Raw genomic sequence first — 111,543 nt, 5'->3', positions numbered from 1 at the left:
CTGGCAAAGCCAAGCTGAGCGAAGACAACATCAAGGACACCCTGCGTGAAGTGCGCATGGCCTTGCTTGAGGCTGACGTTGCCTTGCCAGTGGTTAAGGACTTCGTCAATAAGGTCAAAGATCGTGCGGTCGGCACTGAAGTATCGAAAAGCCTGACCCCGGGTCAAGCGTTCGTGAAGATCGTCCGCGCCGAGCTCGAAGAGCTGATGGGCGCCGCCAACGAAGACTTGGCGCTGAATGCCGTTCCGCCTGCTGTCGTGCTGATGGCGGGTCTGCAGGGGGCGGGTAAGACCACCACAGTCGGCAAGTTGGCGCGCTTCCTTAAAGAGCGCAAGAAAAAGACCGTGTTGGTGGTGTCGGCTGACGTGTATCGCCCGGCGGCGATCAAGCAGCTGGAAACCCTGGCTCACGATATTGGTGTGACCTTCTTCCCCTCCGACCTCAGCCAGAAGCCGGTGGATATCGCCGAGGCGGCGATCAAGGAAGCCAAACTCAAGTTTATTGATGTGGTGATCGTCGATACCGCCGGTCGTTTGGCTATTGATGCCGAGATGATGGCGGAGATCCAGGCGCTACACGCGGCGATTAATCCGGTTGAAACCCTGTTCGTGGTCGATGCTATGACCGGTCAGGACGCCGCCAATACCGCCAAAGCCTTCAATGATGCGCTGCCGTTAACCGGTGTTGTATTGACCAAGGTCGACGGCGACGCCCGTGGCGGTGCCGCGTTGTCCGTGCGCCACATCACCGGTAAGCCGATCAAGTTCATCGGTATGGGTGAGAAGACCGAGGCGCTGGAGCCTTTCCATCCGGACCGTATTGCTTCGCGCATTCTCGGTATGGGTGACGTGCTCAGTTTGATCGAGCAGGCCGAGCAGACTCTGGATCGCGAAAAAGCCGACAAACTCACTAAGAAGCTGAAGAAGGGTAAGGGCTTCGACCTCGAAGACTTCCGTGATCAGCTGCAGCAAATGAAGAATATGGGCGGTCTGGGTGGCTTGATGGACAAGCTGCCACAGATGGGGGGCGTTAATCTTGCGCAAATGGGTAATGCTCAGGGCGCGGCTGAGAAACAGTTCAAGCAAATGGAGGCGATCATCAACTCGATGACGCCTCAAGAGCGCCGTGATCCCGATGTGATCAGCGGTTCGCGCAAGCGCCGCATTGCCATGGGCTCCGGTACTCAGGTGCAGGACATCGGACGCTTGATCAAGCAGCACAAGCAAATGCAGAAGATGATGAAGAAATTCACTGCCAAAGGCGGTATGGCCAAGATGATGCGTGGCATGGGCGGGATGATGCCAGGCGGTATGCCGAAAATGTAAGGAATCCGCGTCGGCAGCGATGTCGGCGTAGTCCCTGCTTAAGGCGGGGATATACAGTAAACCCGCCTTTTGCGGGAGCTGGCTGGCCGGTTTGGATAGCGGCCTCTGGCAAATCTCGATTGCACAAGCCTAGGCGCCTGAAAAAGCCATTTGCAAAAGTCCGGATATTCCTTAGAATATGCGGCCTTTCGGGCACCTATGCCCGCTGTGCATTTAGATTTGCAGCACCGACTACAGGAACTATGTTCACATGCTAACCATTCGTCTTGCCCTTGGCGGCTCCAAAAAGCGCCCGTTCTACAAGATTAACGTGACCGATAGCCGCAACCCACGCGACGGCGCGCACAAAGAAGAGATCGGTTTCTTCAACCCGATCGCTCGTGGTCAGGAAGTTCGCCTGTCCGTGAAGCAAGATCGCCTGGCCCATTGGCTGAGCGTTGGTGCGCAGCCTTCTGATCGTGTTGCCCAGTTGTTGAAGGACGCTGCTAAGGCTGCGGCCTGAGCAATATGAGCGCGACGCCTGCTGCTACCGATGATTTGATTGTTGTCGGCAAGATTTACTCTGTACATGGCGTTCGCGGTGAAGTGAAGGTGTATTCCTTTACGGATCCTGTTGCAAACCTGTTGCAGTACAAGTCCTGGACGCTTAGGCGCGAAGGCAGTGTCAAACAGGTCGAGCTAGTCAGCGGACGCGGGAATGACAAGTTCCTGGTCGCGAAGCTCAAGGATCTTGATGATCGTGAAGAAGCGCGTCTTCTCTCCGGTTATGAGATCTGCGTGCCGCGCAACCTGTTCCCTGAGTTAACTGCCGGTGAGTACTACTGGTACCAGTTGGAAGGTCTCAAGGTTATCGATCAGGCAGGGCAACTGCTCGGCAAGATTGATCACTTGTTAGAAACCGGTGCCAACGATGTGATGGTGGTTAAACCCTGCACCGACAGCCTGGATGGTCGCGAGCGTCTGTTGCCCTATACCGAGCAATGCGTGCTGTCGATTGACCTGAGCGCTGGCGAAATGCGGGTCGACTGGGATGCGGACTTTTAAGCCTGATGCCTAATCTGCGCGTTGAAGTCATTACGCTGTTCCCGGAAATGTTTAGCGCTATCAGCGATTACGGCATTACCAGCCGCGCGGTGAAACAGGGGTTGTTGCAACTGACCTGTTGGAACCCGCGAAGCTACACCACTGACCGTCACCACACTGTGGATGATCGGCCCTTTGGCGGTGGCCCTGGCATGGTGATGAAGATCAAGCCGCTTGAGGATGCTTTGCTCGATGCCAAGCACGCCGCAGGTGAAAAAGCGAAGGTGATTTACCTCTCGCCGCAAGGTCGCCAGCTGACGCAGTCAGCAGTACGCGAACTGGCAAACGTTGAGGCGTTAATCCTCATCGCAGGTCGCTACGAAGGCATTGATGAGCGCTTTATTGAGGCGCATGTCGATGAAGAATGGTCGATTGGGGACTACGTCCTATCCGGCGGTGAGCTGCCGGCCATGGTGCTGATCGATGCGGTAACGCGCCTTTTGCCTGGTGCATTGGGTCATGCAAGTTCGGCCGAGGAGGACTCCTTTACGGATGGTCTACTCGACTGCCCGCACTACACTCGCCCGGAGGTGTATGCGGATAAACGTGTTCCTGATGTATTGCTGAGTGGCAATCATGAGCACATCCGGCGCTGGCGTTTGCAGCAGTCCCTTGGTAGGACGCACGAACGCCGCGCTGATCTTCTGGAAAGCCGCTCGCTTTCTGGAGAAGAGAAGAAGCTGCTGGAGGAATACGTCCGCCAGCGGGACGATAGTTAATATATCGATGACCGGCCAAGGCCAGTCTTAGGAGCGCAGCATGACCAACAAGATTATTCAGCAGATCGAAGCTGAGCAGATGGGCAAAGTAATCCCTCCTTTTGCACCGGGCGACACAATTGTCGTTCAGGTAAAAGTAAAGGAAGGCGACCGTCAGCGTCTGCAGGCGTTTGAAGGCGTTGTTATCGCCAAGCGTAACCGTGGTCTGAACAGTGCTTTCACTGTTCGTAAGATCTCTAACGGTGTTGGTGTAGAGCGTACTTTCCAGACTTACAGCCCACTGGTTGATAGCCTGGCTGTTAAGCGTCGCGGTGACGTGCGTAAAGCCAAGCTTTACTACCTCCGTGACCTGTCCGGTAAAGCAGCGCGCATCAAGGAAAAACTGGGCTAAGCCTCAGCTTTCCAAAAAAAGCAGCCTTCGGGCTGCTTTTTTCGTTTATGGCGCTGCTGCGCAGTGAGTCGTGCAGGCAAGGTGTTCGCGCAATGCTTGAGCGAGCTCGCCTTGCAGTGGCGGCGCATTAGGTTTGATCAGGTGGTCGTGGCATGAGTCCAAGAGAGCAAGAAATACAGCGGCGTACAGTACTGTCGGAAACACGCGTAACCAAGGCAGTGTTCCCGCCGACGACTAATCATCACAACACCCTGTTCGGCGGTACGGCATTGGCCTGGATGGATGAGGTGTCGTTTATCGCCGCTACGCGTTTTTGCCGCTTGCCGTTGGTGACGGTCTCGTCAGATCGGATCGACTTTAAGCATGCCATTCCAGCGGGCTCGATTGTCGAGCTGATTGGTCGGGTCATCGCGGTGGGTAACACCAGCCTCAAGGTTGAGGTTGAGGTGTTTGTCGAGAGCATGAGCAGCGATGCCCGCGAGCGAGCAATCACTGGTGTGTTCAGTTTTGTGGCGATTGACGAGCAGAAAAAGCCCGTGCCGGTGTTGGTGCTTTAACGCCATGCGTCGCTCACTCGCGCTATGCCGATTGGCTTTCCAGCGTGCTGGGCGTTGGCGGTGTATAGGCGCTGCTGCTCTCGCAAGCCTCAGCGCCTACCTGAGTAGCGACTCGTCTAGCGGGAAGCTTCTTGTTCCTCGTCAATCAGTGCAACCAGGGTCCAATCCGGCCCGGGCACGACCTCAAGTGGGTGGGTGGCGACATGTATCCAGCCACTGGGGTCGCAAGCAAGCAGGATTACGGCTCGCTCGCCATGCAGAGTTTGGTAGGCCGGCCAATCAAAGGTGCTGGTGAGGGTCGTGGTGCGCACCTCGGCGCCTTTGCTGAGGCGGCTGGCGAACTGCGGAAAACTCAGTGGCTGACTGCCCAGGGGGCGGCCGCGCACGGCGTCGCGGCTGCGGTGTTTATCGCTGCGCCGACTTTCTGTGCCGCTGGGCAAGGTAAAGCGGCGCTTCGCGGCAAAATCGTGGCGAAAGTGCATGCAAGCCAGCGCGTTCAGTTCGCTGGAGGGTGATAGTGCCAGCAGGTGGCCGAGGCCGACTAGATTCAGGTGGGCTTCGGCATGCTGCGAGGTAGGGTTGCCAAAGTAAGTGGGGAGTTTCTTCATGCGCGCAGTGCTGATGTTCTCCCAGCTGGAGTCGCACAGCAGCACGCGGTTGCCGAGGCCTTGCAGCGCTGTAGCGATTGCGCGGGCCACGGGGTTGGCGCCGACGATTAGAAAGCCAGTGGGTGCCGGCTCTGCGACTTTCAGCAGCTTGGCCACTGGTCGTGCCGTGGCGCTTTGCAGTACAACCGTGCCGATGATCACCGCAAAGGTCAGTGGTACCAGCAGTTCTGCGCCTTCGTAGCCCAGCTCGCCGAGGCGGATAGCGAAGATGGCCGATACAGCTGCAGCGACAATCCCGCGTGGCGAAATCCAGGCCAGCAGTGCGCGCTCGCGCCAGTTAAGGCTGGAGCCGAAGGTCGACAGCGCGACATTCAGCGGGCGTGCGACAAACTGAATGATCAGCAGCAAAACCAATACTGCGGGGCCGAGGGCGAGCAGGGCGTTCAGGTCGAGTCGTGCGGCCAGCAGAATGAATAAGCCGGAAATCAGCAGGACGCTGAGGTTCTCCTTGAAGTGCAGGATATGCCGCACGTCGACGCCCTTCATATTGGCCAGCCACATGCCCATGAGGGTTACGGCGAGCAGGCCAGACTCATGCATGACTTCGTTGGCAGCGATGAATGCCCCCAGTACCGTGGCTAAGACCGCCAGGTTATGCAGGTAATCCGGCAGCCATTGGCGCTTTAAGACGGTGCCGAGCGCCCAGCCAGCAGCAATCCCGAACAGGCTGCCGCAGGCGATAACGCCGGCGAAGGTGAGCAGGCCGGTGTGCCAGCCATTACCCTCGCTGCTGGAAATAATAAAGCTGTACACCACGACGGCGAGCAATGCGCCAATCGGGTCGATCACGATGCCTTCCCAGCGCAGGATGTTGGCAATCGAGGCTTTGGGGCGTACGACGCGCAGCATCGGTACGATCACGGTTGGTCCGGTGACCAGGGTCAAGGTGCCGAACAGCAGGGCCATCTCCCAGCTAAAACCGAGCAGGTAATGCGTGCTGGCGGCGATCACGGCCCAGGTGGCCAGTGCGCCAATCGTCACCATGCGCCGGACCACGCTACCAATCTCGCGCCACTCCGATAAATGCAGGGTTAGGCTGCCCTCGAATAGAATCAGCGCCACGGCCATCGATACCAGTGGGAACAGCAAATCGCCGAACAGGGCTTGTGGGTCAAGCCAGCCGAAGATTGGGCCGGCCAGGATGCCGGCGATCAGCAGAAATAAAATGGCCGGCAGGCGTAAACGCCATGCCAGCCACTGGCAGGCGAGGGCGCTGGCACCGATGGCGGCGAAGGCCATGAGCATATGTTGTTCGTTCATCAAGGGTCCTTGCGATTGGATACCTGGCCCTGCGTGGCCAAGCTGTGGAAGACTAACCCTCTTTCTATCGTAATAGTTCTACATGCCTGCCATCGACCACCCCTTGATTGACCGTTTTGTTGAGTCCCTATGGCTGGAAAAGGGGCTATCGGCGCATACCCGCTCGGCTTACCGCAGTGATCTGGCGTTGTTTCATGGCTGGTTGCAGGTGCGTGATGTGCAGTTGGCGGATGTCGGGCGTGAGCTGATTCTCGATCACCTGGCCTGGCGCTTAAATGAAGGTTACAAGGCGCGTTCTACCGCCCGGCTGTTGTCGGGGTTGCGTGGCTTCTATCGGTTTCTTGTACGTGAGCAGTTGATCGGTCGTGATCCGACCCTGCAGGTGGATATGCCGCAGCTGGGGCGGCCGCTGCCCAAGTCGTTGTCCGAGGCAGATGTTGAGGCTTTACTGGCAGCGCCGGAGCTGGACGACCCCATTGGTCTGCGTGATCGCGCCATGCTGGAAGTGCTGTATGCCTGCGGCCTACGCGTCAGTGAGTTGATTGGTTTGACTCTGGAGCAGGTCAATTTGCGTCAGGGCGTGCTGCGGGTGTTTGGTAAGGGCAGCAAGGAGCGCCTGGTGCCGCTGGGTGAAGAGGCGATTGTCTGGATTGAACGGTATAGCAAGGAGGCGCGACCGTTTCTGCTGGATGGCAGACCCAGTGATGTGCTGTTTCCCAGTATGCGCGGCGAGCAAATGACGCGGCAGACGTTCTGGCACCGCATCAAGCACCAGGCCAAGGTGGCGGGGATTGCCAAGAGCCTGTCGCCGCATACCCTGCGCCATGCCTTTGCCACGCATTTGCTTAACCACGGCGCGGATCTGCGCGTGGTGCAGATGCTCTTGGGGCATAGCGATTTGTCGACCACGCAGATATACACCCACGTCGCCCGTGCACGCTTGCAGGAGTTGCATGCGCAGCACCATCCGCGTGGCTGAGCGCGCCGTCTGGCCTGCTGTGGTCGGTCTGTGTGGGCTTCTATGGTAGGCTGCGCGCATCCCTCGTTAGATGGTTTTTTGCCAGGAGTTTGTATGCGTTTTAACCGCATTGTTGTGGCGTTGGCTCTGGGGCTGATTAGCGGCGTGGGCGTTGCTGCCGACGCCGACCAGGCCATCCGCAATAGCCTCAAGGCTATCGATCCGGCTCTGCCGATTGAAGCTATTGCCGAAAGCCCTATGCCAGGTGTTTATCAGGTCGAGCTGGCCGGTGGTCGGCAGTTGTACACCAGTGCCGACGGCCAGTTCCTGCTGCAGGGGTATCTGTTTCAGGTCAAAGACGGCAAGCCGGTGAACCTGACTGAAGCAGCAGAGAGCCGTGGTGTGGTCAAGCTTATGGACGCCATTCCCACGTCAGAAATGGTGGTGTTCGCGCCCAAGCAGCCGAAAACCCATATCACCGTATTCACCGATACCGATTGTGGCTATTGCCAGAAACTGCACAGCGAAGTATCTGAGCTGAATCGTTTGGGTATTGAGGTGCGTTACCTGGCCTTCCCGCGCCAGGGGCTGCAAAGCGCAGCAGCCAAAGAGTTGTCGAATGTCTGGTGTGCCAAAGACCGCCAGGCGGCCATGAACCGGGCGAAAAGCCGCCAGGGCGTGGATGATGCGCAATGCGACAGCCCGATTGCCAAGCAATACGCGCTGGGGCAAATGATCGGGGTCAGTGGTACGCCGGCCATCGTCTTGGCCAATGGTAAGATCATTCCCGGCTACCAGCCAGCGCCGCAGTTGGCGAAAATCGCCCTCGAGTCCAAGTGATCTGAGCCTTGTCGCTGATTGACTAATAAACAGCCGCTTCGTATGGTGCGGCTCTTTTTCTAAGACCGGGCTTGCTCCGGTCGTTTTACGCATGCAGATGGGGAGTTCAGTGTGAAACCGGTGAAAGTAGGCATCTGTGGGCTAGGTACCGTCGGTGGCGGTACCTTGAATGTACTCAAGCGTAATGCCGAGGAAATTACCCGGCGCGCAGGGCGCGGTATTGAAGTTGCCCAGATCGCCATTCGTTCGCCCAAGCCGCAGTACGATACGACCGGTATTAGCATGACCAGCGATGTATTCGAGCTGGTGAACAACCCCGAGATTGATATCGTTATCGAGCTGATTGGCGGTTACACCCTGGCCAAGGAGCTGGTGCTCAAGGCCATCGACAACGGTAAGCATGTGGTCACGGCCAACAAGGCGCTGATCGCCGTGCATGGCAATGAGATCTTCGCCCGTGCCCGCGAAAAGGGCGTGATCGTCGCCTTCGAAGCAGCTGTGGCTGGTGGTATTCCGGTGATCAAAGCGATCCGTGAAGGCCTGGCGGCTAACCGCATCAACTGGGTTGCCGGGATCATCAACGGCACCGGTAACTTTATCCTCAGCGAAATGCGCGAAAAGGGCCGTACCTTCCCAGACGTGTTGGCTGAAGCACAGGCTTTGGGTTACGCCGAAGCAGATCCAACCTTCGACGTTGAAGGCATCGATGCGGCGCATAAGCTGACCATTCTCGCCTCGATTGCCTTCGGTATTCCGCTGCAGTTCGACAAAGCCTACACCGAAGGCATCACCCAGCTGACCACTGCGGACGTGAACTACGCCGAGGCGCTGGGCTACCGCATCAAGCACCTGGGTATGGCGCGCCGTACTGAGGCCGGTATCGAGTTGCGCGTGCACCCGACACTGATCCCGGCTGACCGTCTGATTGCCAACGTCAATGGTGTGATGAATGCTGTGATGGTCAATGGCGATGCGGTCGGCAGCACCCTGTATTACGGTGCTGGCGCCGGCATGGAGCCGACGGCTTCATCGGTCATCGCCGATCTGGTTGATGTAGTTCGCGCGCTGACGGCTGATCCGACCAACCGCGTACCGCACTTGGCGTTCCAGCCCGACTCGCTGTCCGATCACCCGATTCTGCCGATCGAAGCCAGTGAGAGCGCCTATTACCTGCGCATTCAGGCCAAGGATCATCCAGGCGTATTGGCCCAGGTGGCGAGCATCCTGTCGGCCCGCGGGATCAATATCGAGTCGATCATGCAGAAGGAAGTCGAGGAGCAAGACGGCCTGGTGCCGATGATCCTGGTCACCCACCGCGTGGTCGAAGCACAAATCAACGAGGCGATCAGTGCCCTTGAGGCGCTTGAAGATGTGGTCGGCAGTGTTGTGCGTATCCGCGTCGAGCAGTTGAACTAATCCGCCTCTGGCCGCAGGTGCAGCAGGCAGCTGCGGCTCTTAAAGATTCAACCGAAGGTTTGTCCCTATGCGCTATATCAGTACCCGTGGCCAGGCACCGGCCCTGAATTTCGAAGACGTGCTGCTGGCTGGTCTGGCCAGCGACGGCGGCCTCTATGTGCCGGAAAACCTGCCGCGCTTCACTCAGGAAGAAATCGCTTCCTGGGCTGGCCTGCCGTATCACGAGCTGGCCTTCCGGGTAATGCGCCCGTTCGTCACCGGCAGCATTCCGGATGCCGATTTCAAGAAAATTCTCGAAGAGACCTACGGCGTGTTCGCCCATAGTTCTGTTGCGCCGCTGCGTCAGCTGAACGGCAATGAGTGGGTGCTGGAGCTGTTCCACGGCCCAACGCTGGCCTTTAAAGACTTCGCCCTGCAGCTGCTCGGTCGCTTGCTCGACTACGTGCTGGCCAAGCGCAACGAGCGCGTGGTTATCATGGGCGCTACGTCCGGTGATACCGGTTCGGCGGCGATCGAAGGCTGCAAGGCCTGCGACAACGTCGACATCTTTATCATGCACCCGCACAACCGCGTGTCCGAGGTGCAGCGCCGGCAGATGACCACCATTTTCGGTGACAACATCCATAACATCGCCATCGAAGGCAACTTCGATGACTGCCAGGAAATGGTCAAGGACAGCTTCGCTGACCAGAGCTTCCTCAAGGGCACCCGCCTGGTGGCAGTGAACTCGATCAACTGGGCGCGGATCATGGCTCAGATCGTTTACTACTTCCACGCGGCCCTACAGCTCGGTGGCCCGGCGCGCTCCATCGCCTTCTCGGTGCCGACCGGCAACTTCGGCGACATCTTTGCCGGCTACCTGGCACGCAACATGGGCCTGCCAATCAGCCAGCTGATCGTCGCCACTAACCGCAACGACATCCTGCACCGCTTTATGAGCGGCAATCAGTATGTGAAGGACACCCTGCACCCGACGCTCTCGCCGTCCATGGACATCATGGTTTCGTCGAACTTTGAACGTCTGCTGTTCGACCTGCACGGCCGTAACGGTGCGGCGATTGCTGAGTTGATGGCGAACTTCAAGAAGGGCGGCGGTTTCAGCGTCGACCAGGATCGCTGGACCGAGGCGCGCAAACTGTTTGACTCCCTGGCTGTGGATGACGCGCAGACGTGCGAGACCATCACCGAGGTGTTTAACCAGTGCGGCGAACTGCTTGATCCACACACCGCGATTGGCGTGCGTGCGGCCCGTGAGTGCCGCCGCAGCTTGGCCACGCCGATGGTGATCCTGGGTACGGCGCATCCGGTCAAATTCCCCGAGGCGGTGGAAAAAGCCGGTGTCGGCCAGGCGCCTGAGCTACCTGCGCACTTGGCGGATCTGTTCGAGCGCGATGAGCGCTGCACGGTACTGGCTAATGACCTGAAGACCGTACAAAACTTTGTGGCGCAGCACGGCAATCGCGGCAAGCCGCTGTAAGCCTGTAGTGAGTTGAAAAGCCGGCCCCCGTCAAGGAGCCGGCTTTTTTATTCCACCAGGTTTTTCCTCATCCGCCGAGGCGCAGGCTGTGCTGGATGCGCAGCGGGCTGAATAGCTGGTGCGCGCGGTAGTGGCCGTACTGCAGGGTATTAACCTTGAGCGGGCGTGGGCTGGGTTCGCTCAGTGCTTCTAGGCGCTGACGAATCAATGCGGCATCAGCGCTCCGCTGATACAGGCCCAGGGTGATATGGGCGTGGTAGGCGCTTTGGCGAATTTCACGGGTGTGTTCGCCGAGGCATTCGCGCCATGCCAGTAATTGCCCTGTTGGGTCGTCGATCGGCAGAAAAGCCGCGCTGGCAAAACTGTCGGGTTGGCCAATCGATAAGTTCAAGGCGTGCCGAGGGTGCCGGCCTAGTGCCTTGAGTTGCCGCTGCAACTGCGACTTGCTGAAATCATCGTCACGCCGCTGCACACCACTGGCAAAGCCGCAGACAAACAGGGTGATATGCGCCTGGCGCCGGCCTGGCGGGTGCAGCAGGTCGGCCAGTTGCTGCTGGACGAACGTGATGCGTGCGAGCAGTGCAGGGCACTGCACCGGCAGTATCCACACGCCATAGCGGTTGCGGCCCTGATGCCACTCGGGGTAGTCACGCAGCTCGGTAACCACGCTCCGCGGTGGGCTGTTGATCGGGTCAGAGAACAGCACGGCGTTAAATGGCCCCGAGGGTTTTCAGTTCGGCGATCTGCGCATTGCTGTAGCCGAGGGCGTTGAGCACGGCCTGGTTATGTTCGCCGAGCTCTGGGCCGACCCATTCGACGCCGCCAGGCGTTGCAGACAGCTTGGGTACGATGCCGGGCATCTTGAAGGGCTTGCCGTCGGGCAGCTTGGCCGACAGGAGCATCTCACGGGCGAGAAATTGCGGATCGTGGAACATGTCCTCGGCGCTGAAGATGCGGCTGGCTGGCACCTCGGCCTGCTTCAAGGTCGCCAGCACCTGCTCCAGCGGCAGTGAGCCAACCCAGCGGTCGATCACCCCATACAGTTCATCACGGCGCGCATCACGGCCGTCATTGCTGGCCAGGTCTGGCGCGGTGGCGAGATCGTCGCGACCGATGGCCTGCATAAAGCGCTTGAAGATCGCATCACCGTTGGCGCCGATCTGCACGTGTTTGCCATCGCCGCTGGTGTGGATCGAGGAGGGCGTGATGCCCGGCATGATATTGCCCGTGCGTTCGCGGATAAAGCCGAACACGTCGAACTCAGGGATCATCGACTCCATCATGGCGAAGATCGCCTCATACAGCGCCACATCCACCACCTGACCCTGGCCGCCATTCACTTCGCGGTGCCGCAGGGCCATCAGCGCACCGATCACACCCCACAGCGCGGCAATCGAGTCACCAATCGAGATGCCGGTACGCACCGGCGGGCGATCCTCAAAGCCGGTGATGTAACGCAGCCCGCCCATGGATTCGCCCACTGCGCCGAAGCCTGGTTGATCCTTCATCGGGCCTGTTTGGCCGAAGCCGGACAGGCGCACCATCACCAGTTTGGGGTTGAGGGCGTGCAGCACCTCCCAGCCCAGGCCGAGTTTTTCCAGCACGCCGGGGCGGAAGTTCTCGATCAGGATGTCGGCTTCGCTGAGCAGCTTCTTCAGCACCTCGCGCCCTGCCTCGTGCTTGAGGTTAAGGGTGATCGACTGCTTGTTGCGCGCCTGCACAAACCACCACAAGGAGGTGCCCTCATACAGCTTGCGCCACTTGCGCAACGGGTCGCCGCCATCGGGCGATTCGACCTTGATCACCTCGGCACCAAATTCGGCGCAGATGCGTGAGGCAAACGGGCCGGCGATCAGGGTGCCAAGCTCAATGACTTTCAGGCCAGCTAAGGGTTTGTTCGGGCTCATGGCGGTTCCAGGGCAAAAAAGCAGGGCTAAGCCTATGCGATTGTGTAGCTACAGGGAAAATATGCACAGGGTATGTCGAGGGCTGCTGCGCGCTGGTCATGACCGCGATGTCTCGCTAAGGTCAGTCACAGCCCTGCTGAAAACAGCAGGCGGGTGTTTTGGCAAATGAGGAGCGAGCATGGCATTGCGCAACGCGATTCAGTTGATCACCTATCCAGATCGCTTGGGTGGCAATCTTGGCAGCCTCTACACGCTGCTCGACCGACACCTGGCTGATGCCGTCGCTGGCGTGCATTTGCTGCCGATGTATCCATCCAATGCGGACGGTGGTTTTTCACCGTTAACGCATATGCAAGTCGACCCGCGCTATGGCGACTGGGCGGATGTAGAGCGCATCTCGGCGCGTTTTGATCTGTGTGTCGACCTGGTGATTAGTCATATTTCTGATGAGTCGCCGGAGTTTCTCGATTTTGTTGCCCATGGCCAGGACTCACCCTACGCCGACTTGTTTGTGCAGGTCGATAAGCTGGGCGAGATCAGCCTGGAAGATCTGGCCAAGATCCATATCCGTAAAGAGAAAGAGCCGTTTCGTGATGTGCGCCTGGCCAATGGTCAGACGTGCCGGGTGTGGTGCACCTTCACTGAGCGGCAGATCGACCTCAACTACGAATCCCCGCTGACCTATCAACTGATGGAACGGTACATGGCCTTTCTCGCCGCGCGCGGGGTCAAACTGTTTCGGCTGGATGCGTTCGGTTACACCACCAAGAAGATTGGCAGCAGCTGTTTTCTGGTCGAGCCGGATGTTTATCGCATCCTCGACTGGTTCCGTGAAACCGGCGAGAAGTACGGCGCGGAGATGCTGCCCGAGGTGCATGACCACATCAGTTACCAGTACGCCATCTCGCGCCGGCATATGCGCCCGTACGCGTTCGCCTTGCCACCGCTGGTGCTGCATGCCTTTCTCAGCGGCCAAAGCCGTTACCTGAAACAGTGGCTGCGCATGTGCCCGCGCAATCAGATCACCGTGCTGGATACCCATGACGGCATCTGTATACCGGATGTCGAAAGCATGCTGCCGGAGGCGGAAATTCGCTTTCTGGTCGATGAAGTCTCGACCCGCAGTGCCGATCCGATCATGCGGCGCTCAGCGGTCAGCGTGCACAGCGTGGGGGCGATTTATCAGCTGACCTGCACCTTCTATGAAGCCCTGCTGCGCAATGACGATGCCTACATTGCCGCGCGTGCCATTCAGTTCTTCACCCCGGGTATTCCGCAGGTTTACTACGTCGGCCTGCTGGCCGGCTGTAACGATTTTGAGCTGTGTACCGCAAGCGGCGAGGCGCGCGACGTCAATCGGCACTACTACAGCCTGGAAGAGGCCGAAGAGGCGCTGCGGCAGCCGTTGGTACAACGCTTGTTGCCGTTGATGCGCCTACGTAACAGCCATCCGGCCTTTGACGGGCGCTTTGAGTTGAATCAGTCCGGCGAAAGCAGCGTGGCCATGGCCTGGCGTCATGGCGAGCATTACTGCCGCGTGTATGTCGACCTGATTACCTGCCAGGCGATTATTGATTACCGTGATCCTGAGGACGGCAGTGAGCGGAAAATGCGCTGTTGAGTGGGCGTGCCCTACGGGCGAGGGGCGTTTCGGGTTAGACTTGCGCTCTTTTCGCCCAGTAAGAAGTCCCAGCATGGCCCTGCCGTCTACCACCTACAAAATCGAGCTTAACCTCACCGACATGGACCGCAGCGTCTATGAAAACCTGCGCTTCACCGTGGCCAAGCACCCTTCGGAAACCGAAGAGCGCCTGGCCGCGCGCCTGGTGGCCTATGCCTTGTTCTATCACGAGCACTTGGCGTTCGGTCGCGGACTGTCGGATGTCGATGAACCCGCCCTGTGGGAAAAGAGCCTGGATGATCGTGTGCTGCACTGGATTGAAGTCGGTCAGCCGGACAGCGAGCGCATGACCTGGTGCTCGCGACGTACCGAGAAATTCAGCCTGGTGGCCTACGGCAACCTGCGCGTCTGGCAGACCAAAGAACTCGATCCGGTGCGTACCCTGAAGAACATCAACGTGGTGGCGCTGGACCAAGAAGCCCTGGCCAAGCTGGCCCTGGATATGCCCCGCTCGCTGAACTGGAGCGTGATGATCAGCGACGGCGAGCTATTCGTCACCGATGAGCGCGGCCAGCATGAGCTGCCTATTGAGTGGTTGATCGGCGAGCGCTAAGAACCTATTTGCGATCTGCTGCGCGTCGGCCCTGCTGCGTTAAAAACAGGCTCGGAATGCTCATTTACAGCCAGTAAACTCCGCTTCCTCGCCTGTTTTTGCCTTGCATGACTCTAGCTCGCGAGATCGAAAACAGATTCTCTGCGTCTCCCTAATAAAAAATAGGAGCGGACGTTCCGCACCGTTTGTACCGGAATCCTGATGCGTATCGAAGCCCGCCCGTTACCTGCCACTCTGCCTGACCTGGGCGCTCTGCCGCCGTTGTTGACCCGCTTGTATGCCGCCCGTGGCGTGCAATCGGCTGCCGAGCTGGATAAGGGCCTGGCGCGGCTGATTCCTTATCAGCAGCTCAAGGGCATGCCTGAAGCTGTGGAGTTGCTGGTGCTGGGCCTGCAGCAGGGCCAGCGCATGTTGATCGTCGGCGACTTCGATGCCGATGGCGCCACCGCCAGTACGGTGGGCGTGCTCGGTTTGCGCATGCTCGGCGCCGCGCATGTCGATTATCTGGTGCCCAATCGCTTTGAATACGGCTATGGCCTGACCCCAGAGATCGTCGCGGTAGCGCTTGAGCGCCAGCCGCAATTGTTGATTACCGTGGACAATGGCATTTCCAGCGTTGAGGGCGTCGCGGCGGCCAAGGCTGCCGGTTTGACTGTGCTGGTCACCGATCACCACTTACCCGGTGCTGAGTTGCCAGCGGCGGATGCCATCGTCAATCCCAACCAGCCAGGCTGTGAGTTCCCCAGCAAGGCGTTGGCTGGCGTTGGGGTGATGTTCTATGTGTTGCTGGCGCTGCGTGCGCGCCTGCGCGAAATAGGTTGGTTTACTGCACAGCGGCCTGAGCCGAACCTCGGTGAGTTACTGGATCTGGTTTCCCTGGGCAGCGTGGCTGACGTGGTGCCGCTGGATGCCAACAACCGCATTCTGGTGCATCAGGGTTTGGCGCGTATTCGTGCCGGTCGGGCGCGGCCGGGCTTGCGCGCGATTCTTGAGGTGGCCGGGCGCGATCATCGGCGTATTACCTCCACCGATCTCGGCTTTATCCTCGGGCCACGGCTGAATGCGGCGGGGCGGCTGGATGATATGGCGCTGGGCATCGAATGTCTGCTCTGCGAAGACGAGGCCCTGGCCCGCGATATGGCTGTGCAGCTGGATCAGCTTAATCAGGACCGTAAGGCGATTGAGCAGGGCATGCAGCGCGAGGCCTTGGCCCAGCTCAAGGACCTGCCGCTAGAAGATATGCCGTTCGGCCTGTGCCTGTTCGAGGCCGATTGGCACCAAGGTGTAATCGGTATCCTCGCCTCGCGGATGAAAGAGCGTTATCACCGTCCTACCATCGCCTTTGCCGATGCGGGCGATGGCGTACTGAAGGGGTCGGCGCGTTCGGTGCCGGGGTTCCATATCCGTGATGCGCTGGATGCGGTGGCCGCCAAACATCCCGCGCTGATCAGCAAGTTTGGTGGGCATGCCATGGCGGCGGGGCTGTCATTGCCTGAAGCCAATTTCGCGGCTTTTGCTGCGGCTTTCGATGCCGAGGTGCGCCGTCAACTCTGTGAGGATGATCTGACCGGTCGCCTGTTGTCTGACGGTGCGCTGTCCATCGAAGAGTTTCACCTACCGCTGGCCAAAGAGCTGCGCAACGCCGGGCCTTGGGGCCAGCATTTCCCTGAGCCGCTGTTTCATGGCGTGTTTCAGTTGGTACAGCAGCGTGTCGTCGGCGAGCGGCACCTCAAGGTGGTGCTGAAAAGCGAATGCGGCAGTGTGCAGCTCGACGGCATCGCCTTTGGTGTGGACCGCGAGATTTGGCCGAACCCGACCGTGCGCTGGGTCGAACTGGCCTACAAGCTGGATGTGAATGAGTTTCGCGGCCAGGAATCGGTGCAACTGCTGATCGCCCATATCAGCCCACGCTGATTGGCCTAGCTCTGTGGTGAGCGCGCGGCCGAACCATCGGCCAGCGCACGCTCACTCAGCTCATTCCAGCGCGCAAGAAACGCCGGTGGTTGGCTGACGCGCTGCGGCGACTTGGCCAGAAAAACGCCGTGGCTATTGAAGGAATACACCGGCAGCAAATCATTCCGCTCACTGGCAGGGCGAATGCGTGGGTCAAGGTTGTCGAGAATCAGCGGTTGCTCGCTGGCGCTGGGGTAATAGGCCAGCACCATATGCGCCTGGTTCTGCTTGAGCGCTTTGACGAACGTCAGGCGCAGCTTCTCGCTGGGTACGCCCATGCGCACCAGGCTGAAGTATTTGGCGATGGCGAAATCTTCGCAGTCACCTTTGCCTAGGCTCAGTGTCTGCGCGGGCGTCGCCCAATAGTCATCGGCGCCCCAGGCCTGCTGGTCACTGACAAAACTCACTGAACGATTGATGAAATGATTGACCCGCTCCAGCTTGGCGCGTTCGTCATCGCCTGCGGAGTTGTCGAGCAGGGTTTGCCAGCTGGCTATTCGCGCATCGCTGAGTGCCGCCGATAAAGCGCTAGGTTGGCGAGCTGTCGCATCGGCCACCAGCACTGGGCTGAATAGCCAGCAACTGGCGAGCAGGCTGCGGAGTAAACGGTGGGTATAGCGGTTGACGCATGGCTGCATGGAGCAGTTCTCCGGTGTTGGCTCTTGATAGCCTTTTACCGTTGCGGGTCTTTGTGTTCGCCATCCTATCGGCGCCAAATATAGATCGACCACCCGCACAGTGTGATGGTGACCACTATTTGACATGTTTTGTGCCGGCTAACCGACGAATAGCCGTTTTGGGTGCGGGTTACGCGCGTTGGCAATCTTTCGAAGCACTCTGGTGTTAGGTGGTGGTAAACCCGGCTCTCTAGAATCTGTCTGTGTGCTTGCACAACTATTTTTAGGGAGAGCGCTTGATGATTACCCGTGGCTTGCTTGATCAGTTGTTGAAATCCGGTCAGGACCTGATGCAGCAGAAATCCGCTGGTAGCTCCGCAGGTGGATCGGCCGGTGGTTTGGGTGGCGCGCTGGGCGGTTTGCTTGGCGGCGGTAAGGGCGGTAAGGGCGGTAAGGGCGGTCAGAGCGGAGACCTGGGTACGCTGCTCAAAGGGGCGGGTGGTGGCGCGTTGGCGGCAGGTGCGCTGGGCTTGCTGCTGGGCAACAAGAGTGCGCGCAAGATGGGCGGCAAAGCGCTGACCTATGGCGGTCTGGCCGCGTTGGGCGTCGTCGCCTACAAGGCTTACAACAACTGGCAGGCGCAGCAGGCCAATGCGCCGCAGGTCGAACCGCAAACCCTGGACCGCTTGCCGGCGCCGCAGGCTGAATTGCACAGCCAGGCCATTCTCAAGGCGCTGGTGGGGGCGGCCAAAGCCGATGGTCATGTCGATGCACGTGAGCGGCAATTGATCGAGGGCGAGTTGGTCAAGCTCACCAGTGACGCCGAATTGCAGCATTGGCTGCAGGCCGAGCTGAACAAGCCGCTGGACCCCGCCGAAATCGCCCGCGCGGCCAGTACCCCGGAAATGGCCGCAGAAATGTATGTCGCCAGCGTGCTAATGGTTGATGAAGAGCACTTTATGGAGCGTGCTTATCTGGAAGAGCTGGCCCGTCAACTCAAGCTGGATCCAGCGCTCAAAACCGAGCTTGAGGCGCAGGTGCGTCAGGAGTTGCAAGCGGGTTAGAGCACTGCAGCGTTTCTAGCCTGCAGTGCACGCGCCCGGGTTTACCAGCCGAGTTGCTTGTTGAAACCCAGCGCGTCGTAGTAATCGCCCTGATAGGCAATCTTGCCGTCTTTGATGCGGATAAAGCTTACGCCTTCAAATGACAGCGGCTTGCCGGTGGCTGGGGTTTCCGCACTCCAGGCACCGCTGTTGGTGCCGCTGAATTTCCACTGGAAGGCGATACCATCAGCACTGACGATGGGCGCGCTGGTCATCTGCCATTGCAGATCCGGCACCGCGCCGACAAACACCTTGATCACGTTGTCGCGGGCGGCGGCTTTGCCGTTCTGCGGCGTGCCGACCGTGGCGTCGAAATACACGGCGTCTTCAGCGAGAAAGGTCGCAGCCTTGTCGGCATCGTGGGCGTTCCAGGCAGCCATATAGCCATCGACGATAGCCTTGGCATCATCTGCCGCCTGGGCCAGGCCGGCACAGGCGAACAGGGCGAGAAAGCTGATAGTGCGGAGTGCATTTTGCATTTGTTATTGCTCCAGATGATTTTCGTGGTGGTGGAAAAAACGGAGCGATGTGGGCTGAGCGCAGTAGCCCAAATCAGTGTTTGAACATGACATGACGGATCGCGGTGTAGTCCTCAAGCCCATACATGGACATGTCCTTGCCGTAACCGGACAGTTTCACGCCGCCATGGGGCATCTCGCTGACCAGCATGAAGTGCGTATTAACCCAGGTGCAGCCGTACTGCAGGCGCGCGGACATGCGGTGCGCGCGGCCCACGTCGCTGGTCCACAGTGAGGAGGCCAGGCCGTAGTCGGAGTCGTTGGCCCAGGCCAGCACCTGCGCTTCATCGTCGAACTGGGTGACCGAAACCACCGGGCCGAATACTTCGCGGCGGACGATTTCGTCGTCCTGCAAAGCACCCGCCAGTACGGTCGGCTCGAAGAAGAAACCGGGGCCCTCGACCGCGTTGCCGCCAGTCACCACCTTGATGTGCGGGACCGCCTTGGCACGATCGACGAAGCCGATAACGCGGTCGCGATGGGCAGAAGTGATCAGCGGGCCGAGCTCGGTGCTTTCGTCGTCCTGTAGGCCGTATTTGATGCTGCTCACGGCCTCGCCCAGTTTGGCCACGAACTGCTCGTAGATGCCTTTTTGCGCATAGATACGGCAGGCAGCGGTGCAGTCCTGGCCGGCGTTGTAGAAACCGAAGGTGCGAATGCCTTCCACCGCAGCATCGATATCAGCGTCATCGAAGATGATTACTGGCGCTTTACCGCCCAGCTCCATGTGCATGCGCTTCACGCTGTCGGCGGTGCTGCTGATGATGGCTGAGCCGGTAGGGATTGAGCCCGTCAACGAGACCATGCGCACTTTCGGATGGGCTGTCAGTGGCGCGCCGACGCTCGCGCCGCGACCGAAAACGATGTTGACGACCCCTGCCGGGAATATGTCAGCGAGGAACTCAGCCAGCTTCAGCGCAGTCAGTGGCGTCTGCTCAGATGGCTTGAGTACCACGGTGTTGCCAGCAGCCAAGGCTGGGCCGAGTTTCCAGGCGGCCATCATCAGCGGGTAGTTCCACGGCGCGATGGAGGCAATTACGCCAATCGGATCACGGCGGATCATCGAGGTATGGCCCGGCAGGTATTCACCGGCAGCGGAGCCACTCATGCAACGGCTGGCACCGGCGAAGAAACGGAATACGTCAGCGACGGCAGGCAGCTCGTCATTCAATGCAGCGCTGTAGGGTTTGCCGCAGTTGTTGGATTCCAGGCGGGCGAGTTCTGCGGCGTGGGCGTCGATCTTGTCGGCCAGTTGCAGCAGCAGGCTCGAACGGTCTTTGGGGGCGGTTTGCGACCAGCTGTCGAAGGCCGCATCGGCAGCGCGAACGGCGGCGTCGACCTGAGCCGGACTGGCTTCAGCGATTTCCACCAGGGTGGTGCCGACGGACGGGTTGAGCACGGCCTGGGCAGCGCCTTCGCCAGCGACCAGTTGGCCATTGATCAGCAGTTTGGTTTGCATCGCTTAAACCTCGCATGGGTTTGCAGAACTTGGGTTGGCCCTCCCCACATGGGGGAGGGGGAATCATTTGCCGCTGCCGGCTACGCCTTCACCGCCTTTGGTCAGGTAGTAGGCACCGAGGATTGGCAGCATGGTGGCCAGCATCACGAGCATCGCCACCACGTTGGTTACCGGCACATCGCGCGGGCGAGCCAACTGGTTGAGCAGCCACAGCGGCAGGGTGCGTTCATGGCCTGCGGTAAAGGTGGTGACGATGATTTCGTCAAACGACAGGGCAAACGCCAGCATGCCGCCCGCCAGTAAGGCTGAACCGAGGTTGGGCAGGACGATGTAGCGGAAGGTCTGCCAGCCGTCGGCGCCCAGGTCCATGCTGGCCTCTATCAGGCTGTGGCTGGTGCGGCGGAAACGGGCGATGACGTTGTTGTAGACGATCACCACGCAGAAGGTGGCATGGCCAATCACAATGGTCAGGAAGCCTGGCTCGATGCCGAAGCGCTTGAACGCCGCTAGTAGCGCCAGACCTGTGATGATGCCGGGCAGGGCGATGGGCAGGATCAGCAGCATGGAGATGCTTTCTTTGCCGAAGAAGTCGCGGCGGTACAGCGCGGCGGCGGCCAGGGTGCCGAGGATCATGGCGACCACGGTCGCCAGGGCGGCGATCTGCGCGGACAGTTTGATCGCTTCCAGCACGTCTGGGCGCGCCAGGGCCACGCTGAACCAGTGCAAGGTGAAGCCTTGCGGCGGAAAGCTGAAGCTCGAGCTCTCGGTGTTGAAGGCATACATGAAGATGATCAGGATCGGGAAGTGGAGAAATACCAGCCCGCCCCAGGCAGCCAGTTTCAGCCCCCAGGAAGCCTGCTCCCCGTGTTTTTCGGCGTTAGAGCGCATCGAAGGCCCCCAGACGTTTGACGATGGACAGGTAGACGGCGATCAGCACGATCGGCACCAAAGTAAAGGCGGCGGCCATCGGCATGTTGCCGATCGAGCCCTGTTGCGCATACACCATGTTGCCGATGAAGAAGCCGGGTGGGCCCACCAGCTGCGGCACGATGAAGTCACCGAGGGTCAGGCTGAAGGTGAAGATCGAGCCGGCGGCGATACCAGGGATCGACAACGGCAGAATCACCTGCATAAAGGTCTGCCGAGGTTTGGCACCAAGGTCGGCCGAGGCTTGCAGTAAGGAGGGCGGCAGACGCTCCAGGGAGGCCTGTATGGGCAGGATCATAAATGGCAGCCAGATATAGACAAACACCAGGAAACGCCCCAGGTGTGACGTCGACAGGGTGTTGCCACCCACCCCGGGGATGCCGAGGATCAGCTCCAGCAGTGGTTGCAGGTGCAGCGCCTGGATAAACCACATGGCCACGCCACCTTTGGCCAGCAGCAGGGTCCAGGCATAGGCCTTGACGATGTAGCTGGCCCACATTGGCAACATCACGGCGATGTAGAAAAACGCCTTGGTCTTGCCTGTGGTGTAGCGCGCCATGTAATAGGCAATAGGGAAGGCCACCAGGCCGCTGGCGATCGACACCGCCACCGCCATGCTCACGGTGCGCAGGATGATGTCGAAGTTCGCCGCCTGGAACAGGGCGGCGAAGTTGGCCAGCGTGAGGTCCGGGGTGACCGTCATGCTGAAGTCGTCGAAGGTGTAGAAGCCTTGCCACAGCAGGGTCAGCAGCGAGCCCAGGTAAACTGCGCCGAACCACAGCAGCGGCGGGATCAGCAGCATCGACAGGTACAGTGTTGGCTTGCGGTAGAGCAGGTCAGACAGGCGCCGTAGCAGGCCGCCTGGGTTGTCGAGGGCGAGGCTCTGGCTGCTCATGTCACATCTCCTCGCGCAGGCCGACCATGGCCCCACGCGCCCAGCGCGCACTCACCCGCTGGCCCTGTTGTACCGGCGCGTCGCCCAGTTGCCATTGATTGTTGGCCTGACTGACGGAGAAGTTCTGACCGTTCTCCAGCTGGATCTCGAAGCGCGTTGAGGCCCCCTGGTACTGAATGTCGTGCAGCAGACCGCTGACCTCGACCTCGTCGCTGCCCAGTGCTTCGCCGTTTGCCAGGCGGGTGTGTTCCGGGCGAATCGATACGGGCAGCGGCGAGCCATTGAGTTGCATGGCCAACTCGCCTTTGAGTACGTTGGACGTGCCGACAAACTCGGCTACGAACGGCGTGGCCGGTTTCATGTAGAGGTTGCGTGGGGTGTCGACCTGCTCGATGCGGCCCTTGTTGAATACTGCCACGCGGTCCGACATGGACAGCGCTTCACTCTGGTCGTGGGTGACGAAGATGAAGGTTATGCCCAGTTGCCGCTGCAGCTTTTTCAGCTCGCTCTGCATTTGCTCGCGTAGCTTGAGGTCCAGCGCGCCCAGCGGCTCGTCGAGCAGCAGCACCCGCGGGCGGTTGACCAGGGCGCGGGCTAAGGCCACACGCTGACGTTGGCCGCCGGACAGCTGTACCGGTTTACGCCCGCCATAGCTACCGAGGGCAACCATGCCCAGGGCTTCTTCGGCGCGGGCCAGGCGCTCGGGTTTGCCGACGCCTTTGACCTTGAGGCCGTAGGCGACGTTTTCCAGCACGTTCATGTGTGGGAACAGGGCGTAATCCTGGAACACCGTGTTGACGTCACGGCGGTAGGGCGCAAGGCCGACGGCCTCAACGCCGTGAATACGAATGGAGCCCGCGCTGGGCTGCTCAAAGCCGGCGATCAGGCGCAGGCAGGTGGTTTTGCCTGAGCCGGAAGGGCCGAGCATGGAGAAGAATTCGCCATCCTGGATGTCGATGGAAACCCGGTCGACGGCTTTGACGTCGCCGAACGCGCGGGACACATCGGTAAATTGCACTGCAAGGGTCATTTCACTAACTCCAGGATAAAAGCCACCCACCACCGTCTCTCCCGTTTGGGTTTGCCGACACAAGGCGCAAGAGTCGGTGGTGGATGTACAACGGTTAACCGCTGCGGACTTGCCGCAGCGTAAGGTGGATGGCGCTCTATCCATCCACCGCAGAGGCTCAACAGAGCAGGTGGGTCAGGAGCCTTTGTAGGATGGGTTGAGCTGGCGATACCCATCGCCATTGAGGCGATGGTCTGGGTGGTATGCCTGAACTCGTTGATGGGTATCGTTGCGCTCCACCCATCCTACGTAGAGCCTTACTCGCTGTTAGCGACCACCCATGATGGCGATGTAGTCCTGGGTCCAGCGGCTATAGGGCACGTACTTGCCGCCCTCGGACTGCGGGGTTTTCCAGAAGGCAATCTTCTCGAAGTTGTCGAAGCCGTTAACCTTGCAGCCTTCGGCGCCGAGCAGTTGGTTGTCCTTGCAGGCGGCGGGTACCGCTGGCAGTGAGCCGAACCAGGACGCAACATCACCCTGGACCTTGGGCTGCAGCGACCAGTCCATCCATTTGTAGGCGCAGACGGGGTGCTTGGCCTCAGCGTGCAGCATGGTGGTGTCGGCCCAACCGGTGGCGCCCTCAACAGGTACGGTGGAGGCAATCGGCTGTGTTTCCAGTTGCAGGGCGTTGACCTGATACGGCCATGAACCAGAGGCCATGACGCCTTCGTTCTTGAAATCGCTCATTTGCACAGTCGCATCGTGCCAGTAGCGGTGAATCAGCGGTTGCTGAGCGCGCAGCACATCCAGCACGGCGGCGTACTGGGCTTCGGTGAGCTGATACGGATCGTTGATGCCTAACTCGGGTTTGCTGGCCTTCAGATACAGCGCGGCATCGGCGATATAGATCGGACCGTCATAGGCCTGTACGCGGCCTTTGTTGCTTTTCCCGTCTGGCAGGTTCTGTTCCTTGAACACCACAGACCAGCTGGTTGGTGCGGTCTTGAATACGTTGCTGTTGTACATCAGCACATTCGGGCCCCACTGGTAGGGGGTGCCGTAGTGCTGACCGGCCACGGTATGCCAAGGCGCATCCTTGAGTCGTTCGTCGACGTTGGTCCAGTTCGGGATCAGGGCGGTGTTGATCGGTTGTACCCGTTTACCTGCCACCAGGCGCAGCGAAGCATCGCCGGAAGCCGTGACCAGATCATAGCCACCTTTGGCCATCAGGCTGACCATCTCGTCGGAGGTGGCGGCGGTTTTTACGTTGACCTTGCAGCCACTGTCGGCCTCGAACTGGGTGACCCAGTCATAGCCTTTGTCGGTTTCACCGCGTTCGATATAGCCGGGCCAGGCAATGATGTCGACTTGGCCTTCGGCTGCGCCGAGGGTTTTCAGTGGTTCGGCGGCCTGTGCGGCACTGATGGCCAACAGGGCGGTTGTAAGTGCGCTAAGCACTGCGGTTTTGTGCGCGGACATCGGAATTCCCTCTTCTTTTGGGCTGTTATTAGGGCAGTGAATGTCTGTCGGCAAGACCGCTGCCGAACGGGTGTTAGTCAGTCTAGTTGTTGTCCGTGGCGTGCCATGATGTGGCGCACCACGCTGTAATCCTGCAGTGAGTCGCTGGAAAGATCCTTGCCATAGCCGGAGCGCTTGAGCCCGCCGTGCGGCATCTCGCTGGCCAGCATGAAGTGCGTGTTGATCCAGGTGCAGCCGTATTGCAGGCGTGCGGCAACCTGCATGGCCTTGTCCAGATTCTGTGTCCATACCGAACTGGCCAGGCCGTATTCAGAGTCGTTGGCCCAGTCCACCGCTTGGCTCAACTGGTCGAAGCGGGTAACGGTGACCACTGGGCCGAATACCTCGCGTTGAACAATCTCGTCGCCCTGCTTGCAGCCGGCGAGCAAGGTTGGCTGATAGTAGAAACCGGGGCCGGAGTGCACGGCTGCGCCGGTAACGCGCTCGATGTGTGGTTGGCCGAGCGCTCGCTCAACAAAGCTGGCCACACGATCGCGCTGGCGTGCACTGATCAGCGGACCGATCTGATTGTCGCTGTCTTTCTTGCGGGCGAAGCTGATGCTCGCTACGGCATCACCTAGTTCGGCCACCAAGCGGTCATGAATGCCTGCCTGGGCGTAGATGCGGCAGGCCGCTGTGCAGTCTTGGCCGGCGTTGTAGTAGCCATGGGTACGGATACCCTCGACCACAGCTTCTATATCAGCGTCATTGCAGACGATCACCGGCGCCTTGCCGCCTAGCTCCAGGTGTGTGCGTTTCAGCGTGCGTGCGGCGCTCTGCAGGATTTTCTGCCCTGTGACGATATCGCCGGTCAGCGACACCATGCGCACCCGTGGGTGGCCGACCAGCTGGCTGCCGACGCCTTCGCCACCACCGCAAATAATGTTCAGCACTCCCGGCGGGAGGATCTTTGCGAGTGCCGGGGCCAAGGCCAGAATCGACAGCGGCGTGTGTTCGGATGGTTTGAAAATCAGCGTATTGCCGGCCGCCAAGGCTGGGGCGATCTTCCAGGCGGCCATCATCAGTGGGTAGTTCCACGGTGCGATGGAGGCGACCACGCCAACCGGATCACGGCGCACCATGCTGGTGTGGCCAGGCACGTACTCACCCGCCAGCTGCCCTTGCTGGCAGCGCACGGCACCGGCGAAGAAGCGGAATACGTCGGCGGTTGCGGAAATATCGTCCTGGCGAGCCAGATGCAGCGGTTTGCCGCAGTTCAGCGACTCCAGACGAGCCAGCTGTTCAACGTTTTGTTCGATTGCGTCGGCTATGGCCAGCAAGGCAGTTGCGCGTTGTGCTGGCGTGGTGCGTGACCAACTCGCAAAGGCACGGTGGGCGGCCTGTACGGCGGCTTCCACCTGCTCCAGCGAGGCCTCAGTTATAGAGGTGAGTACTTCGCCGCTGGCGGGGTTGATGATGGCTTCGGCCAAACCTTCCCCTGCGACCAGCTGGCCGTCGATCAGCAATGCGCTGTACAGGATTGGCTCGGACATTTTCGGACTTCTTTTTTTAGTTTCTACCTGCATAACGGCTCCAGTTCTTGTCCGGAGCGCCTGCGTCCATATGCAGCTGAGACTAGAGTCCGGTACAGGGGGGCGACAAATTCTTAATATTGAAAGCAGCGTTCGATTAAATCGAAACCTTGCGGCCGTGTGGTTGTTCGCGTGCCACGGAGAGAAACGGGTCAACTAACGCGGGCCGCGCGGTGCCTCGGCGCCAAGCCAGGCCAACGTCCATTGGCTCGCTCAGGTCGGCCAGCGGCAAGGCTTCGATAATGTCGCCTTCCAGTGACCAGGGGCGGTAGGTCATGTCTGGCTGAATCGACAGGCCAAGGCCCGCCGCCACCAGGCTGCGCACCGCTTCCACTGAGGCGGTGCGCAGGGTGACGTTCGGCGTCATGCCGGCGCGGCTCCACAGGCGTTGGGTATGCAGCCCCATTTCATCGGCGTTGAGCTGAATCAGCGGTTCGCTGGCCACATCCGCCAGGCTGATGCTGTCGCGCTCCAGTAACGGATGGCGCGCCGGCAGCCATAGTCGATGCGGCGAGTGGGTCAGTACCTCTGTCTGCAGCGCGTGGCGGTCCTCGAGGTTGGAGAGGATCAGTACGCCAACATCGATCTCGCCGCTGACCAACAGGTGCTCGATATACGGACGCTCGTCCTCGACCACGCGGGTTTGCACGTTGGGAAAGGCGCGCTGAAAACGGGTGATCAGGTCGGCCAGGTAGTACCCGGCCACCAGGCTGGTTACGCCAATGGTCAGGCTGCCCGCAACCTGATCGGTACTCTGTTGCAAGCTGCGCTTGGCGTTGTCCACGGTGGCCAGAATCAAGTGCGCCTGGCGTAGGAATTGGTGGCCCTGGTGGGTCAGACTCATGCCTTTGGCGTGGCGATTGAACAGGCTGACGCCTATTTCTTCCTCCAGCTGCTGGATCGCTAAGGTCAGGGTCGATTGTGAAATGAACACCGCCTGGGCGGCGGCGGAGATCGAGCCGGTCTCGGCGACGGCAATGAAATGGCGGATCTGGCGTAGGGTCATCATGCGGCGGTAGCTCGCGGCGAGAGATGTGTCAGGGTTTGTGATTTATCGAACGAAGGCTGGTGTGTTCTTTTATAACGAATGCGTGTGGTTGCCTAGGGGAGTGTTGGCCGTGTTGAGGCCACGTCCCTATACTCGGCGCCCTTCATGTTGTGGATGAGTAATCAATGCGTCGCTTGTATAAGGCCTGCCTGCTTTTGCTGGGGTTGCTGGGTGTCAGTCAGTTATTGCAGGCTGCTCCTGATGTAGCGCTGACGCAGGTACAGCTGGCGCAGGTGCAGGTGTTTCGCGCCGGTACGGATCTGTTTGTGCATCGTGGTGAAGGTGGCTATGCCGAGCTGGCAACTAAGGTGCAGGTTGATCTGGATAAATTGCGTGCGAGCGTGGAGACCTTGCAGGCGCAGCCCTTAACCGACTCCGCGCGTTTGGCGATGGCGCAACTGCAGCCGCCGCTGGCCGCCTTTATTACGCTGATTGAGCAAACGCTGGCTTATAACCCCGGCGAACCAGACCTGCCGTGGGCGTTCAACTTCCAATACAGCAAGGCCCAGCGTGAGTTGCTGGTCGCACTTGAAACGCTTGAGCTACAGCTGCTCAAAGGCCTGGCGCAGCCACTGCAGCCGGCGGATCTGCTTTTGCAAAGCCTGCCGGCCAAGGTGCAATACCTGGCGGCGCGCTACACGGCGCGGGCCTATGTCGGTGGTATCGAGACCTTGCCTGAGCAACAGGCGCATTACCTGAATCAGGATATCGATGTGCTGGCCAAGCAGGTCGATGGCGAACTCACCAGCCTTGCCCCTGAACTGACGCAGGCGCAGCAGCAGCGATTACAGCGAGCGCTGACGCGCTGGACGTTTATCTACGCGCGTCTGGTTGGCTACAGCGACAATCTGGTGCCGTTGGTGGTCGAGCGGCATGCAGCCGAGCTGGCTGACCAGTTGCTGCGTCTGCGGGCTCAATAATTATCCGCCAGGGGTAGGTTGCCCGTACGGAGGTCACGGCGCTGGCGAGGGCTTGAGCCTGGTGCACGCGACAAATATCAAGGCGGGCAGCAGCGACGCCGACCCTTTGCTCTGGCGGTGGCGTGGCTCAGTTGTTTGCAGGGCGTGGGCTGAGAGTCGGTGCCTTTGTCTTTCCTGCTGTTTCAAGGCTTGCCGCTGGCTAGGGCAATCTCTAGAGTCTTTGCATCTATTTAACCGCGGTCAGCCTGTGGCTGGCCGGGTGCGTTTAACCGAGTGGGGAATATTGTGAAGAACTTGACTGTCCGGCAACGCATCATCGCGAGCTTTTCTGTGGTGGTCGTGATCCTTCTGCTGCTATCTGCCACCGCCTATTACCGCTTGGCGACAGTCGAGCAGGCCGCGATCAAGGTGAGTACATCGGCTGCGCCGGGTATGCAGTTGGTCGGCTTGGCGCGGCTGGCCTGGGCTGATCATCTGCTGGAAAGCCAGCGCCTGCTGATCGTTAGCCAGGAGGGCGCGGCCGGTCTGAGCCTGAGTGCCACCGAGCGTAAAACCTTCGAAGAGCTGTTGCAGCGCCTGGAGACAACCTGGGCGGATTACCAGAACACCATCAGCAGTGAGGCGGAACGTGTTGAAGCGCAGCGTTTCGTGCTCAAGCGTGATCAGTACCTGACGCTGCACGCTCAATTTCTTGAGTTGATTGCCGCCGGGCGTGCCGAGGAGGCTTCGCAGTTGGGCCGTGAGCAGCTGTTGCCGGCCTGGACGGAGGCCCGCGCGGTATTGAGCCAATTGTTCGAATTGAACCGGCAATTTGCTGAACAGGCGGTGCAGCAGATTGTGACTGAGGTTGGCTCAACCAAATTGAGCCTGGTGCTGGCCATTCTGATTGTTCTGGGCGTGGCTATTCTCAGTTCAGTGAGTCTGCAGCGGGCGATTAGCTTGCCCATCATTGCCGTGGTGGAGACCTTCAAGAAGCTTGGTTCCGGTGACCTTTCGGCGCGTTTGGATATGGGCCGGCGGGATGAGTTCAATGCCATCGAGGAAGGCTTCAACAGCATGGCTGATGAGCTCAAGACCCTGGTGGCCCAAGCGCAGCGCTCGGCGGTGCAGATGACCACGTCCATCACCGAGATTGCGGCTACGTCCAGGCAGCAGCAAGCCACGGCCACTGAAACGGCCGCCACCACCACGGAAATCGGCGCCACCTCGCGGGAGATTGCCGCAACGTCGCGCGACCTGGTGCGCACCATGAGTGAGGTGTCCGGTACCGCTGAACACACCTCGGTGCTGGCCGGTTCGGGTCAGTTAGGTCTGGCCCGCATGGAAGATGTAATGCGCCATGTGGTGGGGGCTGCGGAGGTGGTGAATGCCAAGCTGGCGATCCTTAACGAGAAGGCCGGCAACATCAATCATGTGGTGACCACCATCGTCAAAGTGGCGGATCAGACCAATCTGCTGTCCCTGAACGCCGCGATTGAGGCCGAGAAAGCAGGCGAATACGGCCGTGGCTTTGCCGTGGTGGCCACCCAGGTGCGTCGCCTGGCCGATCAGACGGCAGTCGCTACCTATGACATTGAACAAATGGTGCGCGAGATCCAGTCAGCGGTGTCGGCCGGTGTTATGGGCATGGACAAGTTCTCCGAAGAGGTGCGCCGAGGGAATAGCGAAATGGCCCAGGTTGGTGATCAGCTGACGCAGATCATTCATCAGGTGCAGGCGTTGGCGCCGCGGGTGCAGATGGTTGACGAGGGCATGCAGGCCCAGGCGACGGGGGCCGAGCAGATCAATCAGGCGCTGGTGCAGTTGAGCGAAGCCAGCGGCCAGACGGTGGATTCGCTGCGCCAGGCCGGTGCTGCGATTGATGAGCTGAACCAGGTAGCCGGTAGCCTGCGTAGCGGCGTCAGCCGATTCAAGGTCTGAATATGCCGAGCCCGAATGCTGGTCAGGCGTCTTCTGCGCGTGAGGCGGGCGAGCTTTATCTGTTGTTCAGCCTGGATCAGGACCGCTATGCGCTCAATGTGCACGAGGTGGTTGAGGTGTTGCCCTTGCGTCGTCTGAAGGCTTTTCCGCAGGCACCTACCTGGGTTGCGGGTGGCTTTGAATACCGTGGCGCGTTGGTCCCGGTAATCGATCTGCTGGTGCGTGCCTGTGGGCGGCCTGCCGCTGCATTGGCCAGTACCCGGTTGGTGCTGGTGCATTACCGTCCAGCCAATCGTGTGCTGGGGCTGGTTCTGGAGAAAGCCACCGATACCCTACGCCTGGCGGATAGTGCTTTCCGTGACGCCGGCCTGAGTGCCGGTGAGGCGCACTATCTGGGCGCCGTGCAGGCGTCTGCGCAGGGGCTGGTGCAGCGCATCGAGGTCGCAGGGCTGCTGCCGGACGATGTCTGTGCGTTGCTGTTCCCTAGTGGCGGCGCGGCATCATGATTGCTCAGGTGGAGCACCTGCTGAAGCGGCTGATCGGCCTGGAGGCTGAGTCGGTTGGGCGGCTGGTGATCGAGCGTGCGATTCGTCAGCGCATGCAGGCGCAGGGTATTTCTGCGCAGGCCGATTATTGGCAGCACGTGAATGGCTCAACGACCGAGCAACAGGCGCTGGTTGAGGCTGTGGTCGTGCCGGAAACCTGGTTTTTCCGCTACCCAGAGTCGTTTGTCGCATTGGTAGAACTGGCGCTCAAGCGCAAGGCGGCACTGTGTGGCAGCCGCCCGTTGCGCCTGCTCAGCCTGCCGTGCTCCAGTGGCGAGGAACCTTACTCGATTGTCATGGCGCTGCTGGATGCCGGCTTCGCCCCCGCTTCTTTTCAGGTCGAAGCGCTGGATGTCAGTGCCCGGGTACTGGAGCTGGCGCGACTGGGCCACTATAGTCGCAACTCGTTTCGTGGTCAGAATTTGAGTTTTTGCGAGCGTTATTTCGACGCCACTGACAGCGGTTTTCAGTTGCAGGCGCGCGTGCGCGACAGGGTCAAACTGCGCTGTGGCAACTTGATGGATAGCCATGTGCTGGGCGGCGAAGCGCCTTTTGACTTTATCTTCTGCCGCAACCTGCTGATTTATTTTGATCGCCCTACGCAGCATGCGGTGCTCGATGGCTTGCAGCGCTTACTGGGCGACGGCGGCACCTTCTTCGTCGGCCCTGCGGAGGCCAGCTTGCTCACCCAGCGCGGGATGCAGGCGTTGAAAACGCCGCTGACCTTTGCTTTCCAGCGTGCGCTGGCGGCACCTGCATTCAAGGCAACGGCGCAATGGGTCGCGCCAGCCCCCGTTCGCCCGGTACGGCCTTCACCGGCTTCGCGTGTGCGTGCTGAGCGGCCTGTGGTGCCTGCTGCGCCGCTCGATGAGGCGGCCAGTGCGTTGGCCCGAATTGTAGCGCTGGCCGATGCCGGTCACAGTGCCGAGGCCCTTCAGGGCTGTGAGCGTTATCTGCTTGAGCATGGCCCCAGCGCCGATGCGTTTTACTGGATGGGCTTGCTCAATGACATGGCCGGCCAGGGCGATGTTGCCCAAGGTTACTACCGTAAAGCGCTTTACCTTGAACCCGAACATGTTGAGAGCCTGGTGCACTTGGCGGCGCTGTTGGCGGCGCGCGGTGACCATAGCGGTGCCAAGCGGTTGCAACAGCGGGTCAACCGAGCGAGCCCTTCTGGAGTGAAGCGCGATGATCGATAACCTGATACCGACGCAGAGCGCCGCACGTATCGATGATTGCTGGAACCGCATTGGGGTTCGGGGCGATAAAAGCTGTGAGCGCTTGGTTGAGCACGTGCACTGCCGCAACTGTGAGGTCCACGCCGCCGCCGCGATCCAACTGCTTGAGCGCTATGCGGCCATGCAAGACGATGTTGAGCTGGTGGTCGATGAGCCGCTCGTCGAGCATTGTTCGCTGCTGTTGTTCCGGGTGGCCGAGGAGTGGCTGGCGATCGCCACGCGTAGTTTGGTCGAAGTGGTGGCGCAGCTGCCGGTTCATTCATTACCCCATCAGCGCTCACGCAGCCTGCTGGGGGTGGCCAATGTGCGCGGTACGCTGGTGGCCTGCCTGTCGCTGGCTGAGCTATTGGGCATCCCTGCGGGTACTTCTCAGGCTTCTGGTCAGCGCGTTATTGCCCGTATGCTGATCCTGACCGGGCAGGGCGGGCCCGTGGTGGTGCCGGTGGATGAAGTCGAGGGGATTCATGCGATTGCGCGACATACGGTGCAGCCGGCCGTGCGCGATGGCGGGCTGGCGGTCAGTCAGTTTTCCAGCGGGGTGTTTCAGTGGCAGGGGCGCAGTATTACCCAGCTTGACGATGAGTTGCTGCGTCAGGCCATGAGCAGGAGTTTCGCATGACGCCCGGTCAGATGAGGGATGCTTCGCTGCTGGAACTCTACCGCATGGAGGCGGATGCCCAAGCGCAGGTGCTGGATGCCGGTTTGCTGATACTGGAGCGTGAGCCTAATCATGCCGGGCAACTGGAAGCCTGCATGCGTGCAGCGCATTCGCTTAAGGGTGCGGCGCGAATCGTTGGCTTGGATGACGGCGTTAAAGTGGCTCACGCCATGGAAGACTTGCTGGTGGCTGCCCAGGAGGGGCTGTTGCGGTTGCTGCCCGAGCAGATTGACGGGCTGTTGCAGGGCACCGACTTATTGCGCCGGGTCGGCGCACAGGATGCGGCTGATGCCCCCTCGGCCGAGCGGATTGAGCAACTGGTGGCCTTACTCGAACGTCAGCTGGCGACGGCCGTGCCGGCTCTGGGGCGTGGCACTGCAGCAGAGCCGGTTTTGCCGCAAACCACCCTGGCTCCGCAGGTGGCGGCGCAAGAACCTGCAGAAGAGTTGCCTGATGAGGGGCGTGGGCGGGTTTTACGGGTTTCGGCCGAGCGCCTCGATCACTTGTTGGACATGTCGGGTAAAGCCCTGGTCGAGTTTCAGCGGATCCAACCGCTGACTGACTCTTTGCAACGGCTTAAGCGCCAGCAAACAGCGGTTCGGCGCGCTCTGGACGGGTTGCGCGATTTAACCTTGAACAGTTCGCTAGAGCCGCAGGCGCAGGCACTGCTCGATGAGTCCCGGGCGCAGTTGGCCGAGTGTCAGCAATTACTGCAGACGCATTTCGAGGCTTTTGATGAATTTTCCTGGGAGGGTGGCCTGCGCAGCCGCTCACTCTACGACGCCGCACTGTCCTCACGCATGCGCCCGCTGGCCGATGTGCTGGTCGGGCGTGCGCGGATGGTGCGTGACCTTGGGCGCTCGCTGGGTAAGCAGGTGCGCCTGGACATTGAAGGGGACGCCACGCAAGTTGATCGCGATGTACTTGAACGACTCGATGCGCCCTTAACCCACCTGCTGCGTAACGCCCTTGACCATGGCATCGAGCTCCCCGAGCTGCGCGTACGCAAGGGTAAAGCCGAGGAAGGGCGACTGCTGCTGCGGGCCCGTCACCGTGCCGGCATGCTGGTGCTGGAGCTTAGTGATGACGGTGCCGGTGTCGATGTAGAGCACCTGCGTGAGGTGGTCGTCACGCGTAAATTCGCCAGTGCCGAGACCGCCGCCAGGCTGAGTGAGGACGAGCTACTGGCGTTTCTGTTCTTGCCGGGGTTCAGTCTGCGTGAGCAGGTCAGTGAAATGTCTGGCCGAGGTGTGGGGCTGGACGCGGTGCAGCACGCGTTGCGTCAACTGCGTGGCAGCGTACGCCTTGAGGCTCGCCGTGGTGAGGGCAGTACCTTCATCCTGCAGGTGCCGCTGGCGCTGTCCGTGGTGCGCAGTCTGGTGGTGGACATTGCTGGTGAAGCCTATGCCTTCCCCTTGGCGCACATCGAACACATGCTGCGGGTGAGCGTCGAGGATGTCGTGCAGCTAGAGGGGCGTCAGCACTTCTGGCACGGTGATCGGCATGTCAGCCTGATCGCGGCCAGCCAGTTATTGCAACGCCCGGAAGGACGCTGCGAAGAGGTGGGGATTGCGCTGGTGCTGATCCGTGAGCGTGACAACCTTTACGGCATTGCCGTGGATCGTTTTATTGGCGAGCGCACCCTTGTAGTCATGCCGCTCGACGCGCGGCTGGGTAAGGTTCGCGACGTGTCGGCGGGTGCCTTGCTGGATGACGGCACGCCGGTGCTAATTCTCGACGTTGAAGACTTATTCAGCTCAATTGGCAAACTCCTGGGCAGTGGCCATCTGGAGCGAGTTGATCGGCGCAGCCAGGGTGTTCAGGAAGCCGCTCGCAAACGTGTACTGGTGGTCGATGACTCACTGACGGTGCGCGAGCTTGAGCGCAAGCTGTTGCTCAGTCGAGGCTACGAAGTGGCGGTTGCCGTGGACGGCATGGATGGTTGGAATGCGCTGCGCGACGAGCACTTTGATTTGTTGATTACCGATATCGACATGCCGCGCATGGACGGTATCGAGCTGGTGACCTTGCTGCGTCGCGATAGCCGCCTGCGCACGTTGCCAGTGATGGTGGTGTCTTATAAGGATCGTGAGGAGGATCGTCGCCGCGGGTTGGATGCCGGCGCGGATTACTACCTGGCCAAAGCCAGCTTTCATGATGAGGCGCTACTGGATGCGGTGCAGGTACTGATAGGTGAGGCACAGGGATGAGAATCGGAATAGTCAACGATATGCCGCTGGCCGTGGAGGCGTTGCGTCGCGCGCTGGCGCGGGCGCCGGAGCATCAGGTGGCCTGGGTGGCGGGCAGTGGTGCAGAGGCTGTGCAGCGCTGTCGTGACGACACCCCGGACTTGCTGTTGATGGACTTATTGATGCCTGAAATGGATGGCGTTGAAGCAACCCGGCAGATCATGGCCGAGACGCCCTGCGCCATCTTGATCGTCACCTCAGATGTCGAGCGTCATGTCAGCCGGGTGTTCGAGGCTATGGGCTATGGCGCGCTGGATGTGGTGGCCACGCCCGTGTTGGGTGAAGCCGCGTTGCCGGATGCCGCCATGCTGCTGCGCAAGATCCACAACCTGGGCTTGCTCTTGGGGCAAAAAAATGTCCGTAAAGCCGCGCCGTCAGCCCCACGTGAGAGCAGCAGTTGTCGTCAGCGCTTGGTGGTTATTGGTGCGTCGGCTGGTGGGCCGGCGTCCTTGGTTGAGTTGCTCAAGCAACTGCCCGCCGGGTTTCCCGCTGCCATCGTGCTGGTGCAGCATGTGGACGAGACCTTCGCTGCCGGTATGGCGCAATGGCTGGCCAGTGAGTCGCCGCTGCCGGTCCGTTTAGCCCGCGCAGGCGACGTGCCGCAGCCTGGGACGGTGTTGTTGGCGGGCAGTAATGATCATCTGGTCTTGCAGCGTAATGGCGAGTTGACCTACAGCGCCGAGCCCAGCGCACATATTTATCGGCCGTCGATCGATGTGTTTTTTGACAGTGTGGTCGCCAACTGGCAGGGCGACTCCGTCGGTGTATTGCTCACTGGTATGGGCCGCGATGGTGCCCAGGGGCTGCTGAATATGCGCCAGCGCGGGTTTCTGACGATTGCGCAGGATCAGGCCAGTTGTGCGGTGTATGGCATGCCCAAAGCGGCTGCGCAGCTTGATGCTGCATCGGAAATATTACCGCTGACCGAGATTGGTCGGCGTCTTGTGGCGCTGTTTGATTAACGGCTGGAGTCGCTTAAGTGTTGTTGGCTGTTGCAGGGTCTATAACGATAGAGGGCATCGAGCCCGGAGAATGTGGTATGCAGGATTTTACTCAGTTTAACGGTGCTCAGGAGGACGCGCCGGTATCGACTCCATTGATGGTCTTACTGGTTGATGATCAGGCGATGATTGGTGAGGCTGTACGTAGAGCGTTAGCGAATGAGGCGAATATTGCATTCCATTTTTGTTCGGATCCTTTGCTGGCCGTCAGTTTGGCGGAGCAGATAAAACCGACGGTTATCTTGCAAGATCTGGTCATGCCGGGGGTTGATGGCCTCGAATTGCTGGCCCATTACCGTGGCCGCCGGGCGCTGCAGGATGTACCGATTATCGTGCTGTCGACCAAGGAAGACCCCAAAATCAAGAGCCTGGCATTTTCTCGCGGGGCCAATGATTACCTGGTCAAACTGCCTGACGTGATTGAGTTGGTGGCGCGCATTCGCTACCACTCACGCTCTTACTTAGCCTTGCAGCAGCGTGATGAGGCCTTCCGTGCGTTGCGTGAAAGCCAGCAGCAATTGCTCGAGGCCAATCTGGTGCTGCAGCGCTTGATGAGGTCTGACGGCTTGACCGGCCTGGCCAACCGTCGGCATTTTGATGACTGCCTGAGCAGTGAGTGGTCACGTGCCTTGCGCGAGCAAAGCGAGGTGTCGCTGCTGATGATCGATGTCGACTACTTCAAAGCCTTTAATGATCGCTTTGGTCATGTGGAAGGGGATGAAGCCTTGCGTAAAGTCGCGACCTGCATGAGTGAAATGTGCAGCCGCTCCTCAGACTTGGCGGCGCGTTATGGCGGGGAAGAATTCGCTATGATCCTGCCGGGCACCTCGCGTGGCGGCGCACGCTTGCTGGCTGAGAAGGTCCGCCTCTGTGTGCAGGCCTTGGCGATTCCCCATGAGCAGCCCGGCCAAGACTCGATTGTCAGCATCAGCCTGGGCGTTGCCACGCTCACCCCGCAGACGGGCATGGCCGCGACCGATCTGGTCGAGTTAGCCGACCGCGGCTTGTACCTGGCCAAGCAGAACGGGCGTAACCAAGTCGGCGTAGCCGAGCGAGATTGAGCCATAACGCGCAGGGGCGGCGTGATGGCCAGCCTCCCCACCGTGTTACACGCAGGCTGCAAGCCGGCTATTGACTGCGCTATACTCGCCGGCTTTTCTAAAACTTCGGGGCCACGGTCAGGTCGCCGCGTCCGCTGAGCAGCCGTGATGCTTGCTCGTCGGGCCGCACTAGGCCGCTGTACACCTCAATCGCCTGCGAGTGCTGAACGCCATGGAAATTAACCCGATCCTCAACAGCATCAAAGACTTGTCCGAGCGCACCCAAACCATTCGGGGGTATCTTTGACTACGATCACAAACATGATCGCCTGGTCGAAGTAAACCGCGAGCTCGAAGACCCTAATGTCTGGAATAACCCTGAGTACGCGCAGAATCTAGGCCGCGAGCGTGCCTCGCTGGCATTGATCGTCGACACCTTGGATGATCTCAATAGCAGCCTGGCTGATTCGCGCGACCTGCTGGAAATGGCCGCTGAAGAAGACGACCAAACGGCCGCCGATGATGTCGCGGCCGAAGTCGAGCGCCTGCGCGATATCCTCGAAAAGCTTGAGTTCCGCCGCATGTTCAGTGGCGAGATGGACGCTAACAACGCGTATTTGGATATCCAGGCCGGTTCCGGCGGTACTGAGGCTCAGGACTGGGCCAACATGCTGCTGCGCATGTACCTGCGCTGGGCCGACAAGCGCGGTTTTGAAGCCATCATCATGGAACTGTCTGCCGGCGAAGTCGCCGGGATCAAAGGTGCGACCCTGCATATCAAGGGCGAGTACGCCTATGGTTGGCTGCGCACCGAGATTGGCGTGCACCGCTTGGTACGCAAGAGTCCATTTGACTCGGGTAACCGCCGCCACACCTCGTTTACCGCAGTGTTTGTCTCGCCGGAAATCGATGACAACATTGAAATCGATATCAACCCGGCGGATCTGCGCACCGACACCTACCGCTCCTCGGGCGCGGGCGGTCAGCACGTTAACACCACTGACTCGGCGGTGCGTATCACCCACGTACCGACCAATACCGTGGTCAGCTGCCAGAACGAGCGCTCCCAGCACGCCAACCGTGACACGGCGATGAAAATGCTGCGGGCTAAGCTCTACGAGCTGGAGATGCAGAAACGCCGCGAAGCCTCCCAGGCGCTGGAAGACACCAAGTCGGATATCGGCTGGGGTCATCAGATTCGCTCCTATGTGCTCGATGCTTCGCGGATCAAAGATCTGCGCACCAACGTCGAGCGCAGCGACTGCGACAAAGTGCTCGACGGCGATATCGACGAATACCTGGTGGCGAGCCTGAAACAAGGGCTCTAACCGCCGAGAGAAGGTTTTAGGCCGGTTGGGTGGTGTTATGCGCCGCCCAACCATCCGCCGGGCCCGTGCCCAAGCAACGATTTACAGGACAGACAACCGACCATGAGCGACCAACAACTCGACCCCCAAGGCCTTTCTCACGAAGACCAGCAACAGGAAGAAAACAAGCTGATTGCCTTGCGCAAAGAAAAGCTTGCTGCCATCCGTGCGCAGGGCAACGCATTCCCGAATGACTTCCGCCGCGAGAACTACTGCGCCGACCTGCAGAAACAGTACGCCGAGAAGACCAAGGAAGAGCTGGCCGAGGCTGCCATTCCGGTCAAGGTTGCCGGACGCATCATGCTCAACCGTGGCTCCTTTATGGTGCTCCAGGACATGACCGGGCGTATTCAGGTCTACGTCAACCGTAAGACCCTGTCCGAAGAAACCCTGGCCGCAGTGAAAACCTGGGACATGGGCGACATCATTGCGGCTGTGGGCACCCTGGCCCGTTCTGGCAAGGGCGACCTGTACGTGGAAATGACGGAAGTGCGCCTGCTGACCAAGTCACTGCGCCCGCTGCCGGATAAGCACCACGGCCTGACTGACACCGAACAGCGCTATCGCCAGCGCTATGTTGACCTGATCGTCAACGAAGACGTGCGCCAGACCTTCCGCGTGCGTTCGCAAGTGATTGCGCACATCCGCAGCTTCCTGATGCAGCGCGACTTCCTCGAAGTCGAAACGCCGATGCTGCAGACCATCCCTGGTGGCGCCGCGGCCAAGCCGTTTGAGACGCACCACAATGCGCTGGACATGGAAATGTTCCTGCGTATTGCGCCTGAGCTGTACCTCAAGCGTCTGGTGGTCGGTGGTTTTGAGAAGGTCTTCGAGATCAACCGCAACTTCCGTAACGAAGGCGTCTCGACCCGGCACAACCCTGAGTTCACCATGTTGGAGTTCTACCAGGCTTACGCCGACTACGAAGACAACATGGACCTGACTGAAGAGTTGTTCCGCGAACTGGCGCAACTGGTCCTCGGCAGCACCGACGTGCCCTACGGTGACAAGGTGTTCCACTTCGGTGAGCCGTTTGTGCGCCTGTCGGTGTTCGACTCGATTCTCAAGTACAACCCCGAGCTGACTGCCGCCGACCTCAACGACATCGACAAGGCCCGTGAGATTGCTAAAAAAGCCGGCGCCAAGGTGCTGGGTTTTGAAGGCCTGGGCAAACTGCAGGTGATGATTTTTGAAGAGCTGGTCGAGCACAAGCTGGAGCAGCCGCACTTTATTACCCAGTACCCGTTTGAAGTCTCGCCGCTGGCCCGTCGCAACGACGACAACCCGAACGTCACCGACCGTTTCGAGCTGTTTATCGGCGGCCGTGAAATCGCCAACGCCTACTCCGAGCTTAATGACGCCGAAGACCAGGCCGAGCGCTTTATGGCGCAGGTGGCGGACAAGGACGCCGGCGACGATGAAGCGATGCATTACGATGCCGACTTCGTCCGCGCTCTGGAATACGGCATGCCACCAACCGCGGGTGAAGGTATCGGGATCGACCGCCTGGTGATGTTGTTGACCAACTCACCGTCGATTCGCGACGTGATCCTCTTCCCGCATATGCGTCCGCAAGCCTGATGTAGAAAAAGCCGCCCACGGGCGGCTTTTTATTGTCTGCCAGTGGACTATCTTTGCGATTAGCTGACTAAGTTAAACGTCGCTTTGAATCACCGACAGAGGATTGCCCGTTGTGACAGCTAACCCCGCCCAAGAAAGCGCCACGCTGGTGGCCAGCGCCGTCGCTGAGAACGTCCAATACCAAGGGCGTAAAGCCAGTCGTCAGGGCAGTGAACAGCGCCGCCAGGCCATTCTCGATGCCGCCATGCGCATTATCGTGCGTGACGGCGTGCGCGCTGTGCGTCACCGCGCGGTGGCCGCCGAGGCTGGGGTGCCGCTGTCCGCGACCACCTATTACTTCAAAGACATCAATGACCTGATCAGCGATACCTTTACCCAGTTTGTCGAGCGCAGCGCGGCGCATATGGGGCGGTTTTGGCAGAGTACCGAAGGTTTGTTGCGTGAGCAGGTTAGCCGTCTGGATGGCAGTGCCGAGGCGCGTCGGCGGCTGGCTAATGAAATCGCCCGCCTGGCTGTGGAATATGTGCGTCAACAACTGCTCACGCGCCGCGAACACCTGCTGGCCGAGCAGGCTTTTCAGCAGGAGGCCTTGCTCAACCCGCGCTTGCACGGGCTGATGCGCGCCCACCGGCGGATTTTGCTTCAGGGCGTGACGCATTTCTTCGAGGTGCTGGGCTCAGAGCAGGCGGAGCAGGATGCCAAGCTGTTGACGGCGATTATCGTCCGCATGGAATATCAGGGCCTGCTCGAGGGTGCCGAGCATCTAGACAGTGAAGAGATGTTGGCCATGCTTAAGCGTTATATGCATTTGGTGTTGGGCCTCTAATCCGGCCAATCCGTTCACAAGGAGAGTTCAATGATCGTCTGGCGCGCGCTGCTTGCCGTGTCCTTCCTGTTACTGGGTGGGTGCCTGGTGACCTTTAAAGACCCCATCCCTGCCCATGAGGCCGCGCCAATACCGTTGCTTGGCGAGTGGTCGCGCAAGAATGAGTGGGGCGAGCTGCAGTATTTGCAGATCACCCGTGCCGGCTCCAATGTTTACAAAGCGCGGACCTATGTCGACAGCCTTGATAACCTTGAAAGCGCTGAGGAATATGGCTTTACCGTGGCTCATCACGGGCGGCGTTGGTACCTGTCGGCAGGGCTGCCGAAAAGTATGGGGGCGAATTTCGCCATCGCCGGTTTTGAGCTGACCAGCGACAACGAACTGGTGATCTACAACCTCGATGTGGACCGCATTCTTCAGGAAGTGGAACAGGGCGTGTTGCAGGGCGAGGTGGTGGAGGCCGCTGAAAGCGACGGTGTGCTCATCAGCAGCCCGTTGGAGCAGGTATTCGGCTACCTCGATGACCAGGCTAACTCGGATGTATTTATCGAAGTCGCGCGCTATCAGCGTGCAGGTGATTAGCGTCGTGCCATAAGTAATCGGTCGCTGCCACAGAGGCTGGCAGTGCTCGGCATCACATGGTTGAAGTGACATTAGTGGGTAATAGGGAGCGCATGAACAGTCATACCGGATTGGACGATTATCAGTTGATTGTGCGCGCACTGTCCGACCGTTTGGTCGAGGCGCAAACGCCAATTCGAGTGCTGGACGCGGTGAAGTGGGACGACTCGATTCGCAGTGAATTTCTCAAGCACCAGGGCAAAAAGCTGCCCGTCGTCGACCGTGCTTATTACGCGAGTCGGCCGCTGCCCTTTGATGCGGCGGCGAAGAAGCTGGAGTTTCAGAATATCGAGCGCGACATCACTCGCCAGCTCGGTCAGTTCAATCCGGTGGGCAAGATCATGCGGCGCATGTGCCGCGAGTACCGCATGGTTATCCGCATGCTGGAAGCGCGCGGGACCGAAGATTTTGGCCTGATCAGCCAGGAACTCTACGGCGCCGCCTCGGACGCCTTTCATGCCGGCGATCCAACCCTGGCCGATCTTGGTCTGATGTTTTCCGACTTTCTCAACAACATCGACAAGCGCGGCGACCTTAAGGACGAGGCCAAAACGCTGACCGCCAAAGAGGCTGTCAGCCTGCTGCAACAGCGCCTCAACAAGGTGTTTGGCGAGGCCGAAGATACCATTCGGGTCTTCGAGTCTGACGGCATTCTTGCTGATGCGGCGGCGGGTGCGGACTACATCAAGATCCGCGCCGATGCGATGTTCAACGAGCGCGACGTTAAAGCCCTGGAAGTGCACGAGGGTCTGGTGCATGTGGCGACCACCCTGAATGGCCTGAGCCAGCCGGTGTGCACTTTTTTGGCGAAAGGCCCTCCCTCCTCGACGGTGACTCAGGAAGGCCTGGCGATTCTCATGGAGGTGATTGCCTTTGCCTCTTACCCCACCCGTTTACGCAAACTGACCAACCGCACCCGCGCCATTCATATGGCCGAAGAGGGCGCGGACTTTCTGCAGGTTTTCGACTTTTACCGCGAGCAGGGTTTCAGTCAGGAAGAGAGCTACAGCAATGCCAGTCGGGTGTTTCGTGGTTCAACGCCAACAGGGCTGCCGTTCACCAAGGACCTGTCCTACCTGAAGGGCTTTATCATGGTTTACAACTACATCCAGTTGGCCGTGCGTAAAGGTAAGTTGGAGCAGATTCCGCTGCTGTTTTGCGGCAAAACCACGCTGGAGGACATGCGCTCGTTGCGTCAGTTGGTCGATGAAGGGCTGGTCGTCGCGCCCAAATACCTGCCGCCGCAGTTCAGCGACCTCAACTCGCTGTCGGCCTGGATGTGTTTCTCCAACTTCCTCAATCACCTGAGTCTCGATCGGATCGAAGCCGACTACGCCAACATTCTCTAGGCGCTACTGCACTCGGTTATGCGGCGTTGCGCCTGACCCTTCGCTCGTGAAGCTCCTAGCCCTCTAATAGACGATCCGTAGCCCGGATGAAATCCGGGTTGCTCTTCTCGCACTAACAGGAGCGACACATGCCCAGCCACCAACTCGACTACGAAATCCTCGGTGCCTCCGCGCAGAGTGTGGAGATCATTCTTGATCCCGGTGAAGCGGTAATCGCCGAAGCCGGTGTGATGAATTACATGACCGACGGCGTGCGCTTCGAAACCCGCATGGGTGACGGCTCAACCAGCGGTGTGCTGGGCACATTGTGGGGTATGGGCAAGCGCATGCTGACGGGCGAGTCGCTGTTTATGACGCACTTTTCCAATGCTGGTAAAGCGCCCGCGCGGGTGGCGTTTGCCGCGCCGTATCCAGGCACCGTGGTGCCGATCCAGTTGGCCGAGCATGGCGGCACGCTGATCTGCCAGAAGGATGCCTTTCTCTGTGCGGCCTACGGTACGGCGGTTGGCATCAGCTTTAACAAACGCCTGGGGGCCGGTTTCTTTGGTGGTGAGGGGTTTATTCTGCAGAAGCTTGAAGGCGACGGCCTGGCTTTTGTCCACGCCGGTGGCACGGTGATCCGCAAGCAGCTGAACAACGAGACGTTACGCCTGGACACTGGTTGCCTGGTGGCCTTTACCGCCGGTATCGATTACGACATCGCCCTGGCCGGTGGGCTGAAAAGCATGCTGTTTGGTGGCGAGGGTATCCTCTTGGCCACTCTCAAAGGCACGGGAACGGTGTGGGTACAGAGCCTGCCGTTCTCGCGGTTAGCCGAGCGTATTTATGAAGCGACCTTCAAGGCCCGCGAGGAAGTCCGGGCGGGCGGCAAGTAATGCGGCAATCTGGGGCTTTGCAGGCGGTTGGCTTTGTTGCAAGCTGCGCCGCCTGATGCATTGCCCGCCTAATTGTTAATCCGAGAGCCTGTTATGAGTGAAGTCAATCCCATCCCGCTGATCCTTACCGCCATCGGCAGCATCTGCGCCACCGTGGCCGTACTCGGGTTTTACGGTTATTTGCACGTTGCCAAGCCGGAAGATGCGCTGCTGCTGTCTGAGTTCACCATGCTCAAGACCGTGCCGGGTGAGGACTATAAAGTCTCGCTCAAGCCTGCCAGCCAGGTCGCCCAGTGCATCGACGGCGTGCTGGTGATGTTTGACCTGGAGCAGAAAGGCCTGAGCGGCGTGCTGGTTGATCAGCGCAAGCAGGCGGTGCGTTGCACTGACGGCCAGTAACACCTAATCCGCAGGGTTTTTCTGTTCGCTAAGGCGCTGCAGATGGCGGCGTGACAAGGCGAGGAAGCGCGGCGTCAGGCCGATGTCTTCATACAGCGGGTCGCCCTGCTCGTCGGTGGCCACCACCTTGCTGCCCTTGACGTAGGGCAGGCTGGCCTCCAGTTCGTCCAGCGCTGCGCCGAGCAGTTCCCCGAGCAGCTCTTCGACGTGGTGTTTGGGGTACATCTCCTGCAGCGCCGCCAGGCGCGCAGCGGCTTCCAAGTCGAGATGGATTTGATAGGGGGTGGCGCTCAGGCGACCCTGGGCGTTTTCCTGCCAGTGCTGCACCAGCTCGCGAATCTTCATGATGGCCTCGTGTCCGTTCGGTGCCCGGAGTGTGTTGCCCAGGCTTGCCCTATTAAGACTAGTGCGTGCGCTGATAAGTGCGCTCAGGGCGTCGCGCACTTGTAAGAAGTTGGCGCGCTGGGCACTCTGCAAGGAGGATCAGCGGAGGCAATAGTCATGGCAGAAATCGATGCGCGTTTGCGCGAAGACGTCCATCAGCTCGGCGAACTGCTGGGTGACACCATCCGGGTGCAGCATGGGGCGGCTTTTCTCGACAAGATTGAACGTATCCGCAAGGGCGCTAAAGCCTCTCGTCGAGGCTCGAAGGACGGTGCGGAGCAACTCAGTGCAACCCTTAATCAGCTGGCGGATGACGAGTTGCTGCCGGTGGCGCGGGCGTTTAACCAGTTTCTCAATCTGGCCAATATTGCCGAGCAGTACCACCGCGTGCGCCGCCGTGCGCCGGGTGAAACGCAGCCCTTTGAAGACAATATTCTCGCCGAACTGCTGCAACGTCTGGCCAGCCATGGCCATAAGGGCGAGGCCCTGGCGCGCCAGTTTGGTCGGCTGGATATTGAGCTGGTACTGACCGCACACCCCACCGAAGTGGCGCGCCGTACGCTGATTCAGAAATACGACGCCATGGCCGAACAGCTGGCGGCCGGTGACCATAGCGACCTCTCGGCGGCCGAACGCGAGCAGGTCAAGCAACGTCTGCAGCGGCTGATTGCCGAGGCCTGGCACACCGAAGAAATCCGCCGCAGCCGGCCAAGTCCGGTGGATGAGGCCAAGTGGGGCTTCGCGGTGATTGAGCACTCGCTCTGGCATGCCATCCCCAATGTGCTGCGCAAGGCGGATCAGGTGCTGCACGGTGCGACTGGGTTGCACCTAGCGTTGGATGCAGCGCCTATTCGCTTTGCCTCCTGGATGGGCGGCGATCGCGATGGCAACCCCAATGTCACCGCCAGCGTGACCCGTGAGGTTTTACTGTTGTCGCGCTGGATGGCCGCCGATCTGTACCTGCGTGATATCGACCAACTGGCCGCTGAGCTGTCCATGCAGCAGGCCAGCCCGGCCTTGTTGGCGCAGGTGGGGGAGAGTGCCGAGCCCTATCGCAGCCTGCTCAAGCAGCTGCGCGAGCGTCTGCGGGCTACTCGCAGTTGGGCGCAGGCGGCCTTGCATGAAGATTTACCGGCACCCAGTGCCGTGCTGCATAGCAACCGCGAGCTGTTCGAGCCTCTACAGTGCTGTTACCAGTCTCTGCATGACTGTGGCATGGGTGTGATTGCCGATGGTCCGCTGCTCGATTGCCTGCGCCGCGCGGCCACCTTTGGCTTGTTTTTAGGGCGTTTGGACGTGCGTCAGGACGCCAGTCGCCACGCTGCCGCCCTGACTGAAATCACTGATTACCTGGGCTTGGGGCGATATGCCGAGTGGGATGAACAGGCGCGCCTAGAATTTCTGCAGCAAGAGCTGGATAACCGTCGGCCGCTGTTGCCGGGGCACTTCAAACCGAGTGGCGAAACCGCAGAGGTACTGGCCACCTGCCGCGAAGTGGCTCGCGCGCCTGCGGCTTCTCTGGGTTCCTACGTGATCTCCATGGCTGGCGCGGCCTCCGATGTGCTGGCGGTGCAACTGCTGCTTAAAGAGGCCGGGTTGCAGCGGCCGATGCGCGTGGTGCCACTGTTTGAAACCCTGGCCGATTTGGATAACGCCGGTCCGGTGATCAGCCGTCTGCTGGCCTTGCAAGGCTATCGCGCGCGTTTGCACGGGCCGCAGGAAGTGATGATTGGTTATTCCGATTCGGCCAAGGATGCAGGGACTACCGCTGCCGCCTGGGCGCAGTACCGTGCTCAGGAAACCCTGGTGCAGGTATGCCGCGAGCAGGACGTCGAGTTGCTGTTATTCCATGGCCGCGGAGGCACGGTGGGGCGCGGCGGCGGCCCGGCCCATGCGGCAATTCTGTCGCAACCACCGGGGTCGGTGGCGGGCCGTTTCCGCACCACCGAGCAGGGGGAAATGATTCGTTTCAAATTTGGCCTGCCGGATATCGCCGAGCAGAACCTCAACCTGTACCTGGCGGCGGTATTGGAAGCCACCTTGTTGCCGCCACCGAGCCCGGAGCCGGCGTGGCGCGAGCTGATGGATAGGCTGGCCAGCGATGGCGTCAGTGCGTACCGCGCAGTCGTGCGCGAGCACCCGCAATTCGTCGATTACTTTCGTCAGGCCACGCCGGAGCAGGAGCTCGGTCGTTTGCCCTTGGGCAGCCGTCCGGCCAAGCGCCGCGAGGGCGGGGTGGAAAGCCTGCGGGCGATTCCGTGGATTTTCGCCTGGACCCAGACGCGTCTGATGTTGCCTGCCTGGTTGGGCTGGGAGGCCGCTCTGGACAATGCGTTACAGCGCGGTGAAGGCGAGTTGCTGGGGCAGATGCGTGCGGGCTGGCCATTCTTCCGCACCCGTATCGATATGCTGGAGATGGTGCTGGCCAAAGCTGACGAATCTATCGCTCAGTTGTACGACGAGCGTTTAGTCGAGCCCGCCTTGCAACCTTTGGGCACACATTTGCGCGGCCTATTGTCGCAGGCGGTGGCCGCCGTACTGGGGCTTACGGGGCAGTCCCAGCTCTTGGCGCACAGCCCGGAAACCCTGGAGTCGATCAGCGTGCGTAATACCTATCTGGACCCGCTGCATCTGCTCCAGGCCGAGCTATTGGCTCGCGCGCGGCAGCGTGATAATCAGGCTGATAGCCCTCTGGAACAGGCATTATTGGTCAGCGTGGCGGGTATTGCAGCGGGTTTGCGTAACACCGGCTAGTGCATTCAGTGGGGCCAATTGAGGGTTCGGTGGCGTGCCTCTGGCGCGCTGCCGGCAGCGTTATCTGGCTGAGGCGGTCGCAGGCGTATCCGACTTTCGGCGGCTTGTGCGCTACCGGTGCGCTGTGTATCTTGAGCGGCCTTTTGGCACTCTGGCCCTTGTTGGCAGCGCGCCTGAACCATTCTGAGATTGGCCCCATGAGGCGAGTCCGACCGATTTCTACTTAAATTTTGAGGAGCACATCGATGCGCGTAATTTTGCTGGGTGCGCCCGGTGCTGGTAAAGGCACCCAAGCGGGTTTCATCACCAAGAAATTTGGTATTCCGCAAATTTCCACCGGTGACATGCTGCGTGCTGCGGTCAAGGCCGGCACTGAACTAGGTCTGGTTGCCAAGAGCGTAATGGACAGCGGTGGCCTGGTATCTGATGACCTAATCATCAATCTGGTCAAAGAGCGCATTGCTCAAGCCGACTGTGCCAATGGTTTCCTTTTTGATGGCTTCCCGCGCACCATTCCCCAGGCTGAAGCCTTGAAGGAAGCGGGCGTGGTTATCGACAACGTCCTCGAAATTGCTGTCGATGATGAAGAAATCGTCGGCCGTATTGCCGGTCGTCGCGTGCACCCCGCATCGGGTCGCGTTTACCACACTGAGCACAATCCACCGAAAGTTGCCGGTATTGACGACGAAACCGGTGACGAGCTGATCCAGCGCGAAGACGACAAGGAAGAAACCGTGCGTCATCGCTTGTCGATCTATCACTCGCAGACCAAGCCGTTGGTAGATTTCTACCAGAAGCTGGCCGCCGTTGACGGCACCCCGAAATACAGCGCGATTGCTGGCGTTGGTTCGGTCGACGAGATCACCGCGAAGGTACTCGCTGCACTCAGCTAAGTACGTGCCGTAATCAGACAACGCCCCGCTTTTGCGGGGCGTTTTCGTTTGTGGCTATCAAACCAGTGGGCATCTATGGCGGGGTGCAGGGCTGGATGGGCGAGTACCAGTCTGTCGTCTGGCAGGTCGAGGTGCTGGCAAAAAATACGCTAAACCGTTTTAATGCCCGCCCATTTGTTGACCTGCCTGAATCACGATGACCACTCTGCTGGCCCTGGATACTGCCACCGAAGCCTGCTCCGTTGCTTTACTGCATAACGGTGAGGTGCTCAGCCACTATGAAGTGATTCCGCGCATGCATGCCCAATCCTTGCTGCCGATGATCAAGCAGCTACTGGCTGATGCTGGCGTGTCACTGTCGGCGCTGGATGCGATTGCCTTTGGCCGCGGCCCGGGTGCGTTTACCGGCGTGCGGATTGCCGTTGGGGTGGTGCAGGGGTTGGCCTTCGCACTGGATCGCCCGGTATTGCCAGTGTCCAATCTGGCCGTGCTGGCCCAGCGCAGCCTGCGTGAGCATGGCGCACAGCAGGTCGCTGCGGCCATCGATGCACGTATGGATGAGGTTTACTGGGGCTGTTATCGCGCGGAACAGGGCGAGATGCGCTTGCTCGGCGTTGAGGCGGTATTGCCGCCAGAGCGTGCCTGCCTACCCGCTGATGTTTCGGGTGACTGGTTTGCCGCCGGCACGGGCTGGGGTACTTTTGCTGCGCGTATTCCGGTGGCAGTCAGCGGGCAGGACGCCAGCATGCTGCCGCATGCCGCCGACCTGCTTAGCCTGGCGCACTTTGCTTGGACGCGTGGTGAAGCGGTTATCGCCGACCTGGCGCAGCCGGTTTACCTGCGCGATAAGGTGGCCACGCCTAAGGCGCCGGTCTGAGCGGCCATAAAGTGAGGGCGTTGCTGCACCTGCCGTCACTTGCCTATGTACATTCACCGCGGCTAATTGCCAAACGCCCACGTGGAGGGCTAAATTGCCTTCACTCGTATCCATCGCTAGCTAGGCAGTCTGAGCAGTAATTAATGCGTATCGACGGTTTTACCTCCTCTTATTCGCCAGACCGCAGTTCCCGCCCGGGCTCTGCGGTTACGCCGTTTCGCGAAGCGCAGCGCGAAATCGAGGCGCGTCGTGAGCAGCCAGTATCACCGTCGAGCACTCAGGGTTTTGAGCAAGTTGCTCAGGCGCGTAAGGTTGAAGCGAGCAACTCCAGCAGCAATAACCTTCCAGCTCGCCTGCAAGACCAGCTCTATCAGCCCCCACTGAACAATCGCGCGGCCCAGGCTCTGGCCAGCTACAACGCAACCGCCAGTTTCGCCAGCGAGGCGGATGCCGAGCAGGTTATGGGGCTCGACCTCTACGCTTAATATGCTGCCTTACTACCTCGGTTGCCCGTCCTGGAGCGAACCCGCCTGGCGCGGTTCGTTGTACCCGGATGGCAGTCGCAGCGCTGACTTCTTGCCCTTGTATGCCCAGGTATTCAATGCGGTTGAAGGCAACACCACCTTTTATGCATCACCTTCTGTAGAAACAGTGGCTCGCTGGGCTGAACGGATGCCGGCACACCTGCGCTTTTGCGCCAAGTTGCCGCGTGAGATCAGCCATGCTGGCGATTTACGCGAACAGCTGAGTGCCACCGAGGATTTCCGCCGCTTGCTGGCGCCATTGGGTGAGCGGGTGGCGCCATTCTGGCTGCAGTTACCGGCGAGTTTTGGCCCGCAGCGTTTGGCAGAACTGGTCGGCTTTATTGAGCCCTGGCAGGGCGGGGAACTGGCTGTTGAGGTGCGTCATCCGGCCTTCTTTGCCAAAGGTGAAGAGGAGCGCAGCTTTAACCGCCTGCTGCATGAGCGTGGTATTGAACGTGTGTGTTTGGATTCGCGTGCGCTGTTCAGTTGTGTGTCCAGCGCGCCGGCTGTGCTGCATGCCCAAGCTAAAAAGCCGCGCCTGCCGCTGCGGCCTACCGCCTTCAGTCAGTCGCCCCAGCTGCGCTTTATTGGTCATCCTGAATTGTCGGCCAACGATCCGTTTATGGCGCCCTGGCTGGACAAGGTGGCCGACTGGATCAACGAAGGCCGCACCCCCTATGTCTTCTTGCACACCTCGGACAATCGCCTGGCCCCGCAGCTGGCTCAGCGTTTTCATCAGCAGTTGATGCTGCGCCTGCCGGGTTTACCGGCCTTGCCACAGGTGCAGGTCGAGGGCCAGGTCGAGCAGTTGGGGCTGATCTAGCAGGCCGCTAAAACAATCACTGGCGTACTTAACGTTGCGCCAACAACAGGTCGGCGGCCTGGCCACTGCGCCCGTCAGCGAATTCGAAACGTCCGAGCTGGGCGATTTCATCGTAGGCGCCGAGGGCGATCTTCACGTCGCGCGCTTGCAGGTCGATGGCGCTGACGCCTGCTTGGCTGAGCGATTGGCTGGATTGTCGGCCCTGACTATCAAAACGCAGCAGGCTCAGGCGTTCGAAAATCGCATCTTGGGCGTCGATGCGGCCGTCGCCGTTGTCATCGTATTTGCGCAGTTCGGCAAAGCCGTTAGCAGCGCCATTCTGGTCGCCAAACAGCTCGCGGCCATCGTCAATGCGGCCATTGCCATTGCGGTCGAGTGCCAGAAGCGCGTCATCACCTGTAGGCACGCTGATTTGTTCAAGTTGGCCATCGGCATCCAGGTCGAAGCTGACTGTGCGGCTCAGGCCGCTGGTGCTAAAGCCATTGCCGGCCAGGTCCAGGGCCAAGGGGTCGGTCCGCTGTGGCTCGGCATTGATGCTGACGTTCAATTCCAGCTCGCGCTGGCTGGCCAATGCCTGAAAATCACTGGCCTGGACCGTTACGCTCGGTGGCGCGTCGGGTGGTTCGGGCGAGCTCGGCGGTAGTTCATCGGCCACTTCGTCCTGCAGCAGGGTGCGCCGCAGAATCTGGTAATTCAGCGAGGCGCGCTTGCCATCCTCCAGCGTTTCGCTGATTGAGCTGGTGTTGGCGGCCGACGGTGCGGCGCTGCGTGGGGCAGAAATCACATCGAACATGGCGAACTCGGTACGGCTTGATGCTGCCGGGTCTGGCAAAATGCCGCTTAGGCATGTTGTCGGCCGCTGCGGCGGTCAATTGAGTGATTTTTGAGCACATTTTCTGATGAGTGATGAGCGGCTAATAGCCAGAATTCGTATGCAGGCCCTGGCGCCCCATTTGCAGGCCGCGGCCGAACAGTGGGCGCAGCGCCTGGGCTTGCCGCTGGAGGGCGACAGTGAGTTTGCCCTGCAGCTGGGCGACGGCGGCTTGCAACTGGTGGAGCTGGGGCCGCAGGCGCCAGGCCCGGTCAAGGTGGACTTTGTCGAGGGCGCGGTGGCGCACCGGCGATTATTCGGGGGTGGCAGTGGGCAGATGATTGCCAAGGCTGTCGGTGTGCAGGCCGGCGTGCGTCCGCGGGTGCTAGATGCCACGGCAGGCCTGGGGCGTGATGCCTTTGTGCTGGCCAGCTTAGGCTGTGAGATGACCTTGATCGAACGTCAGCCGTTGATCGCCGCGTTGCTGGAAGATGGCTTGGCGCGGGCGGCGTTGGACCGTGAGGTCGCGCCGATTGCCGCGCAGATGCGCCTCCTCAATGGTAATGCCATCGAGCTGATGCGTGCCTGGCAAGGCGAGCCGCCACAGGTGATCTACCTCGATCCGATGTTCCCGCACCGCGACAAGAGCGCGCTGGTGAAAAAGGAGATGCGCCTGTTCCGTCCCTTTGTCGGTGATGACCTGGATGCGCCAGCGTTGCTCGACGCAGCGCTGAACCTGGCCAGTCACCGGGTAGTGGTCAAACGCCCGCGCAAGGCGCCGTTGATTGAGGGGGCCAAGCCCGGTTATGCGCTAGAGGGTAAATCCAGCCGTTACGACATCTACCCGAAGAAGAAGCTGCAAGCTGCAAGCGAGTAAGCGGGTCGCCGTGCGCGCTTTTCGCTACTCGACGCGGAACGCGCGCAGGAAAACCCCGACCGCATCGCGCACATAGGCTTCGGCTTCGGCGCCTTGCAGGGCTTCGCCACAGCCGATCAGCAGGCGGAAGTTGGCGCCGCCCTTGATCAGGCAGAAGAACTGATCGGCTGCGCTCAGCGGGTCAGCCACCCGCAGCTTGCCGTTCTGGTCGGCCTGGCGCAGCAGCTCTGCCATGCCCTGCAGCACCCGCTGGGGGCCGGCCTCATAAAACATCTTTGAGAGTTTCGGATCTTGCGCGGCGCGGCTCACCATGACCCGGTGCAGCTCCAGCGACTCACGGCTGTTGATCAACTCACTAAAACCACGCGCGATGCTCAGCAGTAGCTGCTCCACGGGCACGTCATCGCTGAGTTCGAACAGCAGCGTTGGCAGTTGCTCCTCACATTTAGACTTCACCGCCTCGGCAAACAACTTCTCCTTATCGGTGAAGTGGCTGTACACCGTGAGCTTGGAAACGCCGGCTTCGGCGGCAATCGCATCCATGCTGCTGCCGTCATAGCCATTGCTGAGAAAGAGGGTCTTCGCCGCTTCCAGAATGGCTTTGCGTTTGGCCAGATCTTTCGGTCGGCCAGGGCCGCTATAGGGCAACATTTTGTTCGGCATAGGTCGGTTTTAATACTGGACTAGTGAGTTTGCTATTTTTACTATACCCGCCAGTATAAATATTCAAAAGCCTCTGAAAGGTTAGTCATCATGTTTCGTCATGCCCTGTCTGTTGCTGTGCCTGCCAGTCTTATTGTGTTGCTTGCTGCCTGCGGCAATGGTGAACCTGCGGCGGTCGCCATCCGCCCGGCCATGGTGGTGCAGCCACAGTTGGCCGGTGAGCTGATGGATGCCTACCCCGGTGAAGTGCGTGCGCGTCTGGAACCGGAGCTGGCCTTTCGCATCGGCGGCAAGGTGAGCAAGCGGCTGGTCGATGTTGGCGCGCAGGTCAAGAAAGATCAGGCGCTGGCCGAGCTGGACCCACAGGATGTGCGCCTGCAGCTGGAGGCGAGCCGTGCTCAGTTGGCGGCGGCTGAGGCCAATCTGCAGCTGGTGCGAGCCGAGCGTGATCGTTACAAAACCTTATTGGCGCGCAATTTGGTTAGCCGCTCGCAGTATGACAACGCAGAAAACACCTACCGCGCCGGCGAAGCACGGCTGAAGCAGGTGCGTGCCGAGTTCAACGTGGCCAACAACCAGGCCGGCTATGCCGTGCTGCGTGCGCCTCTAAATGGCGTGATCGCGCGGCGTATGGTTGAGGTCGGGCAGGTGGTGGCCGCCGGGCAAACGGTGCTCACCCTGGCGGCTGATGGTGAGCGTGAAGTATTGATCAATCTGCCGGAGCAAGCCTTCGAACGCTTCAAGGTTGGCCAGGTGGTGGCGGTCGAACTCTGGTCGCAGCCCGACCAACGCTTCCCTGGGCGTATCCGTGAAATGTCGCCCTCGGCTGACCCGCAATCGCGCACCTTTGCTGCTCGTGTGGCTTTTGCCGAGGGTAAGGTACCAGCCGAGTTAGGCCAGAGCGCCCGCGTGTTTATCGCCCACAACGGTGAAGTGCCGCTGGCTGTGCCGCTGTCGGCGCTGACCGCCGAGAAAGGTCAGCCCTACGTCTGGGTGGTCGACCCCAAGGACTCCACCCTCAAGCGCACGAGTGTGCGCATTGGCGCTTACGGTGAGAAAACCGTGCCGATCCTTGAAGGCTTGCAGGCCAGTGATTGGGTCGTGGCGGCCGGTGGCCAGGTGCTGCGCGAAGGTCAGCAGGTGCGTCCGGTTGACCGTGATAACCGTATTGTTCAACTGACGGCCAAGGAGTAATCCCGATGGATTTCAACCTGTCCGCCTGGGCGCTGCGTAACCGCCAGATCGTGCTGTATCTCATGCTGCTGTTGGCTGTGGTCGGCGCGCTGTCCTATACCAAGCTCGGTCAGAGTGAGGACCCGCCTTTTACCTTCAAGGCCATGGTGGTGCGCACCAACTGGCCTGGGGCGAGCGCCGAAGAGGTGGCCCAACAGGTCACCGAGCGCATTGAAAAGAAGCTGATGGAGACTGGCGAGTACGACAAAATCATCTCGTTCTCGCGTCCCGGTGAGTCCCAGGTGACCTTCGTGGCCCGTGACTCCATGCACTCGGTGGATATTCCCGACCTGTTCTATCAGGTGCGCAAGAAGGTTGGTGATATCCGCCACACCTTGCCGCAGGGCATTCAGGGGCCGTTTTACAACGACGAATTCGGCACCACCTTCGGCAATATCTATGCGCTGACCGGTGAAGGTTTCGACTACGCCGTGCTCAAGGACTATGCCGACCGCATCCAGTTGCAGCTGCAGCGGGTCAAGGATGTCGGTAAGGTCGACCTGCTCGGTCTGCAGGATGAGAAGGTATGGATCGAGCTGTCCAACACCAAGCTGGCGACCCTCGGCTTGCCGCTGGCCGTCGTGCAGCAGGCGTTGGAAGAGCAGAACGCGGTAGCGGCGGCTGGCTTCTTTGAAACCAGCACCGACCGCGTGCAGCTGCGCGTGACCGGGCGTTTCGAATCGGTTGATGAAATCCGCAACTTCCCGATCCGCGTGGCGGATCGCACCTTCCGCATCTCCGATGTGGCCGAGGTCAAGCGCGGCTTCAATGATCCCCCCGCGCCGCGTATGCGTTTTATGGGTGAGGATGCCATTGGTCTGGCGGTCTCGATGAAAACCGGCGGCGATATTTTGGTTCTCGGTGAAGCGCTGGAGGGTGAGTTCGCCCGTCTGCAGGAAACCCTGCCGGCCGGCATGCAACTGAGCAAGGTGTCGGACCAGCCGGCGGCGGTAAAAACCGGGGTGGGCGAATTTGTTCGGGTGCTCACCGAAGCGGTGATCATCGTCCTGCTGGTGAGCTTCTTCTCCCTCGGCTTGCGCACCGGCCTGGTGGTGGCGCTGTCGATTCCGCTGGTGCTGGCGATGACCTTTGCGGTCATGTACTACCTTGGCATTGGTTTGCACAAAATCTCCCTCGGCGCGCTGGTGCTGGCGCTGGGCCTGATGGTGGATGACGCGATCATTGCCGTGGAGATGATGGCGATCAAAATGGAGCAGGGCTTTGATCGCATCAAAGCGGCCAGTTTTGCCTGGACCAGCACCGCCTTCCCAATGCTCACCGGCACGCTGATCACCGCCGCGGGCTTCCTGCCGATTGCCACCGCGCAGTCCGGCACTGGCGAGTACACCCGCTCGATCTTCCAGGTGGTGACCATTGCCCTGTTGGTGTCGTGGATCGCCGCCGTGGTATTCGTGCCATACCTGGGCGCCAAGCTGTTGCCCGATCTGGCCAAGCTGCACGCCGCCAAGCACGGAGGCAGCGCAGAAGGGCACGACCCTTACGGCACGCCGTTCTACCAGCGCGTACGTTCAGCGGTTGAATGGTGCGTACGTCGGCGTAAAACGGTGATCATGCTGACTATTGCGCTGTTCGTTGGCTCAATCCTGCTGTTCCGTTTTGTCCCGCAGCAGTTCTTCCCGGCGTCCGGTCGTCTGGAGTTGATGGTTGACCTCAAGCTCAGCGAAGGCGCGTCCTTGGCGGCGACCGAAGAGCAGGCCAAGCGTTTTGAGGCGCTGCTCAAAGGGCGTGAAGGTATCGATAACTACGTGGCCTATGTCGGTACCGGCTCACCGCGTTTCTACCTGCCGCTCGATCAACAATTGCCCGCGGCCAGCTTTGCCCAATTCGTCGTGTTGGCGAAAAGCATCGAAGACCGTGAGGCCATTCGTAGCTGGCTGATTGATGTGCTGCATGAGCAGTTCCCGACCCTGCGCACGCGTATCTCGCGCCTGGAAAACGGCCCGCCCGTGGGCTATCCGGTGCAGTTCCGGGTATCCGGCGAGCATATTGATGAGGTGCGTCGGCTGGCCCGTCAGGTGGCCGATAAAGTGCGCGAGAACCCCCATGTGGCCAACGTGCACCTGGATTGGGAAGAGCCGAGCAAGGTGGTGCGCCTGAATATCGACCAAGAGCGTGCCCGCGCCCTGGGAGTGAGCACCGCCGACCTGTCGCGCTTCCTGCAAAGCTCGCTCACCGGCTCGCCCGTCAGCCAATACCGTGAAGGTAATGAGCTGATCGAAATCCTCCTGCGCGGCACCCCGAGCGAGCGCCAGGAGCTGAGCCTGCTGCCGAGCCTGGCCGTGCCGACCGACAATGGCCGCAGCGTGCCACTGTCGCAGGTCGCCACCCTAGAATATGGCTTTGAAGAGGGCATCATCTGGCACCGCAATCGCCTGCCGACGGTCACCGTACGGGCCGACGTGTATGGCAAGGAACAGCCGGCCAGCCTGGTCAAGCAGATCCTGCCGACCCTCGAACCGGTGCGAGCGCAATTGCCCGACGGCTACGGGCTGGATGTGGGCGGCACCGTGGAGGACTCCAGCCGTGGGCAGAAGTCGGTCAACGCCGGCGTACCGCTGTTTATCGTGGTGGTGGTGACCCTGCTGATGTTGCAGCTGAAGAGCTTCTCGCGGTCGGCCATGGTGTTTCTCACCGCACCCCTAGGCTTGATTGGCGTGACGTTATTCCTGCTGATCTTCCGTCAGCCGTTCGGCTTCGTCGCCATGCTCGGCACCATCGCCCTGTCGGGGATGATCATGCGTAACTCGGTGATTTTGGTGGACCAGATCGAGCAAGACATCGCCGCCGGCATGGACCGCTGGCACGCGATTATCGAAGCCACCGTGCGGCGTTTCCGACCTATCGTGCTGACTGCTCTGGCAGCGGTGCTGGCGATGATTCCGCTGTCGCGCAGCGTGTTCTTCGGGCCGATGGCTGTGGCCATAATGGGCGGCCTGATCGTCGCTACGGCGCTGACCTTGTTGTTCCTGCCGGCGTTGTATGCCGCCTGGTTCCGGGTCAAGGAAGTGGAGCGTCAGCCAGGCTGAGCCGGCGTTTGAGCAGAAAAAAGCCAGGCCTCAGTGCCTGGCTTTTTTCTGCCTGCTGAACTGAACCCTTGAGGCGATGCTGCTCGGTGGCTGTTAAAAATATGCAACTGTTGCTCGCCAGAGCCGTGCATTTTCTGTAGCGATTACAGTCTTTTATCCCGTCTGCGCTTCACTGGCTTGGGCTTTTTTTCTTACGCTTTGTCGTTTTTATTTGACATATTTTGTGTTTTTGCCAGACTGCGCGACCTCGGTGGGTGCGTGCAATTACCCATCGGCAGTGGTCATAACAAAAACCTGTAGCTCACCGTTCTGACCTGCGCAGCTTGCGCGGGCTATGCATGCGGTGGACTGACGTCTGTGGAACGGGAAAACATGCTGATTTGGTTCGTTGCACTCTATCTACTGGTGACTGTCGCCATCGGTTTCTACGCTTCCACTCGGGTGCATAACACCCGCGACTTCGCCTCCGGTGGGCGCAGCATGGGCTTCCCCATCGTCGCCGCCATGGTGTTTGCCACCTGGTTTGGCTCCGAGGCCGTACTGGGTATTCCCGCCACCTTTCTTGAAGACGGCTTCGCCGGCATCGTTGAAGACCCGTTCGGCTCGTTCGGCTGCCTGTTTCTGGTCGGCCTGATCATCGCCCGGCCGTTGTACCGGATGAACCTGCTGACCATTGGCGACTATTTTAAAAAGCGCTTCGGCCCGCAGGTCGAACTGATCATCAGCCTGGTCATCGTCATGTCCTACCTGGGCTGGATCGCCGCGCAACTGATCGCCCTCGGCCTGGTGTTCAACGTCATCTCCGACGGCAGCATCAGCACCACCCAGGGCATGTTCCTCGGCACCTTTATCGTGCTGCTCTACACCCTATTTGGCGGCATGTGGTCGATTGCCCTGACCGACTTCTTCCAGATGATCATCATCGTTGTCGGCCTGATCTACCTGGTCTGGCTGTTCAGCGACATGGCTGGCGGTGCCGATCTGGTGATCAGCAAGGCGGCCAGCGAAGGAAAATTCACCTTTATGCACGCTTTCGAGCCCAAGGATATCGTCGCCTTTATCGGTGCCGCGGTGACCATGATGCTCGGCTCCATCCCCCAGCAGGACGTGTACCAGCGGGTGATGTCGGCCAAGAGCGAGAACATTGCCGCGCGCGCCTCGATGACCGGCGCGGTGTTCTACCTGGGCTTCTGCATGCTGCCGATCTTCTTGGTTTACGCCGCCTCGATGATCGACCCGGCGCTGGTCGAGAAGTGGCTGGCCGAAGATTCGCAGATGATTCTGCCGCTGCTGATCCTCGACAAAACCCCGCTGTTCGCCCAGATCATGTTCTTCGGTGCGCTGCTCTCGGCAATCATGTCCACCGCCTCCGGCACCCTGTTGGCACCGTCGGTGACGCTGACTGAGAACGTGCTCAAGCGCTTCTTGCCGGTGCTCACCGACAAGCAGTTCTTGCTGCTGATGCGCTGCACCATCTTTGTGTGCGCGGTGGCGACCCTGAGCTTTGCCCTGTACTCGGATGCGAGCATCTACGAGATGGTCGGTAACGCCTACAAGGTGACCCTGGTGGCAGCTGTGGTGCCATTGTTCGCCGGGTTGTTCTGGAAGCGCGCCACCACCCAGGGCGCGCTGGTGGCTATCGCCTTTGGCCTGGTGTCGTGGATCTACCTAGAACTGACCTGGAGCGAAGCCGCGTTCTGGCCGCCGCAGCTGGCGGGCCTGCTGTTTAGCCTGGCCGGTATGCTGATTGGCACGCTGCTGCCGCAGTGGAGTCGTAATCAGAATGACGTGCTGGTGGCACAGGCCGAGTAAGCCTGCTGCTTGGCCGACAAAACCCCGCGGATTGGCGGGGTTTTGTTTTTGCGCCTGGCAACGGTTGTGAGCACTGCCTGTCTGTAGGAGGGGCTTTAGCCGCGAGTTTTACTGTTGCGGATTGAGTATGGCTAGCTGCCTAGGATGGGTGGCGTGCAGCGATCTCCAACTATTCATTAACCGCATGGGTATCGCGCTGCTCAACCCATCCTACGGGGCTTCCTCAATCCTGTAGGAGCGGCCTTGGCCGCGATGCTTGTGCGTTGCCATGACGAAAAAGCCAGACCCTAAGGCCTGACTTTTTCACATCCATCCAATCCGTTTTACAACGCCCCAAACACCTTCTTCGCCAAGCTGGTCGCTGCGCCCGCCGGGTTTTGGCGGATGCTGGCTTCCTGCTCGGCGATCATCGCAAACAGGCCGTCCAGCGCCTGCTCGGTTACGTAGTTCTCGATATTCGCGCTTTTCGCGTCGATCACGCCGAAGCTCGCGGCTTGGCCGGCGAAGCTGTTGTATTGCTTGGCCAGGCCGACCTGGTCGGTGGCTTGTTTGACGATGGGTAGAAACTTGGCGCGGATCTGCTCGCGGCTGGTCTTGTTCAGGTACTGGGTGGCCGAGTCTTGCGGGCCGCTAAGGATGCTTTTGGCGTCCTGCACGGTCATCTTCTTCACCGAATCCACCAGCAGCGCCTGGGCTTGCGGTACGGCGGCTTCGGCGGCTTTGTTCATGCTCGCTTCGAGCTGATCAACCTGCGCGCCCATGCCCATCATTTTCATGGTTTTTGCGGCTTTGCCGAGGTTGCCTGGCAGTTCGATGCGCACGTCTGGGTTGTTGCTGAAACCGCCCGGTTTGCCCAGTTGCTGCACGGCCACTTTGGCGCCTTGGGTGAGGGCATCTTTAAGGCCGCCGCTGGCGTCGCTTTGCGTGAGGTCGGCGAGGGAAATGGCGAAGACGCTGCTGGAGAGGGCGAGGCCGGCGGCCAGGGAAATCAAACGAAGCATGGTGGGCATCCTTGTGCGAGGGGGAAGGCAGTCATTGGAGCTTAATGGAGTGTAGTGCGTCGGAAAATACACAGCCGTTTCGACTGTGGCGCATGGGCTATTGGCCAGTGCTGTCACTCAGGTGCTGCAACTCGCGGCGCACCATCTGTGCATAAGCGGCGGGTTTGAGGGCGTACAGCTCGGCGGCCACCCAGCTGAGCCAGCGCCCGCCCAGTTGCGCTTTGGCCGCCAGCAGGCGCTGGGCCTCGGCTTCGGCGCGGGCTTGATTGGCCTGGTGGAACGCCGCGCGTGAGGGGCGCGCGGGTTGCTCGTGGTGTTCGCTCATGGCGGCGCGGCGTGCCGGTTTACACCGGCTCGGCCACATCCTCGTTGCGGTCCATGGCCACCTGGCGGATAGACAGACGAATCTCTGCTGGCAGTACGCGCTTGGCTGCACCTTCGGCCAGTTCGCTGAGCAGCGGGTGATGGCTGAGCTTGCCGGCTTCATCCTGGCGCAGCACACCTTGGTCGAGCAGGCTCTGGATAAAGTGGCGGAACAGGCTCTTGTCGAAGAACTCCGGGGCGTTGAGGCCATGCAGGATCGACAGGCGTTGGGCCATGACGGTGCAGAGGTCTTCCAGTTCTTCGGCGCTAATGGCGTTCTGCCCGGCATTCAGCAGCAGGGCGGTGGCCATATAGAAGCGTTGCAGGGTCTGCACGATGGCGCGGGCCAGCAGGGTCAGCAGGACGAACTCACGCGAGCTGGGCGCGGGGCGCACATAGGTGTCGCCATCCAAGGTCAGCAGCCCTTGTTCGACAAAGGCGGCCAGCCATTGGTCGACCACGGCGTCCAGCTCACCCAGCTCCCAGCGGATAAACAGTTCCGATTGCAGGTAAGGGTAGAGCGCCTTGGTAAACCGCAGGATCTGCTCGCGGCTCATCCTCGCACTGCTCTGGAAGAAGCTCGCCAGCAACGCCGGCAGGGCGAAGATGTGCAGCACGTTGTTGCGGTAGTAGGTCATCAGAACGGCGTTGTGCTCGTCCAGATAGAGGATCTTGCCCAGCGGATCGGTTTGCTCAGCCAACAGGTCCATGCCTTGTACGTATTCGATCAACGCCTGGCCATTGCCGTCGGGCAGGGTGGTATGCGGCGAGTAGGGCACCCGGCGCAGCAGCGCCAGGTAAAGGTCGAGTACCCGCGCTAGGGCGCGCTCGTCCAGCGCCAGCTTGCTGGTGGACAGTAAAGCCAGGGCGACCAGGTTGACTGGGTTGATCGCGGCGGCCTCGTTGAGGTGCTGGGCCACACGTTCGCCGAGGCTGTTGGTGGCTTCATTCAGCCAGGCCGGGCGGTACTGGGTGCCGTAGTCCTGTTCGCGCCAGTCGGGCTGCTCACTGTCGAGGAATTCGGCCAGTTTGATTGGCTCGCCAAAGTTGACCCAAACATGGCCAAAGCGCTGCTTGAGTGCGCCGATGACCTTGAAGATGTCGAAGATCGACTCTTTCTTCTTGCTCGCGCCACGCAGCTCGCCCAGGTAGGTGCGGCCTTCCAGCACGCGCTCGTAGCCGATATACACCGGCACGAACACCACCGGCAGGCGGTTGCTGCGCAGGAAGCTGCGCATAGTAATGGCCAGCATGCCGGTTTTCGGCTGCAGCATGCGCCCGGTGCGCGAGCGCCCGCCTTCAACGAAGTACTCCACCGGGAAGCCCTTGCTGAACAGGGTGTGCAGGTATTCGTTAAATACTGCGGTGTACAGCGGGTTGCCCTTGAAGGTGCGGCGCATAAAGAACGCGCCGCCACGGCGCAGCAGGCCGCCGATCACCGGCATATTCAGGTTGATGCCGGCGGCGATGTGCGGCGGCGTTAAACCATTCCTGAACAGTAGATAGGACAGCAGCAGGTAGTCGATATGGCTGCGGTGGCAGGGCACATAGATCACCTCGTGGCCCTGGGCGACTTCCTGCACGCCCTCGATATGGTTGACCTTGATGCCGTCGTAGATCTTGTTCCAGAACCAGCTCAGCACCAGTTCGAGGAAACGAATCGCGGTGTAGGTGTAGTCCGAGGCGATCTCGTTGCCATAGCGCAGGGCCTGGCTTTCGGCCTTCTCCAGGCTGATGTTCTCGCGCTCGGCTTCCTCGATGATCGCCTGACGTACCTGCGGGCCGTGCACCAGGCCTTTGACCAGGTTGCGCCGGTGCGATACGTCTGGGCCGATGACAGCGGCTTTCTGGTTGCGAAAGTGCACCCGCAGGATGCGCTGGACCATACGCAAGGTGCGCTCGTGGCCTTTATCCTGCTCGACCAGTTCGCGCATATGAATCGGCGTGGAGAACTGCACGCGGGTCTTGCGGCCGAGAATCAGGATGCTCACCAGCCGGCGCAAGCGTCCGGTTACCGCCCAGCTGTCGGCAAACAGCAGCTTCCACGGGCTGGTTTCGCGGTCCGGCGACTGGCCCCAGAACACGCTGACCGGAATGATCTGTGCGTCGTCCACTGCATGCTGGCTCAGCGCGCTGACCAGGCGTTGCAGCGTGGGCGAGATGCCGCGTTTGTCCTGTCGGCCGAGCCAGTCCGGCTCCGGCGTCAGGTAGAAGAAGGCGGCAGGCTCCAGCAGTTCCCCCACCGCCACCGGCAGAATCGGCCGTGGCAGGCCGGCCTTGCGGCACTCGGTGTCGACCACCGCCAGATCGCTCGGCGACGGCTGTTGCAGCACGTAGAACACCGGCTTGCTGCGGTCGAGCTTAAGGGTAAAGGCCGATTGGTTGATGGTTTCCGAGCGCACCCAGAGGTACAGCACGCGGCGCAGGGTGCCAAAAACGAGGCGGCGGAGCGGGGATCGGGTCATACGGAGTCTGCAGGCTGGAAAACGAGCATTTGCTCGGGGCGCGTAGTGTGCCGGATCGCTAGGCCGGCGGCAAAAATCTTCTAGGGTTTAGCCGGTTGTGAAGTTTTTGGCTATGTACCCACAAGCTGTTGTTTGCGAAGGGTAGGTTGGCGTTGAGCGCAGCAGGCCTTGGTAAGCCCTGTTGGGCTTTGTCGCATTGCTCCTCAAGCCAACCTTCGACTGCGGGCTGGCCGGCGATTGCCGATGCCAGTGCGCCGTTTGCCAATGAGCGGCTCATGGCGTCGGTGGACAAGCTGGAGCGCGTCCGTGAGCTGCTCAAACAGCATGGCAATTACGACTGGCTGACCAGCAGCGGCAAACTGGTGGTGCTGAACAACGGCATCGAGTTTGCCGCCACCTACCTGGTAATGCTGGTGGCGCTGTTTTTCAGCGGTGCCGGGCGCTGGTTAAGCCTGGATTACTGGCTGAGCAAGGCATTGCGCAAGCAGCCTTGAGCCGAATAGGCCCGTCGCCGCAAGGGCGGTGGGCCGCTGGAAAAGCAGCGGCCTAGAGCGGCTTTTACTGTTTATAGGCAAAGGAAGTAAAAAGTTCCGCTGTAATCAAATATTTATATATCAGCAACGGCCCTGAAATATCCCGCCGCCAAGATTCCCTCCAGCACGAACGAGCCCCCAGCGCTCGGGTGTTTTCAACACTTAAAATCCATTTAGAGGAATCTTCGATGATCCGTAAGCACAGCTTTCGTGGAGTCATGGCCGGCTTCGCAACCAGCGCTCTGGCCCTGGCCGTTTCCGCCCAGGCTTTCGCTGGCACCGTCACCACTGACGGCGCCGACATCGTGGTCAAGACCAAGGGTGGTCTGGAAGTAGGCACCACCGACAAGGCATTTTCCTTCAAAATCGGCGGCCGTATCCAGGCGGATGCGGACAGCTTCGATGGTTTTTACACCAAGAATGGCAACCGTGCCGATGAGTCTTATCTGCGTCGTGCACGCCTTGAAATCTCCGGTGTGGCATACACCGACTGGAGTTATACCTTCGCCCGTAACTTTGGTGACACTGGCACCAAAGACAACTGGAATGAAGCGTCCATCTCCTATGATGGCTGGAAGCCTGTTCAAATTTCGGTCGGTCGCATCAATCCAACTTTCGGTTTGGAAGAGGCTGTCAGCTCCAAGTGGATCACTGCCATCGAGCGTTCGGCCATCTACGACCTCGCGCCTTGGCTGAACAGCCATGAAGATGGCGAAGGCATTCGACTGCGTAGCACTTTCGCCGATATGTTCCATGCCGAGGTCGGAGGTTATCGTCAAGACGGCAACCAGGACGAAGATGGCCAGAACAACACCACTTTCGTCGCGCGCGGTGTATTTGCCCCGATCGTCCAGGATAAGCAGGTTCTGCACTTCGGCCTGAACTACGCGACCCGTGAAGTAGAAGCGGGTTTCAGTGACTCGATCAAGTCGCGGTTATCGGTTCGCGGCACTAGCGAAGATACCATTAACGGCAACCGTGGCACCTTCGGTGGCGCTAAGCTGGATGGCACCGATCAGGCATGGGGCGCGGAAGCGGCCTATATGATGGGGCCGTTCTCCATCCAGGGTGAGTACCTGACTCGCACCGCCGATGGCGATGCGGTGGCCAATGGCAACGACAACGATCTGGAAGCCAGTGGCTACAACGTGCAAGTGGCCTACACCCTGACTGGCGAATCGCGCAGTTACAAGCTTGATGGTGGCAAGTTCGACAAAATCAAACCCAGCGACAAGAAGCTGGGTGCCTGGGAAGTGTTCTACCGCTACGACGACATCACGGTTGATGAGAGTGCTATTGCGCCCTCCAACGCCGGCTTGCTTGGCCTGACTTTCGACACCGCTGAAGCCAGCGCCCAGACTCACACTGTCGGTGTGAACTGGTATGTCAACGAAGCGGTGAAGATCTCCGCCAACTACCTGAATACCAGCGTCGACGATATTGTAAACGCCAATGGCGATGATGACGGCGATGCCATCAGCCTCCGCGCGCAATACGTGTTCTAAGGCAATAGCGTTTAACCGCTGCTCCTATCCTTGAGCCCCGCCTAGTGCGGGGTTTTTTTGGCTATGTACCAGTGATGTGTTGAATCGCCCCGGATGGCGCAGCGGTGCAAGGCAGCGCGGTATTATGTAGGGTGGGTTAGGCGCAAACCGGGATCAGGCAAACTGCATCAACTCCCAACGGGCCGTAACCCACCATGGCGGTCTACCGACAAACCGCAATGGTGGGTTACGCGGCGCTTGGGTCGTGTGGATATACCCATAAGCAGTCTCAGCGCCGCTAACCCACCCTACAAAAGCGGTCTGCAACACGGCTTTGGGACAGAGCCTTTTTTTTCGTCTGCGCTTTTGTGTCGGGAAGCATCTGCTGGGCATCTGCGCTCAGTTGTCACCGAGGGCATGGTTGAGCGGTACAACCGGACGGAGGATTGCCGGGCGTCCGGGCCGGCGGAGTAACTGCAGGTGAGTCGCCCCAGGTTTTCAACGGCCCGTCAGTAAAACCATGGCAGCGCCAAGGCAAACGGCTATATATAGTGCAGCCTTGCCTGACGCGCCGAGCTGCTGATGTTGCTGAACCAACTGAACTCCATCCATGAAATTGCCGCCAGCCAGTGGGATGCTCTGCTCACTGACGCGCAGCCATTCTTGCGTCATGCCTTTCTCTCTGCACTGGAAGACAGTGGCAGTGTGGGCGGGCGTACCGGCTGGCAACCTGCCCATGCCGTGTTGCTCGATGCGCAAGGCGGGCTGCAGGCGGCCATGCCGGGTTATGTGAAGAGCCATTCCTATGGTGAGTACGTGTTCGATCATGGCTGGGCCGATGCCTGCCACCGTGCGGGTATCGACTATTACCCCAAGCTGCTCGGCGCGATTCCCTTCTCGCCAGTGACCGGTCAGCGCCTGCTGGGCGCGCCGTTAGCTGCAGGGCTATTGCTCGACGAGCTAAGCGCCAGCCTGGAACAGCAGGGCCTGTCGAGTCTGCATATCAACTTCACCAGCGCGGCCGAAAATGCCCTGCTGCAGGGCCGTGACGGCTGGTTGCAGCGCCTGGGTTGTCAGTTCCATTGGCGTAACCGCGGCTATCGGGATTTTCAGGACTTTCTCGACGCGCTCAGTTCGCGCAAGCGCAAGCAGATGCGTAAGGAGCGTGAACAGGTGGCGGGCCAGGGCATCGCGTTTGACTGGCGCGCGGGCCATCAGCTTAGCGAGCAGGAGTGGGATTTCGTCTATCTGTGTTACGCCAACACCTACCGCGTGCGCGGCCAGTCACCCTACCTGACGCGCGCCTTCTTCAGCCTGCTGGCCGAGCGCATGCCGGAGATGATCCGCGTGGTGCTCGCCCATCAGGCCGGCAGGCCGGTGGCCATGGCCTTTAGCCTGGTCGGTGGCGACAGCCTGTATGGGCGTTACTGGGGCTGCCTGGCCGAGTTCGACCGCCTGCACTTCGAAACCTGTTTCTACCAGGGCATGGACTACGCCATCGCCAATGGCCTGCAACGCTTCGATGCAGGCGCCCAGGGCGAGCACAAACTGATTCGCGGCTTCGAGCCGGTTATTACCCACTCCTGGCACTACCTCTGCCACCCCGGTTTGCGCGCGGCCGTGGCGGACTTTCTTGATGAAGAGCAACAGGGCGTGCGCGACTATGCCGAACAGGCGCGCACGCTGTTGCCATATCGCACGGCTGAGTAGCGCACTACCCAGCCGTGCGGCACTGTTACAGGCGCTTGGCTGCTGTGATCAGCACAGGCTCGCGCGGCACATTCTGATGGCCGCCACGGTTGGCGGTCGGCACCTGAGCGATCTTGTCGACCACATCCATGCCACGGGTCACCTTGCCGAACACCGCGTAACCGAAATCACGCGAGCCGTTGTCGAGGAAGGCGTTGTCCTTGTGGTTGATAAAGAACTGACTGGTGGCAGAGTCGCGTACCTGAGTACGGGCCATGGCCAGGGTGCCGCGCACGTTGTGCAGACCGTTGTCGGCTTCGTTCTTGATCGGGGCCTGGGTGTCTTTCTGCTGCATGCTGGCATCGAAGCCGCCGCCCTGCACCATAAAGCCTGGGATTACCCGGTGGAACTGGGTGCCGGCGTAGTAGCCGCTGTCGACATAGCTGAGGAAGTTGGCGGTGCTGACCGGCGCCTTCTCTGCGTTCAGTTCGATTTCGATCTCGCCGAGGCTGGTGGTTAACAGCACCTTGGGGTTTTCCGCAGCCAGCAGGCTACCGGCAAACAACACAGAGCAGGCGGCGAGGGTGAGTTTTTTCAACATGCGTTTGAGTCCTTATTGGCAGTGGGTGCGGCCTGTTCGACTTCGGCAAGGAAGGCTAACAAGCTGCTGTTGAAGTGTTCGGGTTGGTCCAGCGGTGTGGCGTGACGTGAATCTTTGATCACCAGCAGGCGCGCATTGGGCAACTCATCGACGTAAGCCTGCTTTTGCGCCACCGGGGTGTAATCGCGGTCGGCTGTAATCACCAAGGTCGGACAGCTGATCCGCGCCAGGCGTTCCCGCACGCCCCAACCGATGATCGCATCCAGGCTGGCCAGGTAAGCGCGCTTATCGTTTTGCGGCCAGCGCTGGAAGATTTTCTGCCGCAATTCGGCCTGCTCGGGCTTGGGAAACAGCACTTTGCCCAGGGCTTTGGCGATGGTGTCGAGGCTGAGCAGGCGCGACAGGCTCCAGCGCTTGGCGATCTCAATATAGTCGCGCGGGCGTTTCGCCTTCACTTCCGGGCCGCTGTTGACGATGCACAGGCTCTTGAGTAATTCGGGGTGGTCCACGCCGAGTTGAAAACCGATCATGCCGCCCATGGAGATGCCCACCAGATGCACCGGCGCCAGCTGCAGGTGTTCGATCAGCGCCGCCACATCCTCGGCAAAACCCCGGATGCTGTAACGCTCGCGGGGTTTATCCGAGCGGCCGTGGCCTCGCACATCGAGGGCGATCACCCGGTAGTGGCGGGCCAGTTCGGGGATCTGGTATTCCCAGTCGCGGGTGCTCGAACCAAGGCCGTGGACCAGCAGCACCGGTGCGCCGTGGCCGTATTCCTCGTAATGCAGTTGGCAACCGTCGTTATCGAAATAAGACATCGTCAGGTTCCTCTCAAGCGGAGGGTAGGGGCGCCGCAAAGGCGGCGCTCAACGGTATGGCATCGAAGCGCTGGATTAGCTCGACAAGAATTTGCGAAGCCGGGCCCAGGGTATTGTCTTTATTTGAGTAGAGGTAGAAGAGTGGGTTGCGGCTGCCGCCCTGGTCCAGCGGCAGTGGCTTGAGTTGGCCGTCCTTGAGCTCGCGTTCGATCAGATGGCGCGGTAGCCAGGCAAAGCCCAGGCCGTTGCTGACAAAGGTGGCAGCGGTGGCCAGGCTGCCGACTGTCCAGCGCTGCTCCGCGCCAAGCCAGCCTACATCGCGCGGTTGCTGCCGCCCGGAGTCGCGGATCACCACCTGCATTTGGGTTTCCAGGTCCTGGAAGGTCAGCTTGCGCTGTAGGCGATGCAGCGCGTGGTCAGGGTGGGCGACGGCGACAAACTCTACGGTGCTCATCTCGGCCCCGAGGAAGCCGGGAATGCTCAGCGCACTGATGGCCAGGTCGGCCGTGCCTTCCTTGATTACCTCTTCGACGCCGGACAGCACTTCCTCACGCAGGCGCACGCGGCAACCTCGGCTTTGCGGCATAAAAGCAGTCAGCGCCCGCACTAGGCGCGCACTGGGGTAGGCGGCATCGACCACCAGGCGCACTTCAGCTTCCCAGCCCTGCTCCATATGGTGGGCCAGGTCTTCCAGCTGGCTGGCTTGCTTAACCAGTTGCCGCGAGCGCCGCAGCAGTACGTCGCCGGCTTCGGTGAGTACGGCTTTGCGCCCGTCGATGCGTAGCAGGGGCACCCCGAGCTGCTCTTGCATCCGCGCCACGGTGTAGCTGACCGAGGATTGCGATCGGTGCAATACATCGGCCGCCTGGGCAAAACCGCCATGGTCAACCACGGCTTGCAAGGTGCGCCACTGGTCAAGGGTTACGCGGGGGGCTTTCATATTCAGTTCCTGTACGCGCTCAAGTTCTAGGGTGCAAATACTGACTCAATCAACCTAAACTGGCAGTCTTTTGCCGGAGGACTGCCCTGATGAAAAAGCTCTGTTGCGCGCTGCTGGCCTGCTTACCGCTGACTGTGATGGCCTACCCGATCGAGGTGGAGAAGCAGCTCAACGGTGCCGAAATATCGGTCAGCACCCAGGAAATTGATCACAACATGGGGGCCTTGCAGCTGTACAACTACGGCCGTAGCGACGCCAAGTGCACGGCGGTATTTCGCAGCGGTCCTGAGGCACCGCGTACCCGTAAGGTCAACCTGTCTGCCGGTGAAAGCAGCAACCTGACGGTGAAGTCCACCCGCAGCATCATCAAGCTGCGCGTCAAGCTGACCTGTGAGTTGTCCTAAAGCCCTTTCACAGTCGGCGGGGCTATAGAGCAGGCGCGCGCCAATAGTCAGCCCAGAGACTAAGCGCGGGCCGGCTATAAATCAAATTATTAGATTGTTTGCTGCAATATTTTGCGCTTTTTAATCGGATTGCATGTCCATATTCTTTGCTCATCGACGTTCAATAACCCTTCGGTGGAGCACATTACATGGCAACTATTCAGGTAATCGAAAGCAGCGCCCGTCAACAAGGCTCGGTTTCGCGTCAGCTGACTGAGCAATTTATCGCCACTTGGCAAGCCGCTCACCCCGCAGACCAGATCAAGGTGCGTGACCTTGCTGTGGATCAGGTGCCGCACCTGGATGCCAACCTACTGGGCGGCTGGATGACCCCGGTAGAGCAACAAAGCGAAGCCGAACAGGCCGCTCTGGCACTGTCCAATCAGCTGACCGACGAAGTGCTGGCCGCTGATGTGCTGGTGCTGGCCGCGCCGATGTACAACTTCGCCATTCCCAGCACCCTGAAAGCTTGGCTCGACCACGTGCTGCGCGCCGGGGTTACCTTCAAATACACGGAAACCGGCCCGCAGGGCTTGCTGAGCGGCAAGCGCGCCTTTGTCCTGACCGCGCGTGGCGGCATCTACGCCGGTAGCACCCAGGATCATCAAGAGCCGTACTTGCGCCAGGCACTGGCTTTTATCGGTATCCACGATGTCACTTTTATCAACGCCGAAGGCCTCAACCTGGGCGGCGACTTTTTGGAAAAAGGCGTGAGCCAGGCCAAGGCACAACTGGCTCAGGCCATCTGACACTTCCCGCTGCATTCAGCTCTCCTGGCGTCTGGTGCTCCTAGACGTCTCTCTCCCCGCGCGGCGAATGCTGTGCGGGGGTTTTTATGGCCCGCGTTTCACCCCGCGAGCCGTGATGGCATGAGGCGCAACCGGCTTGCCGAGCTTTTTTAGGCGCGAGCGGGTAAGGTCGCGGCCGTGCTGCTTGGCCGCTGTGGTCTTAACTTCAGCTAGGCAAGCGTTTGGATCTGAATGAGTAGGGTGATGTGATGCAACTGTCTGGGCGCGGTGTGGCGCTGTCGATTATCGCCTCGGTGTTGTTTGCCTTGGTGCCTGGCTATGTGCAGCTGTTGGCTCCGCTTGATGGCTTGCAAGTGTTTGCCCAGCGGGTGCTCTGGTCGTTACCGGCAGTGTTGCTGCTGGTGACCGTGTCGCGGCAATGGCCGCTGCTGCTGGCGGCCTTCGCTCGCCTGCGGCGTGAACCGTTGCTGTTGGCCAGCCTGCCTGTGGCTGCACTGCTGATGGGGATCCAGTGGGCGCTGTTTGTCTGGGCGCCGCTGTCCGGGCGCATGCTGGAGGTGTCGCTGGGGTACTTCCTCCTACCGCTGGCCATGGTGCTGGCCGGCCGGGTGTTCTACGGCGAGCGGCTGCGGCCGTTGCAGCGCTTGGCGGTGTTCTGCGCGTTGCTTGGCGTCGCCCATGAGCTGTGGCTGACCCAGGCGTTTTCCTGGGTGGTGATGGTTACGGTGCTTGGCTATCCGCCGTATTTCATGCTGCGCCGCTGGATGCGCCTGGATGCCTTGTCCGGGTTCGTGCTGGAAATGCTGTTTATGGCCCCGGTGGCGATCTACATGGTTGTGCAGTGGGGGCCACCACTGCTGTTTAGCCAAGCCCCGCAGCTGTGGTGGCTGCTGCCTGGCCTGGGGTTGCTCAGCGCGCTGGCGTTTGCCGCGATGATGGCGGCCAGTCGGCTGCTACCGATGGGGCTATTCGGCATCCTCAGCTATGTCGAACCGGTACTGCTGTTTCTGGTGGCGTTGCTGTTTCTCGGTGAGCAATTTGATGCGGCCCAATGGCTCACTTATTTGCCGATCTGGTTGGCGGTGTTGCTGGTGGGTTGGGATAGCGCGCGCCTGTTGATCAAACAACGGCGCAGCGCATCGTTTGCCGAGCAGTAATGTGGCTCAGTCCAGCACGTTGCGCAGCACTTCGTAAATGATGCCCGTAGCAATGGCTACCAGCACCACGTCAGTGCCGGTTTGCTTCCACTCATAGCCGTCATAGCGCGGCAGTTGGCCAAGTAGCCGGCTGTCGAAGTTTTTCGCAATGCCAGGTGGCAGTGGTTTGCCCCGTGCGAGGTTCTTGGCGATGCCTGGCGGTAAGGCGCGGGTTGCGCCGATCAGGTTGCGGTTCTCGCCCAGCACGATGCGTACCCGGCCGATATCAATCGACGGGCCGTTGAGGTCAACGCGGATGTCGCTGTTCTGGCCGCCCCCCTGTTTGCCAGGGTGATCATGTTTGGGCGCCGCCATAGCGCTTTGCGCAGTGAGTGTGAATGCCAGGGTTGCGCTGATTAACAAGGCTTGTCGCAGGTTACGCATGATGAACTCCAAGGCCCACGAAGGCGGGTTTTATGGTCAATTTGAACAGCTGGTTTAGGCTTGGTTCAGGGGCAACGGTCGCTTTATTGCACTGAATATGCAAAGTCACTCGGCCGCAAGGCCGGAAAGCGGTAGGCTATGCGGCTGATTTTTTGTTTTTCGTCGAGGTTACCCCCGTGTTTTCCCAATTCGCCCTGCATGAACGCCTGCTTAAAGCCGTGGCTGCGCTGAACTTTGTCGAGCCCACCCCGGTGCAGCTGGCGGCCATTCCGCTGGCGCTACAAGGAAAAGACCTGCGGGTAATCGCGCAAACCGGCAGCGGCAAGACCGCCGCCTTCGTTTTGCCGATGCTTAATCGCCTGCTCGGCGATGGCGCCTCTTCGCCGCGTATGAGTGTACGCGCGATGATCCTGCTGCCGACCCGCGAGTTGGCCCAACAGACGCTCAAAGAAGTTGAGCGCTTTGCGCAGTTCACCTTCCTTAAAGCCGGTCTGATTACCGGGGGTGAAGACTTCAAGGTGCAGGCCGCGATGCTGCGCCGGGTGGATATCCTGATCGGCACGCCAGGCCGTCTGATTGAGCACGCTAACGCCGGTAATCTGCTGCTCGATGAAGTTGAAGTGCTGGTGCTCGACGAAGCCGATCGCATGCTTGATATGGGCTTCAGCGATGATGTGCAGCGCTTGGCCGAATTGTGCAATGCCGAACGCCAGACCCTGCTGTTTTCCGCCACCAGTGGCGGTGCCGGGTTGCGTGAGGTGGTGGGCAAGGTGCTGAAAGAGCCTGAGCACTTGCAGGTCAACAAGGTTAACCAGCTCAATGAAGGCACCCGTCAGCAGATCATCACCGCCGACCACAACCATCATAAAGAGCGTCTGGTCGACTGGTTGCTGGCCAACGAAACCTACGAGAAGGCGATCATCTTCACCAATACCCGGGTTCAGGCTGACCGCCTCTACGGCAAACTGGTGGCCAAGGAATACAAGGTGTTCGTGCTGCACGGCGAAAAAGACCAGAAGGACCGTAAGCTGGCCATCGACCGCCTCAAGCAAGGCGCGGTGAAGATTCTGGTGGCCACCGATGTGGCGGCGCGCGGCCTAGACGTTGACGGCCTGGATCTGGTGATCAACTTCGATATGCCGCGCTCCGGCGACGAGTACGTGCACCGCATCGGTCGTACCGGCCGCGCGGGCGCTGAAGGTCTGGCGATCTCGCTGATCTGCCACAACGACTGGGCGCTGATGTCGAGTATCGAACGCTACCTCAAGCAGCGCTTCGAACGCCGTAACATCAAAGACATCAAGGGCATCTACCAGGGGCCGAAAAACCTCAAGGCATCTGGCAAGGCTGTTGGCCCGAAGAAGAAAAAGATCGACCCGAAAACCGGCAAGAAGATTGTTGCGAAAAAGCCTGCCGCCAAGGCGCCGAGCAAACGTAACACTATCAATAAGCCCAAGGCCGATGCGCCCGTGCTGGTTAGCCAGGACGGTTTGGCGCCGCTGAAGCGCCGCGCACCAACGGCTGAGTAACGCCGTGGGCCGTTGGCTCTGCTGGCTTGCTGCGCTGTTTATTACCGCGCAGGCGCAGGCGGCGGTACACAAATGTTTGCAGGCGGATGGTGTGGTGCTTTACACCGACCAGCCCTGCAGCATTGCGCAGAGCAACCTGGCCTTGAGCGTCAGTGACTACGCCAGTTATCCACCTTGGCTGCACGCGGTTGCAGCGCTCTGGCACGAGCGCCTGCAGCCGCTGTTGCTGGGGGTTGAGCTGTTGCCGCTGCTGGCGGCGCTCTACGGGCTGATGAGCCTGGTCTGCTTTTTTGCCTACTACCGCGATAAACAGTTCGCCATCAAGGGGCTGCAGCGCACGCCCGAGGCGCGCCTGCACCTGTATGAACTGCTGGGTGGCTGGCCTGGCGGGTTGTTGGCGCAGCGCCTGATCCGTCACAAGAACCGCAAACCGAGTTATCAGTTGGTGTTCTGGCTGATCGTCGCACTGCACCTGGCCCTTGCAGGGCTGGTGCTGTGGCTGATCAATGGCACGGTCACCGCTTAAACGACGGCGGATTGCCCGCCGTCGTTTGGCTGAGGCTTACTTCGGTACGATCAGCACCTTGCCCTCGCGCTCACCGCTGGCAGCCGCTGCCACGGCTTGTTTGATCTCACTGACGTCATAGGTCGCGGCAACGCGGGTGTGCAGTTTGCCGCTGGCAATCAGCTGCACCAGTTCGCCAAACACCTTCATTTGCTCGGCCTGGCTGGCATTCTGGAACCATTTGGCCAGCCAGAAGCCGCGCAGACTGACATCCCGGAATACAAAGGACGACGGCGACACTTGGCACGGCTGGCGACTCATCATGCCGTAGTTAACCAGTACGCCACCGTCACACAGGCTGGCCGCCAGGTGATCAGTGGCCTCACCGCCTACCGCATCGATACCCAGCCGGATGGCTGCGCCGCCGGTGGCCGCGCGTACGCGCTTGGCCAGGTCCGGGCCATCGACCAGCACCACGTCACCGCCTTCGGCTTCAACGCCTGCGACTGCGGATTCGCGGCGCACCACGTTGACGGTCTTGAAACCGCGCAACTTGGCCAGCTGAATCAGGTAACTGCCGACGCCCGAGTTGGCAGCGTTCTGGATAACCCAATCGCCGGGTTTGAGATCGACGAACTGGCTGAGTAGCAGGGAGGCGGTCGGCGGATTGACCGTGAGCATCGCCAGTTGTTGTGGATCGGCCTCCGGTAAGGGAATCAGCTTATTGGCGGGAGCATTCAAATGGCTGACCCACGTGCCGCATCCCACTGGGAGCAGGACCATCTGGCCGACTTTCAGGTTGCTGACCTCAGCGCCCAGCGTCTCGACCCGCCCTACGGCCTCATTGCCACCGATCGCTGGCAGCGGCGGCAGCATGCCGTATTCGCCGGTAAGGGTGAGGACGTCGGAAGGGTTGATGGGGGCGGCCAGCACTTTGATCCGTACCTGACCTGTGCCGGGCTCTGGCAGTTGCAGCTCAACGGCGGCGATCACCTCGTGCGGTTGCGGGCCGCGTTGTTGGTATTCGGCTTTTAGCATTAAGGCTCTCCAGTGATGAACTACTGACTTGGGTGGGAGGAGTCTAGCTCTGTGCGGGCCTGGGGCGATTAATGCGGATTAATCGATCTCAGTGATAGGCCGATGCAAGGCGAGTGGATAGCCAGCTATGCTGGGCACAGGTTTAACTTAGGTACTGCTATGAAATGGCTGTGGGTGTTTTTTCTGTTGGTATTCAGCTTGATGGCCTCAGCGCAAAGCCTGCGCGTAGGCTTTGGTACACACAAGCCGCCGTATATTTTTGAGAACCAAGCACGCGGCCTGGAATATGACATCGTCATGGCTGCCTTGCAGCGTGGTGGCTTAGAGCCTGAGGCGCACTACGCCCCCATGGGGCGTTTGAATTTGATGCTGAGCAAGGGCCAGCTAGACGTTATTGCAACTACTAACGAGCGCAGTGGCGGTGCGATTTTTTATTCCGATGCCTATATCCGTTATCAGAATGTCGCTGTGGCTCTGCGCTCGAGAAACGTGAATATTCAGCGCGTCAGTGACCTGCTCAACTACTCGGTGAATGCCTTTCAGCAGGCACGCTTTCTGCTCGGCAGCGAGTACCAGAACATGGCTGAAAATAATCCGCGTTACCGCGAGGAGGCTTTTCAGATTGCCCGCAATCGTATGCTCTACAGCGGGCGGGTTGATGTGGTGGTGACGGATATGCGCATTCTGCGCTATTTCAACCATGAGGTGAGGGGCCAGGTTGATGTGACCCAGGCGTTGAGCATTTATCCGATTTTTGCGCCCACCGATTACAAGCTGGGTTGCCAGCAGCAGGCCCATTGCGCGCGCTTCAATCAGGGCTTGGCGGTGCTTAAACAAAGCGGGGAATACGCGGAAATTGAGCGCCGCTACGCGATGTACTGACGGCAGCTGATGCGCCGTCAGTAGCCAAGCTGCTTAGGGCGTGGGAGCGATTTCGTCCAACACTTCCTGGGCGGCCAGTAGTTTCGTCTCAGACTCAAACGGTTTACTGCTGACGCTGAAATCGACGATTTCGATGGCGCCCTGGCCTTGCCCGGTCAGGTGGAAAGAAAACGCCTTGCGCGCGGCCGGGTTGTCGAACGTGAAGCTGATCTCGATGGGCTTGTCGCGAGTGAGCAGCGGCAGTTCGGGTATCGGCAAGTCTACGTCGCGGTCGTATTCCTTGGTTTTCAAATGCAGTGTGGCACCCGGCGTGGCCATGCTCAGTGCACGGATTTTAAGGGTCACCTTGGTCTGCGTGTCTTTACCCAAGGTCAGGTACTGCGCGCCCACCAAGTTGTCGGTCCAGTCATTGCTGGCGCCGGGGGTGAGCGTGATCGGCTGCGTGTTGGCGAACTGGTAGTGTTGTTCGGCCTGACCGCTACTCAGTGATTGATCGAGCAAGCCTGCGCGTTGGCTGATCAACCGCGCCGGTTTACCGCTGAAACGCCCCAGGTAGCGTGCGCTGTCGGTAATAAAGCCAGGGCTGGCGTAGCGCCGGCAAACGCTCTGGAAGTCGCATTCGGTCAATGTGCCCTGACCGTCATGCTGGCGCAGCAAACCGTTGGTGTAAGAGATGATTTCGCGGCCAGTGCGGTAGTCGCGCAGCAACGAGCGCCCGGCAATGTTGCTCAGCACGGGAAAGGCGAAGTAATCGAGCACCGAGGCAGTCAGGTCAACATGGCCGTATACGCCTTGCTTGAGGGCGGGCAGTTGCGCCTGTTCGGGGGCCAGTAGCAGGTTAAAGCCCCAGGCCGAGGCTAAGCGCACGTTTTCCAAGCCATGGGATTCGTCCGAGGTGATGATCACCAGGGTGTCTTTCAGCACGCCTTGCTTTTCCAGCGCCGTGAGGAAGTCGGCGACGGCATCGTCCAGGTAGGCAATCGCCGCCAATTTGCTATTGGGCTGGTGGTCCAGATAGGCCTGCGGGGCAGAGTAGGGTTGGTGGGTGCCCACGGTCAGCAGGGTCAACATCCAGGGTTGCTGCTTTTTACGCAGCTGCTGCACGTAAGTTAAGGCGCCCTCGAAGTAGGCCTTGTCGTCCATGCCCCATGGGAATTCGAGATAGGGCTTATTTTTGAACCAGTCGCGGCCGTGGGTTTGCTCGAAGCCCATCTGCGGCATGATCTGGTCTTTGGCCATAAAACGCAGCCCGGCGCCCTGCAGGAAATGCGTGCTGAGGCCGCGCTCGCGCAACTGCGCGGGGAGGCACTGCTCACTGCGCTGCGGGTTATTCAGCAGTTCGACGCCTTTCGGGGTGCCGGTGTCGAGTTTGTTGTAATCACCACAAAGCATGGCGTAAAGGCCGCGGATGGTCTGGTGGCCGTGCAGCACATAATCGGTGGTGAGCATGCCGCGCTCGGCCCATTGGCTCAGGCGCGGCATCGGGTCTTGTGCATAGTGGCTGCCGATGGCCTGGCGACTGGCCTTTATATAGGCGCCGGTCACGCCTTCCAGGGTAATGATCAGCACGTTGCGGGCGCTGCCAGCCTGCTTGAGCAGGGGCGTGCCATTCAGGTCGAGTTGGTTAAGGCCGCTGATATCGGGAGGGCTGCTTGGCTCATCCGCCGCCAGCCAGTCGGCCAAATATTGCTGGCCGTTACTGGCGCTTTCCGCCAGTAGCTTGTGCGGCAGGTTGAACTGCAGCCATTGATCTGCCTCGCTGGGTTTGAATTGTTGGAATGCGCCATGCACAGCAAACAGTGACAGCGGCAACAGCAGCCAGCGGCGCGCAGGTGGCGCGCTACGGCGTGGCGTCTGCATACGGCGTAGGCCTAGATAGAGTGCCACCAGCACAGCCAAGGCTGTGGCCAGTAGCGGCTGGCTCAAACCGGCGCCCTGGGTTGAATGGCTGACGAACTGTGGGTCGGCCAGGTAGTGCAAATCGGCAGGTCCCGGCATGCGCCCCACTGCGCTGACCAGCTCGGCGTTGCCCTGGGTGAAAATGCACCAGACCACCAACAGGGGAACGCTCAGCAGCCAGGCGCGTTGGTGCAGGGTGATCAGCAACACGCTGCCAATGGCTAAATCAGACAGGTAGCCATACGGGTGTGACCAGCCCAGCGCGTAGCGGCTGAGTAATGGCAGGGCAAAGAGTAGTAAACCGAGGATAAACAGGGGGCTGGAAGGGTGTCGCAGCCAATTGCAGGTAACGCGCACGGGTACTCCTGGGACGATTGCCATCGATCAGCAACGGCAATGCCGAATCAGCCGCAACATGCAGGCTGCCATGATTCTGAAACAAGGTTGTGCTAAGCGCCAGAGCGCGGCGCGCAAATAGGCAAAACAACTGGGCGTGGGGCAGGGGGAGGTGATGGATTATGCAATGGCCAGCGCCTTGTCATTGCGAGCAAAGCGCTGCATGGCCAGAGAGTGTTACTTTTTGCCGATGGTGATCTGCTTGCTGGTGCCGTACACCTGGCCGCTGACGCCTTTGGCAATTTGCTGGATTTCCCCGCCGGACTTCAGGAACGCTTCGATCTGTGTATCGATCGAGGCACTGGTTTCCACGGCTGGCGCCGGCTTGGGTTTGCTGTTGGATGCTTTTACGCGCATGACGGCCATTAACCTATTTAAAAATTAATTTGGCCGCGCATTGTACTCGAAATACTTGACAATTGCTTGATAAATAAATCTCAAATGCGCTGGGCGGCGGCGCGATAACGGCATTAATAGTCTGTTTAGTTATCGAATATGCCAATAAGTGATTGTTTTAATGAGAATAGATTATTAGTGCCGGGCGTTCATATGGGGCCTTGTTGGCGCTTGGCCCGCTGGTCGGATTGCCTCGCAAGGCGGTCAGGCGAAGGTATTGCATGCCCAGTAGGTCGAGAAATTCAGGGGCGACTCGGCTAGAATGCCGGCCTGGTAATGAGGGTAGAGCATCATGGCGGTAATTGGACGGATGAATAGTTTGCAGGTCGTGAAGCACACCGACTTCGGCCTGTATTTGGATGGCGGCGCGGATGGCGAAATCCTATTGCCCAAGCGCTATATTCCGAGCGACACCCCAAGTGAAGTAGAAGACTGGTTGAACGTCTTTATCTACTTGGACAGTGAAGACAAATTGATTGCCACCACTGAAAAGCCAAAAGTGCAGGTGGGTGGGTTTGCCAGTTTAAAAGTTGTGGATATAAATCGAGTGGGCTTATTCCTTAATTGGGGTTTACCAAAAGATTTATTACTGCCGCACTCCGAAGAAAAACGTCCGCTGCAGGTTGGTGATTACTGTGTGGTGCACGTATTCCTCGATAAGCGCAGCAAGCGCATCACCGCCACGGCGCGCCTGGATCGTTATCTGGATAACGTGCCGGCGAATTACACGGCCGGTGAAGAAGTTGATTTGCTGGTGGTCGAACCGACGGATATGGGCTTTAAGGCCATCATCAATGGCAAGCACTGGGGCCTGATCCACAAGAATGAGCTGTTCAAATTTATGCGCAGCGGCATGCAGGAAAAGGGCTTTATCAAGGAAGTACGTGCCGACGGCAAAATCAGCCTGAGCTTGCAGCCGGTGGGTCAGGAAGCGGCCAGCAGCCTGGGCGAACAAATATTGAGCAAGCTGCGCGAACACGATGGCGTGCTCAAGGTGAATGACAAAAGCTCACCTGAAGAAATTGCCGCGCTGTTTCGGGTCAGTAAAGGTAACTTCAAAAAAGCCATCGGTGGTTTGTACAAGCAGGGTCGCATCGTGATCCATGAAGACCGTATCGAACTGCCCGGCGAGTGAGTATCCGTTGCGCCGCCTCTCAGTCGAGCCTGCCGCATAACCTGTGGCGAGGGTAAGGCACGCGTAACGCGAAGCTCGCAGGTTCGGTGCCTATCCCCGCGCCAGTAAAACAAGGCCAGCAGCGATGCTGGCTTTTTTATTGCGCACGTTTCGACTCATTCACCGCTTGTTCGGTGCCGGGCTGGACAGCCTGTCGCGCCGGGCTGTCGACTTAGCCATAGGCTTATGGGCTGGCATACAATGCGAAGCATGTTTTTTGCCTATAGGTGGTGATGCAATGCTGTTACGGCATCTGCGGTATTTGTTGGCGGTTGCTGATCATGGTGGCTTCACGCGCGCCGCAGAGGCGTTGCACGTTTCCCAGCCGACCCTGTCGCAACAGATTCGCCAACTGGAAGAGTCGCTCGGCGTCAGCCTGTTCGACCGAACTTCGCGCACGGTCAAACCCACTGATGCAGGGCTGGCCTATATCGAATCCGCCCGCCGGGTGCTGGTGGAGTTGGCGGCGGGGAAGCGGGCGCTGCATGACGTTAAGGATTTGTCCCGCGGCTCGCTCAGGCTGGCCATGACCCCAACCTTTATGGCCTACCTGGTCGGGCCACTGATCCGCGATTACATCGCGCTGTATCCGAATATCCATTTACAGATATTCGAGTTGTCGATGGACGACATCGAAACGGGGCTGGCCAATGATTCGCTGGATATCGCGATTGCATTTGATCAAGTCAGAAGCGCTGACATCGAGTCGATTCCGGCGTTTATAGAAACCTTGGGGCTGATGGTTGGGCGTGATCACCCGCTCTATGATGCTCAGGCCACGCTGACTGCCGATCAGCTGGCGCAGCTGGAGTTTGCCCTGCTGACCCCCGATTTTGTGACCCGCACCTGCATTGATGAGTTCTTCGCGACGGCGCGGATCACGCCCAAGGTGGTGATTGAGGTCAACTCGGTGAATACCCTGCTCGAGGTTATTCGGCACACCGCCGTTGCCACGATTTTGCCGGAAGCCATTGCCACGCAAGACCGCGCGTTGCGCAAGCTTGCATTAGTGGCCGAAGCGCCCCAGCGCGGGGCCGCGCTACTGCGGCGTAAAAACAACTACCACAGTGCTGCATCAGACGCCTTTACCCACTTAATGCTGGGGGCGATGAAGGAGGGCACGCCCGGGCGCGAATAGCGCGCCAGCCGTTAGCGAAACAGGTAAGCGGCCTGTGACAGCCGCTGCAGTTGAGCACTGGGGTAAAAGTCTTTGACAGGCAACCGGGTTTCAAGCGGCAACGGCTGAGCGAGCATACACGGCGCAGGTCGCTGGGTAGTCGGCCAATGCCTTGAAGGAGCGGTTATCGTCGTCCAGCGCGTCGATTGAGCCGCTTTCAATGTCGTAGACCCAGCCATGCAGGTTCAACACACCTTTTTCTTGAGCCAGGCGCACGCTCGGGTGGGTTTGGATGTTCGCCAGTTGGGCGATGACATTTTCCCGCACCATTGAGCTGACTTTGGCCGCGTCATTGGCATGCACACGCGACTCGTTGATGACCTTCGCCGACTCGGCATGCTGCAACCAGCCGCTTACAGCGGGCAGGTGGTCCATGCATTTGCATGTGGCGACCGCAGTCATGGCGCCGCAATCAGAGTGGCCGCAAATAACGATATCGGTCACCCCCAGTACCGCGACGGCATACTCGACTGTCGCCGACACGCCACCCGGGTGCGGGCTGTAGGACGGCACGATATTGCCGGCGTTACGAATCACGAACAGTTCGCCGGGTTCTTGTTGCGTCAGCAGTTCCGGCACTACGCGGCTATCGGAGCAGGTGATAAACAAGGTGCCTGGGTGCTGGGTGGTCGCCAGGTGTTTGAACAGGTCGGAGCGCTGTGGGAACGCTTCGCTCTGAAACTTCAGAAATCCGTCAATAAGCGCTTGCATAGGATGTACCTGTAAAAATCTGCTGGGTTGTTGGGCTATGAGTCGCTGCAGCCGGTGCCATACAGGCGGTATTGCAGAACATGGACGTCACCCTGTGAGTCGCGGTAGGTCATTTCGGCTGGCGTCGGCCCGCAGGTGTCGGCAGCCGAAGTTATGCGTATCACCTTAGCGATGTCTAAGTGCATGCCGTATGTGTAAGCAACGGCTGGCGCTGGCGTGACTGGTTCTTCGGCGTAAGCCGACAGCGAGGCGGCCAGCGACAGGCCTAAAAGTAGGATTTTGTTCATGAGCCATCCTCCGCATAAATGGGTGGCAGTGGGAATCAGGTCAATTTTGGGATCGGGCCCGCAGGGGGCGGGCCGATTCAGGGACGCGGCGAGGTTAGAACGGGCGCAGGGGCAGGAACTTGCCATCCAGCGTGATCACTGCGCGGGAACCGCCTTCGGGGTCCTCGACCTTCTTCATGTCCAGCTTGAAGTTGATGGCGCTGATGATGCCGTCGCCAAACTGCTCATGCACCAGGGCTTTCAGCGTGGTGCCGTAGATCTGGATCATTTCGTAAAAGCGGTAGATGGTCGGGTCGGTTGGAATGCCCGAGAGGCTGCCGCGCAGGGGGATGATTTGCAGGCGGGCGACTGTGTCGGCATCCAGTTCAAGCTTGTCGCCAATCACTTTAGCTGCTTTTTCCGGCAGCGGATGTTGGCCGAGCAGGGCGGCGGTGACATAGGCCAACCCAAGCCCGGTGCCGTCAGCCAGGTCCTGCCAGGAGAGGTTTTTGCGCGCCTTGGCATCCAGCACTTCGGTGGTCAGGGCAAGGCTTGGGTCGTTGTAAGCGTGCGACTGTTGCATGGTGTAGCTCCTATCGGGGTTGCTTGGTGTGAAGCAATCATCGGCCGATAGATGCATAGCGTCCAGGACTGATGTGCAATGCTTTGTATAAGTATTGCCTATAGATTAAGGCGCAGGTGAGCGGTAGCGCTGAAGCGCAACTCAGGCTGTAGATGCCATGGGGCGCAGGGCAAAATTGGCGGGTGCAGGCTAGGTGATGATTGTTGTGGCGGGCCGGTTGCCTGGGCCTTAGTTGCTGCCAAACTGCGAAAACGACGCCGGTCGGCTGGGCTTGGTTTTTGGCGGCACTGAAATTCTGCCGGCATAACGCCAATCCCAAGGGGCGACTATGGACTCGGCTGGAAGCCGCCAAAGGCCTTTACCCATTTTTCTGGCCAGGGTTTCGGCATCTTTTAGCCTGTAGTCCTTCAACTGCGGGGTGTAGGCCCAGGCTGCGCCTTGTTCGACCAAGCTGTAATTCACGTCTACGCCGCCGATGAAAGCGCGCGCCAGCGTTCTGCCGTAGCGATCCACTTCTTGCACATGCAGGAGAACCTGTTTTTCTAACACCAGATCAGACAGCGCCTGCTTGGCTTCAGCACCATAGGGCTGCTTTCTTTCCGGTGCGTCAATTTCCGCAAGGCGCACTCGCAGCCGTTTGTTATCAGTGCTCAGACAGCTAAAGGTGTCGCCTTCGCTAATGGTCATCACCCGGCAGATAAATTGCTCAGCAAGCGCCAGGCCCGGCAGGCAGGCGAGAAGGAGTAGAGCGATACGGATAGTCATCTGGTTGGCGATGCTCACGCGAATGCATAGCCGTTGATGGTAATAAATGCCCGCCGGATTAAGCGGGACGGGGATCGCGAAATAGCACGGCGGGTTGTGCGAAGTGCTGATCCTGCGTTGGACGCTGGGTTGGCTTGTGCTTTCCAGCAAACCGAGGATGATTGCTCGTTATTTGAGCAATTAAGCCGTGTGCGGATGTTCTGTCTGGAGCAATGGTCGGAACCGTAGGCGGGCTGGTGTTGCCAAACCTTCAGGTTCGTTTCGCGCCCATGGCGCAGAGGGAGTAATGACGATGCGCAGATGTGTGCTCAGTTTGATGGCTCTGCTGATGGTGACTTCGCTGTATGCCGAGCCGCAAGCGCCGCAGACACTGCGGGTCATTCCGAAAACCTATATCAGCCCTGGTGCCAGCGGCAGCATTGGCAGCTCTCAAACCATAGAAACTCACAACCTTTATGGTGGGCAGCGGTTACCTGAGGGTCTGCAGCACCATGAGCAGCGCTACGGCAGCCAATCGCTAGAAAACCGTGGCGCGATCAAGCAAACGATTGAATACCCCAATGGTTACCGCATACAGCAGTACCCGGGCCAGAGCACGCACTCGGAAGAACGCAGCCGCTAACTCAGGCCGCTAGAGCCAAGCTCCAGCGCAGCGCTAAAAAGGCCAGCAAACCCAGCGGCCCAAACATCAGCGTCAGCACATAGCAGGGCAGCAGAGCCCAGTGGCTGATGCCCGCGATGGCTTCTTCGTGGCGGATATACAGGCCCACCATCAGATCGAACGCGAGAATATGCACCCAGACCGCCAATGCAGCTGTGGGTTGGCGCAGCAATGAGAGCACGCCAGCCAGGCTGAAGAAGCCTGGTTTGCCAGTGCCAGGTTCGGGGCGCTGGCGCATGGCGAAAAACAGCAGCCAGCTGTAGAGGAGGGCCAGCACGACCACGCTGAGCCCCAGTACCAGTTCATCGGTATAGGGCCAGGCTGGCAGGCAGACCAGCATCAGCCAACCGCCCAGGGCGATCAGCGAGGTGAGTTTGAACAAAGGTTTCAGCGGGGCCATGGCTGTGCTCACTGGGCAACGTGTGAGCTCAACCATAGCGGATGCGGCGATTGCCGCCTCTGGGTATCAGCGGCTGAATACAACGTCATCAGTTGGCGCGAGGGCAAACTGATGCGCATGGCTTATGGCTTCTTGCCCCAGAGTTGCTCAAGGCGTTGGTCGCGGCCGCAACCGTTGCGGTAGTAGGTGTAGCGCAACGGATTACGCTGGTAGTAGTCCTGGTGATAATCCTCGGCCGGGTAGAAGGTCCCCGCGGGGAGGATTTCTGTGACCACCGGCGCCGGTAAGCGCCCGGATTTATCCAGGGCGGCTTTGGAGGCTTCAGCCAACTGCTGTTCTTCGGCCGTGCTGTAGAAAATTGCGCTGCGGTACTGCGGGCCACGGTCGCAGAACTGTGCGTTAGGGGTGATCGGGTCAATGGTCGGCCAGAAGGCTTCCAGCAGTTGTGCATAGCTGGTTTTGCTTGGGTCAAAGCGCACGCGCACGGCTTCAATATGCCCGCTATTGCCGGCTGAGACTTGCTCGTAAGTGGGGTTGTCGACATGTCCGCCGATATAGCCTGAGGTGGTTTCAATCACGCCAGGTACTTTGTCGAAGTCCGATTCGGTGCACCAGAAGCAGCCGCCGGCAAAGATCGCTACCCCTGGGTTTTCCACCGTTGTTGTGTTGGCTTGCGCGGTTGCCTGGGGGGCCTGCGCCGCGGTGGGTTCACAGGCGGCCAGCAGACCGCCCAGAACAAGCATGGCGCTGGCGAGCAAACGGCTGCGCCAGTGGGACGTAATGTGGGTCATGTTTAGCTCCGCAGTTCGGGTAGGGGCTCGTCTTTGGCAACAAAGCGCAGGGCTACGCCGTTATTGCACCAGCGTTCGCCACGAGGCTTGGGACCGTCATCAAACACGTGGCCCTGGTGGCCGCCGCAACGCGCGCAGTGGTATTCAGTGCGTGGGAAAAACAGCTTGAAGTCGCGTTTTTGGCCCATGTGCCCGGCAATCGGCTGGGTGAAGCTGGGCCAGCCGGTGCCGCTTTGATATTTATCTTGGCTGGCGAACAGCGGCAGGTAACAGGCGGCGCAGATATAGGTGCCGTCGCGTTTTTCCTGATTCAGCGGGCTGCTGCCGGGGGCTTCCGTGTCTTCCTCGAACAACACGGCATATGCCTCGGGCGTTAGCAGGTCGCGCCAGGCGCTGTGCGGCTTGTCCAGTGGCGTGATGGTGCTGGCGATGGCTTGCGCCAGGCTGAGCGGGGCGTGGCTGAGCAGGGGCAGGGCTGGCATCAGGGCGATCGCCTTGAGCAGGGAGCGTCTCTTCATGGCAGTGCTCTCAAGTGGGTGTGGCCAATAGACCCACACAACGCCGAGTTGTTACAGCGTTGTGGGGCAGGGCGGATAATTTTCCAGCTGCAGAGTGTAAGCGAAGATATACCGCAGGATTAGACGATGGGCTGGGGGCTTGCTGTATTGACGCCGTCATTGATGACGATGCAGTTACGTCCGGCGCTCTTGGCGTGATACAGGCGTTGGTCGGCGCGCTGCAGCAGGTCTTCCCAGTGCTCATCGCGGCGCATCATCGCACCGCCAACCGACATGGTCACCGGGCCGCCCGGCCCGCGCAGGTGTTGGCGAACCTGTTGCTGAAGGTTTTGGGCTGCGGCCAATAGGCCGTCGCTGTCGGTATTGGGCACCAGTAGGAGGAATTCCTCGCCGCCGAAGCGGAACAGGCGATCCTCTTTGCGTGAGGCATTTTTGATCAGCTCGACAAAGTCGATCAGCACCTGATCGCCGGCCTGATGGCCATAGTTGTCGTTGACCCGCTTGAAATGGTCCAGGTCCATGGTCAACACACCATAGCTGTTGCCGTGACGCCGATTTAAGGACGCAGCGATCTTCAGCTCCTCGTTCATCGCCCGACGGTTCCGAGCGCCGGTCAGCGGGTCATGGATGGCCAGTTGCTGCAGCTGATCGCGCTGGCTGCTGGTGCGATAGGCAAAGACGAAGCTGAGGATGCTGGCCATCATGCTGGTAACCAGAAACGACACCATCTGGTAGTCGCTTTCGAATACCGCGCCAGGGTTTAGCTGGCCGTAACCCACCAGCGTCATGAGCATCAGGATAGTGGCGACTAAAGCCTTACCAGACGACACCATAAAGAAGTTGAACAGGATCAGCGGATAGATCCAAAACAGGCCGTTAACGCCCAGGTTGATGGCGATCAGGGTTGCCGCAACGGAGAAGATGCTGGCCAGGTAGATGCCCGGTTTTACGGTGTCGCTGGTGCGCCAGGCGTAAAGCACCGCAAGCACCGTGGAGGCGACAATTACCGTATCGGCGGCGCCCACCAAGTAGTTGCCGGTGGCCAGCCGGTACACGGCATAGGGGCTAATACCAATGACGCCAAACAGGCCCATCAGCGTAATGATGGACAACTGAAAGTCGTTACGCAGGCGTCTGAGTAACCGCGATGTGCGCATAGGGGAAGACCCTGTTGTCGTTCTTATGGCTTAAGCATGCAGAGCTTGGCCTGACGATAGCAATAGTAAAGTTGAGCAAAGTGCCAGTATGGATGCCGTCGCGCGGATAGCGCCTGGCTAACCGGGCAGCCGCCGGTTAAGCCAGGTGCAGTTGGGGTTGCCCAGGGGCGCGGGAGAACGCCTGCAGGCTCTTGCTGCGCTGATAACGGCTTAGGCGCTCAGCCAGGGGCTGGGGCAGGTCGCTGCAAGGGATAAAGCCCTGGCGCCGATAGAAGTCGTGCAGCTGTGGGTGGCAGAACAGCCAGACTGGCGTGGTGCAGTGGGCGAGGGCGGCTTCGATCAACTGACGTGCGATGCCTTGTTCACGCATCGGCGAGGCCACCAGCAAGCTGGTCAGCCAGTGACCGTGTGCGACGCTTTGCAGGCACAGTGCTGCAACGATGTCCGGGTTTTCGGCGACCCAAAGCTGTGCGCCTGGCGTGGCGCGCATGGCTGAGCGTTGGCTGCGGTAGAACTTGTCAGCAAGGGGTTTGAGTGGGGCGGGGAGTTGGCGGTAATGCATAGCGGCTAGCAGTAGTGGAGGGATTGGAATGCCTGAGTGCAGCCTGATGCCTGCCTCAGGCGGTTAACTCAGGGGGTAGCTGCGTGGCTGCCGAGCAGGGTTTTTGCACCGTGCTTGCCTTTTTTATCCATGCGTTTTTCGCTGGCCGTTTTCAGCGGTTTTTTCTTTGCTTGTTTCTTTGAATCCATACCTTTGCTCATGATCTTCACCTCTGACAATGTCGTGGTTGAATCGTCTGGAGCGGGCCATCTCGCTGCGCTAAGGCGAGGCTGGTGTTTTGAGTCTACGCCGATGCTGGCTGAATAGTTGAAGCGTTATCCGGCTCTGGCTGCGGTGTGTGGGTTCGACTGGTTAACACTTCACCTGCAAAATCAGCGGCTGGCGGTGACAGCCTGAGTTTACCGCCGCATCATGGTCGGCCTGAGTCGAGTGCAGCGTAGCGCTTTGCGGTGGTGAACCCTAGGTCGAGACATTGATGGAACAAGCACTGATTTATGCCGGCCACAGCGTGCCTGGGCGCGTGCGTGAGCACAATGAGGATGCGCTGTTGTGTTGCCCGCAGTTGAATCTGTGGGCGATTGCCGACGGTATGGGCGGGCATCAATGCGGTGAAGTGGCCAGTGCGTTGGCCTTACAGGTATTACAGGCAGGCTGCGCCGAGGGCCTGGAATTGGTCGAGGCGGTGCAGGCGGCCAATCAGAAAATTCTCGCGGTGGCGCGCGCCGATGAGCAGCGCGGCATGGGCACGACCCTAGTGGCGGTGCATTTCCAGGGGGCTGAGTTCAACCTGGCCTGGGTAGGTGACAGCCGCGCCTATCGCGTCAGCGCCGGGCATATCGAACGCCTTAGTCACGACCACAGCTGGGTGCAGACGATGATCGATGCCGGGCAAATGAGCGACGAAGAAGCGCGTCACCATCCGCAGCGCAATGTCATCCTGCAGTGCCTGGGCCGAGATGAACAGCCGCTGCAGGTGGGTGTGCTGCAGGGCTCGCTGGGTGAGCAGGAGTTGCTGTTGCTGTGCAGCGACGGCCTAACCGGCGAGCTTGAAGATACGCAGATCCAGCAGCTATGCAGCAGCGCGCAGACCCTTGATGAGCTGGTGAGCCAGCTGCTGGCGCAGGCTAACGAAATGGGCGGCAAGGATAATATCTCCTGTATCGTGCTCGGCCGTGAAGCGCCCCCACCCAGCGTTGAAGTCAAACCCCGGGGGCTGCTCAGCCGTCTGTTTACCTCCCGCAAGCCCTAATCTGCCGATGTGCACTGACCCTCATGACTGAACAATTGCTTGTTATCCCCGGCTATCAGGTGCATGGCCGCCTGGGCAAAGGCGGTATGGCCGAGGTTTACCTGGCCACCCAGGAGTCGCTGCACCGCAAGGTGGCGATCAAGGTGCTGTTAAGCACAGATGATCAAGCGTTCAGCCAGCGCTTTATCAAAGAGGGGCATATCGTTGCGTCCTTGCACCACCCCTCGATCATCACCATATATGACATCAATCAGCTGGCTGATGGTCGCCATTACCTGACCATGGAATTCGTTGCCGGCGGCGACCTGGCGCAGCATAAAGGCCAAGTCTTCGAGCTGGCGCGCGCTTTGCGCATCGTGCGGCAGGTGGCCAGTGGCCTGGCGGTGGTGCATGACCAGGGCCTGGTGCACCGCGATATCAAGCCGGCCAATATCCTCTTTCGCACCGATGGCACGGCGGTGATCACCGATTTTGGCGTGGCCAAGGAAGTTGAACTGGACACCGACCTGACTCAGTTTGGCATTGCTGTCGGCAGCCCGTCCTACAGCAGCCCTGAGCAGGCGCAGTGTCAGGCGCTGGACGCGCGCAGCGATATTTACAGCCTGGGGGTGATCCTGCTGGAGATGCTCACCGGCACTAACCCCTATCGCGGCGCCAATTACACCCAGACGGTGATGAATCACCTGCAGATGGACGTTCCGCAACTGCCCGCGCCTCTCCAAGGCTACCAGTGGCTGCTCGAGCGCATGTTGGCGAAAGACCCGGATGAGCGCTTTGCTGACTGCAAAGTGTTGCTGGCCAGCCTGGACGAGCTGGCGCAGGAGGACCCGGACACTACGCTTATTGCCCCGGCGCTGAGCGTGGCTAAGCCAAACGGGCGCAAAGGCGGGCGCAGTAAATTGTGGGTTGGGTTGCTGTTGGGGGTGTTGCTGTTAGCGGCGGCGAGCGCTGGCGGCTATCACCTGTATCAACAGATGCAGATCAGCGACTACCTGGCGCGCGCCGAGCAGCGTTTGCAGAACGGCAATCTACTGGAGCCGCCGCAGGACAACGCCGATTACCTGTTTCGTCAGGTCCTCACGCTTGATGCCGACAACCCGCTGGCGCTGGATGGGCTAAACCGTGTGCTGCAAGCGCGGATCAACCAGTCTCTGCGGCTGGCTGAGCAGCGCCTGGCGGATCAACAGCTGCTATTGCCCGAAGATGACAGCGCGACGCACTACTTCCGTCAGGTACTTGCTTGGGAACCGGACAATCTGTTGGCCCGAGCCGGGATCAACCGGGTGGCGCAGCGCTATATCGCGCAAAGCGAGGCCGCCTATAAACGCCGCGAGTTCGCCTTGGCGCTGGCATTGGTGCAGCAGGGGCTGGAGGTGGAGCCGACTAACGAGGCGTTATTGCACCTGCTCGATGGCCATGAACAGCGTGTACGTCAGGCCCAGACTGCCCGGCGTAAGCCTGCAGCGACCCAGCAGACGGGGCCGGTTAATTCCGTCAAACGCTTGTGGAACAACCTATTTGAGTAAGTAACCCTGCTGGCATATTGCTAGCCGGCTGATTGGCAGGCAGCATGCGCGCCTCGCTTCGTTGGCACTTGCCGCTCATCCGGCTAACGCCAAGTAGCGCATGCGGTGCCCCGGTTTCCTGGCGGCTGTTTAACTGACTTTGGGGGAGTGCTGTAGATGCTCAAAATTCACTTCAGTGATAATCGTCAGGCCCCCATCTGGCTGGTCGACGAGCGTTTCACCATCGGCCAGGACAGCCGCAACAGCCTGGTGTTGGTGGACCCCAGCATCGGCTCATTTCATGCGGAGATTCGTCAGGATCATGGCTTCTATTACCTGACCGATGTCGGCAGCCTCGGCGGCTCTTTCGTCAACGACGAGCGCATCAATACGCGCTTCCAGTTGCGTGCCGATGACCGGCTGCGGCTGGGTTCGGTGGAGTTGCTACTGGTCGATCCGGCGCGCAGCAAGGCTAAAGCCGAGCAGGGTGCACGCTGGTACCTGCAGGTGATTCAGGGCGAGCACGAAGGCAAGAAATTCCATATCAACGGCTCCATGACCTTTGGCCGTTCAGTGAAATGCGAGCTGTGTTTCAGCGACCAGCAATTGTCGCGCCGCCACTGCGAGTTCTACCTCAAGGACAATGTGCTGGAGGTCAAGGACCTGGCGTCGGCCAATGGTCTGCAGGTCAACCAGCAAAAGGTCGCGACGGCGGTGTTGCAGCCAGGTGACCAGCTGAAGATGGGCTCGGTCAGCCTGCTGGTGATTGGGCCGAAAAGCACGGTGGCGCCCAGCGCGGACGAAGACGCCACGCTATTTATGCGCGCGGTGGACCTGCCCAAGCCGCTCAAGGCCGTCGCCATGTCCCGTTCAGCGAATAGCCATGCCAACCCACTGCGAACAGTCGCTCAGGCTAACCCGCTGCACACTGCGGCTAAGCCCGCCCGTGCGCCAAGTAGGCTGAATAAGCCGCTATTAGCGCTGGCGCTGGTGGTGATTGTGCTGGTCGCGGCAGCGGCTGTAGTTGTTGGCTAGCTCTGGTCACGCTCACCGCTGAGATTTTGCCGCGCACTGCCTGATTAGTGAGTGGGCTGACTTGATACGACAGTGCCAGGTAGCGGCCCAGGCGTTAGGCTATGGCTCTTTGCCCTGCTACCTGCGTCGGAGTCGCCGTGAAGCCATTGTTGCTGTTGCTATCTGCCTGTTGCTTGGCCTGTCAGCCGTTAAACGCCCTGGCCTGGTCCAATCACTCGCTCGGCAGTCAGTTGGCGTTGCAGGCACTGCCGCAGTTGCAGCGCACGCTGAATTACCAGCCGTTGCAGGCGTTTCTCGATGATCAGGCGCCGGCCATTGAGCAGTTGCTGGATGAGCAGGAGGCATTTGCCCGCGCGCACTTCCCCGATTACCCGGCGCGCCCTGATGCGTTGCGCTTTAGCGCCCTTGCGACTGCCCCGGCCGACAGGCGCAGCGCATTCCTGCATGCACTGCGGATTAATCCGCAGATTCGTCTGGCCGGCTTTGTCCAGCAATTACCGGGGCAGGCGGATGAGGGGAGGGCGCGGCTGGCGGCTGAACAGGTGCTGGTATTTCGCAAGCTTGGCCCCTGGAGCCATTGGCGTTATCTGGCCTTGCAGCCGGGCGAGGCGGTAAGTGCCGTGCAGGTGCTCAGCAGTGCGGCTGATGAGCCGGACTATGGCCACGATATCAACCTGTTCAGCAACAACCCCGGCGAAGTCGGCGGGCAGTACAACTTTGGCGAGCAGCCGTTTGGTGATGCGCGCTTCGAGTATTCCTCCCAAGCCCCTTTCCATATCGGTTACTACCACGAACCGGCGCTGGTGTTTCAGGCGGCGCCCTACCTGCGGCGCACCCTGCCGCACTGGCGCATCTACCAATACACCGGCCTGGCACGGCTGGCCCTGGCCAGCGGGCATGACTATTGGGGGTATCGTTTTCTCGGCTGGGCGCTGCACTACATGCAGGACCTGACCCAGCCCTACCACGCCAAGACCGTGCCGGGCTTCACCACGCCCGAGTTGATGCTGATTGCCCTCAAAGGCGCTTTGGGCTATCCCGACGATCGTCTGGCCGCCATTGCCCGTGTGGCGGACCGGCATACGGCTCTCGAGGAATACCAACTTCAGCGTATGCAGCAATTGATGGCGGAGCAGGCCGCCGCGCCACTGTTACAGGCTTATACACAGGCCCCGCCAGGCAGCTATCCCGCGTATTCAGCGGACTACGCGCAGCAGGTGGTGGCCGCCGAGTCCTACGCCAGCGCCGATGCCTTGGATGAGGTGATTGGCCAGTGGCTGGCACGCAAGCCGGTTGCTGCTGCAGGGTTCAGTGCGGGCAATCAGTTGGCTCCGGTTGCCGCTGACCCGCTGTTGGAGCACTTGCTGCAGGCGCTGTTTAAACGGTTCGGCGCACACAGCCGTGCGGTTGTGCAGGCCACTTTGGCTCAACCGTCTAGCGTTTCGTCGGCACGGGAGTGAACCACAGCTCGCGTCGCTGCAAGGGCGTGGCGCCCGGCAGAAAAGGGTTTTGCAGCTCGATGACCTGACGCTTGTGCAGTTGCGCGCGCTGCAGGTCGGCTGCGAAATGCTCCTGGAACAGGCGCTCGAATGAACCATCGGCAATCGCCCGCTGCAAACCGAGGCGCACGGTTTGCGCCAGCTCTGGGCGTTGGCGCGAGAAGAAAAAATACATCGCGGCGGGGTAGTGCAGCAGCACATGCTGGTCGGCAACCAGCTGCTTGCTGCGTGGGTGTTTAAGCTCATCCCAGAGTTCGATCACCGAGCGCGGAAAGTAATCGAAGCGTTGCGCCTGGAGCATGTGAAACAGGCTGCCGTAATTGGCTGAAATGGTGACAGGCAAGCCATTGCTGCGAAGAATGTCAGTGTCCGGCCAATCGTGCCCTTGACCGGCGGAGAACGGGCGCAGGTCGTTGAGGGTGCGCACATCCTTGAGCAGCTCGGCGCGGCTGCTGGGCAGCAGGGCAATGCGCCAGCCATACAAACCCTTATCCAGCGGAATGCGCACAGGCAGCAGGCGTTGTTCGCGCTCACGGCTGGTCATGCTCCAGACCACATCGAGGCGCTCGTTATGCTCCAGGTTAACCAGTGCGCGCTCCTGCTCCATGCTGTAGTACGAGGGCTCCAGGCGCAAAGAGCTGCCGGCTTTTTCCAGTGCCAGTTGCAGTTGAGCCAGCTCATAGGAGGAACGAAACTCTTCACCCTCGGTACGCCGGGGGTAGTGAATAACGCCCGCCTCATCAGCGTATAGCGGGGGCAGCAGGCTGAGCAGTAGCAGGCCTAGAAGCCAGCGGTAGAGGGCCTTTGCAGGCATTTTGTACATTATTATTGGCGTCCTTTCAGCATACAGGGTGGGCGGCCCACCGGTCTGTGCGGCGCACAGTATGCCAGCCTGTAGGACTATCGCTAGGCTTCAGTTGAAGGCGTTAGCGGCTGCGTAAAAATTGCCCATAACCGTGTTTTTGCCCGAGGTCGTGGGCACATTCGCCATGCTGAAAGGCAATGCGCCCGTTGATCAGCACCGCATCCACTGCCGCGCCACGGTTGACCATGCGTTGCAAACCGCCGAAGGCTTCCATGGGCGCCTCTTGGTAGCTGGCCAGGGATTCATCCAGTGCGCTGGGGTCGATAATCACCAGGTCAGCCCGTGCGCCTTCGTAGAGCCTGCCGGCGTCAATGTCGAACCACTCACCCAGCTCGCCGGTCAGGCGCCAGATTGCGGTTTCGATCGGCATCACCGGCTGGCCACGCAGTTCGGCATCGCGCACCAACTTGAGCAGGCGCACACCGAAGTTGTAGAAGGCCATATTGCGGATATGCGCGCCGGAGTCGGCAAAGCCGATCAGCGTGCTCGGTTCGCACACCAGTTTTTCCACCACCTCGGGGCGGTGGTTGGCGATCAGAGTGCGCCAGCGCAGGCGCGGGCCATGGGCCACCAGCAGGTCAAGAAACAGATCGGCCGGGTGTTCATTGCGGGCCTTGGCCAGTTCGCCAACGCTTTTGCCGACCACGCTGGCGTCTGGGCAGTCGACAATCCACGCGTCGTCAAAGTCGCGGTGCCAGACCCGTGGGCCGAATTTCTTCTCCACATCCTGGCGAAAGCGTCGGCGGTAGTCCGGATCTTGAAACAGCTGGCTGCGCAGGTCGTGGCTGGCTAGGTGCAGAGCGGCCTGGCCGGCGGGAAACTCCTCGAACACCACGAACTCCATGCCGTCGGCATAGGTTTCGAAGGGCACCGGCAGGGTTTGCCAGCGAAAGTCCGCGCGGGTCAGGCGATTGATCCAGCGGGTAAGCGGGCCAAGCACAGGCGCCAGCCAAGGGTCGGCTTTGACGTCCATTAGGGTGATCAGGGTGGTCTTCAGCGGTTTGCGCCACCCGCCGCCGATGCTGGCCCAGAGAAAGGCCAGCACATTGAATTTGGTCACCAGATTTGGCGCGCCCTGGTGGATGCGTCCGCGCCGCCGCAGGATCTTGTTCAGTCGCGCGTATTCGGCCCAGGGCGCATACACCGAGGGCAGGGATTTCGAGCGCTGGCGGTCGCCGTCGAGCTTGTCCCAGGGATTGGTCATGCTCGACAGGCCGAGTAGGCCGGCATCCAGCGCCTCTTCCAGCAGGCGTTCCATTTGTTGCAGTTCGCGTTCACTGGGGCGCACCTTGGCATCGACGGCGCGTTCCAAACCCATGACGGCAACGCGCAGGTCGGAGTGGCCGAGAAAGGAGCAGACATTCGGCCCCAGCGGGTGTTGATCGAGAAAGGCGGCGAATTCGCTAGCGCTGTTCCAGGTCTTGCGCGCCTGGAGCAACGGCAGCACATGTTCGCGCGGCACCGACTCAACGCGGGTGAACAGATCCGAGCAATCCTCGGGGCTGGACAGCACCATGCTGATCGAGCAGCTGCCGATCATCACGGTGGTCACGCCATGACGCACGGATTCCTTGAGCGCGGGCGCCGCCACCAGTTCCGCGTCATAGTGGGTGTGCATGTCGATAAAGCCGGGCGTGACCCAACGGTTGCTGGCGTCGATGACCTGGCCGCAGCCGCTTTCATCCAGGGCGCTGGCACTGATGCACGCCAATTTACCCTCACGGATGCCCAGGTGGCGCAGCACTCCCGGCGTGCCGCTGCCATCGAAAAACAGCGCATTCTTGATCAGCACATCGAACATTCGGCAGGCTCCTGGGCGAATAACATCAACCAGGCGAGCTTAGTCTGCCGAGCGCTGCGACTGTTAGGGTGTAAGTGAACAACCAACGGCTTATTCGGCCATGGCGCAGCGCGTTGTGTTAACCGGGGTTTAAGCGCTAAGGCGCCGGCGCTCGGCGCTGATCTCCGGGAGGTCAGCGCGGCGCACGTAAACCCGTAGCGGCTCGCTGATGGCCAGGCGATCATCGATGTTTTGTTCTAGCAGCAGTTGCAGGCGCGCACGGTCGAGGTTCATCAGTTCGCCGTCAAAGGCGCGCCAGACGAATTCGCAGGTGGGTGTGATGCTCTGTTCGAGTACGTCGAGGCCGAAGGAGTCTTCAGAAAAACGTACGATGTAGCGCCCGGTCTTGGCATTGAAACCGACAAAACCCTGCAGTTGGTCGGCCGCCGCGCAAATGTGAGTAGAGGTGATGCTCATGAAGACCTCGTCGATGGCAGTTGGAGGGCGAACCCTCAGAAAGTCATCGGCATAGGCTAAAGCGCCAGGGGCGGAGCATCTTGCTCAGGGTCAATGGATAGGCTTGACGGTTAAGCCGCGCTCATTGGAGGGAGCGGCGAGCGTGTGTCGCTCGCCGGGTGCTGGCTCAGTCTTTGCGAGGGCTGGAGAATGCACTGACGGTGCCGAATGGCGAGCTGTGCATGTCCACCTTGACCGCCATCAGGGGGGAGTTGTTCACCCATACATCGTCGATCACGATGGTCTGACCGAGGTCGTCGTTATCGGCGGCCACGAGCAGGTAGTAGGTGCCATCTTCTGTGGCTTCACCGTCCCAGCTCAGGCTGATCTGCCCGATTGCTGTCGAGGCGTGCGAGGGTTTGTCGGCAATCACGGCGCCGTAGGCATCCAGCAACATGGCGCGCGGTTTCAGGGCGAACTTGCTCACGCCGAGGCAGGGCTTGTTGCACAGCGAGCGCACGTTAAGGGTGTAGCGTTCACCCTTCTTCAGCTGCAGGGAAAAGATCCGGTAGTTAGAGATCGAGCTGCCAAAGTCCAGGCGCGGTTCGTCGGCGCTAATCGGCCACTGCGGAGCCAGCAGGCCGGGGTCGAGCGGCAGCGGGATGGCTTTGCTGTTATGGATGGCCTCCAGGGTGCTTTTGGCCATTGGGCTGGTGCCCGCCACAACGTCTTGCTGGTAGACCGTCTGCGGGTTGCTGGCGCAGGCGCCGAGCAATAGGCACGCAGCCAGAGTGAGAATTTTGTGCACGGTAAAACTCCTGTGGGGCAACGTCCTTGTGTACACGCCGGGCGCTGATGGCGCGGCGGCCGGCGATTCTACTCGCTTTGTGGCGCGATGGGGCGGCGAATCGGCCCGTGCGCTGAACTGGGCGCGAACGCTGGCGCCGCTTATAGGCTCGCTGGGCGTCCTGCCCGGCGAGCCTGAGGCAACCGCTGAGTTAGCCGGAAAGCCCGACATAGACGTTCTGCACGTCATCATGGGCGTCGAGCGCTTCAAGAAACGCTTCGACTTCTTCGAGCTGTTCGGCCGTCAGGCTGCTGACCGGGTTTTTCGGCATATAGCCGAGCTTGGCCGCATTGACGCTAAAGCCGTGTTCCGGCAAGGCGCGGCATACGGCGTCGAGGTCTGTCGGCTCGGTGATAAACAGCGTGCCGCCTTCATCTGCCGGCTCAAAGTCTTGTGCACCGGCTTCAATCGCCGCCAACTCGGCATCGGCGTCGCCTTCTGGCGAGGCTTCGATCATGCCGACGTGGTCGAAATCCCAGGTCACCGAGCCGGATGCGCCCATCTGGCCCTTGCGGAATAGCACGCGTACTTCCGCCACGGTGCGGTTGATGTTGTCAGTCAGGCATTCGATGATCACTGGCACCTGATGCGGGGCGAAGCCCTCGTAAGTGGCCGCGTGATAGGTCACGGTATCGCCCAGCAGGCCGGCGCCTTTCTTGATCGCGCGGTCGAGGGTTTCCTTGGGCATCGAGGCTTTTTTTGCCTGGTGAATAGCCAAGCGCAACTTGGGGTTCAGGTCTGGATCAGCGCCGTTACGCGCGGCGATCATGATCTCTTTGACCAGCCGGCCGAAGATCTTGCCTCTGGCGTTGGCAGCGGCTTCTTTAGGTTTGGCTTTCCATTGTGCGCCCATGGGTGCTCTCTCGGTCTGTACAGTCGGATGAGTCGTGTGTCTGCGCAGGAAGTGGACGGCCAGACGAATTGTTGGGCCGACCGCCGGCAGGCTGGCTCAGGTCAGCTGCGGATTTTAGTCGGTCTGCGGTTCGCTGGCACCCCCTCAATGCAGCATGGGGGCGTCGAGGGGTGGTGCTCAGGCTATGGGGATAGTTGCTGCGTGCGTTGCAGTAAGTGCGGCGAACCTTTCCGGCTGTTATTCCACTTCTGGCAGAACGGTGGCCATCACCGCGCCAAAGGCGCCAAGCACTGACAGCAACAGAATGATCTGGCTGATTGTCATGACCGTACCCAGGGCTCCGGCGAAACCGAGCAGCAGCAGTATCAGGCCGATCAAGGTATTGCTCACCGCCACGTAATCGGTGCGGCGGTTGCCTTGCGCCAGGTCGACCAGATAAGTCTTACGGCCGATGCGCACGCCTTGGTGGGCAATGCTCAGGCCAAAGTAGAGTGCCGGCAGCATCCAGCCAATGGCCAGCCAGGTCGGTTGCAAACTGTCGAGCAGGTAGACCAGTAGGCCGAGGCCTGCGCTCAGCCCGGCCGCGAGGATCATCACCCGGCGGCTAGACACGTCGGCAAAGCGTCCCCACAGTGGTGCCGAGATCAGGCTGGCGGCGCCGCTGGCGAGCATGAACAGGCCCAGTGTACTGGCGGCCGAGCCGAGTTTCTGTTGGGCCAGCACCACGTAATACGGCGCGCTCAGGGCCGAACACAGCATCAGTGCGCGGGTTATGACGAAGCGTCGGAAGGGACGGTCGCTGCGCAGAATAGCGAGGCGCTTCAGCGCCTCGACTACGGCATTGCCACCGCCCTCGACCGCTCCTGGCTGCTCGCTGATGCGCGCGTAAATGGCCGCGGCGATCAGCCACAGTAGGCCTGCACCGGCCAGTAGCAGGCCGTAGGCTTGCGGTGGCAGTTGAGCCGTACTGCTGAACAACAGCATTAGGGCCAAAGCGACGGTGACCAGCCCGGCGGCGCTAGCCGACCAGCCGTTGACCTGGCCGCGTCGGGTTTTCGGGATGGTCTTGCCGAGTACATCTTTCGAGGCCACCGAACTCAAACCGCGAGCCAGGCTGAAGAGCACCAGCAGGCCAATGATCGCCCAGCCTGCTACCACGCCGTCCAGCGTCCACGCCACCAGACCGATGGCACCGACAGCGGCGGCTTGCATCAGGCTGCCCAGAACCCAGACCCATTTGCGCACGGCCACCGCGCGGATGTAGCTGGCGATAAACAGCTGTGGGATCAGCGAGCCAGACTCGCGGATTGGTACCAGAAAGCCGATCAGGTAAAGCGGCGCCTGCAGGGCTTCCATCACCCAGGGCAGCACCACCTTCGGGTTGGCCAGGGCGTCACCCAGTTTGCTGAAGAAGTGGCTGAGGATCATCAGCAAGAAGTTGCCCGGCACAGCGCGGCAGGCCTGCTCGTCGATATCGCTGCAGACCCGCGCATCCTCCTCATTGACCAGCTTGCTGTAGATGTTTGCGCTGAGACGGTTGCTGTCCATCGTCACTCCTCGCGAAAGTGGCGCCAGCGTGGCGCTGCAAACCGGCATGATGCCATCCCTGGGCAGGCGAATCGCTCAAGGCGGCGCTAGAAAAATGCGCCAATCGAGGGGGCGCGTTATGCGTGCAGTGCCACGAACAAGCTATTTCTTCATCTATGGACGACTGTGTGCCTGGATTCAGCTGTAACTGTAATGGGGGCCGGGCAGGCGCTGCTGGTTTAATGACCCTTTGCCTGTCAGGAGACCGCGTTATGTTACCCAAGGATCTACTGCTGGCCCTGGTGGTCATCATCGTCTGGGGCATGAATTTCGTGGTGATCAAGATCGGCCTGGATGACATGCCGCCGATGCTGTTGGGGGCACTGCGATTTTTGTTGGCGGCATTTCCTGCGGTGCTGTTTATCAAGCGTCCGCAGATCCCGCTGCGCTGGTTACTGGCCTATGGATTGACCATCTCGCTGGGGCAGTTCGCGTTTCTATTCTCGGCCATGTCGGTCGGCATGCCGGCCGGCTTGGCCTCGCTGGTGCTGCAGTCGCAGGCCTTCTTTACCCTGCTGTTCGCCGTGATGTTCCTCGGTGAGCGCTTTCGCCTGGCCAATCTGTTTGGTTTGTTGGTGGCCGCCTGCGGTTTGCTGCTGATTGGTTTGAAGGGCAATGGGCTGATGACGCTGGCCGGCTTTCTGCTGACGCTCTGCGCCGCCGCGATGTGGGCGCTGGGCAATATCGTCACGCGCAAGCTGGGTAAGGTGAATCTGGTGGGGTTGGTGGTGTGGGGCAGCCTGGTGCCGCCGCTGCCGTTTTTTGCGCTGTCTTGGCTGCTGGAAGGGCCGGCGGTGATCGAAACCGCGCTGCGCGCTATCAATCTGGATACGCTGCTGGTGCTGGCCTACCTGGCATTCGGCGCGACCATCCTCGGCTATGGCCTGTGGAGCCTCCTGCTGTCGCGCTATCCGGCCAGCCAGGTGGCGCCGTTTTCCCTGCTGGTGCCGGTGGTGGGGATTACCTCGGCGGCCGTGTTGCTCGATGAGCACCTGAGCACCCTGCAACTCGTGGGCGCGCTGCTGGTCATGCTCGGCTTGCTGCTGAATGTGTTTGGCGGCTGGCTGCAGGTGCGCTTACGCGCGCGACTGGGGTAGGGCGCTTAACGTTTGCCCATGGAGCGACGGGTGCCGCTGGGGGCTGCGCCGATCTTCTTTTCATGGGCGGATTTATTACCCTTTTGGTGCCAGGGTTGGTCATCGGCTTTACCGGATGCAGCCTTGGCGGCGCTAAACAGGGAGGCGAAGCCACGGGGTTTTTCCGGTGCTACAGCTGCATCGCTGGGCGGCAAGGTGCTGTCGGCAGTCTGAACGGCGAGAGTGGGTTCAGCGGCTGGGGAGTGGGTCATGGCAATGTCCGCGGGTGCGAGAGGAAAAGGCCGGCGAGTATACCTGGCTATGCCCCACGGCTTGCGACTGTTGATCAGCGCTATGGCGCCTGGCTGGCGCTGCGCGAAAACAGGCAGCTCGCTGGGCCTAGGCAGCCCAGCGAGTCGGCAGTATCAGTCCTGGCGGCTGGTCACTTCCAGCAGGTGATAACCGAACTGGGTTTTCACCGGGCCTTGCACCACGTTGACCGGGGCGCTGAACACTACGGTGTCGAATTCTTTAACCATCTGGCCTGGGCCAAACGAGCCAAGGTCGCCGCCGCTGCGGCTAGATGGGCAGCTGGAGTTGTCTTTGGCAACTTGGGCGAAGTCAGCACCGCCTTCGATTGCGGCTTTCAGTTCGTTGCACTTGTCTTCGCTGGCAACCAGGATGTGACGGGCAGTGGCGCGGGCCATGGGTGTTACTCCTAATAAAGAAGCGGCAAAGCCTACCGCAAACATTGCGCTATTCAAACGTTGTCGCGGCGTCGTTTATCGGCTGGCCAATAAAAAGGCTTACCCGCGGGGTAAGCCTTTTCCTGTACGGCGTTGTGAAGCGTGTTTAGCTGCGTGGCTGGTCGGCCATGCAACCTGCCGCAGTAAACAGGACGTCAGTGGAGGAGTTCAGTGCCGTTTCCGCCGCGTCCTGCACGATGCCGATGATAAAGCCGACGGCCACCACCTGCATGGCCACATCGTTGGGAATGCCGAACAGGCTGCACGCTAGGGGGATCAGCAGCAGCGAGCCGCCGGCAACACCCGACGCGCCACAGGCGCTGATGGAGGCGAGCAAGCTCAGCAGCAATGCCGTCGGCAGGTCAACGACGATGCCCAGGGTGTTAACGGCGGCCAGAGTCAGCACGGTAATGGTGATGGCTGCGCCGGCCATGTTGATGGTCGCGCCCAGCGGGATCGAAACTGAGTAAGTTTCTTTATGCAGGCCCAGGCGCTCACACAGCTGCAGGTTCACCGGGATATTGGCGGCCGAGCTGCGGGTAAAGAATGCCGTCAGGCCGCTTTCACGCAGGCAGGTCAGTACCAGAGGGTAAGGGTTGCGACGGGTCTTGAAGTAGACAATCGCCGGGTTGCTGACCAAGGCCACAAACAGCATGCAGCCCACCAGCACCAGCAGCAGGTGCAGGTAGTCGAGTAGGGCCGACATACCGGACTCAGCCAGGGTGGCCGCCACCAGGCCGAAGACCCCGAGTGGCGCAAGGCGAATCACCAATTTAACAATGCTGGTCACCCCATTGGAGAGGTCGGCGAGCATCTGCTTGCTGGTTGGGCTGGCATGCCGGAAGGCAAAGCCCAGGGCGATGGCCCAGGCCAGGATGCCAATAAAGTTACCCTTCAGCAGCGCGTTGACCGGGTTGTCCACCACGTTCAGCAGCAGGGTCTTCAGCACTTCGCTGATGCCGCCGGGTGGCGACAACTCGGCGCTGTTACTGACCAGGGTCAGGCTTGAAGGAAAGGCATAGCTGGCGGCCACCGCAATCAGCGCAGCGCTGAAAGTGCCGATCAGGTACAGCATCAGAATGGGCTTGATGTGGGTTTGTTGGCCGTGTTGATGGTTGGCAATCGACGCCGCTACCAGCACGAACACCAGTACGGGGGCCACCGCTTTGAGCGCCGAAACGAAGACGGTGCCAAGCAGGCTAACACTGGCCGCCGCATCAGGCAGGAACAGCGCAAGGGCGATACCCGCCAGCAAACCGATGGCAATTTGCAGCACCAGACTAGTGCGGTTGAGCAGGAGTAAAAGTGGGTGTTGAGCAGGGGACATTACGGGCATCTCTACTGGGCGAGCGGGCCTGCGATCTCTTCTATTGCCGACAGAGCTGGTAAGCCCGAGCGGCTGGATGCATGGCGCGCAGTGCGCGTTACGAGGTTTTTCGCGGGGATAAAACAGGACCGCGCTGAAAAATAGCGCGCGACTTTAGCACAGCCGCCGTGGTTTACCTGCAGCGATGCATTGGCTGCCGCCCGGTGGCAGCTCTCTATCAACCAGCAGTCAGGCGGGCTAGGCTAGGGCTTCTTCAAGGTGCTGAGGTTGCTATGTCTGATGAATCTGTGGGTGAAGCGGCGATACCCAGCTTGACCCTTGCCGAGGCGCGGGTCTTGGGTTGTTTGATTGAAAAGCAGTTAACCACTCCGGAAACCTATCCCCTGACACTGAATGCCCTGGTGCTGGCCTGCAATCAGAAAACCAGCCGTGAGCCGGTGCTGAATCTAACTGCCGGGCAGGTCGGACAAGCGTTGCGCAGCTTGGAGGGGCGAGGAATGGCGCGCCTGGTGATGGGCAGCCGGGCGGATCGCTGGGAGCACCGCGTGGACAAGGCGCTGGAGCTGGTAGCCGCTCAAGTGGTGTTGCTCGGCTTGCTGCTATTGCGCGGCCCGCAGACCCTGAATGAGTTGCTGACGCGCACCAGCCGTATGCATGATTTTGAGGATGTCGAGCAGGTGCAGCATCACCTTGAGCGCCTGATCAGCCGTGAGCTGGCATGCCTGCTACCGCGTCAACCTGGGCAGCGTGAAGAGCGTTATATGCATGTGCTGGGCGATCCTGCTGATTTACAGGCAGCGCTTGCGGCCAAGATCAATGAGCCAGGCCGGGCGTCGAGTAGCTCGTCGCAGGAGGGGCGAGTCGAAGCGCTGGAGGCGCGAGTCGCTGAGCTGGAGCAGCGCTTGGCACAGTTAGAAGCGGCCTTAAACGCCTAAAGCACCTCGTGAGTGCTTTAGGCGTGGGGGTATAGCCGGGTTTGGCTTAGCTTGTACGCTTCAACTGTTGCTGACGCTCGCTCAGGCGCTCAGCACCGCCTTCTGCCAGGCGCAGGCGGTCCATCTGACGCTGATGTACACGGTCAGCGCCGCCTTCCGCTACACGCAGACGATCCATCTGACGCTCATGGGTGCGCTCGGCGCCACCTTCGGTCTGCAGGTTGTTACCAAGGCCCATCAGGGTTTTTACGTTGCTGTCCTGTATTTCACCCAGCAGTGGTTGCGGGTTGTTCTGCGGCAAAGCAAAGGCATGGACGGACAGGCTGGTCAGGATTACGGCAGTGAGAATGTGCTTTTTCATGTTCAAGCTCCTCGTGAGAGCGGGGTAAGTGGTTAGGGAGCTAATGATACGGATAAAAATTTGATGAAGAAGTACAGGCTGTTCATGGTAATCATCGACATCATTGATAGTTGGTTTAAGTGCTTATAAATCAAATGATTATCTTGTTTTTTAAAGGATTTAGTAATGCTTTGACGTGTGGGGTGACACGTCAGTTAATATCGAATTAATCGATTATTTATGCGCCATAAACCTCGGCGCTAGGCAGCCAATGTGGCCTTGCTTGAAATATCGAACGGCCGGTGCGTATTTTGTACGCCCTGCCGTCTGGCAATGGCTTCTTGCATTAATAAGGACAACAGCAAATGAGTACCCCCGAGCGCGCCGCCCTGGTTGAACTGTTGCGTGGTGTTGATGAGGTTGAGTGTGTGACGCCTGATCTGAATGGTGTGCCGCGCGGCAAGGTGATGACGGCGGAAGGCTTTTTACAGGGGCGGCGCTTGCAGTTGGCGCGCGGGGTGCTGCTGCAGTGCATCATGGGCGGGTATCCGGCTGCGCGTTTCTACGGCTCTGATGACGGCGATCTGGCGTTAAATGCCGAACCCACGCAGATTCATCGGCTGCCCTGGAGTGAAACGCCTCGGGCGCTGGCCATCTGCGATGCTGATGAGTTGGACGGGCGCAGCTCGGGTTTGTCGACCCGTGGGCTGCTCAAGCAGGTGATCGCACGCTATGCCCTTCATGGTTGGCAGCCGATAGTGGCCACTGAGTTGGAATTTTTTGTGTTTGCCCGCAATGCCGATCCGCTGCAGCCGTTTCAACCGCCGCTCGGGCTGGATGGTCGGCGCGAGGACGGTGGTTCGGCATTTAGCGTCAGCTCCAATAACGGTCTGCGGCCGTTTTTCCATGAGGTTTATCAGTGTATGGCGGCCCTGGGCTTGCCACGCGATACCGTTATGCACGAGATGGGCGTTAGCCAGTTTGAGATCAACCTGTTGCACGGCGATCCGCTGGTGCTGGCGGATCAGACCTTCCTGTTTAAACACTTGCTCAAGGAAGTCGCGCTCAAGCATGGGCTAAATGTGGTGTGCATGGCCAAGCCATTGGCGCACACACCGGGCAGCTCCATGCACATTCATCAGAGCGTGGTGGAGCAGGGCAGTGGGCAGAATATTTTCAGTGCAGCTGACGGCCAGGCGACGCCGGCGTTCTATCAGTTTATCGGTGGTCAGCAGGCGGCCATGGCTGACTTCACCCTATTGTTCGCGCCGCATGTAAATTCCTACCAGCGCCTTTGTCACCCATATGCCTCACCGAACAATGCCTGTTGGTCAGAGGATAATCGCGCTGCTGGGCTGCGTATTCCGGCCAGCGCGCCCGTTGCCCGTAGAGTGGAAAACCGCTTGCCGGGTGCTGACGCCAATCCCTATCTGGCCCTTGCCGCCAGCCTGGCGGCCGGGCTTTATGGAATCGAGCAACAGCTGCAACCCAGTGCGCAGATGCAAGGCGAGTTCGAGGTGCCGGATAATTTAACGCTACCCTGTACCATGCATGCTGCAATTGAACGTCTTGAGCGCAGTGAGTTGGCGCTGGGGTTATTCGGTAAAGAATTCATCGATGGCTACATCGCCAGCAAGACCTTGGAACTCACCAGCTTCTTTGATGAAATCACCCCGTGGGAGCGCCGTGTATTGGCCGCTCACGTCTAAAACCTAACCGCCGAACTTTGCTCGGCGGCGCTATATGGAGTTACCTGCCGCCCCATGACTTTGATCCTCAAATCATTCAGTTCGCTGTATTTCGCCACCTTATTGATGCTGTTGGGCTCGGGCTTGTTGAGTACCTACTTGGCATTGCGCTTGGCGCAAACGGCGGATGGTTTATGGGTCGGGGCGCTGATGGCAGCCAACTACCTGGGTCTGGTGTTGGGTGGCAAGCTGGGGCACCGGTTGATCGCGCGGGTCGGTCATATTCGTGCCTATGTTGCCTGTGCCGGGGTGGTGACCGCCGCGGTACTTGGACACGGCCTCAGTGACTGGCTTCCCAGCTGGTTGCTGCTGCGGGTGCTGGTCGGCCTGGGCATGATGTGTCAGTACATGGTGATCGAGAGCTGGCTTAATGAGCAGGCCGAAACCACTCAGCGCGGTCAGGTATTTGCTGGCTATATGGGGGCGTCCTACCTCGGTTTGATCCTTGGTCAGCTGGTGCTGGTCGTGCACCCGACTCTCGGCCTTGAGCTGCTGATGTTAGTGGCGTTGTGTTTCGCCCTGTGCCTAGTGCCGGTGGCCCTGACCCGTAAATTACACCCCGCGCCTTTGCATCCGGCTCCGCTGGAAATGCGCTTTTTTATCGACCGCGTGCCCCTGTCGCTGACCGCCATCGTGGTTGCGGGGTTGTTGATTGGTGCTTTCTACGGTCTGGCGCCGCTGTATGGCACGCGCATGGGCTTATCCACTGAGCAGATTGGTCTGTTTATGGGCAGCTGCATCATCGCCGGCCTGGTGGTGCAGTGGCCATTGGGCTGGCTGTCGGATCGCCGTGACCGGGTTTATCTGATTCGGGCATGTGCCGCGTTGCTAGTACTAGCCGCGTTGCCGTTGGCGCTTATGCCGCAGGTGGGTCTGGTGCTTTTATTTGTCGGTGGTTTTGTCGTGTCGGCGCTGCAGTTCAGTCTCTACCCACTGGCGGTGGCGCTGGCAAATGACCACGTTGAGGCCGAACGACGGGTGTCTCTCACGGCCATGTTGTTAGTGACCTTTGGTGTTGGTGCCAGTATCGGGCCGCTGCTGGCCGGCGTGCTGATGCGCTTTCTCGGGGCTAACATGCTGTATGCCTTCGTCAGCGTATGCGCCCTGATTCTGGTGCTGTGCGTAAGGCCTGCGAAGGTCACTAACTTGCACCAGGTTGACGATGCGCCGCTGCATCACATCCCGATGCCAGACAGCACCACCAGTTCGCCGTTGACGGCGGCGCTCGACCCGCGCGTCGATGAACACGTGGTGCAAGAGCAGATGCACGACCACAGTGCGGCGCCGGACGCCGAGCCTGAAACTGAGCCGGCAGAGCGCGTATGACCAGGTTGCTCAGCGTGGTAATCCCGGTACGCAATGAGGCTCAGGCGCTGCCGGCTTTGCTCGATGATCTGGCCGCGCTTCGCGCAGCCGGCGCTGAGTTAATTGTGGTCGACGCGGGCAGCAGTGATGGCACCTGTGAGTTGGCGCGCGGACGGGTTGACCAGCTGCTCAGTACAGCCCCCGGCCGTGCGTTGCAGATGAATGCCGGCGCGCTTGCCGCTCAGGGTGATTACCTGTGGTTTGTGCATGCCGATACACGGGTTAGTGCTGCGTCAGTCAAACGGTTACAGGAAGTACTTCACGAGCGGCCGTTGTGGGGGCGTTTTGATGTGCGATTGTCCGGATCCGGTCTGGCGTTATGGGTGATTGGCTGGATGATCAGTTTGCGTTCACGTCTTACCGGCGTCGCCTCGGGTGATCAGGGCATCTTTGTTGAGCGGGCACGCTTCGAGGCGTTGAGCGGCTATGCGCAGATCCCGCTGATGGAAGACTTGCAGCTGTGCCGGCGTTTGAAGAAGCAGGCCCGACCGCGTTGTTTGCGTCCGCCCTTATCGACGTCCAGCCGGCGCTGGGAGCAGCACGGAATCTGGCGTACCGTATTGTTGATGTGGTGCCTGCGTCTGGCCTATTACTGTGGCGTTAGCCCGGAAAAACTGGCTCGACAGTATCGCCGAGGGTCAATCCTATGAACCTGTCCATCTCATTGCACATGCTGGCGCGCGCCCCAGTGGCGGGGCGCGTAAAGACGCGCATGATTCCAGCACTAGGTGCTCAGGGGGCCTGTGACCTGCAGCAACTGTTGCTGGAGCGCGCCTTGCAGTTACCTGCTCATGGCTTTAGCGAGCGCTTTTTGTGGTTGGATGATTTGCCCAGCGCAGAGCTGAAGGCGCTGGCGCAACGCCTTGGTTGGACCTTGGTCGAGCAGCCGGCTGGTGATTTGGGCGAACGCATGCGTCGCATTGCCATCTTGGGGTTGGCGGAGAGTGATGCGGTGGTCCTGATCGGTAATGACTGTCCCGCGCTCGACGGCGAATATCTGCAGCAAGCCTGCAGTGCGTTGCAGCAGCAGCCTGTGGTGATTGGCCCGGCCGAAGATGGCGGTTATGTGCTGCTGGGGTTGCGCAGCATGCATACCACCTTGTTCTGTGACATGCCGTGGGGAACCGAGGAGGTCTTCAATATGACGCTGCAGCGCTTGCAGCAGCTGGACTGTCATCCGGCGCTGCTGCCTGCATTGTGGGACGTGGACCGGCCCGAGGATCTTTCGCGCCTGGCGGCGCTGAACATCGCCCTCTAGGCCGTTAGAACAGCCCGTCGCTTTCGAAGCGGCGCGCTTCGCGTTGTAACTGGTAGACGAAGCGCTCGACTAAACGCTGCTCCTGGCCACCGATGCGATGAAAGCGTGCGCCAATAAAGGTAGTGTCCAGCTTCTCGTCAAATAGCACATGCCGCACTTCTAGAGGAGTGGTCATGGCGCCGAACGGAAATCTTGCCGTAAAGCGCTCATACACCTGGCCGGCTTGCAGGTTGCTGCCAAGGCTGCCGGGAAAGCGCAGCTTGCAGCCGGTTGCTGATATATCCAGTAGTTCGCCAGCTAGCGTGGTGCGCAGTTTGTCGCCGGCCAACTCTACCTTGATCGCTTCGCTTTGCTTGAGCGGTGCACGAAAGGCTCCACGGCGTTGGTGGTAGGTCATTTCAGGCGGCATCGGGCTGAAATAGCAGCGTGCCCCTTGATGCTCAGTAATGCGCACGTTCTGCTCGCATTGCCAGGCCACGCGCACACCTTCGTGGAACGCTTCCACAGAGAAGGCTTCGCCATTGACTAAGTAACGCTCACCATCGCTCGGCATCAACTCATCAAGAATCAGCAGGTTTTTGTCGCGATCAACCTCGATCACATAGCTCTGAAAGCGTTGATTGCGTTCGTGGAAGGTGATGATCAGTGGGTCATTGGCTTGTTGCAGTTGGCGCAGGTTGGCAACTATTTCCACCGGTGCCTTGAGCACCTTGGGTGGCTGCGGGCCATCTTCCTGGCTAAAAGGGCTGGACACGGTCCGTAACTCTCCGGGCAAATGCTGTGGCGCTAGAATACTGGCTATATGACAGTAAGTCTCTTATGCCTTTTATTAGGTTTAGGCCTGGCTGAGTGGGCGTTGCTGGCCGGTTCTAGCGGCACCGCCACGGCTGTCATAGAGGCTGGGTGTTTCGTTGCCGCGCAGAATACCCAGCATGCTGTTGGCTGAGGCCTGGCTGGAGCGAATCAGTCGACCATTACGCAGGTTGGCGGTCTGGCAGCGTTCGAGTAGGGCGCTAAGCTGATCGCCGCGCTCCAGCAGCAGTTCGCCATGACTGGATTGCGCGGCAAGTGCCTGTAAACCTTCACGGTCAGGGCTGAGGTTGAGGCTGACGAGCAGCTGGCTGCGTTCTTTGCCGTGCTGGTCGAGCAGCGTCAGCAGCGGCAGCTTATCGGTCAGTATGCTCTGCAGGCGGGGGAGGTCGCGATCGCTGAGGGCTTGGAATTCAGTGTCGATTAATTCAAGCAACTGCTCGGCGGTGCCGATATCAGTGGTGAACAGTTCAAGCAGGCTGGTGTCTTGCATTGCGGGCTCTTCGGGGTAATAGACGCTTCAGTGCGTAGCATGAAGTGCCTATTGGGCGACCAATTACCCCAGCATAGCCCGGAGACTAACGCTGGGATTCGAAATTAAGCAGTTTACTGGCGACGCGCTGGTTATCGATCTGGTAGCTGCCGTCTTCAATCGCCTGTTTCAATTTGGCGACGCGTTCGTTATCGACGCTCGGCTGATCGCGCAGCTTTTCGCTGACCTGTTGCAGCTGCTGGGCCTCGCGGCTCAGCTGGACGGACTCACCGCTCTTGTCAGCGGGTTTTGCTTGTTCGGCGCTGGCTGCGTTGCCAGGTTGTTTAGTGCCGATGGCTTGGTTCTGGCCGCCTGCTTGTGCACTGCCCGCCCGCCCTGAATTGGCTGGCGTTGCGGCATTGTTGAGCCGGTTGATATCAATGACCATGATGCAAAACCTCGAACAGTATGTGGACGCTTGCCTGGTTGTCGGCATTGCCTGGGAAAACTTTAGGGCAAAAGTGTGCGTCAGCTAACAGTCTAAACACAGTGCGGATAATCGTCAGCTCACTGTGCACACAAAGCTAAAACAAGCAGCCTGCCTACATGGCCACCTCAACCTGTCCAGGCCCCACTACACGGGCCCTGATCACACGATTAGAGCGTTGGTTACGCACCCGAATCTGCCGACCGACTGTGCCGTCCGACAAGGCTTCACCGGGCATACGCACGCTGATGCCAGCGCTGCGAGCGCTGATAATCACCTGGTCCCCTTTGCGTATGGCCTCGGCAATTTGTACATGAATCGGTGCCAGTACTTGGTCCGGCAGCACTGGGCGCGTCAATTTCTTGCCGATAGCCTGCTCAAGTGCGGTGAGATAACCCTGATTCAGCAGGCCGACATCCCGCTCGCCCAGCACAATATCGGTATCAGTCAGCAAACTGTCGCGTTTCAGCGGCCGATTAACAATCACCACTTCGCGGTATAGGCGTACTTGCCCGGGGACAAATACCATCCATGGCGCATCACTGTCGCAGCGCACGCGTAGCGTCACCCGGCCAATCGGTTCGGCAGGGCTTTCCAGTGTGGTGGTCAACGGCTGTGCGCACAGTGGGAGGCGCAAGCGGGGGTCGAGCCGGTTAATTTGAATCTCATGGCGGCCGGCAATGTTGCCACGTTTTAAATAATCACTCACCGTTTGCTCAAGAAACGCTTCGCCAGCGCCGATAAGTTGTTCAGGTAGCGTGGCGCTGGCCGCGGCCAATGCGCTATAGCCGAGTACCAGCAAAGCGGGTACAACTGCCAGCCAGTGACGGTGCTTTGGCAATGGGCGTCGGTTAGTTGTCGTTTGAATGTTCATATGGGTTGGGTAGCAAGGCGCGTGCCGCCTGCTACGCTGACAGCAAATTGTTACTCAAAGAGGAGTTTGGGTATGGCCGGTGTGATGGATTCGGTTAACCAGCGAACTCAGTTGGTTGGGCAGAATCGCTTGGAGTTGTTGCTGTTCCGTCTAAACGGCAACCAGTTATATGGGATAAACGTGTTCAAGGTGAAGGAGGTGCTGCAGTGCCCCAAACTCACCATCATGCCGAGATCGAGCCCCGTTGTTCGTGGTGTAGCCAGCATCCGGGGCGGCACTATTCCAATTCTTGATTTGTCCATGGCGACCGGCAGTGCGCCGCTGGCCAATATCGACAACAGCTTTGTCATCATCACGGAATACAACACCAAGGTTCAGGGCTTTTTGGTTCATTCGGTTGAGCGCATCGTCAACATGAACTGGGAGTCGATTCATCCGCCACCCAAGGGCACCGGGCGCGATCACTACCTGACGGCCGTTACCCATCTGGACGACAAGATGGTTGAAATTATCGACGTCGAGAAAATTCTCGCCGAGGTAGCGCCAACATCAGAAGTCATCTCCGAAGGTGTTTTGGACGCTCAGACACAGGCGCGTGCGGTGACCAAGCGCGTGCTGACCTGCGACGACTCATCGGTGGCGCGCAAGCAGGTAACCCGTTGTCTGGAAACCGTGGGCGTTGAGGTTGTAGCGCTGAATGACGGTCGTCAGGCGTTGGAATATCTGAAGGCGATGGTGGAAGAAGGCAAAAATCCTGCAGAGGAGTTTTTGATGCTGATTTCCGACATCGAGATGCCGGAAATGGATGGCTACACGCTGACGGCGGAGATCCGCGCTGATCCGCGTATGCAAAAGCTGCACATCATCCTGCATACTTCGTTATCGGGTGTGTTTAACCAAGCTATGGTGAAGAAGGTGGGCGCGGATGATTTCCTCGCAAAATTTCGCCCGGATGACTTGGCAGCACGGGTAGCTGACCGCATCAATATTGCGGCAGGGGACTGAGGGCCAGGCCCTCAGTTAAATATATGTTCGTCGAGGCCTCTTGAGTGTCTACAGGTAATTTGGATTTCGAGCAGTTCCGGACGTTCTTGGAAAAAGCCTGCGGCATTCTGCTGGGTACTAATAAGCAGTATCTGGTTTCCAGTCGGCTTAACAAGTTGATGGAACAGAACAACATCAAGACCCTGGGTGAGCTGGTGCAGCGCATGCAGAGCCAGCCGCGCAGCGGTTTGCGTGAGCAAGTGGTTGATGCCATGACCACCAACGAAACCCTCTGGTTTCGCGATACATACCCCTTCGAGGTGCTGAAGAAGCGCGTACTGCCGGAGATGATCAAGGCCAGCCCGGGTCAGCGTCTGCGTATCTGGTCGGCAGCTTGCTCTTCCGGTCAGGAACCATACTCGCTGTCGATGACCATCGACGAATTTGAGAAGACCAATATCGGTCAACTCAAGGGGGGCGTGCAGATTGTTGCCACCGACCTTTCGCCGACAATGTTGATTAACTGTAAGTCTGGCGAATACGACAGCCTGGCGATGGGGCGCGGTCTCTCCCAGGAGCGTCTGCAGCGTTATTTCGACCCTAAAGGGCCGGGGCGCTGGGTGGTCAAACCGGCCATTCGCAGTCGCATTGAGTTTCGTGCGCTTAAC

Annotated in this window: 109 protein-coding genes and 3 pseudogenes (2 of these 112 running past the window's edge); 63 read left to right on the top strand and 49 right to left on the bottom strand. The window is 59.9% G+C overall.

Annotated features, from left to right (window positions below):
- The 6 genes from ffh to N1078_RS04120 all read left to right on the top strand — a co-directional run.
- Positions 1-1,325, top strand: the 3' portion of a protein-coding gene (gene ffh / locus N1078_RS04145) for a signal recognition particle protein (protein ID WP_274086935.1). Its footprint begins 49 nt before the window's first position; only the last 1,325 of its 1,374 coding nucleotides appear in the window; its start codon lies beyond the left edge, outside the window; it ends in the stop codon at positions 1,323-1,325.
- Between the two features lie 250 nt (positions 1,326-1,575).
- Positions 1,576-1,827 carry a 30S ribosomal protein S16 gene (gene rpsP, locus N1078_RS04140; RefSeq protein WP_274086934.1) on the top strand — a complete coding sequence of 84 codons (252 nt, stop codon included), beginning with the start codon at positions 1,576-1,578 and terminating at the stop codon, positions 1,825-1,827.
- Between the two features lie 5 nt (positions 1,828-1,832).
- Positions 1,833-2,369, top strand: a complete 537-nt coding sequence (gene rimM, locus N1078_RS04135) for a ribosome maturation factor RimM (RefSeq protein WP_274086933.1) — start codon at positions 1,833-1,835, stop codon at positions 2,367-2,369.
- 5 nt (positions 2,370-2,374) lie between these two features.
- On the top strand, positions 2,375-3,127 hold the full coding sequence (gene trmD / locus N1078_RS04130; RefSeq protein ID WP_274086932.1) for a tRNA (guanosine(37)-N1)-methyltransferase TrmD: 753 nt from the start codon (positions 2,375-2,377) through the stop codon (positions 3,125-3,127).
- A gap of 40 nt (positions 3,128-3,167) precedes the next feature.
- A complete protein-coding gene (gene rplS, locus N1078_RS04125; protein ID WP_274086931.1) occupies positions 3,168-3,518 on the top strand; it encodes a 50S ribosomal protein L19 in 351 nt (116 codons plus the stop codon).
- A gap of 152 nt (positions 3,519-3,670) precedes the next feature.
- Positions 3,671-4,075: an acyl-CoA thioesterase gene (locus N1078_RS04120; protein WP_274086930.1), complete on the top strand. Its 405-nt coding sequence runs from the start codon at positions 3,671-3,673 to the stop codon at positions 4,073-4,075.
- 116 nt (positions 4,076-4,191) lie between these two features.
- Here the strand turns inward: N1078_RS04120 and N1078_RS04115 are convergent, their stop codons facing one another.
- Positions 4,192-6,003, bottom strand: a complete 1,812-nt coding sequence (locus tag N1078_RS04115; protein ID WP_274086929.1) for a cation:proton antiporter — start codon at positions 6,001-6,003, stop codon at positions 4,192-4,194.
- 82 nt (positions 6,004-6,085) lie between these two features.
- Between N1078_RS04115 and xerD the strand changes: the two genes are divergently transcribed.
- From xerD to thrC, 4 genes are all read left to right on the top strand, one after another.
- On the top strand, positions 6,086-6,982 hold the full coding sequence (gene xerD, locus N1078_RS04110) for a site-specific tyrosine recombinase XerD (protein WP_274086928.1): 897 nt from the start codon (positions 6,086-6,088) through the stop codon (positions 6,980-6,982).
- A 93-nt stretch (positions 6,983-7,075) separates the two neighbouring features.
- A complete protein-coding gene (dsbC, locus tag N1078_RS04105; RefSeq protein WP_274086927.1) occupies positions 7,076-7,801 on the top strand; it encodes a bifunctional protein-disulfide isomerase/oxidoreductase DsbC in 726 nt (241 codons plus the stop codon).
- Between the two features lie 111 nt (positions 7,802-7,912).
- On the top strand, positions 7,913-9,217 hold the full coding sequence (locus tag N1078_RS04100) for a homoserine dehydrogenase (RefSeq protein WP_274086926.1): 1,305 nt from the start codon (positions 7,913-7,915) through the stop codon (positions 9,215-9,217).
- Positions 9,218-9,284: 67 nt separating this feature from the next.
- Complete coding sequence (gene thrC, locus N1078_RS04095) at positions 9,285-10,694, top strand: threonine synthase (RefSeq protein ID WP_274086925.1); 1,410 nt, start codon at positions 9,285-9,287, stop codon at positions 10,692-10,694.
- A gap of 67 nt (positions 10,695-10,761) precedes the next feature.
- On the opposite strand, the gene N1078_RS04090 is transcribed toward thrC, so the two are convergent.
- Together N1078_RS04090 and N1078_RS04085 are read right to left on the bottom strand one after the other, a co-directional pair.
- Positions 10,762-11,400, bottom strand: a complete 639-nt coding sequence (locus tag N1078_RS04090) for a 2'-5' RNA ligase family protein (protein WP_274086924.1) — start codon at positions 11,398-11,400, stop codon at positions 10,762-10,764.
- Between the two features lie 4 nt (positions 11,401-11,404).
- Positions 11,405-12,601: a CaiB/BaiF CoA transferase family protein gene (locus N1078_RS04085; RefSeq protein ID WP_274086923.1), complete on the bottom strand. Its 1,197-nt coding sequence runs from the start codon at positions 12,599-12,601 to the stop codon at positions 11,405-11,407.
- Positions 12,602-12,779: 178 nt separating this feature from the next.
- On the opposite strand from N1078_RS04085, the gene gtfA reads away from it, so the two are divergent.
- The 3 genes from gtfA (at position 12,780) to recJ (ending at position 16,749) form a co-directional block, all read left to right on the top strand.
- On the top strand, positions 12,780-14,222 hold the full coding sequence (gene gtfA / locus N1078_RS04080) for a sucrose phosphorylase (RefSeq protein ID WP_274086922.1): 1,443 nt from the start codon (positions 12,780-12,782) through the stop codon (positions 14,220-14,222).
- Between the two features lie 73 nt (positions 14,223-14,295).
- Positions 14,296-14,835: a YaeQ family protein gene (locus N1078_RS04075; protein WP_274086921.1), complete on the top strand. Its 540-nt coding sequence runs from the start codon at positions 14,296-14,298 to the stop codon at positions 14,833-14,835.
- Positions 14,836-15,036: 201 nt separating this feature from the next.
- Complete coding sequence (recJ, locus tag N1078_RS04070; RefSeq protein ID WP_274086920.1) at positions 15,037-16,749, top strand: single-stranded-DNA-specific exonuclease RecJ; 1,713 nt, start codon at positions 15,037-15,039, stop codon at positions 16,747-16,749.
- 5 nt (positions 16,750-16,754) lie between these two features.
- On the opposite strand, the gene N1078_RS04065 is transcribed toward recJ, so the two are convergent.
- Positions 16,755-17,426 (bottom strand): transglutaminase-like cysteine peptidase, encoded by a 672-nt coding sequence (locus tag N1078_RS04065; protein WP_274086919.1) that lies wholly within the window; start codon positions 17,424-17,426, stop codon positions 16,755-16,757.
- 278 nt (positions 17,427-17,704) lie between these two features.
- Here N1078_RS04065 and N1078_RS04060 point away from each other — a divergent pair, with 278 nt between their 5' ends.
- Entirely contained in the window at positions 17,705-18,469 is a 765-nt protein-coding gene (locus N1078_RS04060) for a tellurite resistance TerB family protein (RefSeq protein WP_274086999.1), read from the top strand.
- A gap of 41 nt (positions 18,470-18,510) precedes the next feature.
- Here N1078_RS04060 and N1078_RS04055 read toward each other — a convergent pair whose 3' ends face one another.
- The 8 genes from N1078_RS04055 to N1078_RS04020 form a co-directional block, all read right to left on the bottom strand.
- Positions 18,511-18,987, bottom strand: a complete 477-nt coding sequence (locus tag N1078_RS04055; protein ID WP_274086918.1) for an ester cyclase — start codon at positions 18,985-18,987, stop codon at positions 18,511-18,513.
- A 73-nt stretch (positions 18,988-19,060) separates the two neighbouring features.
- Positions 19,061-20,485 (bottom strand): gamma-aminobutyraldehyde dehydrogenase, encoded by a 1,425-nt coding sequence (locus tag N1078_RS04050; protein ID WP_274086917.1) that lies wholly within the window; start codon positions 20,483-20,485, stop codon positions 19,061-19,063.
- 63 nt (positions 20,486-20,548) lie between these two features.
- Positions 20,549-21,373, bottom strand: coding sequence for an ABC transporter permease (locus tag N1078_RS04045; RefSeq protein ID WP_274086916.1), 825 nt, complete (start codon positions 21,371-21,373; stop codon positions 20,549-20,551).
- Entirely contained in the window at positions 21,363-22,307 is a 945-nt protein-coding gene (locus N1078_RS04040; RefSeq protein ID WP_274086915.1) for an ABC transporter permease, read from the bottom strand. The genes N1078_RS04045 and N1078_RS04040 overlap by 11 nt, the downstream gene beginning before the upstream one ends.
- A gap of 1 nt (position 22,308) precedes the next feature.
- Positions 22,309-23,337 (bottom strand): ABC transporter ATP-binding protein, encoded by a 1,029-nt coding sequence (locus N1078_RS04035; protein ID WP_274086914.1) that lies wholly within the window; start codon positions 23,335-23,337, stop codon positions 22,309-22,311.
- Between the two features lie 306 nt (positions 23,338-23,643).
- Positions 23,644-24,795 carry a putative ABC transporter substrate-binding protein YdcS gene (gene ydcS / locus N1078_RS04030; protein WP_274086913.1) on the bottom strand — a complete coding sequence of 384 codons (1,152 nt, stop codon included), beginning with the start codon at positions 24,793-24,795 and terminating at the stop codon, positions 23,644-23,646.
- Between the two features lie 77 nt (positions 24,796-24,872).
- Entirely contained in the window at positions 24,873-26,327 is a 1,455-nt protein-coding gene (locus N1078_RS04025; RefSeq protein ID WP_274086912.1) for a gamma-aminobutyraldehyde dehydrogenase, read from the bottom strand.
- 136 nt (positions 26,328-26,463) lie between these two features.
- Positions 26,464-27,375 (bottom strand): LysR family transcriptional regulator, encoded by a 912-nt coding sequence (locus N1078_RS04020; protein WP_274086911.1) that lies wholly within the window; start codon positions 27,373-27,375, stop codon positions 26,464-26,466.
- A 164-nt stretch (positions 27,376-27,539) separates the two neighbouring features.
- Here N1078_RS04020 and N1078_RS04015 point away from each other — a divergent pair, with 164 nt between their 5' ends.
- The 15 genes from N1078_RS04015 (at position 27,540) to N1078_RS03945 (ending at position 44,003) form a co-directional block, all read left to right on the top strand.
- Complete coding sequence (locus N1078_RS04015) at positions 27,540-28,334, top strand: hypothetical protein (RefSeq protein WP_274086910.1); 795 nt, start codon at positions 27,540-27,542, stop codon at positions 28,332-28,334.
- A 285-nt stretch (positions 28,335-28,619) separates the two neighbouring features.
- Positions 28,620-30,254 carry a methyl-accepting chemotaxis protein gene (locus N1078_RS04010; protein WP_274086909.1) on the top strand — a complete coding sequence of 545 codons (1,635 nt, stop codon included), beginning with the start codon at positions 28,620-28,622 and terminating at the stop codon, positions 30,252-30,254.
- 2 nt (positions 30,255-30,256) lie between these two features.
- Positions 30,257-30,760, top strand: a complete 504-nt coding sequence (locus N1078_RS04005; RefSeq protein ID WP_274086908.1) for a chemotaxis protein CheW — start codon at positions 30,257-30,259, stop codon at positions 30,758-30,760.
- Positions 30,757-31,998: a CheR family methyltransferase gene (locus N1078_RS04000; RefSeq protein WP_274086907.1), complete on the top strand. Its 1,242-nt coding sequence runs from the start codon at positions 30,757-30,759 to the stop codon at positions 31,996-31,998. The genes N1078_RS04005 and N1078_RS04000 overlap by 4 nt, the downstream gene beginning before the upstream one ends.
- Complete coding sequence (locus tag N1078_RS03995) at positions 31,988-32,656, top strand: chemotaxis protein CheW (protein WP_274086906.1); 669 nt, start codon at positions 31,988-31,990, stop codon at positions 32,654-32,656. The genes N1078_RS04000 and N1078_RS03995 overlap by 11 nt, the downstream gene beginning before the upstream one ends.
- Entirely contained in the window at positions 32,653-34,905 is a 2,253-nt protein-coding gene (locus N1078_RS03990) for a hybrid sensor histidine kinase/response regulator (RefSeq protein ID WP_274086905.1), read from the top strand. The genes N1078_RS03995 and N1078_RS03990 overlap by 4 nt, the downstream gene beginning before the upstream one ends.
- Positions 34,902-35,906, top strand: coding sequence for a chemotaxis response regulator protein-glutamate methylesterase (locus tag N1078_RS03985; protein ID WP_274086904.1), 1,005 nt, complete (start codon positions 34,902-34,904; stop codon positions 35,904-35,906). Before N1078_RS03990 ends, N1078_RS03985 begins: the two co-directional genes overlap by 4 nt.
- A gap of 77 nt (positions 35,907-35,983) precedes the next feature.
- On the top strand, positions 35,984-37,006 hold the full coding sequence (locus N1078_RS03980; RefSeq protein WP_274086903.1) for a diguanylate cyclase domain-containing protein: 1,023 nt from the start codon (positions 35,984-35,986) through the stop codon (positions 37,004-37,006).
- A gap of 211 nt (positions 37,007-37,217) precedes the next feature.
- Positions 37,218-38,313 (top strand): peptide chain release factor 2 gene (prfB, locus tag N1078_RS03975; RefSeq protein ID WP_274086902.1). Its coding sequence is split into 2 segments (ribosomal slippage): positions 37,218-37,289 and positions 37,291-38,313, totalling 1,095 coding nucleotides; the frame shifts between segments, so codons are not numbered across the junction.
- Positions 38,314-38,415: 102 nt separating this feature from the next.
- Positions 38,416-39,933 carry a lysine--tRNA ligase gene (lysS, locus tag N1078_RS03970; RefSeq protein ID WP_274086901.1) on the top strand — a complete coding sequence of 506 codons (1,518 nt, stop codon included), beginning with the start codon at positions 38,416-38,418 and terminating at the stop codon, positions 39,931-39,933.
- 112 nt (positions 39,934-40,045) lie between these two features.
- Positions 40,046-40,759: a TetR/AcrR family transcriptional regulator gene (locus N1078_RS03965; RefSeq protein WP_274086900.1), complete on the top strand. Its 714-nt coding sequence runs from the start codon at positions 40,046-40,048 to the stop codon at positions 40,757-40,759.
- Positions 40,760-40,789: 30 nt separating this feature from the next.
- Entirely contained in the window at positions 40,790-41,341 is a 552-nt protein-coding gene (locus tag N1078_RS03960; protein WP_274086899.1) for a hypothetical protein, read from the top strand.
- 92 nt (positions 41,342-41,433) lie between these two features.
- Positions 41,434-42,729, top strand: coding sequence for a flavohemoglobin expression-modulating QEGLA motif protein (locus N1078_RS03955; RefSeq protein WP_274086898.1), 1,296 nt, complete (start codon positions 41,434-41,436; stop codon positions 42,727-42,729).
- Between the two features lie 128 nt (positions 42,730-42,857).
- Positions 42,858-43,604: a TIGR00266 family protein gene (locus N1078_RS03950; RefSeq protein WP_274086897.1), complete on the top strand. Its 747-nt coding sequence runs from the start codon at positions 42,858-42,860 to the stop codon at positions 43,602-43,604.
- A gap of 93 nt (positions 43,605-43,697) precedes the next feature.
- Positions 43,698-44,003 carry a hypothetical protein gene (locus N1078_RS03945; RefSeq protein ID WP_274086896.1) on the top strand — a complete coding sequence of 102 codons (306 nt, stop codon included), beginning with the start codon at positions 43,698-43,700 and terminating at the stop codon, positions 44,001-44,003.
- Positions 44,004-44,006: 3 nt separating this feature from the next.
- On the opposite strand, the gene N1078_RS03940 is transcribed toward N1078_RS03945, so the two are convergent.
- On the bottom strand, positions 44,007-44,348 hold the full coding sequence (locus N1078_RS03940; RefSeq protein WP_274086895.1) for a pilin assembly protein: 342 nt from the start codon (positions 44,346-44,348) through the stop codon (positions 44,007-44,009).
- Positions 44,349-44,504: 156 nt separating this feature from the next.
- Between N1078_RS03940 and ppc the strand changes: the two genes are divergently transcribed.
- From ppc to N1078_RS03915, 5 genes are all read left to right on the top strand, one after another.
- On the top strand, positions 44,505-47,141 hold the full coding sequence (gene ppc, locus N1078_RS03935) for a phosphoenolpyruvate carboxylase (protein WP_274086894.1): 2,637 nt from the start codon (positions 44,505-44,507) through the stop codon (positions 47,139-47,141).
- A gap of 245 nt (positions 47,142-47,386) precedes the next feature.
- Positions 47,387-48,034 carry an adenylate kinase gene (gene adk, locus N1078_RS03930; protein WP_274086893.1) on the top strand — a complete coding sequence of 216 codons (648 nt, stop codon included), beginning with the start codon at positions 47,387-47,389 and terminating at the stop codon, positions 48,032-48,034.
- A gap of 196 nt (positions 48,035-48,230) precedes the next feature.
- Positions 48,231-48,911, top strand: coding sequence for a tRNA (adenosine(37)-N6)-threonylcarbamoyltransferase complex dimerization subunit type 1 TsaB (gene tsaB / locus N1078_RS03925; protein ID WP_274086892.1), 681 nt, complete (start codon positions 48,231-48,233; stop codon positions 48,909-48,911).
- 143 nt (positions 48,912-49,054) lie between these two features.
- Positions 49,055-49,396 carry a hypothetical protein gene (locus tag N1078_RS03920; RefSeq protein WP_274086891.1) on the top strand — a complete coding sequence of 114 codons (342 nt, stop codon included), beginning with the start codon at positions 49,055-49,057 and terminating at the stop codon, positions 49,394-49,396.
- A gap of 1 nt (position 49,397) precedes the next feature.
- On the top strand, positions 49,398-50,258 hold the full coding sequence (locus N1078_RS03915; protein ID WP_274086890.1) for a DUF72 domain-containing protein: 861 nt from the start codon (positions 49,398-49,400) through the stop codon (positions 50,256-50,258).
- A gap of 28 nt (positions 50,259-50,286) precedes the next feature.
- Here the strand turns inward: N1078_RS03915 and N1078_RS03910 are convergent, their stop codons facing one another.
- Positions 50,287-51,051: a hypothetical protein gene (locus tag N1078_RS03910; protein WP_274086889.1), complete on the bottom strand. Its 765-nt coding sequence runs from the start codon at positions 51,049-51,051 to the stop codon at positions 50,287-50,289.
- A gap of 106 nt (positions 51,052-51,157) precedes the next feature.
- Here N1078_RS03910 and N1078_RS03905 point away from each other — a divergent pair, with 106 nt between their 5' ends.
- Entirely contained in the window at positions 51,158-51,946 is a 789-nt protein-coding gene (locus tag N1078_RS03905) for a class I SAM-dependent methyltransferase (protein WP_274086888.1), read from the top strand.
- A gap of 24 nt (positions 51,947-51,970) precedes the next feature.
- On the opposite strand, the gene N1078_RS03900 is transcribed toward N1078_RS03905, so the two are convergent.
- Positions 51,971-52,609 carry a TetR/AcrR family transcriptional regulator gene (locus tag N1078_RS03900; RefSeq protein ID WP_274086887.1) on the bottom strand — a complete coding sequence of 213 codons (639 nt, stop codon included), beginning with the start codon at positions 52,607-52,609 and terminating at the stop codon, positions 51,971-51,973.
- A gap of 90 nt (positions 52,610-52,699) precedes the next feature.
- Here N1078_RS03900 and N1078_RS03895 point away from each other — a divergent pair, with 90 nt between their 5' ends.
- The 3 genes from N1078_RS03895 (at position 52,700) to N1078_RS03885 (ending at position 58,701) form a co-directional block, all read left to right on the top strand.
- Entirely contained in the window at positions 52,700-53,803 is a 1,104-nt protein-coding gene (locus N1078_RS03895) for an efflux RND transporter periplasmic adaptor subunit (RefSeq protein ID WP_274086886.1), read from the top strand.
- Positions 53,804-53,808: 5 nt separating this feature from the next.
- Positions 53,809-56,889, top strand: a complete 3,081-nt coding sequence (locus tag N1078_RS03890; protein ID WP_274086885.1) for an efflux RND transporter permease subunit — start codon at positions 53,809-53,811, stop codon at positions 56,887-56,889.
- A gap of 372 nt (positions 56,890-57,261) precedes the next feature.
- The gene (locus N1078_RS03885) at positions 57,262-58,701 is read left to right on the top strand and encodes a sodium:solute symporter family protein (protein ID WP_274086884.1); all 1,440 of its coding nucleotides are present in this window, start codon (positions 57,262-57,264) and stop codon (positions 58,699-58,701) included.
- A gap of 323 nt (positions 58,702-59,024) precedes the next feature.
- On the opposite strand, the gene N1078_RS03880 is transcribed toward N1078_RS03885, so the two are convergent.
- The 3 genes from N1078_RS03880 to plsB all read right to left on the bottom strand — a co-directional run bounded on the left by N1078_RS03880 (position 59,025) and on the right by plsB (position 62,530).
- Positions 59,025-59,702: a DUF4197 domain-containing protein gene (locus N1078_RS03880; RefSeq protein ID WP_274086883.1), complete on the bottom strand. Its 678-nt coding sequence runs from the start codon at positions 59,700-59,702 to the stop codon at positions 59,025-59,027.
- 97 nt (positions 59,703-59,799) lie between these two features.
- Entirely contained in the window at positions 59,800-60,027 is a 228-nt protein-coding gene (locus tag N1078_RS03875; RefSeq protein ID WP_274086882.1) for a hypothetical protein, read from the bottom strand.
- A 19-nt stretch (positions 60,028-60,046) separates the two neighbouring features.
- Positions 60,047-62,530 carry a glycerol-3-phosphate 1-O-acyltransferase PlsB gene (plsB, locus tag N1078_RS03870; protein WP_274086881.1) on the bottom strand — a complete coding sequence of 828 codons (2,484 nt, stop codon included), beginning with the start codon at positions 62,528-62,530 and terminating at the stop codon, positions 60,047-60,049.
- A 224-nt stretch (positions 62,531-62,754) separates the two neighbouring features.
- On the opposite strand from plsB, the pseudogene N1078_RS03865 reads away from it, so the two are divergent.
- From N1078_RS03865 to N1078_RS03855, 3 genes and pseudogenes are all read left to right on the top strand, one after another.
- Positions 62,755-63,024: pseudogene (locus N1078_RS03865) on the top strand (HvfX family Cu-binding RiPP maturation protein); the annotation flags it as partial.
- A gap of 227 nt (positions 63,025-63,251) precedes the next feature.
- A complete protein-coding gene (locus N1078_RS03860) occupies positions 63,252-64,568 on the top strand; it encodes an OprO/OprP family phosphate-selective porin (RefSeq protein WP_274086879.1) in 1,317 nt (438 codons plus the stop codon).
- Between the two features lie 561 nt (positions 64,569-65,129).
- Entirely contained in the window at positions 65,130-66,257 is a 1,128-nt protein-coding gene (locus N1078_RS03855; protein ID WP_274086878.1) for a GNAT family N-acetyltransferase, read from the top strand.
- A 25-nt stretch (positions 66,258-66,282) separates the two neighbouring features.
- On the opposite strand, the gene N1078_RS03850 is transcribed toward N1078_RS03855, so the two are convergent.
- From N1078_RS03850 to N1078_RS03840, 3 genes are read right to left on the bottom strand one after another with little or no spacing between them, the layout of a single operon-like run.
- Positions 66,283-66,837 (bottom strand): peptidylprolyl isomerase, encoded by a 555-nt coding sequence (locus tag N1078_RS03850; RefSeq protein ID WP_274086877.1) that lies wholly within the window; start codon positions 66,835-66,837, stop codon positions 66,283-66,285.
- Positions 66,831-67,655, bottom strand: coding sequence for an alpha/beta fold hydrolase (locus N1078_RS03845; protein ID WP_274086876.1), 825 nt, complete (start codon positions 67,653-67,655; stop codon positions 66,831-66,833). The genes N1078_RS03850 and N1078_RS03845 overlap by 7 nt, the downstream gene beginning before the upstream one ends.
- Before the next feature lie 13 nt (positions 67,656-67,668).
- Positions 67,669-68,595 (bottom strand): LysR family transcriptional regulator, encoded by a 927-nt coding sequence (locus tag N1078_RS03840; protein ID WP_274086875.1) that lies wholly within the window; start codon positions 68,593-68,595, stop codon positions 67,669-67,671.
- 89 nt (positions 68,596-68,684) lie between these two features.
- Here N1078_RS03840 and N1078_RS03835 point away from each other — a divergent pair, with 89 nt between their 5' ends.
- The 3 genes from N1078_RS03835 to rarD all read left to right on the top strand — a co-directional run bounded on the left by N1078_RS03835 (position 68,685) and on the right by rarD (position 70,944).
- On the top strand, positions 68,685-68,999 hold the full coding sequence (locus N1078_RS03835; protein WP_274086874.1) for a 3-phosphoglycerate kinase: 315 nt from the start codon (positions 68,685-68,687) through the stop codon (positions 68,997-68,999).
- A gap of 188 nt (positions 69,000-69,187) precedes the next feature.
- Positions 69,188-69,787, top strand: coding sequence for an FMN-dependent NADH-azoreductase (locus N1078_RS03830; RefSeq protein ID WP_274086873.1), 600 nt, complete (start codon positions 69,188-69,190; stop codon positions 69,785-69,787).
- A 248-nt stretch (positions 69,788-70,035) separates the two neighbouring features.
- Complete coding sequence (gene rarD / locus N1078_RS03825; protein WP_274086872.1) at positions 70,036-70,944, top strand: EamA family transporter RarD; 909 nt, start codon at positions 70,036-70,038, stop codon at positions 70,942-70,944.
- A 6-nt stretch (positions 70,945-70,950) separates the two neighbouring features.
- Here the strand turns inward: rarD and N1078_RS03820 are convergent, their stop codons facing one another.
- Entirely contained in the window at positions 70,951-71,367 is a 417-nt protein-coding gene (locus tag N1078_RS03820; RefSeq protein ID WP_274086871.1) for an anti-virulence regulator CigR family protein, read from the bottom strand.
- Between the two features lie 176 nt (positions 71,368-71,543).
- Here N1078_RS03820 and N1078_RS03815 point away from each other — a divergent pair, with 176 nt between their 5' ends.
- From N1078_RS03815 to N1078_RS19590, 3 genes and pseudogenes are all read left to right on the top strand, one after another.
- Positions 71,544-72,896, top strand: a complete 1,353-nt coding sequence (locus N1078_RS03815) for a DEAD/DEAH box helicase (protein ID WP_274086870.1) — start codon at positions 71,544-71,546, stop codon at positions 72,894-72,896.
- Positions 72,897-72,900: 4 nt separating this feature from the next.
- A pseudogene (locus N1078_RS19595) lies at positions 72,901-73,005 on the top strand (hypothetical protein); the annotation flags it as partial.
- A gap of 129 nt (positions 73,006-73,134) precedes the next feature.
- Positions 73,135-73,422 (top strand): annotated as a pseudogene (locus tag N1078_RS19590) (DUF1294 domain-containing protein); the annotation flags it as partial.
- Between the two features lie 36 nt (positions 73,423-73,458).
- Here the strand turns inward: N1078_RS19590 and N1078_RS03805 are convergent.
- On the bottom strand, positions 73,459-74,439 hold the full coding sequence (locus tag N1078_RS03805) for a zinc-dependent alcohol dehydrogenase family protein (protein ID WP_274086868.1): 981 nt from the start codon (positions 74,437-74,439) through the stop codon (positions 73,459-73,461).
- Between the two features lie 159 nt (positions 74,440-74,598).
- Between N1078_RS03805 and N1078_RS03800 the strand changes: the two genes are divergently transcribed.
- Positions 74,599-75,321: a substrate-binding periplasmic protein gene (locus N1078_RS03800; RefSeq protein ID WP_274086867.1), complete on the top strand. Its 723-nt coding sequence runs from the start codon at positions 74,599-74,601 to the stop codon at positions 75,319-75,321.
- A 33-nt stretch (positions 75,322-75,354) separates the two neighbouring features.
- Here the strand turns inward: N1078_RS03800 and N1078_RS03795 are convergent, their stop codons facing one another.
- Complete coding sequence (locus N1078_RS03795; protein WP_443218082.1) at positions 75,355-77,577, bottom strand: LTA synthase family protein; 2,223 nt, start codon at positions 77,575-77,577, stop codon at positions 75,355-75,357.
- Positions 77,578-77,793: 216 nt separating this feature from the next.
- Positions 77,794-77,982 (bottom strand): hypothetical protein, encoded by a 189-nt coding sequence (locus N1078_RS03790; protein ID WP_274086866.1) that lies wholly within the window; start codon positions 77,980-77,982, stop codon positions 77,794-77,796.
- 322 nt (positions 77,983-78,304) lie between these two features.
- Here N1078_RS03790 and N1078_RS03785 point away from each other — a divergent pair, with 322 nt between their 5' ends.
- Together N1078_RS03785 and cynR are read left to right on the top strand one after the other, a co-directional pair.
- Positions 78,305-79,147 carry a CvfB family protein gene (locus N1078_RS03785; RefSeq protein WP_274086865.1) on the top strand — a complete coding sequence of 281 codons (843 nt, stop codon included), beginning with the start codon at positions 78,305-78,307 and terminating at the stop codon, positions 79,145-79,147.
- Positions 79,148-79,424: 277 nt separating this feature from the next.
- On the top strand, positions 79,425-80,324 hold the full coding sequence (gene cynR / locus N1078_RS03780) for a transcriptional regulator CynR (RefSeq protein ID WP_274086864.1): 900 nt from the start codon (positions 79,425-79,427) through the stop codon (positions 80,322-80,324).
- Positions 80,325-80,414: 90 nt separating this feature from the next.
- Here the strand turns inward: cynR and N1078_RS03775 are convergent, their stop codons facing one another.
- The 4 genes from N1078_RS03775 to N1078_RS03760 all read right to left on the bottom strand — a co-directional run bounded on the left by N1078_RS03775 (position 80,415) and on the right by N1078_RS03760 (position 82,706).
- Entirely contained in the window at positions 80,415-81,074 is a 660-nt protein-coding gene (locus tag N1078_RS03775; RefSeq protein ID WP_274086863.1) for a carbonic anhydrase, read from the bottom strand.
- A gap of 35 nt (positions 81,075-81,109) precedes the next feature.
- Entirely contained in the window at positions 81,110-81,361 is a 252-nt protein-coding gene (locus tag N1078_RS03770; RefSeq protein ID WP_274086862.1) for a DUF2790 domain-containing protein, read from the bottom strand.
- 94 nt (positions 81,362-81,455) lie between these two features.
- The gene (cynS, locus tag N1078_RS03765; RefSeq protein WP_274086861.1) at positions 81,456-81,923 is read right to left on the bottom strand and encodes a cyanase; all 468 of its coding nucleotides are present in this window, start codon (positions 81,921-81,923) and stop codon (positions 81,456-81,458) included.
- Between the two features lie 228 nt (positions 81,924-82,151).
- A complete protein-coding gene (locus N1078_RS03760) occupies positions 82,152-82,706 on the bottom strand; it encodes a thermonuclease family protein (RefSeq protein WP_274086860.1) in 555 nt (184 codons plus the stop codon).
- Between the two features lie 268 nt (positions 82,707-82,974).
- Here N1078_RS03760 and N1078_RS03755 point away from each other — a divergent pair, with 268 nt between their 5' ends.
- Positions 82,975-83,310 (top strand): hypothetical protein, encoded by a 336-nt coding sequence (locus N1078_RS03755; RefSeq protein ID WP_274086859.1) that lies wholly within the window; start codon positions 82,975-82,977, stop codon positions 83,308-83,310.
- A gap of 1 nt (position 83,311) precedes the next feature.
- Here N1078_RS03755 and N1078_RS03750 read toward each other — a convergent pair whose 3' ends face one another.
- The 6 genes from N1078_RS03750 to N1078_RS03725 all read right to left on the bottom strand — a co-directional run bounded on the left by N1078_RS03750 (position 83,312) and on the right by N1078_RS03725 (position 86,977).
- Complete coding sequence (locus tag N1078_RS03750) at positions 83,312-83,749, bottom strand: abscisic acid-deficient protein Aba4 family protein (RefSeq protein WP_274086858.1); 438 nt, start codon at positions 83,747-83,749, stop codon at positions 83,312-83,314.
- Positions 83,750-83,871: 122 nt separating this feature from the next.
- A complete protein-coding gene (gene msrA, locus N1078_RS03745) occupies positions 83,872-84,540 on the bottom strand; it encodes a peptide-methionine (S)-S-oxide reductase MsrA (protein WP_274086857.1) in 669 nt (222 codons plus the stop codon).
- A gap of 2 nt (positions 84,541-84,542) precedes the next feature.
- Positions 84,543-85,058: a peptide-methionine (R)-S-oxide reductase MsrB gene (msrB, locus tag N1078_RS03740; protein WP_274086856.1), complete on the bottom strand. Its 516-nt coding sequence runs from the start codon at positions 85,056-85,058 to the stop codon at positions 84,543-84,545.
- A 119-nt stretch (positions 85,059-85,177) separates the two neighbouring features.
- Positions 85,178-86,215: a GGDEF domain-containing protein gene (locus tag N1078_RS03735; protein WP_337993304.1), complete on the bottom strand. Its 1,038-nt coding sequence runs from the start codon at positions 86,213-86,215 to the stop codon at positions 85,178-85,180.
- 136 nt (positions 86,216-86,351) lie between these two features.
- Entirely contained in the window at positions 86,352-86,777 is a 426-nt protein-coding gene (locus N1078_RS03730) for a GNAT family N-acetyltransferase (protein WP_274086854.1), read from the bottom strand.
- Between the two features lie 68 nt (positions 86,778-86,845).
- Positions 86,846-86,977 carry a hypothetical protein gene (locus N1078_RS03725; RefSeq protein WP_274086853.1) on the bottom strand — a complete coding sequence of 44 codons (132 nt, stop codon included), beginning with the start codon at positions 86,975-86,977 and terminating at the stop codon, positions 86,846-86,848.
- Positions 86,978-87,252: 275 nt separating this feature from the next.
- Here N1078_RS03725 and N1078_RS03720 point away from each other — a divergent pair, with 275 nt between their 5' ends.
- From N1078_RS03720 to N1078_RS03705, 4 genes are all read left to right on the top strand, one after another.
- Positions 87,253-88,026 carry a PP2C family protein-serine/threonine phosphatase gene (locus tag N1078_RS03720; RefSeq protein ID WP_274086852.1) on the top strand — a complete coding sequence of 258 codons (774 nt, stop codon included), beginning with the start codon at positions 87,253-87,255 and terminating at the stop codon, positions 88,024-88,026.
- Between the two features lie 23 nt (positions 88,027-88,049).
- Entirely contained in the window at positions 88,050-89,552 is a 1,503-nt protein-coding gene (locus tag N1078_RS03715; RefSeq protein WP_274086851.1) for a serine/threonine-protein kinase, read from the top strand.
- 156 nt (positions 89,553-89,708) lie between these two features.
- Complete coding sequence (locus tag N1078_RS03710; RefSeq protein ID WP_274086850.1) at positions 89,709-90,566, top strand: FHA domain-containing protein; 858 nt, start codon at positions 89,709-89,711, stop codon at positions 90,564-90,566.
- A gap of 137 nt (positions 90,567-90,703) precedes the next feature.
- A complete protein-coding gene (locus N1078_RS03705) occupies positions 90,704-92,026 on the top strand; it encodes a phospholipase (RefSeq protein WP_443218081.1) in 1,323 nt (440 codons plus the stop codon).
- Here N1078_RS03705 and N1078_RS03700 read toward each other — a convergent pair.
- From N1078_RS03700 to N1078_RS03675, 6 genes are all read right to left on the bottom strand, one after another.
- Positions 92,001-92,888, bottom strand: coding sequence for a hypothetical protein (locus tag N1078_RS03700; protein ID WP_274086849.1), 888 nt, complete (start codon positions 92,886-92,888; stop codon positions 92,001-92,003). The two genes, N1078_RS03705 and N1078_RS03700, sit on opposite strands and share 26 nt — an antisense overlap.
- A gap of 103 nt (positions 92,889-92,991) precedes the next feature.
- On the bottom strand, positions 92,992-94,731 hold the full coding sequence (locus N1078_RS03695; protein WP_274086848.1) for an N-acyl-D-amino-acid deacylase family protein: 1,740 nt from the start codon (positions 94,729-94,731) through the stop codon (positions 92,992-92,994).
- A gap of 129 nt (positions 94,732-94,860) precedes the next feature.
- A complete protein-coding gene (locus N1078_RS03690; protein ID WP_274086847.1) occupies positions 94,861-95,187 on the bottom strand; it encodes a DUF2025 family protein in 327 nt (108 codons plus the stop codon).
- Between the two features lie 166 nt (positions 95,188-95,353).
- Entirely contained in the window at positions 95,354-95,974 is a 621-nt protein-coding gene (locus N1078_RS03685; protein ID WP_274086846.1) for a hypothetical protein, read from the bottom strand.
- A gap of 190 nt (positions 95,975-96,164) precedes the next feature.
- Positions 96,165-96,866: a YebC/PmpR family DNA-binding transcriptional regulator gene (locus N1078_RS03680; RefSeq protein ID WP_274086845.1), complete on the bottom strand. Its 702-nt coding sequence runs from the start codon at positions 96,864-96,866 to the stop codon at positions 96,165-96,167.
- 237 nt (positions 96,867-97,103) lie between these two features.
- Positions 97,104-98,414, bottom strand: coding sequence for an MFS transporter (locus N1078_RS03675; RefSeq protein ID WP_274086844.1), 1,311 nt, complete (start codon positions 98,412-98,414; stop codon positions 97,104-97,106).
- Positions 98,415-98,665: 251 nt separating this feature from the next.
- On the opposite strand from N1078_RS03675, the gene N1078_RS03670 reads away from it, so the two are divergent.
- Complete coding sequence (locus N1078_RS03670; RefSeq protein ID WP_274086843.1) at positions 98,666-99,550, top strand: EamA family transporter; 885 nt, start codon at positions 98,666-98,668, stop codon at positions 99,548-99,550.
- A 5-nt stretch (positions 99,551-99,555) separates the two neighbouring features.
- On the opposite strand, the gene N1078_RS03665 is transcribed toward N1078_RS03670, so the two are convergent.
- From N1078_RS03665 to sstT, 3 genes are all read right to left on the bottom strand, one after another.
- Positions 99,556-99,801 (bottom strand): hypothetical protein, encoded by a 246-nt coding sequence (locus N1078_RS03665; protein WP_274086842.1) that lies wholly within the window; start codon positions 99,799-99,801, stop codon positions 99,556-99,558.
- 153 nt (positions 99,802-99,954) lie between these two features.
- Entirely contained in the window at positions 99,955-100,236 is a 282-nt protein-coding gene (locus N1078_RS03660; protein WP_274086841.1) for a peptidylprolyl isomerase, read from the bottom strand.
- A gap of 145 nt (positions 100,237-100,381) precedes the next feature.
- Complete coding sequence (gene sstT, locus N1078_RS03655; protein ID WP_274086840.1) at positions 100,382-101,602, bottom strand: serine/threonine transporter SstT; 1,221 nt, start codon at positions 101,600-101,602, stop codon at positions 100,382-100,384.
- A gap of 272 nt (positions 101,603-101,874) precedes the next feature.
- Between sstT and N1078_RS03650 the strand changes: the two genes are divergently transcribed.
- On the top strand, positions 101,875-102,537 hold the full coding sequence (locus tag N1078_RS03650) for a YceH family protein (RefSeq protein ID WP_274086839.1): 663 nt from the start codon (positions 101,875-101,877) through the stop codon (positions 102,535-102,537).
- 46 nt (positions 102,538-102,583) lie between these two features.
- Here the strand turns inward: N1078_RS03650 and N1078_RS03645 are convergent, their stop codons facing one another.
- Positions 102,584-102,898, bottom strand: coding sequence for a hypothetical protein (locus N1078_RS03645; protein WP_274086838.1), 315 nt, complete (start codon positions 102,896-102,898; stop codon positions 102,584-102,586).
- Positions 102,899-103,344: 446 nt separating this feature from the next.
- Between N1078_RS03645 and N1078_RS03640 the strand changes: the two genes are divergently transcribed.
- The 4 genes from N1078_RS03640 to N1078_RS03625 are packed head-to-tail and all read left to right on the top strand — an operon-like array spanning position 103,345 to position 107,248.
- Positions 103,345-104,586: a glutamine synthetase family protein gene (locus N1078_RS03640; RefSeq protein WP_274086996.1), complete on the top strand. Its 1,242-nt coding sequence runs from the start codon at positions 103,345-103,347 to the stop codon at positions 104,584-104,586.
- A gap of 54 nt (positions 104,587-104,640) precedes the next feature.
- Positions 104,641-105,951, top strand: coding sequence for an MFS transporter (locus N1078_RS03635; RefSeq protein ID WP_274086837.1), 1,311 nt, complete (start codon positions 104,641-104,643; stop codon positions 105,949-105,951).
- The gene (locus N1078_RS03630; protein ID WP_274086836.1) at positions 105,948-106,640 is read left to right on the top strand and encodes a TIGR04283 family arsenosugar biosynthesis glycosyltransferase; all 693 of its coding nucleotides are present in this window, start codon (positions 105,948-105,950) and stop codon (positions 106,638-106,640) included. The genes N1078_RS03635 and N1078_RS03630 overlap by 4 nt, the downstream gene beginning before the upstream one ends.
- Positions 106,637-107,248: a TIGR04282 family arsenosugar biosynthesis glycosyltransferase gene (locus N1078_RS03625; RefSeq protein WP_274086835.1), complete on the top strand. Its 612-nt coding sequence runs from the start codon at positions 106,637-106,639 to the stop codon at positions 107,246-107,248. The genes N1078_RS03630 and N1078_RS03625 overlap by 4 nt, the downstream gene beginning before the upstream one ends.
- A gap of 4 nt (positions 107,249-107,252) precedes the next feature.
- On the opposite strand, the gene N1078_RS03620 is transcribed toward N1078_RS03625, so the two are convergent.
- From N1078_RS03620 to flgA, 4 genes are all read right to left on the bottom strand, one after another.
- Positions 107,253-108,002 (bottom strand): flagellar brake protein, encoded by a 750-nt coding sequence (locus tag N1078_RS03620; protein WP_274086834.1) that lies wholly within the window; start codon positions 108,000-108,002, stop codon positions 107,253-107,255.
- 81 nt (positions 108,003-108,083) lie between these two features.
- Entirely contained in the window at positions 108,084-108,551 is a 468-nt protein-coding gene (locus N1078_RS03615) for a flagella synthesis protein FlgN (protein ID WP_274086833.1), read from the bottom strand.
- Positions 108,552-108,636: 85 nt separating this feature from the next.
- Positions 108,637-108,978 carry a flagellar biosynthesis anti-sigma factor FlgM gene (flgM, locus tag N1078_RS03610; RefSeq protein WP_274086832.1) on the bottom strand — a complete coding sequence of 114 codons (342 nt, stop codon included), beginning with the start codon at positions 108,976-108,978 and terminating at the stop codon, positions 108,637-108,639.
- A 154-nt stretch (positions 108,979-109,132) separates the two neighbouring features.
- Complete coding sequence (gene flgA / locus N1078_RS03605; protein WP_274086831.1) at positions 109,133-109,891, bottom strand: flagellar basal body P-ring formation chaperone FlgA; 759 nt, start codon at positions 109,889-109,891, stop codon at positions 109,133-109,135.
- Between the two features lie 72 nt (positions 109,892-109,963).
- Here flgA and N1078_RS03600 point away from each other — a divergent pair, with 72 nt between their 5' ends.
- Entirely contained in the window at positions 109,964-110,896 is a 933-nt protein-coding gene (locus tag N1078_RS03600; RefSeq protein WP_274086830.1) for a chemotaxis protein CheV, read from the top strand.
- 44 nt (positions 110,897-110,940) lie between these two features.
- A protein-coding gene (gene cheR / locus N1078_RS03595; RefSeq protein WP_274086829.1) for a protein-glutamate O-methyltransferase CheR crosses the window boundary here: on the top strand, positions 110,941-111,543 show its 5' portion. It continues 225 nt past the right edge of the window; 603 of the gene's 828 nt are visible here — the first part of the coding sequence; it begins with the start codon at positions 110,941-110,943; its stop codon lies off the right edge, out of view.

The organism is Pseudomonas sp. MIL19, assembly GCF_028680365.1.
GTDB lineage: Bacteria > Pseudomonadota > Gammaproteobacteria > Pseudomonadales > Pseudomonadaceae > Aquipseudomonas > Aquipseudomonas spirodelae.
This window is presented reverse-complemented; position numbering and strand designations above follow the sequence as displayed.

Excerpts from the sequence above, each read along its gene's own strand:
- N1078_RS03775 (WP_274086863.1), bottom strand. The coding sequence starts at position 81,074 with ATGCAAGCGCTTATTGACGGATTTCTGAAGTTTCAGAGCGAAGCGTTC.
- N1078_RS03770 (WP_274086862.1), bottom strand. The coding sequence starts at position 81,361 with ATGAACAAAATCCTACTTTTAGGCCTGTCGCTGGCCGCCTCGCTGTCG.
- N1078_RS04060 (WP_274086999.1), top strand. The coding sequence starts at position 17,705 with ATGATTACCCGTGGCTTGCTTGATCAGTTGTTGAAATCCGGTCAGGAC.
- N1078_RS03850 (WP_274086877.1), bottom strand. The coding sequence starts at position 66,837 with ATGTTGAAAAAACTCACCCTCGCCGCCTGCTCTGTGTTGTTTGCCGGT.
- N1078_RS03900 (WP_274086887.1), bottom strand. The coding sequence starts at position 52,609 with ATGCCGAACAAAATGTTGCCCTATAGCGGCCCTGGCCGACCGAAAGAT.
- N1078_RS03790 (WP_274086866.1), bottom strand. The coding sequence starts at position 77,982 with ATGGCCGTCATGCGCGTAAAAGCATCCAACAGCAAACCCAAGCCGGCG.
- N1078_RS03750 (WP_274086858.1), bottom strand. The coding sequence starts at position 83,749 with ATGGCCCCGCTGAAACCTTTGTTCAAACTCACCTCGCTGATCGCCCTG.
- N1078_RS03805 (WP_274086868.1), bottom strand. The coding sequence starts at position 74,439 with ATGCTAAAAGCCGAATACCAACAACGCGGCCCGCAACCGCACGAGGTG.
- N1078_RS03720 (WP_274086852.1), top strand. The coding sequence starts at position 87,253 with ATGGAACAAGCACTGATTTATGCCGGCCACAGCGTGCCTGGGCGCGTG.
- N1078_RS03725 (WP_274086853.1), bottom strand. The coding sequence starts at position 86,977 with ATGAGCAAAGGTATGGATTCAAAGAAACAAGCAAAGAAAAAACCGCTG.
- N1078_RS03910 (WP_274086889.1), bottom strand. The coding sequence starts at position 51,051 with ATGTTCGATGTGATTTCTGCCCCACGCAGCGCCGCACCGTCGGCCGCC.
- N1078_RS03800 (WP_274086867.1), top strand. The coding sequence starts at position 74,599 with ATGAAATGGCTGTGGGTGTTTTTTCTGTTGGTATTCAGCTTGATGGCC.
- N1078_RS03665 (WP_274086842.1), bottom strand. The coding sequence starts at position 99,801 with ATGACCCACTCCCCAGCCGCTGAACCCACTCTCGCCGTTCAGACTGCC.
- cynR (WP_274086864.1), top strand. The coding sequence starts at position 79,425 with ATGCTGTTACGGCATCTGCGGTATTTGTTGGCGGTTGCTGATCATGGT.
- plsB (WP_274086881.1), bottom strand. The coding sequence starts at position 62,530 with ATGACCCGATCCCCGCTCCGCCGCCTCGTTTTTGGCACCCTGCGCCGC.
- tsaB (WP_274086892.1), top strand. The coding sequence starts at position 48,231 with ATGACCACTCTGCTGGCCCTGGATACTGCCACCGAAGCCTGCTCCGTT.
- N1078_RS03940 (WP_274086895.1), bottom strand. The coding sequence starts at position 44,348 with ATGAAGATTCGCGAGCTGGTGCAGCACTGGCAGGAAAACGCCCAGGGT.
- N1078_RS04005 (WP_274086908.1), top strand. The coding sequence starts at position 30,257 with ATGCCGAGCCCGAATGCTGGTCAGGCGTCTTCTGCGCGTGAGGCGGGC.
- xerD (WP_274086928.1), top strand. The coding sequence starts at position 6,086 with ATGCCTGCCATCGACCACCCCTTGATTGACCGTTTTGTTGAGTCCCTA.
- adk (WP_274086893.1), top strand. The coding sequence starts at position 47,387 with ATGCGCGTAATTTTGCTGGGTGCGCCCGGTGCTGGTAAAGGCACCCAA.
- cynS (WP_274086861.1), bottom strand. The coding sequence starts at position 81,923 with ATGCAACAGTCGCACGCTTACAACGACCCAAGCCTTGCCCTGACCACC.
- N1078_RS03915 (WP_274086890.1), top strand. The coding sequence starts at position 49,398 with ATGCTGCCTTACTACCTCGGTTGCCCGTCCTGGAGCGAACCCGCCTGG.
- N1078_RS03950 (WP_274086897.1), top strand. The coding sequence starts at position 42,858 with ATGCCCAGCCACCAACTCGACTACGAAATCCTCGGTGCCTCCGCGCAG.
- N1078_RS04045 (WP_274086916.1), bottom strand. The coding sequence starts at position 21,373 with ATGCGCTCTAACGCCGAAAAACACGGGGAGCAGGCTTCCTGGGGGCTG.
- msrB (WP_274086856.1), bottom strand. The coding sequence starts at position 85,058 with ATGAAGAGACGCTCCCTGCTCAAGGCGATCGCCCTGATGCCAGCCCTG.
- N1078_RS03955 (WP_274086898.1), top strand. The coding sequence starts at position 41,434 with ATGAACAGTCATACCGGATTGGACGATTATCAGTTGATTGTGCGCGCA.
- N1078_RS04085 (WP_274086923.1), bottom strand. The coding sequence starts at position 12,601 with ATGAGCCCGAACAAACCCTTAGCTGGCCTGAAAGTCATTGAGCTTGGC.
- N1078_RS03660 (WP_274086841.1), bottom strand. The coding sequence starts at position 100,236 with ATGGCCCGCGCCACTGCCCGTCACATCCTGGTTGCCAGCGAAGACAAG.
- N1078_RS03755 (WP_274086859.1), top strand. The coding sequence starts at position 82,975 with ATGACGATGCGCAGATGTGTGCTCAGTTTGATGGCTCTGCTGATGGTG.
- N1078_RS03840 (WP_274086875.1), bottom strand. The coding sequence starts at position 68,595 with ATGAAAGCCCCCCGCGTAACCCTTGACCAGTGGCGCACCTTGCAAGCC.
- sstT (WP_274086840.1), bottom strand. The coding sequence starts at position 101,602 with ATGTCCCCTGCTCAACACCCACTTTTACTCCTGCTCAACCGCACTAGT.
- N1078_RS03650 (WP_274086839.1), top strand. The coding sequence starts at position 101,875 with ATGTCTGATGAATCTGTGGGTGAAGCGGCGATACCCAGCTTGACCCTT.
- lysS (WP_274086901.1), top strand. The coding sequence starts at position 38,416 with ATGAGCGACCAACAACTCGACCCCCAAGGCCTTTCTCACGAAGACCAG.
- N1078_RS03640 (WP_274086996.1), top strand. The coding sequence starts at position 103,345 with ATGACGGCGGAAGGCTTTTTACAGGGGCGGCGCTTGCAGTTGGCGCGC.
- N1078_RS03645 (WP_274086838.1), bottom strand. The coding sequence starts at position 102,898 with ATGAAAAAGCACATTCTCACTGCCGTAATCCTGACCAGCCTGTCCGTC.
- N1078_RS03845 (WP_274086876.1), bottom strand. The coding sequence starts at position 67,655 with ATGTCTTATTTCGATAACGACGGTTGCCAACTGCATTACGAGGAATAC.
- N1078_RS03700 (WP_274086849.1), bottom strand. The coding sequence starts at position 92,888 with ATGTACAAAATGCCTGCAAAGGCCCTCTACCGCTGGCTTCTAGGCCTG.
- msrA (WP_274086857.1), bottom strand. The coding sequence starts at position 84,540 with ATGACCCACATTACGTCCCACTGGCGCAGCCGTTTGCTCGCCAGCGCC.
- N1078_RS03670 (WP_274086843.1), top strand. The coding sequence starts at position 98,666 with ATGTTACCCAAGGATCTACTGCTGGCCCTGGTGGTCATCATCGTCTGG.
- N1078_RS03735 (WP_337993304.1), bottom strand. The coding sequence starts at position 86,215 with ATGCGCACATCGCGGTTACTCAGACGCCTGCGTAACGACTTTCAGTTG.
- N1078_RS03625 (WP_274086835.1), top strand. The coding sequence starts at position 106,637 with ATGAACCTGTCCATCTCATTGCACATGCTGGCGCGCGCCCCAGTGGCG.
- N1078_RS04055 (WP_274086918.1), bottom strand. The coding sequence starts at position 18,987 with ATGCAAAATGCACTCCGCACTATCAGCTTTCTCGCCCTGTTCGCCTGT.
- N1078_RS04025 (WP_274086912.1), bottom strand. The coding sequence starts at position 26,327 with ATGTCCGAGCCAATCCTGTACAGCGCATTGCTGATCGACGGCCAGCTG.
- ppc (WP_274086894.1), top strand. The coding sequence starts at position 44,505 with ATGGCAGAAATCGATGCGCGTTTGCGCGAAGACGTCCATCAGCTCGGC.
- recJ (WP_274086920.1), top strand. The coding sequence starts at position 15,037 with ATGCGTATCGAAGCCCGCCCGTTACCTGCCACTCTGCCTGACCTGGGC.
- N1078_RS04020 (WP_274086911.1), bottom strand. The coding sequence starts at position 27,375 with ATGATGACCCTACGCCAGATCCGCCATTTCATTGCCGTCGCCGAGACC.
- gtfA (WP_274086922.1), top strand. The coding sequence starts at position 12,780 with ATGGCATTGCGCAACGCGATTCAGTTGATCACCTATCCAGATCGCTTG.
- N1078_RS03890 (WP_274086885.1), top strand. The coding sequence starts at position 53,809 with ATGGATTTCAACCTGTCCGCCTGGGCGCTGCGTAACCGCCAGATCGTG.
- rpsP (WP_274086934.1), top strand. The coding sequence starts at position 1,576 with ATGCTAACCATTCGTCTTGCCCTTGGCGGCTCCAAAAAGCGCCCGTTC.
- flgM (WP_274086832.1), bottom strand. The coding sequence starts at position 108,978 with ATGGTCATTGATATCAACCGGCTCAACAATGCCGCAACGCCAGCCAAT.
- N1078_RS03905 (WP_274086888.1), top strand. The coding sequence starts at position 51,158 with ATGAGTGATGAGCGGCTAATAGCCAGAATTCGTATGCAGGCCCTGGCG.
- N1078_RS03635 (WP_274086837.1), top strand. The coding sequence starts at position 104,641 with ATGACTTTGATCCTCAAATCATTCAGTTCGCTGTATTTCGCCACCTTA.
- N1078_RS04120 (WP_274086930.1), top strand. The coding sequence starts at position 3,671 with ATGAGTCCAAGAGAGCAAGAAATACAGCGGCGTACAGTACTGTCGGAA.
- rimM (WP_274086933.1), top strand. The coding sequence starts at position 1,833 with ATGAGCGCGACGCCTGCTGCTACCGATGATTTGATTGTTGTCGGCAAG.
- N1078_RS03835 (WP_274086874.1), top strand. The coding sequence starts at position 68,685 with ATGAAAAAGCTCTGTTGCGCGCTGCTGGCCTGCTTACCGCTGACTGTG.
- N1078_RS03830 (WP_274086873.1), top strand. The coding sequence starts at position 69,188 with ATGGCAACTATTCAGGTAATCGAAAGCAGCGCCCGTCAACAAGGCTCG.
- N1078_RS04000 (WP_274086907.1), top strand. The coding sequence starts at position 30,757 with ATGATTGCTCAGGTGGAGCACCTGCTGAAGCGGCTGATCGGCCTGGAG.
- N1078_RS04015 (WP_274086910.1), top strand. The coding sequence starts at position 27,540 with ATGCGTCGCTTGTATAAGGCCTGCCTGCTTTTGCTGGGGTTGCTGGGT.
- N1078_RS03715 (WP_274086851.1), top strand. The coding sequence starts at position 88,050 with ATGACTGAACAATTGCTTGTTATCCCCGGCTATCAGGTGCATGGCCGC.
- N1078_RS04050 (WP_274086917.1), bottom strand. The coding sequence starts at position 20,485 with ATGCAAACCAAACTGCTGATCAATGGCCAACTGGTCGCTGGCGAAGGC.
- N1078_RS03860 (WP_274086879.1), top strand. The coding sequence starts at position 63,252 with ATGATCCGTAAGCACAGCTTTCGTGGAGTCATGGCCGGCTTCGCAACC.
- N1078_RS03855 (WP_274086878.1), top strand. The coding sequence starts at position 65,130 with ATGTTGCTGAACCAACTGAACTCCATCCATGAAATTGCCGCCAGCCAG.
- rplS (WP_274086931.1), top strand. The coding sequence starts at position 3,168 with ATGACCAACAAGATTATTCAGCAGATCGAAGCTGAGCAGATGGGCAAA.
- N1078_RS03880 (WP_274086883.1), bottom strand. The coding sequence starts at position 59,702 with ATGCTTCGTTTGATTTCCCTGGCCGCCGGCCTCGCCCTCTCCAGCAGC.
- N1078_RS04040 (WP_274086915.1), bottom strand. The coding sequence starts at position 22,307 with ATGAGCAGCCAGAGCCTCGCCCTCGACAACCCAGGCGGCCTGCTACGG.
- thrC (WP_274086925.1), top strand. The coding sequence starts at position 9,285 with ATGCGCTATATCAGTACCCGTGGCCAGGCACCGGCCCTGAATTTCGAA.
- N1078_RS03895 (WP_274086886.1), top strand. The coding sequence starts at position 52,700 with ATGTTTCGTCATGCCCTGTCTGTTGCTGTGCCTGCCAGTCTTATTGTG.
- N1078_RS04035 (WP_274086914.1), bottom strand. The coding sequence starts at position 23,337 with ATGACCCTTGCAGTGCAATTTACCGATGTGTCCCGCGCGTTCGGCGAC.
- flgA (WP_274086831.1), bottom strand. The coding sequence starts at position 109,891 with ATGAACATTCAAACGACAACTAACCGACGCCCATTGCCAAAGCACCGT.
- N1078_RS03675 (WP_274086844.1), bottom strand. The coding sequence starts at position 98,414 with ATGGACAGCAACCGTCTCAGCGCAAACATCTACAGCAAGCTGGTCAAT.
- N1078_RS03820 (WP_274086871.1), bottom strand. The coding sequence starts at position 71,367 with ATGCGTAACCTGCGACAAGCCTTGTTAATCAGCGCAACCCTGGCATTC.
- trmD (WP_274086932.1), top strand. The coding sequence starts at position 2,375 with ATGCCTAATCTGCGCGTTGAAGTCATTACGCTGTTCCCGGAAATGTTT.
- N1078_RS03710 (WP_274086850.1), top strand. The coding sequence starts at position 89,709 with ATGCTCAAAATTCACTTCAGTGATAATCGTCAGGCCCCCATCTGGCTG.
- N1078_RS03885 (WP_274086884.1), top strand. The coding sequence starts at position 57,262 with ATGCTGATTTGGTTCGTTGCACTCTATCTACTGGTGACTGTCGCCATC.
- dsbC (WP_274086927.1), top strand. The coding sequence starts at position 7,076 with ATGCGTTTTAACCGCATTGTTGTGGCGTTGGCTCTGGGGCTGATTAGC.
- N1078_RS03690 (WP_274086847.1), bottom strand. The coding sequence starts at position 95,187 with ATGAGCATCACCTCTACTCACATTTGCGCGGCGGCCGACCAACTGCAG.
- N1078_RS03730 (WP_274086854.1), bottom strand. The coding sequence starts at position 86,777 with ATGCATTACCGCCAACTCCCCGCCCCACTCAAACCCCTTGCTGACAAG.
- rarD (WP_274086872.1), top strand. The coding sequence starts at position 70,036 with ATGCAACTGTCTGGGCGCGGTGTGGCGCTGTCGATTATCGCCTCGGTG.
- N1078_RS03615 (WP_274086833.1), bottom strand. The coding sequence starts at position 108,551 with ATGCAAGACACCAGCCTGCTTGAACTGTTCACCACTGATATCGGCACC.
- N1078_RS03995 (WP_274086906.1), top strand. The coding sequence starts at position 31,988 with ATGATCGATAACCTGATACCGACGCAGAGCGCCGCACGTATCGATGAT.
- N1078_RS03680 (WP_274086845.1), bottom strand. The coding sequence starts at position 96,866 with ATGGGCGCACAATGGAAAGCCAAACCTAAAGAAGCCGCTGCCAACGCC.
- N1078_RS04075 (WP_274086921.1), top strand. The coding sequence starts at position 14,296 with ATGGCCCTGCCGTCTACCACCTACAAAATCGAGCTTAACCTCACCGAC.
- N1078_RS03785 (WP_274086865.1), top strand. The coding sequence starts at position 78,305 with ATGGCGGTAATTGGACGGATGAATAGTTTGCAGGTCGTGAAGCACACC.
- N1078_RS04115 (WP_274086929.1), bottom strand. The coding sequence starts at position 6,003 with ATGAACGAACAACATATGCTCATGGCCTTCGCCGCCATCGGTGCCAGC.
- N1078_RS03990 (WP_274086905.1), top strand. The coding sequence starts at position 32,653 with ATGACGCCCGGTCAGATGAGGGATGCTTCGCTGCTGGAACTCTACCGC.
- N1078_RS03630 (WP_274086836.1), top strand. The coding sequence starts at position 105,948 with ATGACCAGGTTGCTCAGCGTGGTAATCCCGGTACGCAATGAGGCTCAG.
- N1078_RS03985 (WP_274086904.1), top strand. The coding sequence starts at position 34,902 with ATGAGAATCGGAATAGTCAACGATATGCCGCTGGCCGTGGAGGCGTTG.
- N1078_RS03945 (WP_274086896.1), top strand. The coding sequence starts at position 43,698 with ATGAGTGAAGTCAATCCCATCCCGCTGATCCTTACCGCCATCGGCAGC.
- N1078_RS03600 (WP_274086830.1), top strand. The coding sequence starts at position 109,964 with ATGGCCGGTGTGATGGATTCGGTTAACCAGCGAACTCAGTTGGTTGGG.
- N1078_RS03960 (WP_274086899.1), top strand. The coding sequence starts at position 40,790 with ATGATCGTCTGGCGCGCGCTGCTTGCCGTGTCCTTCCTGTTACTGGGT.
- N1078_RS03875 (WP_274086882.1), bottom strand. The coding sequence starts at position 60,027 with ATGAGCGAACACCACGAGCAACCCGCGCGCCCCTCACGCGCGGCGTTC.
- N1078_RS03920 (WP_274086891.1), top strand. The coding sequence starts at position 49,055 with ATGCGTATCGACGGTTTTACCTCCTCTTATTCGCCAGACCGCAGTTCC.
- N1078_RS03695 (WP_274086848.1), bottom strand. The coding sequence starts at position 94,731 with ATGTTCGATGTGCTGATCAAGAATGCGCTGTTTTTCGATGGCAGCGGC.
- N1078_RS04065 (WP_274086919.1), bottom strand. The coding sequence starts at position 17,426 with ATGCAGCCATGCGTCAACCGCTATACCCACCGTTTACTCCGCAGCCTG.
- N1078_RS03980 (WP_274086903.1), top strand. The coding sequence starts at position 35,984 with ATGCAGGATTTTACTCAGTTTAACGGTGCTCAGGAGGACGCGCCGGTA.
- ydcS (WP_274086913.1), bottom strand. The coding sequence starts at position 24,795 with ATGTCCGCGCACAAAACCGCAGTGCTTAGCGCACTTACAACCGCCCTG.